Here is a 115,343-nt window from a genome sequence, read left to right on the forward strand (position 1 = left end):
ACTATGGCCTTCCTTAAAAACCTGAATGGTATTATCCTGCGTATAATAAGCTCCATCACTTACCACGTTCATGAAAATCATGTCGCGGTGTTTCTCCATTTCCGGGTCGTTCACTTGTAGATCACCCTGGGCAAGCAACTGCTTTTGTCTATCAACCGCAGCTCGAAAATGGGAAAACTCCCCTTCCTTGAGCCGATACAGCTTTTTCTTGCTTAGCTTATGTCCAAAAATCAGGTAAATGATAAACCCGACGCCCGGCAAAAACAGCAAAACCATCAACCAGGCCCAGGTTGCCGCAATGTTTCGCCTCTCCATGAAAATAAGAACGGCACCCAAAATCAGGTTACCTATTGTTACTATCGCAATTATCTTTTCGGACAACGCCATTACACCACATCCAGCTCTAGGATTCCTCCCATATTACAACATTTGCTATCGGGATTCATCCTTCCTATCCATCTAGTTTATCCTATGTTGCCAATAGTTTTCCGTTCTTCATGATACATTTGTCGTCCAAATACACATCCGGCTCTTTGACAACCAGATCGATATGTACCCCCGCGATAATCGTCCCACCAAACGTATTGTTGCTACCAAAGGCTACGTGAATCGTTCCGTACACCTTCTCGTCCTCCAGCACAACTCCCGTAATACGTGCCTTATCATTCGTTCCGATTCCGAATTCACCCAGCATCCGCCCGTCTTGGTCTCCAAGCATTTGCAGGAGGCGTTCAGCCGATGTTCCTTCTGCCTCTGTGATCCGACCATTTTGAACCGTCAGCAGCAGGGGCGAATCGATTTTTCCGATACCCGCGATGGAGCCATCGACGAGGATTTGTCCCTCTGCTGTCCCTTCCAGTGGGGCGATATACGCTTCCCCAGAAGGCAGGTTGCCCGATTCTCCAGGATTGACGTACATGCCTGTACTCGGCACCCCATTGCGATCTGCGATGGAAAACGTCAGTGACTTGCCCGCTTTTTCGATTCGCACGGTACTTGCCCGCGTCAGCATCTCGGTCACGCGCTCGGTGAGTGCCTTTACTTGTGTATAGTCAGCGGAAATCGCTCCCGCAAGGAACATGTCTTCCGTAATAGCTGGCATGGTAGCCAGTCTCGTACCATTTGCTGCTGCTTCTTTGCGTGCTTTGGTATGCGTCAAAGAGTGCTGGGTCACACATACTACCACATCTGCACTCTTCATCGCAGCTGCAACAGCCGCAGGTGGCTCTTGACCGGACTTTTCTCGCTCCTTCATGACCATCAGCATCGCTTCTGCCCCGAGCTGTTTACCGGCTTCCCAGATCGCCTCACCGATGTCTCGCTTCCGCTCGTCGGCCACCACTAAAAAGGTCTCATTCGCTTGTAATGCCAAGCAATTCATCAAAATAGCTTTGCTGGATTCTATCAACGTCATGTCAGAATCATTCCTTTTCATCTATCTTATGGTTAGATTATATCCACTTTTTTCTTGCAAACTCTTCTGTCTTCGCTAGATTGGATCGTTAGTCCTGCCCTTATTATGTTTATCGGAATCTTCTTGCTTTTGCTGTTAAATTTAGTATGATTAGAATACAAATGAAAACGCTTAAGACAATGAGGTCTTCTACCCGCGCTTTATCAATAGGCGTGGGGAAGACCTTTTTCTTTTGAAAAAATGATAACGTTTTCATTTGAGGGATCGAGAAAAAGAAGAAGGGGATGACAACATGTCACACAGAAAAACACAACCCAAAACGTGGTGGCTGACCATGCTGATGATCGTCGCTCTACTCGCGATGCAGATGCCAGCATTGGCCAAGGACACCAACGTGCAGATGCTCGACAAGGGGAAATGGGCACCTGCGACTTATCAAGCCGTCCACGAAATGATTGAGAAAAACGGCATCAAGAGTGCCTCCTACAATGCCAAAAAGAAACCGTATGCCGTTTTTGACTGGGACAATACGAGCATTATGCATGACACAGAGGAAGCTTTACTTGTTTACCAGATCAACCATTTGGCTTACAAGCTCACACCAGAAGAATTCGGGAAGGTTATCCGCACGAATGTACCAGAAGGACCGTTTTCCGATTCGTATAAAAATGTCGATGGCAAACCTGTCACACTCGATGCCATCGCGACTGATCTCGTAGCAGACTACAAGTACTTATATCAAAATTATCAAGGTCTTAAAGGAACGAAGTCGCTGGAGGAAGTGACAGCAACAGAGCAATTCGCAGATTTCAAAGCCAAGCTGTTTTTCTTGTATGAAGCGATCAACGATACGCACAGCACCTCGATTGGCTATCCGTGGATCCTCTACCTCTTCACGAACATGACAGTGGAAGAAGTACAACAGTTGGCGGAAGCATCCAATGATCTGGCCCTAGGCATGGCGATTGAAAAAGTAACCTGGACGAGCCCGAAATCGTTGGCAGGCAAAGCAGGCGTGGTGAAAGCCTCCCATACAACAGGACTGCGCCTCACTTCCGAAGTAGCAAACCTGATGAACACACTGCGTGCCAATGGCATCGACGTATATGTCGTGAGTGCCTCCTTGGAGGATGTTGTTCGTGTTTTCGCTACTCTCCCGAAATATGGCTACAATCTCCCAGCGGAGAACATCATCGGAATGCGTCTGAAAACAGAAAACGGACGGATCACGAATGTGTACCAGCCTAACTACCCGATCACGGTAGGCCACGGCAAGACGGAAGTGATCCAGGATGTATTGGTGAAAAAGTATGGTCATGGCCCTATCTTCATCGCAGGCGATAGCAACGGTGATTTCGAGATGATGACAGAGCTGGACAGCGTGCAGCTCGCGCTAGTCGTAAACCGCGTCAAGGGCGGCAAAATTGGTCAGCAAATTACCAAAGGTGCCGAACAGATGGGTAAGGCCAACCCAACGGTAGTCCTGCAAGGACGTGACGAGAACACAGGCATGTGGATTCCCGGCGAAGCCACGATCCGACTTGGGCAGAAAGAGCCGCAGTTGGTCGCGAAATAAACAGGAAAAACCGCCCTTTGTACGGGGCGGTTTTATCTTTATGGATGGGTAACCGGAATTCGCCACTCGAGTGGATATTTTTTCTGTACGGCATCTAGTCGTAGTGTAAGCTTCTCCGGGAGCTTGGTTATTTCGTATCCTTCCGAGTTTCTGCTGTCCTCCAGCAGAAATTTGTACGTGACTCGCTCGCGTCCTGACTGGTCAACGGGTCCCGTGGATTGAGAACTCCTTCTAGCTTCGTAGGTGGTCCCCTCCCCGTCTTGCGCTACCCACCAAGGCAAATAAATATCGGAAATATCTTTGGATAGTACCTCGACTTCCATTTCTATTTGCTGTTTTTCCGAATATTTATCTTTTGCCAGCTGGACGCCTTTCACCGTGAAGATATCTTCTCCCACTTGTTTGCTTACGGGCTTCTTGTTCAACTCATTTGGCTTGAAGGTGACACTCATATCATACGGTATTGCCTTGTGGAAGCTGTTTATGACAAGCGTCTTTGCTTTGCCTTTTGGCAACGGATCGTCGTCCATGATCCAGCGGAAATGCCCATAGCGATCAATGGAATGAGATCTTTCTTTGCGCCTTTCCTTCCCCTTGCTGCCATCTGCCCCCTCGTAGTAATATCCCAGCATATATTGCTGATACGGAAGAAATGGAGCATAATCGGGGTTCGTCGTCTTTCCGGTTAGCTTTTTTGCTTCTTGTTCCAATTGTTTTTTGGACGCCTCTGTCCATTGTGTTTCCAACTCAATTCGGGTGGTCGTTGGCGTGTTGACGATCTGGTGCAGGGTCATCTTCAATCCATGCTTCGTCACTTGCGTTTGATTGACAGGCAGCACAGTCGTTGCGGCCGTTGTTTTTGCCATCGTGATCGGAACTTGCAGCTTCCAGTTTCCTTTTATGTCGCCTATTTCATCAAAATGCATCGACAACGTTTTCGGAAGGGGCTCTTGTCCTTTTTCCCCAAGGATAAACCGGATGAATCCGACATTTTCTTCAAAGGCTGTTCCCCACTTGTCAGAAATGACCGTCCCTTTGGCATCCAACAATTCAACTCCATTGAATTGAGAGTTACTTGCTGTCTTCCATTCAGGCCCGAGCTGCTTGCCATCCGACTGTTTAATCATTAAAGCTACTATTACCTGCACCGGATCAGCAATGATTTCCTTTACCTCCAAGGTAATCCCCTGATCCGTAACAGAAAGATTCGATGTTTCAGAGAAGCCTTGTCTCGCCGCCTGTTGCAGTCCTTCGTTATTGAACACACCTTGAGCAAAGATCGATTTGACATAGGCCGCAAACGTTGGGGACACTTGCATGGTTCCGAGCAGCCCGAGTACGACAGCGGAAGCGATGCCGATGGAAGCCCATTTTTTGCTTCGGTAAAACGGATGCCTTCTCACCTGCAACGCGTTATTCTGGCTTGGCATTTGAAAACTCGGCGTATCAACAGCTCCCGCTACTTTCCTAAGCGTCTCTTGGATTTGCCTCTCCTCGTTAGTCATGAGTCATTGCCCCTTCCCGCAAAAAATCAGATCGTTTGCAATCCTTGTCCAATTGTTGTGCGATCAGCTTCCTGGCCTTGTGCATCCGTGATTTGACCGTCCCCTCAAAGGAACCCGTAATTTTGGCGATCTCCGACACGCTGAAACCCTCGTAATAGTAAAGAATAATAACCGCGCGATGCTCCGCCTTCATGCTGCGAATCGCCTGCCATATTTGCCACTGCTCCTCTCGCTGGATCACGTTGTCCAACGGCGTCATCGCTTCTTCCGGGATCATCTCTTCGTATTCCACCACAGGCTTCTGCTTGCGTACCAGATTCAGAGCCCGAAACGTAATGATCCGGTACAGCCAATTGCGAAAGACCATTCCCCGTTTTTTATCGAGTCGGTCTATGTGCTGATACGCTTCGATGAGCCCTTCCTGAACGGCGTCCTGCGCCAGATGCTTGTCATGAATGATCAGATACGCTGTCCGGTATGCCATCGCCAGATAGGGCTTGACCAATTGTTCGAAAGCTTCTGGCTCGTTCTCTTGGCATTTGACAATCAACTCCCACTCATCCACAGCGTTCCCTCCCCTCGTTTTTTCTCTACTGTATATTCACGAGAACGCGGAGTTTGGTTCACGTTACTTAGGCGAAAAAATATGAAACATGGAAAAACCCGTCCCCTGAACAGAAAGTATGCTCCGCTATGCCATTACAACGAAAATAGGGAGCACCTAGGCTCCCGGTTTCCTTTGTAATTATCCGTGATCTCCTTTTTCTAGCTACTTCGTAATGATCTTGCGGTTGAGAGAACCTTTGGGGAGCTAATTGGGAGAGGATGCAATGAGTTGTTCAACTTCGTTTCTAAGTTCAGAAATATTCTGCCCTGAATAACTTTCCTGGAGGAAATAAAGATTACCATGCTGATCTATTGTCTCTGGAGAAACTTGTGAAACCAGAGTGTTCTCGCTATTAACTTTTATCTTTCCTTGAACGGACCCTACTATGTTATAGACGTCATCGCCATCTTCTGTTAAGAAAACAAAATATGTATTTCCTTGTTTCATAGGAATACTTCCTGCAATCCCTTGCATGATTACTCCAAGATCATCATTCCTTGATTCAGATCCTGACTTTCTTGACTTTCCTGAGAAATATTTGGCCACCTCTCTTTCATCGAATTCCCCTCCAGTTTCCAGTACAGATACTGTATCATCTATCTCTACATCACCTTTATAGACTTTCGTTAATCTTAATTCAGAGACTGTATACACATCTAGTCTTTCATAATTAGAGTTATTTTTTTGAGAAATAACTTCAGCTTCGGCAATGATATCTGCATTTTCAGCCAGACCCTTCACGCTATGAAAGGTCTCCCTAAACGATACTTCACCCGAAACAATTTTATAATCTGTATCACTGGAATAAAGAAAACGCTGTTTTTTGAAGTCACCTATATAGTAAACAGCCAGTCCTGCAATTGTTATAAAACCAATAGTAGCCAGTGCTATTTTTTTCGTAGATTTAAAATTTTTAATGCTAATTGGTAGTGCTCCCCTTTCAACCAAATAATAAATCAGTAGTAGAGCTACATGGCTAACTAGAAGCAATTTCGATATTATTTTTCCAACTTGTATTCCCATGACCCATTGTCAAACTTGATTTTGAAAGATAAGGCTTCCCCATCTTCTCTAATGAACGCGAAATAACCTTCTTTTAATGTCTCATCCAACAGAATAGTCGGAATGGAATCGCCAGTCTTAGCGTACTCTTGCATAATTTCGTCCTGAACGCTAATAAACGGACCTGGCTACATCCTCTTCATATTTTCTCTCAATGTTTCTATGAGTTTCGTACTTTTTGCAAATTCATTGACGTGTTTTTATTCAGGCCAATCGGCTTCAGAAACTCGTTCAGAGATTGCTGTTCTACTATCTTGTATTTTCAATTACTACTTTCCATTGATCATTTTCTTTAACAACTGGAAGCGTTATATCTTCCGAAACATGTTCGTTCGAATAATGAAACGTAACACTCATTTTTTCATCTTCAATCTTTTCTACCGAAACGGAATCCATATCTATATCCATCTTTTGAGTACCAAAACTTTCGTACACTTTCTGTTTGTCTTTATCATTATCAAAACGCTCATCAATTGTGTATTCAACCATAGTTGGAGTGTCACCGTTCTCAAGAGCTTTCAAATAGATTTGAACCATTTCTTTTACTTCCTTTTCCTCATTAACCGAAGCGTAAGTGTTGGAAGTCCAAATACCGCCAATAACCACAACAGCTCCAAGTAGTAGAATTGCAGCAACTTTAGCAGACTTTTTCATGCTCTTACCTCCCAATCAATTAAACTGTTTATCTGTATATGATTACATATTTTACCAGTGTAATAAATGATACTAAAGAACCACTGACACCGAAAGCCGTTTACACCGCTTATCATTGTAAATCCGCGTTTGGCTGGATGGGCCCTGCTCACGATATAAAAAATAAGATATGAACCGAACCTTTTTCCGCTAAAGAGGCAATATAGTGTGTAAGCTGCTTATTCAGAAAACAAATAGAACAATCCGATTCACATTATTTACAACAAAAAAGGAGCGAATTAATTATGAAAAAACGTTTAATTGGTGGAGTGGTTGCTACTGCGATTTTGATTCCAGTTGCAGCATTTGCGGCTTCTGGCGTGACTGACATGCCCCCAAGAACACCGATGACTGCTGAACAAGTCAAGGTGGATGAGGTTGGCAAATCAACGCTTGAGAAGCTGTATCTCGCATATCCTGAAACAAAATCGTTTGAGATTATCAATGCAAGCAACGTTCAAGGTGATGTATCCAAAGGGAAACATGTAATCAACGTGAAGCAAACAAGCATCGTACTACAGGAAAAAGGAGGAACCGGCAAAAAGATTACCCTCCATACAAACGGTAGTACAGGTGAGATTGAACACGTGATTCAAGAGAATTGGGAGCCTAAGGAGAAGTCACTCATTACTTTAAGCGATCAGGAAATCAAGGCGAAGGTATCTGATCTTATTAATAAAATGTATGGCAACGTCGAACAATACAAGGTTGCTATCGAGCAAATGGAGAATCCAAACCAAAAAACATGGATGTTGAATTACACCAATGAGATGTTCGAAGAACCGGTCTTCCAGGTTTTTGTTCAGGACAATACCATTAGTCTTACTAAGATTGTAGGTATTCCTACAGCTGATACACCTTCTGATACACCTTCAAACATGAAAGTAGAAGGCCTATTCTCTAGAAATGGTAAACCTGATTATTTTGCTGATAACTTTTTAAACGATGAAAAACTGTTTGCTTTACTAAAAATCAGCCCAACAGAATTAAAACAAGAATTAGCAAAAGGTAAAACTGTTGTGGAGATTGCAGCATCTAAAAATGTCTCGAAACAACAAGTGCTTGATGTGATTGCAGAAACACAGGCTAGAGGACAACTTCAAGGTGATGGAGTACCGATCACCGAGAAAGCACTGAAAGAAATGATGAAAGCAGCTGAACCAAAAGTATTGCAAATGATTGAACACAGAACAGAAACGGAATGGTAGAAAAACCGAGTTAACTGGGGCACACAAGTAAAAGAGAAGAGGCGGGAGAACCGCCTCTTTTTTTATGCAGTAATTTTTCAGAATTCAGGCCACAATAAGCCAGGTAGTCTACCTTATTGGACTCGAAGGGTAACATACTTTACTGGACTTTCCTTTGAATCAAACGTAAATCTTAGTAGGTTTCCATTGTTTTCATATTCCAATATAAACGTATGATCACCTGAGTCATCCATAAACTCTCTAGAGGGTTCTCCTAAGTTTTTTTTGATTTCCTCAAGTTTTCCAGTCATTCCAACAGTCTTTGGTTCGGCATTCATTAGGACGACTTTACTCGTATCCTTTACTTCATCAATTGAATTAGCATAGTCTTCGAATTGTAAATTAAAACCCTCATAGTATATTGTGAATCCATACTCAGAATTTCCGCTTTTGACGGGAGTCCCGATTTTATCCAAAACCTCTTTCTTTGTTGCTCCGATGCCAATTAAGACACCTTCTAATTGCCCATTTTTTACTTTCTCCAAAGTATCCGATTGAGCAGAATTAACAGGAATATCTTCAGTTTTTTCAGATATATTGGAGCAGCCAAGTAAAGTCATTGAGCTAAGAACTACAACAAGCAAAGCATTACGACATATTTTAGGCAGATCAACCACGCTCCTCATAAAACTTACTTCAATTTACATACTAAATAAATTTGTCAGTGGCAGGATCAACGATTGATTACGATTAGAAATGCAATAGGAACTACTAGTAAGATTAAGATGGTCGAAATTAAATCATTTTTTATTGGCTTTTTCTGTTTAGCACTTTCATACGTTTTCACTCCATAAAACAACGCTGGAGAAATGCCAAGTAAAATAGCGAAATTCGTATGTACAGTCATTATTAAAACTACTGAAACTAGAATACCAGTGAAAAGAGCTACGTATTTATACACCTAATCAACCCATTTCAACGCTATTTTAAATTACGGGAAGCTATCAACAGGTTCCTAGTCATTGTTGCTTTTATTATTGAGCCACATACTTTAAGTAAATAGTTTCGGTGTAATCTATACCTTCCTCATCAGTCCAATCAATTTTGAAAACAGGATAGTCACCAAAAAACGATTTTACTTCTTCGTCCGTTACTCCATTCTTAAAATCATTTTTCGTGCTATCCGTATTAGGTACATCTTGGAAGATGATGATATGACCCTCTTTAAAATTGGGCGTTTGAACACTACCTGTTTGTTGACTTGTTTGGGTTAATTCAGAAATAAATTGAAGCTTCTTAACATCACCATTTCCTAAATACTTAATTTTACCTACAAAGCGTGCACCATTTTCTTTATCGTAAAAAATTTCAGTAACTCCATTCCAATTGTCAGTAGCTCCTTCGTACTTGTAGGACCATTCCTTTTCGGAACAAGCACCGAGTAAAAGCAGTGGGAGAATCAGAAATACTAGTATCGCTTTTTTCAAATGTAAACCTCCTATCTCAAAGTATGATTTGAACGTGACAGTATCAAAGTTTTTAGCAAGCCCGGGAAGTAACGTTCCCTCAATGCTCCTCTACAAGCTTACTAGATTTTGTATTAAATACATCAATCTGTGATGTGTATATGAGTAACCATCCTATCGAGGTTCGGATTCTGCGGAAAACATTAAGACGTTCTTCATAAAAACAGACGCGCTTTCTCGCGTCTGTGGCTATTCTTCGTAAGGTGGAATCCAGAATTCCTTCCCCTCATGCTCGATGAGCTTATCCAACCATTCTGTAAATGTCAGGTCAATGTCGATGGGATTATCAGGGTCCATCGATTCGATCCATGTGAGGTAGCCGTTTCCACTATCTAGTCGGTCTTGATCCACGCATATACAGCCTAGAGAGTGACTGCTCCATGCGATAGGATAGTATGGGTGATCTATGCTGTATCCTTTCCAGTATTCAATAACATTGTGAGGGTCTAATATTGTGAACAAACTGCTGCCAAATTCAAAATCTCGAAATAATACGGCTCTGCTGTACTGACATAAGTAGGTCACATAATCCTCTGGTAGCTCAAACGACTTTAGCTTCTTTATCTCAGCGTCAGAGTCAGTGGACATTTGAAAAACAAACTCAAACTCTCCACCGATAATATGCAAATCCCCGTTCAATTGTTCTCTTCTTCCCTTGATCTTGTTTAAAATGCGGTCAAAAGAATTACTCACGCAACTCACATCCTCCAATGAAAGTAATGGACTGCCACCTGAATGACAGTCCATTTTTATGTTTATTTCCGGTGATTTCTCCATTAGTCCGTTATACTAGGCCCGCGAATGCAGCGACTTTACAGTTCGTCAGGTACCGACCCTGTTAAATTCTAGAGTAGTAGTTCCGCACCTATCGATACATTGAAGGAGTTAAAAAATATCCTGACTAACGAGTTAGGCGAAATAAATCCCGATTTCGTCGAATCCGCAGTCACACATAGAATTGATCAAGCCGCCCGCTGACCTGATGCCCAAGACGAAGGAGTTAATCAGGCAGAAAAATACTATCTAGAAGATACTTTCGAGTGTGGGGAATTTGTTCACACTTTCGTTTGATCAAAGTATGGTACATAAAAAACTAAAATAAAAAATACAAAATCAATGCGACTACATACAATTGCCATACTTTAATTTTGAATTTGATACATACCTTTTCCAATACGACCGATAAGTATTCACAACATTTAAGTAATAGCCAAAAAACTCCCATACCAACGACTATGGCGAAATCGAGCGGGCTGAGTCTGCTCTCGATGAAGTTATACACTTTCGTGATATGAAGAAAAATCACAAAGACGAGGAATGAATAGTATTGCATCAAAAAACCTCCCCCATGTAACGAAAACAGGGAGCACTTAAGCCCCCGTTTACCATTGTAATATCAGTTATCTTCTCTTTCTGTCTACTTCGTAATATTGGACATCTAAAGTTCTTCTATAACTATCATCTTTATAGTGTACGATAGTGTCGTAATAGATATCCCATTTTCCATCTGGAACTCTCCATTGCCACGCTCCAACGTAAGTATCTTTTATTGTCGAATCTGCCCAACCGCTCAATCTAGAAAAAAACCATGCAAAAGACGCCGTTTTTGGACTTTTATAAGCTAAAAAACCAATAATCGCATGAGCAGCTTCTCGTACAGTCTGGTTATTGTAACTATGATACATAGGCCCATACACTATTTCTGATCCAGGACCTCCTGGGTCGACTTTATCAGCATCAACTTTCTGAGCACTACTTTTGGTATTTACCTGAAGAGCTTTAACCATTGATGCTAATTGTTCATCACTTAAAGGAGCGTTTCCTCTAAATGTTACTCCTTGATAATCATATACGTATTCATTTTCAAATTCACTTGATGTACTTGCTGTAGGAGAATTTAAAGCAAAAGCACTTACTGGTAAAGCTGAAGCAGATAATAGTACGGTCGATAGGAGTGAAACTGTAATTTTCTGAGTTAACAATTAGATCACTCACCTTCACCTGGAATATTATACTAAAAATAACGATAAGTCTAAATTTTCCATCCCTTTATTTTGTAAATTTCTTCTCTTTTCATTTTAAGATAGCATCATTTTTGATTGAACAACCAGAATGTACTGATCCAACTGCTGGCTTAATTCCACGACTTCATCATCCAAGAAATCATTCTTCTCTAAATACAACTGCACCAGTTGTCCGCGCAATTGTTCCACAATGTTTTTCAAATGATCAATATCGTGATAGGTTACTCCTTCTCGATCTAGAGGTAGCGTGATACATTTACTTATAGGAGCTGTAACTGCTCCTCCTGCGGGCGTTCCTTTAACCTGGCGAAGGGGTGGAACGCCCTTTTTAAATGCAATTGCTGCTATAAGACTCACCCTACTTCCTTTACCACCGGGTTATTCACTTCGTTTTAGTGACTCCTGTGGCTCCTCTTTTTAGAGATGTTCTTAGATTTCTATTACTTCATGGAATATCTTCATCTCTCGCCTCCTTCATTTTGAGATTAATTACATAATTAACCATAAATTGATATGCAGGTTTTTACCAACTGCAAAAAATAGAATAAAAAAACATCCTGGCAGAGGATGTTTCATCAATCTACAGCATATTCACAATGACCTAACAGGATGCTAGCCACCTAACTCGTTTTGGTTACCTATTCGCTTATTCAAGTTCCCTAACCATCCAAACAGTGCTATGTAAGTAAGGGTCTCGTCGTGTCGATTCGCCAAATCCGCTAGAGAAAGGCAATATATCGTTTCTTCAATTCCTCTCTCTATTCTCCCTTTACCGAACTCATATAAAGCCATCTGATATCGAAACCGAAGATGGCGATCCAATCCAATTGCTTCTGTAAATTGATCGAAACTAGCAATTTGGGAGGCAAAACGCTCTAAAATCTCATCCACGCAAAAATGGTAGGTGTTAGCGGATTTCATAATGGCATTTAAACCAGCAAGAACTTCATTGGTGGGAAGATTATCCAGATAGTCTGCATACTCTTCAATGATGCTAGTATTGCCAGACAACACCTCCAATGTGTAGGAGTTCGCTTTTGCCCATACTTTGAATCTTTCTACCTCTTTACGTCCGTCTTCATCAAGTAATTCAAACCATCCTAAATCAGCGTAAACTTGCACATACTTCTTCGCCTCTTCATACAGTCCTTGCATTTCCAGTGAAACGCTCTTATATAAATGGCCCAATCCGTAATAATAGACGAGATGGCGCTCCGTTTTCAGAGATTCGTCTTTTTTGTTTCTTTTCATTCTGTCCAATTCATGCCTGTAAACAGTGTCTGCCAGAAGCCTTAATTCGTCTCCGTACTGCTCTGATCTTTCCCACTTTTGCAAAGCGAAACAGATCTTCGCCAATTGGTATAAGGCGTCGAGTTGATAGTTTTCAGGAAGCCGGTTTCGGTAAGGAGAAAACCGAATGACATTCTCCCAATTTTCTTCTGCATTTGTCCCGAGCACAACTCGAAATAACCGATACTGACTCATCACAAAGTGGTCAGAATAGCTATCTTTTTCATTCTCAATGACATATTCATAGAAGGGCACTGACTCTTTCAGTTGTCCTTTCTCATATAGCTGTTCTGCAAGGGCAAAAAGAATCATGACGTTTTTCAGATTCTCCATCATTTGGGGGACAGTAGCTTCTATGCAATCCTTTCGCCCAACCTCCACGCATCGAATCAAGTATGGTATTAATCGGGGGCGCGATATTCTCCCCTCTGATATGCATTCTTCCGTGTATAATTCATACAACCAACCCGAATCGTAACCAAACACCTTGGCTAGCGCGTCTAACTGACCAATGGTAATGGCACGCGGAGGATTTCCATTTAGAATCTCACTCAAGCTTCCGGGGTTAATGCCTGTTAATTCACCCAGCTTGCTTAATGTATAACCGTGCTTTCTCCGGCATTTTTCAATTTCTGACCGTAGCGACCGATGCATTGTCCCTTGCAGCCCCCTATAAAGGATCTTCCTTTCTATTATTTACTGCATTTATAATTTTTGTTATTTTTCAAAATGCACTACATGACCTTCCTACAATTCGTCATTCAGCTCGGAACTTTGACTCAGATATATCTAGAGTCCGTAAATACAGAGATAGTAGGTTAATGGAAGGGTTTTGGGGGCCTTGAGGTATGCGAAGGACTTACTTTTCCGTTTTCAATCTGTTTTGTGCAATGACAATATATTTATCCAATTGTTGGCTTACAGCCAAAACCTTATCATGTGAGAGACCGTACTTTCCCGCCAACTCCATCATTTCCCATCGTAGCTGTTCAATTCTATTATCCAACTCTAAGTGACAACCGATTTCCTTTACCATGCCCCGGATCGTACACTTACTTTTAGGGGCTGATGCTGCTCCTCTTTTGGGGGAGTTTCCACTGTGAAAAGAAACATCCCTATCTAAAATATTTGCGATAGCAGTAATGTCCAACGCCCCCTCTCTTTTACAATTTATTACATATATTTACTATACAGGGATGTGCAGAAATTAACCGACTAAGAAAAATTGAATAGAAAAAACATCCCTCCGATTGAGACCACTGCTTTTATTAGAACAGCAAAATTGCCAAAGAAAAACGAGCCTCTAGAATCGCTTCTAAGACTCGTTTCGCGTCTAGGGAGACATATTTGTCCCCCCTAAAATCTTTGGTTTTTCCAAAAACTCGACTTTTGCAGCAGTCTCCATAAGGGAGGCTGTATTTTACCTTAGATATACAGTATTAATCGCACTTTCATTTGTCTCTGCGAAAAATGATAAATATCGTTCTCCTGCTAAATAATCCATCTGCCACCCTGTTCCATGTGCATCATCATATGCTTCAGTAGAAGGTGAACCATAGTTTACTTTTAGTTGAGCAGGGGTTGCGTTTATCCCTAATATTTTAGCGTCCGCAATGATCCCGAGTACCTTATCCTCATCCTTGAGTTGATCAAGGGAGTCCAAGTATTCCTGAAATTCAAAGCTAAATCCTTCATAAAACAGATTTAAGCCCCTTTCAGAGTTTCCTATACTTATAGGGTTGCCATACATCTTGATGATCTCTTTTTTGGTAGCCCCAATTCCCGCCTCTATCCCCTTTAATTTCCCTTGTGCTGCAAGTTCCATAAACTCTTCTGCTGTCTTTTTTTCAGGAGACTGTGTTTCCTTGACTCCATTCGGCGGAGAAACAGTTGTTGATGACTGACATCCAATTACAAAAAGGAAAACAGGCAGAACGATAGCTGATATCATCAATCTTTTTAGCTGAACCATCATATACCTCCCGGATCCATTTACTTGTTCTCACATTAAACCGATTGATTTACATTTATAGCAAGATTATAATGCAATAGTGCGAAAAATTCCAATTATTAGGAGATGTTTTAATGAAGAATATCTATAGTGGACTTCTTGGTGTCGCTCTGGTACTTAGTGGCACAGGGATTGCGAGTGCAATGAACTCAGTTCAACCCAGTCCAGCTGAGTTGGTGAAACCAATGGGGGATCCTGACAATCCCTATGCAGAAATGCGCTGGGTGTGGCCGACTGACGGAACAAGGATCTCGGGTGAATTTGGAGAATACCGAAGTCCAAAGGAGAAAAACCATAAAGGAATTGACATTGCGGTTTACAAAAAACCAGTATATGCCGTTAGTAAGGGAGTAGTTCTTAGCTCAGGCATATACTCAACTAAGCCTAAAGACTCGCCAGACTATATAAAATACGTCACTATCAAACAAAGAGACAGATCCATAAATGGAAACAAGTTAATCACACGCTATCTTCATTTAAAGAGTTATTCAGTTAAGAGAGGTGATGACGTCTATAAGGGGGATCAAATTGGTATATCAGGAAACTCGGGAGCAGGAAGTTATAAAGAACCAGAGTCAAATTATCACCTCCATTTTGACGTAAATGAAGCAGATACTGAGACACCAACAGATTATGATCAAATGATAAACCCCCTCGTGTTTTTTCCAGATGTAGATACAAGGTCATCAGCGCGGTTAATTGAAGAAGACGGACATCAAAATCTCGATCATCCCGAAGAGAACTTAGATAATCCAGAGTACTTCATTGATCAAAAGTTAATCGATTATGTGGACGAAAAAACTTTTTACGAATGGCTAAATTCAGTTGAAGAAGGCGAGGGTAGTTTAACTAACTATAAGAAGAAATTTAATCTTACAGATAAAGACTTAGTACGAATACTCGATGAGGGACTCAAAAAAAATTTTGATGAAGAAAACAAAGACATAGATTAAACACACTTGTTTGGAACGGACAAGCCCCCAGCAGATTTCTCCGCTAGGGGGCTATTCTATTAGCGTGGAATTCCCGCCGCGTCACGCAACGAATATGCCGCAAAATGTGCAGCTGCCCTCACCTTCTCGTCCGTACTGGACGTCCACAGCGAGCCAAGCGCGGCAGAGACCTTTTCAGCGGCAGGCTTGTCCACAGTTTATTGTCGGCAATTACTCGAATCATTTTCCTTTCAACGTCAGCCAACATTGGTCTAAATCCAACAAAAACAGATCGTACGTTTGTGTTATGTGGAACAAAAGGAAATCATGCAAATAAAAAAGCTCCACATCAGGAGACCACTGTAAAAGTCCTCTTTTATATTGCCAAAGAAAAACAAGCCTTTAGAATCGCTTCTAAGGCTCGTTTCGCGTCTAGGGAGACATATTTGTACCCCTAAAATCTTTGTTTTTTCCAAAAACTCGATTTTTGCAACAGTCTCCATTTAGGAATGCTTTTTCGGTTACGATCTATTTAACTGACTATCCATGGATGTCAATTTTTTAGCCCTCTGTTCCATGGTCGTACATAATTATACTGATATTATGAGGCTTTTCTGTGTATGGAAAACCAGTAAATAAAGCTAGAACCATAATCAGTGATAGAAAGAAACTTTTCATAGTTGTAACCTCCTTAGTTTTGTATAAATCTGCCAAAAAACAGCATATAACAAGGTTACAGGTATTACTATCTAATTCTTTTTAGAAAGTAGGTTCTCCTTTTTTCTACCCGTTACAATGTTTTGATATCGTTCCACTTGTATTGGCGATGCATGTTGCCGGTACTCTTCAAATAGCGCTATGCATTTAAGTGCATCTTCAAAGCGATTTATCAAACTGGCTAAAGAAAGACAGCATATCGTTTCTTCAATCCCTTTCTCTAGTCGCCCTTTACCGAATTCATAAATGGCTGCCTGATACCGAAATCGAAGATGCCTGTCCAAACGAATTGCGTCGGTATATTGACTAAAATTGGCGATGTGCATTGAGAAGCGCTCTAATATCTCATCCACACAAAAATTGTAAATATTGGCTGATTTTATAATAGAAACTAAACCAGGAAGTATTTCATTTGGGGGAAGACTCTCAAGATAATCGGCGTACTCCTCAATGGTGTCGGTATTACCAGCCAATACCTCTAATGTGTATAAGTTAGCCTTTGCCCAAATCCGGAACCGCTCTACCTCTTGATGTCCAACTTCATCCAGCAGCTCAAACCATCCTAAATCAGCATAAATTTGTACATACGACTTGGCTTGTTCATACATTCCTTGCATTTCCAATGTCGCGCCTTTATATAAATGTCCCATGGCGTAATAATACACAAGAGGACGTTCTGTCTCAGGCAGTTCACTTTTTTTATCTCTTTTCAATCTGTCCAACTCATGTATATAAATCGTTTCCGCAAGATACCGTAATTCATCAGCGTACTGTTCCGACTTCTTCAATTTCTGCAAAGCATAAGAAACCCGCGCTAATTGAAATAAAGCATCCAACTGATAGTTCTCAGGAAGCCTATTCCGATAGGGGGCAAACCGAATAACTGCCTCCCCATTTTCTTCAGAATTGGTCCCGAGTGCAGCCCGAAACAATCGATACTGACTCATTACGAATTGGTCAGAATGTCCATCCTTCTCGCTATCAACGACAGCCTGATAAAAAGGTACGGACTCTTTTTGTTTCCCACTTTCATATAGCTGCTCCGCCACTAAAAAGAGAGTCGAAATATTTTTAGGGTTGTCCAACAATTTAGGAACAACCTCTTCTATGCAATCTTTCCGCCCAACCTCCGCGCATCGAACTAAATATGGTATCAACCGAGGGCGCGATATTCTCCCCTCTGATATGCATTCTTCCGTATACAATTCGTACAACCAACCTGGCTCGCGACCAAAGACCGCCGCTAGCGCATCTAATTGACCAATGGTCATCGCCCGCGGTGGATTTCCGTTCAAGATTTCGCTTAAACTCCCATGGTTGATTCCCGTTAATTCACCTAATTTACTCAAGGTATAGCCGCACTCTCTACGGTGTCTTTCAATTTCTGACCGCAACGACCAGTGCATTGTCCCTTGCAGCCCCCCCATAAAGAATCAACCCCTACTTTTTCCTTAATTTTACAATAGAATATATTTTTTTGATAGATTTTTCTTTACAATCCTTAACATTTCTGTAATCTAGTTCGTCACTCTTCGCACAATTCCTCCAATGTCTTACAGATGTTTGCACTTCGTGACAATTACACTCAATTGAATCAGTTGAATCAGCTTTCATGCGAATACATCCTCGAAACTCTACTTTTGAAGCGCTCCCGCTATTTATTTCGGAGCGAACAGTACCCGCCCTCAGCAGGGCGTAGGCCGAAGCGTAGACTGGAAATCCGCTTCTTCCCTACCACTACAGTTACTTATAGCCACATTGTAAAAAAAGCTCCGCCAAGATATCTGGCGAAGCTTTCATTTTCATACTGTGCTTATGGCATAGCTACTTTCATAACCGCACGAACGGAATCTGCGGATTTATCCAAGGCTGCTTTCTCAGCAGCAGTCAGATCCAGCTCGATGACTTGCTCGATACCGTTTCCACCCAAGAGAGTTGGTACGCCCAGGTAGATATCGTTGTAGCCATACTCGCCTTGGAGTAAAGCGATGGATGGCAGGATGCGCTTCTGGTCTTTCAAGATCGCTTCTGCCATTTCTACCAGAGCTGCCGCAGGTGCATAGTAAGCGGAACCGTTGCCCAAGAGAGCTACGATTTCGCCGCCACCTTTGCGTGTACGCTCTACGATGGCATCCAGACGATCTTGTGGGATCAATTTTTCGAGTGGGATGCCGCCAGCGTAGGAGTAACGCAAGAGTGGCACCATGTCATCCCCGTGACCGCCCAATACGAAGCCTGTTACGTCATTTACAGATACATTCAGTTCCATCGCTACGAACGTACGGAAGCGAGCTGTATCCAGTACGCCGGATTGACCGATTACGCGGTGTTTCGGGAAGCCGGACGTTTTGTAGAATGTATAGGTCATCGCATCTACCGGGTTGGACAGGATGAGTACGATGGAGTTTGGTGCATATGTTTTCACTTGCTCAGCAACCGAGCGCATGATGGATGCATTGGTTGCTACCAAGTCGTCGCGGGACATACCTGGCTTGCGAGCAATCCCTGCTGTGATGATTACGATATCGGAACCTTCGATGTCTTTGTAGTCAGAAGTACCTGTAATGCTAGCATCGAAGCCGAGAACGGGAGACGCCTCCATCATGTCGAGTGCTTTCCCCTTCGTTGGGTTTTCCAATTGAGGGATATCGACCAAAACGATGTCAGCCAGCTCTTTTTGCGCCATGATGAACGCAGTTGTCGCTCCCGTAAAACCACTACCGATTACGGCTACTTTTTTTCTGCGGAATGTCATGTAGAATCCTCCTCGTCGTCATTGGTTCTATTACAAGACTAGTTTTACACCACTTGCTTTTTGCTCCAACATTTTGGAGAGGATTGTCCCGATGTGGGCCCCCGCCTCAACAGGAGATGTACCTTGACGATGAATATTCGAGATCACTGTACGCTCTGATTCTACCATACCTTTGCGTGGACGGTAGCACATGTACGCACTCATGGAATGTGCCGTAACCAGTCCTGGTCGTTCTCCGATCAAGAGCACCAATACTTCTGGCTCCAAAATCTCGCCGACGTGATCCATGCTGGCTACGCGTCCGCCCTTGATAAAAAACGGAGTGCCGCAGGTCAGTCCGTAGCTTTTCAGAGAGTCCATCAGAGATGGAAGCACGTCTTTCAGGTTCGCATCCACCGCAGCGGCACTCAAGCCGTCTGAAACGACGATTTGTACCTGTGGCTTCTTTTGACCGCGCTCTTGCAGCAAGCGCACGCCTTCCTCGGTGAGGACACGCCCCATATCCGGACGCTTCAAATAGTTTTCGGTGTTGTCATACTGTGTTTCCACTGTGAACAGAGAGAACTGGTCGAGAACCGCTTGACTGACTTCACCGTATACAGCATCCACAGCCGCAGCATGGTCACGACGCAATTCGAGCATGGTTTTGGTCAAAGGTCTCACACCTGTACGCCAAACCCCGATGCGCGCTGGCGTGCTGGACAGCAGTTCATCCAAGCCTTCCTTGTACTTCGGATTCGGTACATGTGTGGTTCTCTCTGGTTCTGCTGATGGAGCAGGCTGCTCATTCACTACAGGAGCCGTTGTCGGTGCGGCTGTCGCATTTGCTACTGGCTCTGCCTTTGGCTCGGATCTCAGTTGGATCAAGCCTGTCTCTGCTTTTGGTGACGGAGCTTGTTCTGTTGCTTCACCCAGCTTCTTTTGCAGCTCGGCTACTACTTTATCTACCAAGAAATCTAATTGTTGTTCCATCGTCTTTCACCTCCTGATCTTACATGAAGATTGTCGGATCGCCTGCTTTTGCAGTCAGCCTACCGTTTTCCATGATGCCCATTTTCTCCAGCCATTTTTCAAAATCAGGAGCAGGTCGCAGTCCCATCACTTCACGGAATGCCGCAATATCATGGAAGCTCGTCGATTGATAGTTGAGCATGACATCGTCTGCCATCGCTACGCCGATCACGAAGTTAACGCCTGCCGACGAGAGCAAAATGCCGAGATTGTCCATGTCGTTTTGATCGACCTTCATGTGGTTCGTGTAGCATACGTCACAGCCCATCGGCAAACCGTGCATTTTGCCCATGTAATGGTCTTCCAGTCCTGCGCGGATTACTTGACGGCTGTCGTACAAATACTCAGGTCCAATGAAACCAACTACTGTGTTTACGATGAACGGATTGTACTTGCGAGCAAGTCCGTAGCAGCGCGCTTCCATTGTTACCTGGTCCATGCCGTGATGCGCCTCGGCAGACAGCTCTGAGCCTTGGCCTGTCTCGAAATACCAGAAGTTCGGCCCGTAGGAAGTGCCTTGTTTGCGCATCAGCTCATCTGCTTCATCCAGTAGTGCTACATCAATACCAAATGCATTGTTTCCTTTTTCACTACCCGCCAAACTTTGGAAGATCAAGTCTGCTGGCGCCCCATTACGGATGGCACGCATTTGCGTGGAAACGTGAGCCAATACGCAGTTTTGCGTCGGGATATCAAACTTGGTCATCACGTCTTTGGTCATGTTCAAAATATCCTTCACGCTATCCGCTGTATCGATAACCGGGTTGATCCCGATTACCGCATCGCCGATTCCGTAGCTCAATCCTTCGTACAGAGACGCTTTGATGCCTTGTACGTTATCGGATGGATGGTTCGGCTGTACACGAGAAGCCAGTACGCCCTTATGACCGATTGCCGTGTTGGCATGCGTCACAACTTTGATCTTGGACGCAGCCGTGATCAAGTCCAGGTTGCTCATGAGCTTGGCAGTCGCTGCGATCATCTCGCTGGACAATCCACGGCTGATTCGCTTGAGTTCATTATCGCCTGCTTGATGGCTCAAGATGTACTCGCGCAGCTCAGCTACGCTCCAGTTTTTGATTTCGTTGTAAATCTTTTCGTTGATGCCTTCTTCGATCACTCGCGATACTTCGTCTTCTTCTGCCGGAACCATCGGATTGTTGCGGATATCCGCCAATGTCAGGTCAGCCAAAACTTGCTTGGCAGCTACACGTTCCCGGGAATCAGCAGCGGCGATACCAGCCAGCTGGTCGCCTGATTTATCTTCATTAGCCTTCGCGAAAACTTCTTTCAAATCGCGAAATTGATAGGTCTGTCCAAGCACAGTCGTTTTCGTGTTCATCAACGTCCACCCCTTCTTACGTTACGGCCTTTCATCAAACGCGAGTGTTTTGACGACGACGGGAATGATCGTTCCCGAGATCGGCTCACCGAGATCGATGTAATCGCCGTATTCCACACGCACCTGATCGATGCAGATGATTTCCGGTGCCCCTTTGCAACGCAGCGCCAAGGCCTGCCCGAGTGCTTTCGCCATATCTGTTTCACAGATCACGACCATGGTTTGACTCTCGGGGAAAGTTGCCCGGTATTGCTCCGACAGCTCCTGGGACAGCGTCTGCAGCAGAGCGTACGAGCAGTACCCGATGCCGGAGATCGCAAGTGCGAAAGGAATCCCTGTCGTTTTTTCAAACAGGCGCTCACCCAGTTGGTAGATCGAAACCACTTCCTGTCGCAGTCGTGTGGCATCTGCCAATTGTTCCTCGGTAAGCTCTAGCTTGAGAATCGGAATATTTTTGATCGGCAACAGCTCTGGCTTGATATGCACGGTTGAACCACTAATCTCCGTGCTCTGCATCCCCGCGCCAATTACCGTTGCCCGTACCGTTTGATCCGGGTCTAGCCACTGTACCGGATACGTTCCTTTATCGCGCTCCTGCTGGAGGACATATCCGAGCAGTGGGCCAAAATCGCCATATCGGCTCGCATCCGAAATATTTTGGACGGGAGCTCCGCTCATGAGTAGACCCACACCACCTGAGACAGTCAGTTCGTCAACAGGGATGGCATCGCGCAAATGTGGTCCCACTACGAGCAAGCCTGATACTTGGCGCTCTTTCCCCGTCAAATAATCCAGCATACTGCGTCCCAGCTGTTCGGCAACCTCTGTGAGCTGCGCGAACCCAATTTCCTGTCCGACTTGAATACGCAGTCCTTTTGCCGTCAGCCATTGTTGAATGTTCGGCGACACGTATTGAACGACCCCCTGCGGACTGAGACGGATCAGCCTTCCTCCGACGTGGAATGTAACCGTTGCAATCGCTCGGCCACGTTGGAAGTAGGCTGCATTCGCTGTTCCTCCGCCAATATCGACGTTGACGACCACACCTTTTATGGCTTGCGAGCGTTTTTCTGCGCCAGCACCCTTGCCCGCCAGCACGCCTTCGAGGTCAGCACCTGCTGTCGCTACCACGAAATCCCCGGAGCGTTCAGCCAGCAGATGAACGATATGCTGTGCGTTCTTTTTGCTGGCTGTTTCTCCGGTAATGATGACCGCGCCGGACTTGATTTGAGACAAGCTGATTTGTGCCTTGTCGTACTCGGCTGCTAGAATCGCTCCGATTCCGTCAGCGTCGATTTCATCAAATCCGATGAGCGGTGTGGAATGCACTTCACTCGCATACAGCAATTGTCGCTCCACGATCTGATAACGCGGCAGCGAAAACGTGCTGGACATGCGACCCAATCGCAATCGGCTTACGATCATTTTGGTCGTGCTCGTTCCCACATCGATCCCGACGCTTTGGATCCATTGTTCGTCCATATGAACCTCCTTGAACCATTGGCGTGTCAGACGGGCCTTACGAAAAAACGCTTGAACAGCCGGTTCCTTGCTCCCGGTCTGATTCAAGCGCCTTTGCTCTCTTCGTATCTACTTGTCACTGCTATTTATAATAACGTCAGTACTAGTCTTGTTTGAAAATGGCCTGCTCGCCCGACAAAATTTCCTCCGCCAGCTTCACAAGCGGCATGCGCCGTTGCATGCTTACTTGCTGCATCCATTTGTAAGCCGCATCCTCTTCCAAGGATAGGGCACTCATCAGCTTTCCTTTTGCCTTTTCCACTGCCTTGCGATCCTCGATCTTTTGCTTCAGATCATTTATATCCTTCTTCAGGGAAACGACTTTTTCCTTTTGGCTGAGTGCGATTTCTACTGCGGGAATCAAGTCATCCTCCGACACCGGCTTCACCAAGTAAGCCGTCACACCCGCTTTTCTGGCATCCTGGACGAGTTCCTTTTGGCTGTAGGCCGTCAAAAGAAGAATGGAACTGTCTGAAAAGGAACGAATGATACTGCTTGCCTTGATTCCATTCAAGACAGGCATTTTCACATCCATGATAATCAGATCGGGTTTGTGACGATGGGCCTGTTCGACTGCCTCTTCTCCGTTTTTCGCCTCGGCAACCACTAAATACCCTTCATTTTCGAGCATCTCGCGCAAATCCATGCGAATAATCGGCTCGTCATCAACCACCATAATCTTCGGCTGTGTCATCTTCATCCTCCTTTTGGATCGGATAGAGTATGGTAACCTCTGTTCCGTTCCCAGTGTTGCGGAAATGCATCGTGCCTTCGAGGTCTTCCCTGACCAGTGTATCGACAATTTTCAGGCCGAGATGGCCCTTTTTGTGGATTTGCTCCATGTCCTCGATGCCTACCCCGTCATCTGTCACAGACAGACTCACGAAGTCTTCCTTGGCAACCAGTGCAATAGAGATTTTCCCTTCTTGCTGCTCATGAAAACCATGAATCATGCAATTTTGAATCAGCTCGGTGACGATCAAGGCAAACGATGTTGCTTTGTTGGACGGCAGATACACCGATTCGCCCGTCACCACGACGTGTATAGCTTGCTCAGAACGTCTCATCGAAGAGACGATTATTTTCGATATTTTGGTTAAAATCTCTTTGAAGTCAATCTGCTCCAGACCATCCTGTGCCAAGTATTCGTGAATAATGGCGATGCTGTTGATGCGATTGATGCTTTCCCGGTATACCTTTTCAATCTCATTGGACTGCGAACGCCGCATTTGCAGGCGCAACAGGCTAGAGATGGTTTGTAAATTGTTTTTGACCCGGTGGTGAATCTCTTTGATCACCGCGGATTTGATCATCAATTGCTTTTCTTTTTCCCGAATGTCCGATATGTCTCGCAGGAGAATGAATCCCCCAATGATGTCTTGTTTGCGAACGGACGAAACCGCTTTCATCATAATAAAATGTTTGCCTTTTGACAGCTCCTCCTGAATATAACCCCCGTTGCGTACAAAATTCTCCGGGGTAACTCTCCAGGAAAAAATACGTTCAATGCTCTCTCCCTTTTCCGGCCGTTCAAAGCCAATCAAAGAGAGCAGCTTGTGGGCACGGCCATTGGCGTACGTGATAACCCCACTCTGATCAAACAAAATCATGCCCTCGTGCAACAGCGACGAAATGGGCAGATCAGGCACAGCGAACTGGATCAGCGTCTCGCTTAAATGCTCTGTTGTTTCCTTGAGCATTTCGACGTTCTTTTCCTGTTCCACCTGTTTGGATATATCTTGTTCAGTTATCAAGGTCCCGATTGTTTTTCCAGCCGCATTCGTGATGGGTACGACACTTTGTCGCATCACGACCTGCTCCTGTGAAACCCCTCGTGAACCGATGACGGGCTTGCCTGTAGTCAGACAATACATAACGGCCGGCTCATTAATCGCCGTCGCCAGATGCCCTACGACCGATCCACTGTACATAGAGCGTGCCGTACTCGGTGCAGCTTGTGCGACTACCATCGCAGCGCTCCGATCTACCGTTGGACAATCAATAAACATGTCCGCTTGAGACAGATCAGCAAAAATCTGAAGCTTGGAAGCCAGATCCTCCACAATCCGAATGTCGTCATCACTCAACGTCGTGGACGCTTTGCACACTTCTCGTATTGATTGCATGTGAACCTCTTTTCACCTGCTAGGAGTTGATATGACTTCATTTTCTCACAGACACGCTACGGCGGAAAGGGGTGTAATACTGGTTAATCACGCTTACTCGTTTACAATTTGTTGCAAATACGCTCGCAATTCTGGCACTCCCTCACTCGTGAGCGAGGAGGTCCGGAAAATTTTCGCATTGCCGAGCGATTGACGCAGGAATTGTTCTGCCCTCTCCACATTTGCATCAGGATGATCCATTTTGGTAATAACCCCGATGCACGATTGCGGAAACCCTTGTGAAAAGCCAGGAGGGAAATAATTGCGCTCCCGCGTAGCATCCTGCACCATCACAATGACTTTCGCTTCAAGAGAGGTAGCCATAAGCGTGCGGTAAAACATCGGGTTTTCGCTGTATTCACCCGGAGTGTCAATCGCCCAGTCCCGATATTCGAGTGCTTGTGTCTTCCGGGCAGGCTGTTCGTCATTGAACAGCGCCCGCACCAGAGAAGACTTTCCTGCCTCGATTGCACCGATAATCATTACACGGCCGGTCATGATTTCGTCACCAATGCCGGTGTAAACCGCAGTTTTTCGCTCAGCACCTGATTGACCGCTTCGACTGCCATCTCAACAGCGGATACATCTCCTACGACAATCAGTGAACCTGTAAAACGATCGAGAAACCCAAGCTCGACGCCAGCAGCCTTTGTCGCAATATCCGCGGCAATAATGGCTGTTTCGGTAGGCGTCAAAGTCAAGATACCGATAGCACCGGCCTCATTGATACCTAGCTTGGTATAGAGCATTGGGTCAGGGTTTGCGATTACATGAGCCAACGTGACCTGTTTCCCTGGTACGAATTCCTGGATGACTCGCGAACGTTCCTGTTCCATTCCTATTCCTCTCTTCCTGCGGCACCCGGCACCTCAAACGAATCCACGATGCCTACGATGATCGCATCGATCGGCACACTGGTGCCGGAGAAAAGGATTCGGGCAGGCGTCCCACGAGAGACGATAACCTGCTCCCCGATTCCCGCACCGATCCTGTCCGCTGCGATAACGGTTTGTCCGCCTTCTTCGCCACGCCAATCAATCGGCTGAACCACCATGAGCTTGAGATTTTCCATACCTGCTTCTTTTTGCGTGGCCCAGACGCTGCCGATCACTTTTCCCAAAAACATGCGATCACCCTTTTCCTAGATAGCTGACCGTAATGCCACGTTCTCTCATGCTGTCATAAGCAAGCGGAGAAACAATTGCACCTTTTTTCACGATCAAAGTCGTATCGCGAAGCTCAGGCTGCGATCTGATCCAATCCGCTGTCAACAGCTTCCCGGAAAAGACGGCTTCTTGCTCATCCAAAGGAGTCAATGTCGGTTGTTCTGTCTTGCTGGTAGTCTCCACTTTTTGTAGCTGAGACTTCAGCTTGGAAACCACGCGATCAGCCAGACGGCGTTGCTCCGCAAACTCCACACCCAGCTCTTTCATGCCTTCAACGTGACGGTTGAACAGCTTTTCATAAGCAGGTGTCAGTGTCAATGTTTGCAGGGTACGACGGTCTGCACGCTTGATCCCTGGCACATCGGAACCAGCAATGACGAATTTACCTGTTACCAACGCGGAAAAGACGATTTCCGCTTTGATGGTTCCTTTTAGACCGGAAGCAATTCTCGCTGCATTATCCAAATCGATTTCTGGAATCACGATACCGACATAATCTTTCGGCACTTCCAACGGGGCAGGAGCGTACTCGTCTGCTGTAAGAATTTTGCCTGCTCCCCCACATTCGATCTTGTGCATTCCCAACCAGGAAGAGGTTTCTCCGTCCAGGAAGAGAATGTCATGGCAGATCCCGTGGTTTTTCAGTTGGATAAAATGATCCTGAAACGCCTCATGAGCCTGGCTGTCGCAAAAAACGTACAGGACACGAGGCGCTGTGCTGCTTTGCTTTTCTGTATTCATCGATTGCAAAATTTCTTTCGTAATCGACGCCACCATTTCTCTGATGTCCATCAAGCTCAACCTCCGTTAGCCGGAGTAAAATTGCCCGTTCTTGCCGATCACTTTTACCCGGTCGCCCGTTTTCAAATTAGCGGCATTTCCTTCATCCGTATCCACGTGGAAATCAAGTGCAAACTGCGGATGTACACGAACGACTACATCTGGATAGATGATAGGACGATCGCTTTGCGTCGCCAGAATCAGCGTATCGCCATCCTTCACTTGATATTGCTCGGCATCTGCTGGAGACATATGAACGTGGCTCTTCGCAACGATTACGCCTTTGTCCATTACTACAGTCCCTTTTGCCGTTACAAGTACCATACCTGGTGTACCTTCAATATCTCCAGACATACGCACAGGGGCTTGAACACCTACTGCGAAGCCGTCTGTTCTGGAAATTTCCACTTGTGTCGCGCCACGAGCTGGTCCCAAAACGCGAACCCCGTGGATGCTGCCTTTTGGTCCCACGATAGTGACTGTTTCCTGGCAAGCAAACTGGCCCGGCTGCGACAAATCACGCATTGGCGTCAATTGATGTCCGGCTCCGAAAAGCTTCTCGACATCTGCTTGCGACAAATGAATGTGACGGTTAGATACGCCCAAAGGAATTTCTCGCACTGCCTCGGCAGCTTGATTGGTGGAAGGCTGCTGGTTCTGATCAACTTGTTTCACTTGAATCCCTCTTCCTTTCAAGAAATCTGCCGCTGCTGGTGTTATTTTATCCCCTTTCTCAAGGAGAAAGGGGTTTGGAATGCCTGACTTATGCATGGCTCTCAAGGATGCTTCTGTAATCACTGCCATAAGGATTTATTACCCTTCGAGTTTAGGCAGAATCAGTTCAATGTCTCCATGAGGGCGTGGGATAACGTGAATAGATACGAGCTCTCCTACTTTTTCAGCAGCAGCGGCACCTGCGTCTGTGGAAGCTTTTACTGCACCTACGTCACCACGTACCATAACCGTCACGAGACCGCCACCTACGTGTACTTTACCGATCAGTTTTACGTTCGCTGCTTTTACCATTGCGTCAGCAGCTTCAACTGCTCCTACCAAACCTTTTGTTTCTACCATTCCCAATGCGGACATTTCTCCAGCCATTTTCATTTCCTCCTTAATTATATCTCCAAAATTTTAGTGTTTTACGATATTAAGACGTCATTTCTGTTAACACGGATTTGATGATGTTCTTGATCTCATCACGGCTCAAGCCGACGTTCATGGAAGAGACAGCCTGTAGAACAGCTTCTTCCGCTTGTGTCGCAGGAGCTTGTGGTGCTGGTGTTGATTGTGGCATTTCTTTGATACCAAATGCAACACGCTTGATGTTGAACATATGCTTCGCACCGATGTTATCGGAAGTGATGTTGCCCCCTAAAGAACCGCATCCAAGTGTGAACGCTGGTTGTACACCAGTCGTTGCACCAATTCCTCCGAAGGTCGTACCCGTATTGACCGGAATTCTAGATGCTGGCATTGCTTGACCATACGCTGCGATGACATTTTCATCCTGGGCGTGAATACCCGCTGTATGTCCAAGACCACCATGCTCCAGCAATTCGCGGCAACGGGCAAACGCTTCGCTGTCGCCGTGAACAGTGTAGAGGGCAAGGACCGGAGCCAGCTTTTCAACGGACATCGGGTAAGCTTTACCTACATTGTTCTCCTCCGCAATCAGGACACGCGTATCAGCAGGGATGGTAATACCCGCCATTTGCGCGATCACATGCGGAGAGCGGCCAACGATTTTCGCGTTCAGCGAGCCGTTAATCGTGACGATGGCAGCTACCTTTTCCTTTTCTTGCTCGTTCAGGAAGTAGGCGCCTTCACGCTTCAGGGCAGCAATCAATTGGTGTTTGGTGGATTCCTCTACTACCAATGCTTGCTCAGAAGCGCAGATTGTACCATAGTCAAACGTTTTGCTCTGCACGATGCGCTTGGCAGCAGCAGCAAAGTCTGCACTGTGGTGGATGTAGACCGGAACGTTACCAGGTCCCACACCGTAAGCAGGCTTCCCGGAGCTGTATGCCGCGCGTACCATCGGCGTTCCGCCAGTCGCGAGAATCAAATTGGTCAGCTTGTGCTTCATCAGCTCGTTTGTCGCTGGAAGCGTAGGCTTGGTAACGCAATGGATCAAGCCTTCTGGTGCTCCAGCCGCTACTGCCGCCTGTGCCATCAGTCGCGCTGCTTCCAGCGTGCACTTGGCTGCCGACGGATGCGGGCTGAAGACAATCGCATTTCTCGCCTTGAGGGAGACCATCGATTTATAGATAACCGTGGACGTCGGATTGGTAGAAGGCACGATACCAGCTACGATACCGAATGGCTGCGCCACTTCCCATACCTTGTTTTCTTCGTCCTTACGGATGATGCCAACCGTTTTTACATCTTTCACAGATGCGTACACATCTTGAGCAGCAAACAGGTTTTTCATCCGTTTGTCCGCGATGTTACCAAAGCCTGTTTCTTCTACAGCCATAGCTGCGAGTCGATCTGCATGCTCCACGCCTGCTTTGGACAGGGCTTCGATGATTCTATCGACTTGTTCTTGGCTGTAAGTAGCGAACTTGGCCTGTGCTTCCTTCGCTTGTGCGAGGTAGGTACGCACTTCCTGTATGGAATACAGATCAGCGTCGAGTGTCATTAGGCTTTGTCACCTCCGCCTTGTTTCTCTTCCAACAGACGAATGAGATCTTCTTTCTTCGCCATGTTGATTTCGTTCGTTGTCAGCGGGAAGTCCGCATACGAACGCGCCATTTTGCGCAGATCATTGATAGACTGATCTTGCAATTTGGTCGCTGGCACTTGGGCCGGCTCTGCCTTAGCCTCTTCTTTTGCTTCCGGTTTCAGCAGGTTTTTAAGCATTTTTGGTACATTTTCGTCAGGACGTGGAATCACGTGTGAGTGCAGCAATCTTCCAACACGTCTCGCAGCGTCAGCGCCAGCATCTACTGCTGCCTGTACGGACGAGACATCTCCGATTACATACACGGTAACGATTCCTGCGTCCGCGCCTTCATAAGAGACAACTTTGACGTCAGCTGCTTTAGCAGCAGCGTCTGCGGCAGCGATGAGAGCAGGCAAGCCCAATGTCTCAATCATGCCGAGTGAATATGACGTAGCGCGCATTTACATTACCTCCCCTTCAAGAGGGAAATTCCCTATTATCGTTTGACAGGCTGTTGGGCGACACTTCTTACGGCATCGGCAAAAGCATCGGCGGCTGCCGTGCATGCCGACTGGCTGCCAGTGAGTAGCGCTCCCCCAAAGTTCGTTTCTGTTGGTGGACCAAAAAATTGAACCATTTCTACATCTGCAGCCTTGAGGGCGGCATCAATACCATACATGGCTTCCAGCGGTGGTGCGATCAAGTAGGCAAGCGGTTCACCTTCTCTGATACCCGCCAGTTGGGACAAATAGCTGCCCGTCCGCGACACAACATGGGCGTAATACGCATGCGTCCCTTCATCATTCAAAGAGTAAAAGCATGCTCCGCTCTCCATAAATGCAACGGCTGCATCCAGTCCGCTCTGCACCTCCGATGGCGTCGCGCCTCCGATCATCCCGATGAACTCGCCGGACAACGGTCCAGACGCATGGCCTGAGCCTGCATAAAACGACTTGGCATACACAACTTCTACCGCTGCCTTTTTGGTCGCTTCATCAATGGCCGTATACCCCACATCGTCAATCGTAGAGGTCAAAAGCCCCAGACTTCGGATATGAGAAGGCAGGTTCAGCTTCTCCGCAAATTGAGGATCGACATTGGGAATCAGTCGGATCGCAAGCGGCGTCGCTCGAATTGGTTTTTCCATGCGTGTCACTCCTTTCAAGACAACATCCCTGATCAAAAGCAAAAAAAGGTGCCTAAACACGAAAAATAAGCCGTGTTCAAGGGCACCTTTGCCTTTTGATTATTCACTTGTGGGTAGAAGATTACACGCGATTTACGTGCTCTTTTACCTGTCTCTAATGTAGAACAAGGCAGGGAAAAATGCAAGCGTTTTCGGCATTCCGTCACTTTTCCATATTCCGGTCATATTACGGACACAAGCCCCCATTATCTTTGAGTTGTAGCCGAGACGGGCAAGCCCATCAAACAAGGCTCACCACTCATTTACAGAACCCCAAGGAGGAATTTTACAATGAAAAAGAAAATGGCAATGACAGTTATGGCTTTGGCAGTATCCGCAATGGCAGGTTCCGCGTTTGCGGCAAATGAACCAGCGAAAACGACTAGTTCTTCTACTCCACTGAAAATGGTGAACACAGATGGTACAGATGCTCTTCTAAAACCGATTTTTAACCTGGAGCAAATGGCAAAGGAAAAGGGCATCTCTGTGGAAGAGTTGATTAAGCAGCTTGAAAAAGAAGGCAAACTGACGAAAGCAACAGCTACCAGCAACCCAGACGGCACCATTCCGGGCTTCGCAGTCATTTCTCTCGATCCTGAAAACAAGGACGGCGGAGCATTCATCGCTCTGGACCCTGCTATGAATCTGGAAGAAATGGCGAAAGAAAAGGGCATCTCCGTAGAAGAGTTGATCGAGCAGCTTAAAGAAGAAGGCAAACTGGCAACGGATGTTTCCATCACAACAACTATCAATCTGGAAGAAGTAGCAAAAGAAAAAGGCATCACTGTGGAAGAGTTGATCAAACAGCTCGAAAAAGAAGGCAAGATCATAAAAGGTACAACAGTCTCAGTAGCTGCCATCAAAAAATAAGCGTTGCCTTTCAAGCACACACAAAAACCTCTGACAGGAAACTGCCAGAGGTTTAGTTATGCTCTTCGCCATTTAACGGACACATAACTCCATTAAGCTAAACAACAAGAACATTTTTTACAAATGATGTCAGTCAAAATGATGTCTATCATTGCTATGATTAGTACAAATTGACTTGAGATAGATAGGAGGTGTTTCTTCGTGAAACGAATTCTACTCATCGAGGATGAAATGCCGATTGCCCGACTTGTCCAGGTCTATCTGGAACGGGCGGGCTATGAGGTAAAATGGAATGAGGGTAATCACGAGGCAATCCCGACTTTTTTCTCCTGGAAACCGGATCTTGTCCTGCTTGACCTGATGCTGCCCGATCACGACGGCTTAGATATACTCGATCAGATTCGCCAATACGGCAGTTGCCCGGTCATTATTATCACGGCGCGCGGTACCGTGCCGGACAAGCTCCAAGGACTGGCACAAGGGGCAGATGACTACATCGCCAAGCCATTTGATCCTGAAGAAGTGTTGGCCCGTGTACAAGCTGTGCTCCGCCGTTCCTCTTATATCACCGAAGCAGATACGATCAGACTCGGGACACTTTCCATAGATGTTACTGCACAAAATGCCTTGATCGGGAAAACACCCCTTGTCATGATGCCACGGGATTGGCAACTACTCGTTTTCCTGGCGCGACATCCCAACCAATGCTTCAGTCGCGATCAATTGCTGGATCAAGTCTGGGGAATGGATTTTGAAGGAGGGGATCGTTCTGTGGATACTGCTGTGAAACGCTTGCGCAAAAGCTTACTGCCGTGGCCGACTTCTGAAGGGGAGATCAGCACGATCAGAGGAATGGGGTATAGCCTGCGTGTTTACTAAACGATCTACTTCTACTAGAACGGCTGTGCCGCTCTTGCGTTACTGGACGTGGCGCTATGCCTTGATATTATCGGTCATTCTTTTTGGCATTGGCTTTTTTGGCATCTATTGGATTAACAAAGCAGCTACAGAACAGCAGTTTCAAGTATTGGAAGCAAGAACAGAGTTGCTCGCTGATTCGTATACCAAGGTGTTGCTTGCCAAGGACACCTCGACTTCTTCTGTAAAGATAGAGGATTTAGCACAAACAACTGTTGGTATCTCCAGTCAGGCTGTCACTGCTGTGACTGGCCCTGCGTCTCCGGCTATTGCTGATACCGCAACACCCGCAGCCACTACCGCCATGATCGCATTTCGAGTCATGCCGACTGTCCCAATCGATCACGTGGTACAGATTTACGATGATGCGGGCAAGACGTTCAAGAAGGATATGCTGAATCAGACGACGACCACTACCGTTGCGCAGTTGCCTACTCCTGCCCAACCGGTGGACAGAACAAAGGAAATACGGGAGGTCGTCGCCACAAAGGGAGCTACCTGGCTTCGTGTAGGTGTCCCTTACTATGAACACAATGCAGTCGCAGGCACTTATTACGTGAGCACGCCGCTTAACAATGATTTGGTCCACACCTATATCACGATCATGGTTTCCATTGGCATCATCACCTTGTGCGGTTGGGCCATCGTCTATGTTTTGTCTCGTTCCCTGACGCAGCCTCTCCGGCAGTTGGCAATGGCAGCCGAGCAAATATCCACCGGGAATTATGCGCCCTCACTGCCCAATACCACCAAAATCAAAGAGGCGGAAATCAGCCAGCTGGTACATTCCTTTGACGAAATGGCCAACCGACTCGGACAGTTGGAGCGGATGCGCACCGACCTTTTGGCTGGTGTTTCCCATGAGCTGCGTACCCCTGTCACCTCGATCCGCGGGATGATTCAGGCGGTCAAAGACGGCGTTGTGAAGGGCGCAGACGCGGATGAATTCATGCAAATCAGCATGGACGAAGCCAAAAGACTCCAGACAATGGTCAATGACCTGCTCGATTTTTCGTCAATGGAAGCAGGAGAAGTATTCGTCGAGAAGCAATCTATCCAAATCGACAGCACATTGGATCAGATAGTCGCTCAGGTGCAAACCTTGCCCTCATTTGCAGATGTATCTGTGACAATTAACTCGACTGGACCAGAAATCGTATGGATCGGTGACGAATCACATGTCAAACAAATATTACTCAATTTATTAGGAAACAGCGTTGCCGCAAATGCAACGCAAATCGAGATCGGCGTCCATAATCAAAGCGACTTTCTCACCATCGACGTGACCGACAATGGAAAAGGGATTCCCGAGTCAGAGGTTCCATTCATTTTCGAACGATACTATCGCGGCGACAGTAAACGCAAAAAGAAGCATGGATTGGGGCTTGGCCTGACGATCTCGCGACTATTGGCAAAAGCACACGGGGGAAATGTCGAATTGATTCGGACTTCTCCAGAAGGAACAACCTTTCGTCTTACACTCGCCCATCCAGATACATCCGCATGAAAATGAGCAGAGGAAGCGGCACCGATGAATCGTGCCGCTTCCTCTTTTACGTATGGGCACCCTCCGGCACATGTGTGCGGATGAGATCCATGAAGATGTCCAATGCTTTGGTATGAAACTCTTCGGACTTCGTGACGAGCGAAAAATCACGGGTAACCGGTGTCCCCGTCACCTTCAATGTACAGAGCGTGCCGAGCTTGCGTTCTTTGCGGATGGCCCAGTAAGACAACAGGCTGATTCCCAGGCCAGCCTCCACTGATTCCTTGATCACCTGTGTACTGCCGAACTCCATTCGCTTGTGTGGTGTGAATTGCAGTTGGCGAAACATTTTTTCAGCCGCTTCCCTCGTGCCTGACCCTTCTTCCCGTACAATCCACGTTTCCTTCATCAGCTCGTCAATACTGACCTCAGACTTCCCGGCCAATCGATGCTCTGGGGAAGCAATCAAATACATCCGATCATCAGCAAACGGCTCCACGCACATTTTTTCGTCCACATACTCGCCCTCAACAATCCCGACGTCGAGTTGTCGATTCGCCACCAGCTCAGCAATGACGGTGGAATTGTGGATCGTAATCGTGGGGGTAATCATTGGGTAATACTGACGAAGACGGGCAATGACGTGAGGGAGTACATACTCTCCATAGGTGTAGCTGGCGCCAATCGTCAAAGGCCCGCTTGGTGTATTCATCAAATCATCCACGAGGCTCTGCATCCGCGTATACAAGCCCAAGATCTCCCGAGCGTGATGATAGACAATCTCCCCGGCTTTATTCAAGCGAACATATTTGTTGCTTCGCTCCAGGAGCTTTGTCCCTATCGTGCGCTCGAGCGCATGAATATATTGACTAACGGCAGGCTGCGTCATGTGGAGCTCTTCTGCAGCTCGGGAAAAGTTCTGTCTGTCTGCAACGGTCACGAACACAAGCAAATGCTGATCCAACTGCCTTCACTCTCCTTTCCACCACTAATCATTCATTTCACTTATGATGATCATCGCAATGATTTATTTTTCTTATTATAGCAGTTGCCGTATGCTGAGTTTGTAAAACTTTTCGAGGAGTGATGGCAATGGCAACTCAGATCAAAAGCAGCGTGCCATTGAATGAAAGCAATGCCAGCGTACAGCCCGCAACAAACAACGAAAGCAAACCTGCATCCTTCTCGCTGTGGATAGCTGGAATCGCTTTTACTTTTTTCATCGCCCTGACAGGCTACGGCTTAGCAAAAATACCTGGCTTTCAACAGGTTGGCCCTCTCGCCTGTTCGATCCTGATCGCGGTCGCCTACCGGCATTTTCGTGGATATCCGGAAGCATTGCGATCAGGAATTCAATTTTCCGCCAAACGTTTACTTCGTCTGGCTATTATTTTGTACGGGCTCAAGCTCAATATCGACGTCGTCTTGAATCAAGGTCTCGGGCTTCTCGTCTATGACGCTGGTGTCATTATTTTTGCCATTGCAGTTACCATGCTGATAGCCAAGTGGCTGAAAGCAGACTCTTCCCTCTCCCTCATGCTCGGAGTCGGTACAGGCGTCTGTGGAGCAGCGGCTATTGCAGCCGTCTCCCCTATCGTTGCTGCCAAGGATGAAGATACCGCTATTGGTGTAGGTATGATCGCACTCGTCGGAACTCTGTTTGCCGTTGCCTACACGATCCTCCGCCCATCCCTTCCCCTGTCCGCGGTCGAATACGGCATGTGGTCAGGAATTAGTCTGCATGAGATTGCGCATGTCGCATTGGCTGCTGCACCAGCAGGTCAAGATGGGCTAGCGATTGCCCTGCTGGCAAAATTGGGGCGTGTGCTCCTGTTGGTTCCGCTCTGTTTTATCCTGATGGTTTGGATGAAACGCTCCGGGAAATTACAAAGTGGCACCAAGATCGAATTCCCTTGGTTCCTGATCGGCTTCCTCGCCATGAGTGTTTTTGGAAGCTACGTTCTTGGCACATCCATTCCTGTTACAGAAGCGTTCCATACTGGTGTCGCCAATGTCACAACCTTCGTGCTCACCATGGCAATGGTCGGGCTCGGGCTAAATGTCAATCTGCGTGCACTGCGGACAAAAGCGGCGCGCCCGCTGATTGCCATGAGTATTACCTCGATTCTTTTATCGGTGCTCTCCTTTGCATTGGTATAAAAACTGTGGATAACCAAACACCCGAATTCGAATTCGCCGATTTCTTGATGATCGGCGAGTTTTTTTGTGGATAAAGACAAAGATTATCCCCATATGTTGATAAAGATGTGTACATCTTTGCCGAGGGGGATCTATATGTCGAGAAAATGGTTGAGGAGACGACCGAATATCTTATTCATCATTGTGGATCAGGAACGATTTCCCCCTGTTTATGAAGAGCCTGCGATACGTGAATGGCGAGAGGATACACTGCACGCCCATGCTTTTTTGCGAGAGCATGGGTTGGAATTCAAGCGTCATTATGTTGGCTCCACAGCCTGCTGCCCTAGCAGAGCTACCTTATTCACTGGTCAGTATCCCTCTTTGCACGGCGTCACCCAAACTAGCGGCGCCGCTAAACGCTCTGCCGACAGCGACATGTTCTGGCTCGATCGCAATACTGTCCCAACGATGGGAAATTATTTTCGCCAAGCGGGCTATCGTTGTTTCTATAAAGGCAAGTGGCATATTTCTGATGCCGACATTTGGGTACCGGGTACCCATGTTCCTACTCCCAGCTATACCCTTGGAACAGGGGTCCCTGATCCTAATAAGGAACGCTTATACTTGCTTGCTGATCGGCTGGACGGCTATGGCTTCTTCAGTTGGATTGGTCCCGAACCGCACGGAATAGCGCCGCATAACTCCGGTTCGTCCGCAGCCATCGGAGTAAATGGTCGTGATGTGGTGTACAGCAGCGAAGTCATCGAGCTGCTCCATGCCCTAGATCAGGAGAAAGGCCTCGCGGAAAGCTACCATCCTTGGCTGATCGTGGCCTCTTTCGTCAATCCACATGATATCGCCATCTATGGGGATTTCTCTGCGAGCTCACCGTTTTTTCGCTTCCATGTGGATAAGTCCGTTCCCACAGTTGCCCCGCCCCCTACCCAGTACGAGTCACTTGCGACAAAGCCACGCTGCCAAGCGAGTTATCAGGAGGTATATCCACAGGCGTTCCAACCTATTTCGGATCAAGCCCATTATCGAAGACTGTACTATCAACTCCAAAAAAACGCTGATCGGGAAATGATGCGTGTTCTTGAGGCACTCGTCGCCAGCTCGTTTTATCCCGAGACACTGGTCGTGTTCACATCCGATCACGGAGAATTGTTGGGTGCTCACGGCAAGCTGTATCAAAAATGGTACTGTGCCTATGAAGAGGCGATTCACATTCCCCTCATTATCCACAACCCGCTCCTTTTTCCACACGCGACCTCCACAGAGCTGTTAACCAGTCATGTGGATATTCTTCCGACACTACTCGGGATGGCCGGGGCAGACACAGACAGGCTTCGTGACGAGCTAACCTTTACTCATAGCGAGGTACGCCCTCTAGTCGGTCGTGATCTTACTCCCATCATCTTGACCCACGAAATGGACACTACCCCCAGCGAGCCAATCTACTTCATGACAGACGACGATGTAACAAAAGGACAGCATCAGGTGAACGTACAACACCAACCCTATGACTCTGTCATTCCTCCGAATCGGATAGAAACGGTAATCGCCTGCATGAATTCTGCCGGGCACAGCACTTTATGGAAATACTCCCGCTATTTTGCCGGGGATGTATACGCCCCTACGATGACTGATTACGAATTGTACAATCTCTCAACCGATCCTTTGGAAACACGGAATATGGTGATCCCCCTCTACAAAACCACCCACTCGGAGCGCGTCCGCCTGAAAATGGAGCTGCTTTTAGAAGAACAGCGAGCCCAAAAACGACTGACCCCCTTTTCGCCCCCTTTCGCACAACTACTATCTACGTAAAATTTCCCGGAACAACAGAAAAACCCCTCAAATCGAGGGGCTTTTCGTCTTTCTTTTTCTCTTTCCTATTCTTGTTCGGTCAATGCTTTTTCCAATGCTGCCATCGCTGCTTGTTCATCGGCACCATCGGTGATCAGAGTAATTTCTTCCCCTTTTCCAATCGCTGCTGCCATAATGCCCATGATGCTCTTTCCATTTACATTTTTCTCATTTTTGATGATTTTAATTTCGCTGGAAAAAGACGTGGCCACCTTCACAAAGTTCGCAGCAGGACGTGCATGTAGGCCGTGCGCCAATTGAACCACTATTTTTTTCTCTACCATTCTGATTTACCTCCTTCCCTACACTCTCTCAAGCCATTCCTTCACGAACACCTCTACTTGCGCAGAAGTGCTCATCTGTAAAATCGTATCAATCTGTTTCGCTGCGTCCTCTGCACTCAAACGACTCAGCTGTTGGCGCGCAGGCAAAATGCTCCCTGCACTCATACTAAATTCATCCAGACCCATTCCCAACAGAATCGGGATCGCGATTGGATCGCCCGCCATCTCCCCGCACATACCGACCCACTTGTTCTGCGCGTGCCCTGCTTTAATGACGTTCTGGAGCAAACGCAAAACGGCAGGGTGGTAAGGCTGGTAGAGATAAGCGACCTTCTCGTTCATACGGTCGGCTGCCATTGTGTATTGAATTAAATCATTGGTTCCAATGCTGAAAAAGTCAACCTCGCGTGCAAATTGATCGGCCATCAGTGCCGCAGCAGGGATCTCAATCATGATACCCACTTCGTACTGATCGGATACTACAATTCCGCGATTGACCAACGATTTTTTCTCTTCCTCCAAAATCGCTTTCGCTTGGCGGAACTCCTCAAGTGTCGCAATCATCGGAAACATGATTTTCAGATTGCCGTGTACACTTGCGCGCAATAGAGCACGGAGCTGCGTACGAAACAGTTCTTGGTTGTCGAGACACAGCCGGATGGCGCGATGTCCAAGAAACGGGTTCATTTCTTCTGGCAAAGCCAAGTAAGAGAGATGCTTGTCCCCGCCAATGTCCAGTGTGCGAATAACCACCGGGCGGTCGCCCATATGCTCCAGTACGTGCTTGTACGCAAGGTATTGCTCCTCTTCCGTCGGGAAATCATTGCGTCCCATGTACAGAAACTCCGTGCGGAACAGCCCGACACCTTCGGCACCATTGGAGACTGCCCCAGCTACATCTTCAGGGCTTCCGATATTGGCAGCAAGCTCTACATGATGATTGTCCAACGTGACCGTTTTATCGTTCACAAGCTTCGCCAGTTCGGCTTTTTGTGCTTCGTAATCAGCCTGCTTGCGTTTGTAGGCAGCGATCTCTTCTTCACTCGGGTCGATAATCGCGATTCCTTCATGCCCGTCGAGAATGATGAGCGTTGCTGGCTGAACTGCACGAGTAATCCCTTGCGTTCCGACAACAGCAGGAATCTCGAGAGAACGCGCCATAATCGCCGAATGCGAGGTTCGACCGCCAATGTCTGTGACGAAGCCTTTGACATAGCGACGGTCTAATTGAGCCGTATCGGAAGGCGTCAAATCATCTGCTACAATGATCACTTCTTCTGTCAGCTCACCAAGTCCTGCAAACGGTACACCGAGCAAGTAAGATAGTACACGTTTGGTCACGTCACGAATATCTGCTGCTCTCTCCCGCATGTATTCGTTGTCCATTTGCTCGAAAAGTCCGATGAATGCTTGTGCGACATCATTCAAGGCACTTTCGGCGTTTGTCTTTTCACTCGTAATTTTATCTTTGACAGTATCGACCAGTTCCGGGTCTTCCAAGACGAGCAGATGAGCTTTGAAAATGTCTGCATGATCCGTCCCCATCTCCTGCTCCACGCGCAGAACGATGCCCTCCAAATCATTTTTCGCTCGAGCCAACGCCTCTTGAAAGCGCTGGATTTCATTCGCCGGATCTTCAATCGCTACGGTATTGATCTGTAAATCGGGCGTTGTCAGTAAAAACGCCTTGCCAATGGCTATACCTGCTGAAGCTTTTACACCTGTGATCTTTTGGGACATCGTAACACCAGCCTCTCTCAATGGCTACCTGACCATTCCTTCAATCTGCGTGCCTGTTCGCGCACGATCTCCTCAAGCGGATGACCTGCCGGAATGCCGGTACAATTGTGTAATGTATTTTCCCATCCAAACTCTTTCAGGCTTGCTTGTATCCGTGCGGACTCCGCATCCTCGGGATAGTCGAATGCCAGTGCCGCTGCAATCGCTAGTCCCAAATGCTCTGGATTCATTCCTTTTTCCATGCATTGCAGCGCTGGGCCGACCAAACGATCATGCTGCGACAGCTTGCGAATCGGCGAACGCGCCACCCTGACAATATCGTCAGACAAGAGCGGGTTGGTGTATCTGCCGAGGATTTTTTCTACATACTGCCCATGAACTAGCGGGTCAAATCCGTACTTGGCAGCAAGCAATGCACCTGTCTCCTGAAGAGCCCCGCGTGTTGCCTGAACAATCCGGTCGTCTCGCATCGCTTCATCAATCGTTTTCATCCCCAACTGATACCCCAGGTACGCGATGACCGCATGACCTGTGTTGACGGTGAACAGCTTTCTTTCGATGTACGGCGCCAGATCCTCTACATACGTAACGCCCTCAATAGCCGGAACTTCTCCAACCATCTGCGACGAATCTACCACCCATTCGAAAAACGGTTCCACCATAACCAGGAGCTTGTCAGCATGCTGCTGCAAAGGAACAATCCGGTCTACCGCTGCATTGGGGAATCCAATCCATTGTGCTGCCTCGGCTTGAACTGATTCCGTCAGATGCTCATACACATGCTCCTTCAGCTTCTCGCTGCCGCCGATCATATTTTCGCATGCAATCACATTCAGTGGCTTTGCATGAACAGTAAGTCTTTGGGTAATACCGGCTGCGATGGCCCCAGCAATGTGCGGAAGAATGTTAGGACCAACTGCCGTTGTTACCAAATCGGCAGCTGCGATCGCCTCAGCTACCGCCGCTACATCCTGACCATTTATCGCTCGAACTCCTTCCACGACCGACTCCGGTTTTCCTGTTGTTGCTAGTTGCACGCGATACATTTTTCGCTCATTCAGCTCATCGACCAAAGCCGCATTGACATCCACAAACGCTATTTCATAACCAGCCTTTTGCAACAGTTGTCCGATAAAGCCTCGCCCAATGTTCCCTGCTCCAAAATGTACAGCTAGCATAGGGGATTACACCTCCTCGGAGAACATCGCGATGATTTCTTCCGCCGAAGCTGCGTTCACAATCCGCTTGACGTTTTCCTCCTCGGAGCAAAGAATGGCGATGTTCGAGAGCACCTCCAAATGCTCATCTCCAACAGCAGCAATGCCCACCAGCAAATAGGCTGTATTGCCCTCCCCAAAATCAACACCCTCCGGAACCTGAATGATGGAGATCCCAGTGGATTGAATCTCTGCCTTGGATTCGTTTGTTCCATGCGGGATGGCTACGCCGCTTCCGATGTATGTGGTCGCCAACTGCTCGCGCTCCTGCATTTTCTCTAGATACGCCTCCGTTACGTGGCCTGCGCGCACAAGCAATTGTCCCGCCAGTCTGATCGCTTCTTCCTTATTGGCTACCTTTGCGTTCAACATGATTTTTTCTGCTGTCAGTATGTTTTTCATTTCGTTCTCTCCAATCCTATCTTTTTGAGGCAAAACGCATACATTTTGCCCGCTATATAATCAGCAATTTGCTGTGTTTCTCCTGTTTTCAAAACTGCTTGCATTTCTTCTTCAATCAAAAGGGAGCTGATCTCGCTGAGTACCTCCAGCCCTTCCTTCGGCACTTCTTTCGGCCCTAGAAGGATCAGAAGCATATCAATGGATATCACTTCTTCATCCATCGAGCGAAGAAGCACTGGCTCTCGTAATTGGTGAAACGTAAAAGACGCCTTGTTCACTGCTTCATTTCTTCCGTGAAAAAGGGCCAAGGATGTTCCCGGAATCCCTAAACCGCCGAGCTTTTCCCGCTCGATCAGCTGCTTGACTACCGGTTCGACCTCCTCAATCGTTCCGCGCTCTTTTTGCCTCTTGATGATTTGGCTCAAAAGCTGGGCAATGTCCTGATCACGGTTATCCCATCTCATTCCCCACAGCCCATCGTAAAGCTCATTGGCATACGCAGCGTAGTATTGCATGGCCCTTAGTTGTTCGATGGACTGCTGTCCTGCGGGAACCGGCTGACTTTTCTCCTGATGGGATTGTTTTTGGCTCGTCGTGTGCAATTGATATTTAATTTTTTGGATATCGTCTGGCGGAAGCAGCGGGCTAACCACGACATATTCCGCTGGATCGAGCGGCAATGGAAGGGTGGAAATGATCAAGTCATAATCCGTTGCCGGAACCTCTTCCAAGTCAAACATGGACAAATTTTTCAAGCTGACGATTTCCGGTATTTCTTTTTTAATGCGCGTTGCCAAAATCTTGGAGGAGCCGATCCCACTGGAGCAGACTACCAATGCCCGGTACCAATGCTGCTCATGGCGCGTTCTCTCCAATGCTGCACCAAGATGCATCACCAGGTATCCGATCTCTTCATCTGGAACCCGTAGCTCTGGCAAAATCGTATGGACCGCTTCACTTGTTACGGCAAACAGCTCTGGATAGTTTTGCTTGATCTGTTCGAGAATCGGATTGCGAATCTCCATCTTCCGCTGTAATCGGTACAACGCTGGCTCCAGATGCGTCAGCAGCCCATGGAACAGCGAGGTGTCATTACTAAGCGGAATGTCCAAGCGTTCTTCGCAGGCTTGAATGAAGCGTTTCGTAATGACCATGAGCTCCGTATTTTCCGGCCATACCTGGTCATCCGAAGAATGCCGCAGCTTGGCTCCCCGCAAATGCATCGTAATATAGCCGATCTCATCCGCCGGGATTTCCATTTGGAAAATTTGCCTCAGCCGCTCCATGATGTTGCTAGCTATTTCGTATTCAGGAGTTCCAATCAATTCACTAAGGGTATGCTCGTCAAAATGAATGCCTTCCCCTTTTTCAATCCGTTCCATGGCCAACGCTAAATGTGTGACCAAACCGAGATAGGCGCTGTCTGCCAAAGGATAGGGAAGCTCCTCGTCCAAATGGCTCAATGCATTCTCGACCTTGATCAGCTTTTCCCGGTCAATCAAGCCAAGTAGCCGTTCCGCTATGGAGTCGACGTCTCGCAGTGCCTTGTTTTGAATATTTTCTTTGATAATCCCTATCAGCTCGTGATCATCCAGATGCTCGGCAATCAGTCGACTAATCGCTCGCCGTTTGGACGACTCTGTACCTTGCAGCTCTACGCCGTACCCTCTTTTTCGCAAGAGTGACAGATCGTAACGGGCGAGCATGGTCTCCAAATCATCCAGATCATGGCTGATGGTCGCGGTCGTCACTTTCAAATCGATCGCCAGCGAAATCAGCTTGACTGGCTCCGATGCCTCCAGGAGCGCGCACAGGATGATGGCCTTACGTTCCTGCGCGGTGTATTCCTTCGTCATGTGATGCAGGACAGAGATTCTAAGTGCGCTCTTTTGGTCGTCGGTCCCCACCACTTCAAGTCCTGAGCCTGTTTTTCTGACTAACTCCAGTTCAAATTCTTCAAACAAGGAATCCAGTGCATCCAATTCCCTGTGAACGGTACGGCCGCTTACCCCAATCTGCTCGGCGATCGAACCAACGGTAACCCCTTTTTGTTCCTTCAATAAAATCTCGATAATGGATCGCTGTCGAGAGGATACATGCATGTCTTCGTTCCCTCCTAAACGCCAAAGAGGGAAGACGCTAGCTCTCACTAGCGTTGATTCCCATTACCCCAGGCGTTTGACCAACTTGTCATACTCGGGACTATTCAAGAAATTTTCAATGGAGATATGCTCCGCAGAAGGCGCTTTGACCTGCGCTCTCTCTGTTAAAGTCTTGTGTGTAATGACGATATCAGCGTCACTTGGAATGTCGTTGATCGCCGTATTGATGACCGTAATCTCGGTCAGGCCCGCATCCTTGAACTTTTTGCGCAAGGACGCCGCTCCCATCGCACTGGAGCCCATACCCGCATCGCAAGAGAAGACGACTTTCTTCACGTCAGCAGTAGCAACCTCATGCTTCACGGGAGCTTCTACTACGTCTTGTTCCTGCGCTTTTTTGCCTTTCATCTCTTGCATTTTTTCTGTCGCTTTCTCCAGTTCATCTTCGTCTGTCTTCGCGCTCATTTTCAAGAGAGCAGATGCGATAAGGAAAGACACGACTGTCGCAGCCAGCACACCAGCAAGTACCGGTAGCAATCCACCACGCGGTGCCATTGCAATCAAGGCGAAAATACTACCTGGAGACGGTGGCGCCACCAATCCTGCGCCAAGCAAGGTGAAGGTAAACACACCAGCCATCCCGCCACCAATGGCCGCCAGAATCAAGCGCGGATTCATCAGCACATACGGGAAGTAAATTTCGTGGATACCTCCGAAGAAGTGAATGATCACAGCACCCGGAGCCGATTGCTTGGCACTACCTCTGCCAGCAAGCCAGTATGCCAACAAAATTCCCAAACCTGGCCCCGGATTGGATTCAAGCAGGAAGAAAACCGATTTGCCTATCTTCGCCGCTTCATCCAGACCGATTGGGCTCAAAATACCGTGGTTAATCGCGTTGTTCAGGAACAAAATCTTCGCTGGCTCGATGAAAATGCTGGCAAGCGGCAAGAGTCCTGCACCTACAATGACTTCTACACCCGCTGCAAGCGCCTTGCTCAAGCCTACAACAACAGGCCCAATTGCCTTGAATGCCAAAATTGTCAGTAACCCACCAACAATACCCGCGGAAAAGTTATTCACCAGCATTTCAAAGCCGGAACGAATTTTCCCTTCAAACAACTGGTCTACTTTTTTGATGACCCAGCCGCCCAAAGGACCCATGATCATGGCTCCCAAGAACATCGGGATGTCTGAACCTACGACAACCCCCATCGTAGCAACGGCACCTACGACCCCGCCTCGAACATCATGGACCATTTTCCCGCCGGTATAACCGATCAGCAGTGGCAGTAAATACGTAATCATCGGTCCGACCAATTTGGCCAATTCTTCGTTAGGCCGCCAACCTGTCGGAATAAATAAAGCGGTAATCAATCCCCAAGCGATGAAAGCACCGATATTCGGCATGACCATTGCACTCAAGAATCGTCCAAACTTTTGTACCGAGACCCGTATTCCACCCGAAGCGTTTTTTGTTTCCACGCTCTCCATACTGCACCCTCCTTTACCCCTATTTATGAGATGTTGACATGATTGAAAAGGTAATGTGTACACCTCAAATATAAAGCGTTTTCATAAGGGCTAACAACAAAATCAAAGCGCGAATTTGTCTGACTCATTGTTGCCAAAACTTAATTGCCCATAGGAAAAAGACCTCTGCTCAGCTGCAAAAGCCTTCTCCTTACAAATTTTCCGATTCAACTTTGATCACTTTTCCACCTAGTTTGTCACGGATTTCCCTAAATATTCGCAGGCAGTCCACACAAAAAAGACCGATGCGCACATGTGCACATCAGTCTTCGCTTGCTTTACCGCTCGATTCCTAGCTGCGTGGTGGACGAGATTCGCCACTGCGTGGACGGGAGTCACCGCTGCGTGGACGAGAGTCACCACTGCGTGGACGAGATTCGCCACTGCGTGGGCGAGATTCGCCGCTACGTGGACGATATTCGCCATTGCGTGGACGAGATGGACGCTTTCCACCAAAACCGGAACCGGAACCGAAGCCACCTTTTCCTTTTGGAGGCAGCTTTTTCTTCCCTACACGAAGAGGAGCCTCTTCCGTCAGGCGAACAGGAGTCGTATCCGGCTCTTTGGTCAACAGCTTGAGTGCTGCGGATACCAACGTTACGGAATCAACATCCTCAAGCAATTGTTCTGCCAATGTTTTGTAAGCAGACAAATCATCTCTGCCAGACGCTTCCAGGATTTTGTCTACTGTCATTTTTTGTTGACCTTCCAGCGCTTCTGCCATCGAAGGAACAGCATGACGCTCCATGCGACGCTTGGTCGTACGCTCAATCAGACGCAGATGGTCGATTTCACGGGAAGTAACAAATGTGATCGCGAGACCCGTTTTACCAGCACGTCCCGTTCTACCGATACGGTGAACGTAGCTTTCGGAGTCTTGTGGAATGTCAAAGTTGAATACGTGCGTAACCCCGCTGATATCCAGACCGCGAGCTGCAACGTCAGTCGCCACCAATACTTCGATTGTACCTTCTTTGAACTTGCGCAGTACGCTGTCGCGTTTTGCCTGGTTCAGGTCTCCGTGGATACCTTCTGCTCCATAACCGCGCTTGGTCAGCGCTTCGGACAGCTCATCCACTCTGCGCTTGGTTCTACCGAATACGATAGCCAGCTCAGGCGAATGAATATCCAGCAAACGGCACAGAACATCGAATTTTTGTCTTTCTGCTACTTCCATATATTGCTGTTCGATGTTTGGTACCGTTACTTCTTTTGCCTTCACTTGAATGATGGTTGGTTCGCTCATGAACTGCTGAGCGATTTCCTGGATCGCTCTTGGCATCGTCGCTGAGAAGAGCAATGTTTGACGATTAGTAGGAACCTCTTTCAAGATTTCTTTAATATCGTCGATGAAGCCCATGTTCAGCATTTCATCTGCTTCATCCAAGATCACCATTTCAATTGAATCGAGACGAATCGTTTTTCTTCTCATGTGATCCATGAAACGACCAGGTGTTGCTACGATGATTTGCGGGCGTTTTTTCAACGCCTTGATTTGACGCGTGATGTCTTGACCACCGTAGATTGGCAGGGCAGAGATGTTTTTAAATTGGGCAATTTTATTAATCTCTTCTGCCACCTGAACAGCCAGCTCACGTGTCGGGGTCAGTACAACCCCTTGAATGTTACCGTTAGTTTCGTCCAAGCGCTCAACCAGTGGAATACCGAATGCAGCCGTTTTACCAGTACCTGTTTGCGCCTGACCGATCAGGTCACGCCCTTGCAGTGCTACAGGAACCGTTTGATCCTGAATCGCTGTAGCCTCTTCGAAACCCATGTTACTCAATGCTCTAACAATGGAGTGGTGTAAGCCAAAATCATTAAAAGTCGCCAATGAATGTCAGTCTCCTTTATCAATACCTTCATCTATAAAATTCTCAAAAAAAAGGGCACTATTCCTTACGATCCGGAACATGCCCTTTTATCCCGATTGTACGTAGCGCCCTAAAGAACATAGCTGTAATCGTACCATGCAATGACCGAAAAAGCAAACAGCTTATATACCCAAATTGTTTCATTTTTTGGTGATGAATCTTGTAAAAATAACAAAGCAGCCCAGAATCAGGCTGCTTGTCTGTTATTCGATTATTTTACCCATTTGTTGTAAAGCTCATCAAACTTTCCTTGCAGTTTCATTTCATCCATCCACAGATCCAAGTAGTTAGCGAAAATCGTATCTCCGCGGTGAATCATGTACGCTTTTTCACTTTTGGTGAACGGGTTGTCGGTCAGAGCAGCATACAGGCGGGAATCTGCTTTAGAATATACAAGCGCTTCCAGCGTATCCGTGATCATCACATCGTACTTACCACTTGCTACCAGACCAGGAATGTCGAGGTTGTTTTGTTCAACCGTCACAGTTGCTTTTGTCAGGTGCTCACGAACAAACTTTTCGTTGGTTCCACCTGGATTCACACCAATGCGCACCTCTGGCTTGTTGATGTCTGCTACACTCTTGTACTTATCCTTGTCTTCTGCACGGATGAGTGGAGCTTTACCGAACATAATATAAGGATCGCTCATATGCGCTTTTTTCTGACGGTCTGTGTTGCGCGTAACGCCTCCGACAGCAATATCGAATTTATTTGCCAACAGATCATCCATCAGTGTCGGCCAAGAGGTTTGGACAAAACGCGCCTCTACTCCCAGGCTTTTTGCGAATTCCTTCATCGCATCGATATCGTAACCTTCGAATTGGTTTGTTTTCGGATTCAAATATGTAAACGGTTTGTAGTCGCCTGGAGTACCTACGAGGATGTAGCCTCTCGCAATGATTTCGTCCAAACGAGACTCAAACTTTTTCACTTGTGGTTTTTTAGCAGCTTCAGCCGCTACAGTTGGGACAGGCTTAACCGCTGTTGCGGCAAAAGCACCTGTTCCTGATGTCATGAGCATAGTTGCAGCGAGTGTGCTCGCCAAAATTGTCTGTGTGATTTTTTTCATCTGGGTTCTCCTCCTGTTAAACGGTAATGAATTTAGTTATAGAAACAAACTCCATCATCCCCTAATGGCATCCCCCCTTTCAAAAAGAGGACTTACAACCTGATGAGCTGCTTCTTATACCGTAAACCTGCCGATTCCTTGCTGTAATTCTTCTGCCACTGCGTTCAAATGCTCGACAGACTTGCCAATTTCTTGGATGGCTTGAAGTTGCTCTTCGGTTGCCCTTGCCACTGTTTGCGCGTCGAGTGAAGCATGCTTTGCAATGTTATGCATTTCGTCTACAGAAGCACTCACCTGTTGGGAGCCTGCTGACATTTGCTCAGATGCGGCGGATACTTCCAAAATGTGCGCGGCAACGTTCCGGGAAGATTCCAAAATATGCTCAAAGATTTCGCGAACCTCTTCGACCAGTTGGATACCTTGCTGTGCGTTTTGGTTGCCCTCGGTCATAACTTCTACCGCGTGATGAGTATCCTGCTGGATTTCCCCGATCAGCATTGCAATTTTCGATGCGGATTCCTCGGATTGGTTCGCCAGTTTTTTCACTTCACCAGCAACTACAGCAAAACCACGTCCATGCTCGCCAGCACGTGCTGCCTCAATCGAAGCGTTCAAGGCAAGCAAATTAATTTGCGAGGTCAACTGACTGATCGTATCGAGAATGCCTTCGATTTCTTTGGAGCGATTGTTGAGCTGCTCGATGGCTACAGTCGCCTTCGAAGTTCCCTCACCAATGCTTCCCATCTGGCGAACTGCCTGCTCTACCACAGCAGTCCCTTGCTCAGCCTGCTCTGTTGCGATCTGGGCAGCCTCAGAAACATGTGCAGACGTCTCCGCGATTTTCACGATGCCCGCTGCCATGTCAGTCATCGACAATGCGACTTCCTGCGAGCTAGATGCCTGCGCCTCTGCTCCCTCAGAAATCTGTGCGATAGACAAGCCGATTTGGTTGATGTTTTCCGTCGCTTGTTTAATGCCTGCGGATACTTCCTGACTAAAGCGCTGAACTTGATCAGACGACAGTGATACGTCTTCGATCAAATTTTTCAAGTGTGATACCGTCTGGTTAAAGTCACGGGACAGAACCGCAATCTCGTCTTTTCCGTCAACCGTTACGGTCTCTTTCAAATTCCCCTGCGCCACTACATTTACTGCGTGATTTAGACGCTCAATTGGTTTTACCATGCGTACAGCCAAGAAATAGATGAGGACGACCCCAAGCGCCAATACGATGAGGGAAATAACCGTCAATCGGACTAACAGTTGATCGACAGGTGCATGCAGCTCCGCTACGGGCGCAGTGATGTATATCCCCCAGTTCAAATTGGTTGGCGCATAGGAAGCAAATCGCTCTGTATTCTCGTATTCGTATTGGGCGATTCCATGATTCCCTTGCTTGATATCTTCAAAAGCAGTCTGAAGTGGAAGAATACCCATATTAAGAATGGATTCCTTCAGAATGTACTCGCTATTCGGATGATAAATAAATGTTCCTGTTTTGCTTACTAAAAAGGCGTAACCTAATTCGCCGAATTTCTCCTCAGACACCTTTTTTTGGATCTCATTGATTGGAATCGTAGAACCGATGTAACCGTATTGACGATTGTCCTTCATCAATGGAACGACCAGTGTCACGATGTTATTCCCTGTCCGCTTCGAAATGACTGGCTCAGAGACAACGACCTTCCCTTCCCCTTTGCTAGCTTCCTTAATATGCGGACGATCCGAGATGTCGGTCACTTCACCCTTGAAATTGATCACTTTCTTACCGCTTAAGTCATGCGAAAAGAAGAACGTCTCAAACTCGGGGTTTTTCTTTTGGGCTTCTTGAATGAGTTTCAGGTCTTGTTCGACATTTTGATCTGCCGACATCAACCCTCCTATCGCTCTTACAATCTCAATTTTCTCTTGAAAGAAACCATCGATACGAATCGAGAGATTGCTAGCTGACAGCTCAGCTTCTTTGTCCAGGCTGTTTGCCAAAAGGTTGGAAGCACTCCAATAGCTTGCACCGCAAACCGTACCCAAACTTATTACCAATAGCAGGCACAAAACGATAATTAGCTTATTCTTCAAACTATTTTTCATACCGAATCCCTTCTCCCTTCTCTTTTTTCAACAAAAAAAAGACTGCCCACCGACAGCCCATCATGACTACGGTATGGCAACCCGGCTGTCCTAGCTGCGAAAGTCATTTGACCTTCGTCCTTAGACCCGTGGCTTTGCGTCCCTGCCTTTCAGCAAGTTTGCCTTTGTCATTCCTTGTTGGTTTTCAATTAAGTTCACTTTTTTCAATCTCACCTTTCATTTCCCATAACTTTCTGCGAATAAACCTCAAAATGGAAAAAAAGCTGACAACCTTTTACAGCTGTCAGCTTTTTGTCACACTTTTTGATTAGCTTAATCCAATCACTTGACCATCCTCGTCTACATACAACGATTCCGCAGCCGGCTTTTTCGGAAGGCCCGGCATGGTAACCAAGCTTCCGGTCAGTGCCACGATAAAACCAGCTCCTGCTGATATGCGCACTTCGCTCACATGTATCGTGAAGTCTACAGGTGCCCCCAACAGATCAGCACGATCCGTAAAAGAGTAAGGTGTTTTCGCCATGCATACAGGCAGATGGGACATGCCCATTTCTTCTACCTTTTGCATCGTTTTTAATGCTAACGGCGAAAAGACAACTCCTGATCCACGGTATACTTCTTTCACGACAGTCTCGATCTTGTCTTTCATGCTGAGGTCTTCCTCATACAAGAATCGGAAGGACGAAGGCAGCTCTGCTGCTCGAATTACTTTTTCAGCCAGCTCGACACCGCCTGCTCCTCCTTCTGCCCACACTTTAGAGAGCGCTGCTTCGGCTCCAGCCGCTTGACACAGCGCAATGACAGCATCAATCTCTGCTTGGGTATCTGTCGCAAAATGATTGATGGCCACCACTGCTGGCACACCAAACTTCTGTAGGTTTTCCAGATGTCGCTTGACGTTTTCGAAGCCTTTTTCCAGAGCAGACAAGTTCTCCACCGCCAAGTCCGGTACTTTTACCCCGCCGTTGTATTTCAACGACCGAACCGTAATGACCACGACAGCAGCCGATGGAGTCAGACCTGCTTTTCTGCACTTGATGTCAAAAAACTTCTCGGCCCCCAAGTCGGCACCAAATCCAGCCTCTGTTACGACGTAATCTGCCAGCTTCAAGGCCATTTTGGTTCCGATCACACTGCTGCACCCATGCGCGATATTGGCAAAAGGTCCGCCGTGAATGATGACCGGGGTTCCTTCGATTGTCTGTACGAGATTGGGCTTGATGGCTTCCTTCAAGAGAACGCACATCGCATCGACCGCGTTGATTTCTTCCGCCCGTACAGGCTGATCATTGAAATCGTAGCCAATAATGATATGGTTCAACCGCTCGCGCAAGTCTGCTAGATTCTCACTCAAGCATAAGATCGCCATGATTTCCGACGCGGTCGTAATCATGAAGCCATCCTCACGCGTCATTCCATTGCCTTCACCCATACCAACCACGATGTTTCGCAGTGCGCGGTCGTTCATGTCCATAGCTCGTTTCCAAACGATTTTCTTTGGATTGAGTCCGCGCGGATTGCCATGGAAAATATGATTGTCGATCATCGCTGCCAACAAGTTATGTGCAGCTGTAATCGCATGAATGTCCCCTGTAAAATGCAGGTTAATTTCATCGGCCGGGAGAATTTGTGCCTGGCCGCTTCCCGTTGCGCCTCCTTTGATCCCCATGCAAGGACCCAAGGACGGCTCGCGAAGTGCTGCCATTGTTTTCTTCCCGAGATGATTTAATGCTTGTGACAGACCAATCGTCGTGAGCGTCTTGCCTGCTCCCGCCGGGTTGGGGTTCATCGCTGTAACAAGAACTAGTTTGCCATCAGGGCGATCCTTCACTTGCTCCCATAGTTCATCTGATAGTTTGGCTTTATATTTTCCGTATAGCTCCAAATGCTGTTCTTCGATACCTGCACTCTTGGCAATTTCAACAATAGACTTCATACTTGCCTCCCTGCCACACCAGAATGTAATGCACCAGTTACCAATCTTCTACATTCTGCATAATCATCCTTTCTCCTCTCCTCTTCGACACATTACGCAAAAGAAAAAGCCCACATTCCGACAAACGTTCAGAATGCATAGCGTATCAGATTGTCAGATCGAATGAAAAATCCAGGAACCATTTTATGGAATATAACGTCATACAGTTAATGACAGGATAGCCACTAGGATGTCCTGAAAAATGGGGGATGAATTTGAAAAAACTTATAACTCTTTTGATTATTTTAGGTGTACTAACTGGATGCGAAGCTAACGAAACGAATTTGAATGAATTGCCGAAAGAACAATCACAAGTTGAGAGTGTTTCCCCGTTATTATTAGAATCTTTATCTAAATCACTGAATAAGCAAAAGCAAGACATCAAAATGGAGGATTTATTCAATATCGAAGAACTCACATTAGAAATAGATAATGTTCCTCTGGAACAAAGAGAAGCACCGATTGATTTATCTGTCCTATCTAAAATGAAAAACCTTAAAACGCTATCTTTGAACAGAATCAATGTTAAGGATTATCTGTTTCTAAAGGATTTGAGTGAACTTGAATATCTTTCAATCACTGGTTTTCAGGAAGCTCAGTTACCTGTTTTAACTAACAGTAAACTAATAAGCCTCTCACTGAATGAGGGAGATTTATCAGTTTTGAAAATGCTTGAGAATAGTAAATCTCTCCAGCACTTAACCATTCGAAATAATAAAATAACAGCTTTATCACCAATTAAACTACGCCATCTTACTTTCTTAGATGTATCAAATAATCCTATTAACTCGATGGATTTTGTAAAAGAACTCCCGAATTTGGAACGTTTACAAATGATGAATGCTCCCATCACAGACATTACATCTATACAGTCTCTACCTAAATTAAATTATTTAGATATAAGAGGCACAAAGGTAACTTCTATAAAACCGTTACTCAGTCTTGATAAATTATCAATTCTGCTAGTTGATCGAAAAAGCATTAGCGACTTAGCTTTGCTGAAAAAAGAAATCAAAGTCACTGAAAATGGCAATGAAATTAATGATGGAAATTAATTTTAAAAAAGAGACTGCCGAGGAAGTCGGCAGCCTCAACCTCTCTTAGACAAGAGAGGTTTCTTTATTTCGTGTAATAGTTGTAGTATTCAAATTCGCCACGTTGATCGATTACATCTTGAAGGTTCGTATAAGAACAAGCATCAGCATCTTTTAATTTTTGTTCCGCAAAAAAATTCTCAAGGTGCTTTTCCATTCTTCGGGACGTACCACAGGAAGCAGAGGCTCACCAAACGGTATCGGAAACCTTTTCAGTGAGGGAAACCTTTTTATGGAAATACACGTCTTATATTTGTCTTCATACTCACGCGATTACTAAAAGAGGAGTTGATCGTTGTGCACACGATAAAATTTAGGGCGTATCTTTCTTTACTCACATTGCTTTGTTTATCTCTCTTTGGATGCAATGAGAGAGTCATAGATCATCCAAATGGTTATGTTACATTTGTAGAAGAGAATCCTACGAATCTATTTGAAGATCAGTCCAATTTAGCTGAAATTCGTAGTCCAAAAAACTTTTCAGTCATTGAAGACAAAGTAATGACTATCCATTTTTATGGAGTGCCTGATTACTCCTACAACGTAACAATACAAGATGATCTTAAAAATATATTGTTTCAGGAAGAAATAAAACCACAAAGCAAAGTCTTCCAATACATGAGAGAAATCACACTAGAAAAAATTCCCTCAACCTTGCATGGGAAAGTCATTGTATCTGCTAGGGTATCTTCTGAGGAAGTTAAAAATGCCTGGCATACAGAACATGAAATAGCTTTTAAAACTAATAGTGTCGACTGGCTAACCATACATAACCCTGTTCCCTATACGAACATGCTGGTTGGTGAGGAGTTAGAAATTACAGGAAAAGTGGGACATCCTGAAAAATTATCTTATTCTGTGAGCGATGGTGTCCAAGATCTGATGACGGGTAAGATCGAAGTCAATCAAGATGGAACTTTTCAAACTCGCATTCCAATAAATCAGTTACCTGCTAATCACCTAAGTAAAGCTACATTGGCAATAGAAGATGCACAGAAAAATTTTGTCCTTCTTGATTTCTTTATTCGAGAAAAGCCATGAGATTTGAACAGAACTGTATATGAAAAAGAGAAGCCCCTGGGGAGATCCAGGGGCTTGTTTGATGAAATATTTTATTCAAAATAATCTCGGATACCACGGTAGATACCACTGGCCATGTCAATTTTGTTGTCGTAGTCGGCAATAAATGCATCGTCATCTGGATTGGACATGAAACCCAATTCAAGCAATGTTGCCGGCATATCAGTATCCCGCAGTACTTGGAAGTTGTCCTTTCTAATTCCTGTGCTTCCCCATGTATCGAGGCCCGTATAATCTACGATTCTTGGAAGAATAGCTTCCGCTAGTGCTTTATCCTCGGATTTATAGTAGTGTGCCGAGAGACCATTAGCGCTTGTATTGGTGCTACTGTTATGGTGGAGGGAAACAAAGATATCCGCGCCCCATTTATTTGCCATTTTAGCACGTTCATCCAAGCAAACTGGATCATCCGTTGTACGGCTCATCTTAACATTTGCACCAGCCTCTTCCAGGTACTCTACCAGGACTTCAGCGATTGAAAGGGCAGAACTTTTTTCATTTCCAGATTTTTTGCCAGAAGTACCTACAGCGTAAGTGCCACAACGATTTTTACCTTGAGAAGCTGTACCACCATGACCTGGATCAACGAAAATCTTTTTTCCACGCAAGCTCATATTTATTTTCCCCTATCTAAATGTAATAAGCGACTTGATTTGACCGGTCAATTTGTCGCTTTCATACATAAAGGAAAAAAACGAGGTCCTTTTACAACCAATGCCCAAAAAATTCCTAATGTACTACGAAAACGCGATGAAATGGCGTTTTGTTACGTTTATTGAGTATCCCATTCAGAAAAGTAGATGGAATATTTTATGGAAAACGGTTGTTTTTTACCTTCTCTTTTTACCTATAAGGTAGGACCCACCGTTAGTGAGGCGGGCTTTTAACACTACCTACTCAAAGGGGATATTACCAATTCCGACAAACGTTCAGAATGCAGGCTCTCTGTTATTTCCCGAAAATTTTTCCCGGATTCAAAATGCCGTTCGGGTCCAGCACATGCTTCATGGCTTGCATGACGTCCAGTGCTTCTCCATGTTCCTTGCGCTGGTATTTGATTTTCCCCACACCCACACCATGTTCTCCGGTGCAGGTTCCTCCCCGACTCAATGCGTACTCCACCAGATGCGCATTTACTTCCTCGGCACGCGCAACTTCTTCGGGGTCATTCAGGTCGATCATTAGGATAGCGTGATAGTTCCCATCCCCGACATGCCCTGCAATCGCTCCATCCAGCCCAGCGCGATCAATGGCTTGTCGGGCGTCCACAACGGCCCCTGCCAGCTCGGAAATCGGCAAGCAAACATCTGTCACCATCAGCTTTTTCCCGGGGGATTTGTGCAGGAAGGCATACGCCAGGTTATGACGAGCGTCCCAGAGCTGCGCCCTCGCTTTTGAATCGGTTTCAAAGAGAAACTGTGTGCAGCCATGTCCATCGGCGATGTTCTGCGCAAAATCGATATCATACGCGAGCCCTTGTTCACTGCCGTGGAACTCGATAAACAGCGTCGGTGCTTCCGGGTAGCTCGTTTCTTTGTACAGATTCACTTGTTGGATGGAACGTTCATCAACCAGCTCGATTCGCGCTACTTGAATACCCGCTCCGAGAATATCTACGACGGTATCGACAGCATCCTGAACAGAAGGGAAGCTGGCACGCGCCGCCGTTGTCGCCTCAGGGATGCCGTAAACACGCAAGGTCAGCTCTGTAAATACACCAAGCGTTCCCTCCGACCCGACAAATAGCCCAGTAAGATGGTAGCCTGAGGAGGACTTGGCTGTCATGCTCCCTGTACGGATGATACGTCCGTCTGCCGTCACCACTTCCAGATCGCGAACCTGATCACGCATCACGCCATAGCGAACAGAAGTCGTTCCACTGGCGTTTGTAGCAGCCATCCCACCCAAAGTCGCGTCCGCGCCAGGATCGACGGAGAAAAACAATCCGTGCTTTTTCAACTCTTTATTGAGCTGGGTGCGCGTCACACCTGGCTGGACTCTCACGAGGAAATCCTTCGGTCGCACCTCCCGCACTTGGTTCATCAAGGAAAAATCCATGCTGATTCCGCCCGCATAAGGAATCGCATGGCCTTCCAGACTGCTCCCCATGCCAAACGGCGTTACCGCAATGCGCTTTTCGTTTGCCAGCTTCATGATTTGGCTGACTTCCTCTGCCGTCTGCGGAAACACGACCACATCCGGAAGATGCGGGGTATGGTACGATTCATCATGGCTATGATGCTCCAGTATTGTGGGGTTGGTCGATACTCGTTCTTCCCCCAGCAATCCCACTAACGCTTGCTTGTAATCCACGTTGGTTTTCCCCCTCCGTTACTTGCTCAAGTTGACAAGGAATAAGCTGATTTCAGGTATGTAGGTGATAAGCATCAAATCGACGATCATAATGACCAAAAACGGGATCACCGCTCGCTCAATCTCCGTATTCTGGAGCTTCGCAATATTTCCTGCTACCAACAAATTGATCCCAACCGGTGGCGTCAGCATACCGATGGCGGAGTTGACGACCATGATCACTCCGAATAGCACCGGATCAATGCCTAAAGAATTCGTGATCGGCAACAGGATCGGTGTCAGGAGAATGATCGTAACCGCTGTTTCCATGAACGTCCCCAAAATGAGCAGCAAGATGTTAATGATGAGCAACGTGATGATCGTGCTATCGGTAATCCCTAGCATGAATTGTGCAATTTCCTGCGGGATGTTTTCCCTCGTCATCAGATAGCCAAATGCGTTGGCAGTCGCGATAATAAGCATGATGACCGCTGTCATGCTGGCAGAGCCCGCGAAGATTTCCCCCAAGTCCCTCCACTTGATCTCCCGGTAGACGAAAAGCCCAACAATCAGACCGTAAATCACGGCTACCACTGCTGCTTCTGTCGGAGTAAAGACGGCTCCGTATATACCGCCAAGGATAATGATCGGCATGAGAATCGCCAAAATGGCGTCCTTGAATGCCTCCCATATCTCTTTGGGTGTATGCTTCTCTCCGCCACCCCAGCCGTTTTTCTTACTGATCCAATACGAGTACAGGATCAGCGAGATTGCTACGAGAATACCCGGTCCAATCCCGGCAATAAACAAGTCGCTAATCGAGGCACTCGCTGCTACCCCGTACAAAACCATTGGCACACTCGGAGGAATCATGACACCGATCGTTCCCCCTGTTGCATGCAATGCCGCAGAAAATCGGACATTATACCCTTTTTTGACCATGTGCGGGATCAAAATCCCCCCTACGGCTGCCGTTGTTGCGGCAGAAGAACCCGATATCGCTGCAAAAAAGGTACAACCCATGACCGCCACGATAGCCAATCCTCCCGGGAGGTTCCCGACAATCGTATTCGCAAAACGAATTAGCCTTGCAGAGATTCCACCTGTTTCCATCAGCTTTCCTGCCAAGAGGAAGAACGGGATCGCCATCAAAGGGAAGGAATCTGTCCCGTTAAACATTTTCTGAATCACAACCAGAAGAGGAATGTTCCCCTCCAGCATAAACACGACAACGACAGACAACCCCAATGCCACCCCGATCGGTACGTTCACGATCAGGAGCACCAACAGTGTTAAAAACAAAATCGTACCCACAATCTGGTCACTCCTTCCCGGTAATGTCTTTCCATGTCACATGGATCACGTTCATGATGAGTAAGGCACCACTGATCGGAATCACCATGTATACATAGCCCATTGGAACGAGCAGAGTGGGTGAGGTTTGTGTCATGCTTCTCGCTGATAACAAGTAGCCTTGCTGAACCATGACGTAAAAAAAGACCAGACTACACAAAGCGGCAATAACCAGCACCAGCTTGTTCATGCGAGGCGACAAGTACTTTTGAATGTATTCCGTACCGATGTGTGCTTTGATCGACATTGCGTACGCTGATCCCAGAAACGTGATCCAGATCAGCAAATACCGAGCCACTTCCTCCGTCCAGGCCAAGGGCTGGTCGAGCAAAAAACGGAAAAGCACCTGCAAGAAGACAGCGATCACCATAATAGCCAGAAGGGCAATGATAAAAAAACGAAGGATGCTGTTTATTTTGGAAACAAGGTTGCCCACACACAATCTCCTTTCGCAGGAAAAAGGGGAGAAAAGCCAGAGTGGCTCGTCTCCCTTCTGCCGTTTATTTTGTATTTACAATTTGATCCACCAGCTCTTTGCCGAACTGCCCGGAAAACTTGTCATAGACAGGCTTCATCGCATCGCGGAAAGCTTGCTTATCCACGTCTTCGGTAATGACTACATCTTTTGCTTTAATAGTGGAAATGGCCTCTTCTTCCATCTTGATCATCAACTCGCGCTCGTACTGACCCGCTTTTTTGGCTTCCTCGGCAAGAAGTTGCTGGACATCTGCCGGGAGCTTATCCCATACAGGCTTGCTAAACAAGATCATAGCCGCTGAGTAGACATGCCCAGTGAGGGCCATTTGCGTTTGCTTGGATTCATACAACTTGTAGGTCTGCGCGACAATCGCCGGATTTTCTTGGGCATCGACGACTCCTTGTTGCAGCGCCGTCAGCGCCTCTGTCCAAGCCATCGGGGTCGGCTTCGCTCCCAATGCTTCGAATGCAGCCAAATGAATCGGATTTTCCTGCGTGCGTATCTTCAGCCCTGCCACATCCTCCGGCTTCTTGATCACCTTTGAACCGTTCGTTATATGGCGAAATCCGTTTTCAGCCCAAGCCAGCCCGACCAGATTAGCGTTTTCCAAATCCTTGAGGAGGTCTTGCCCGACTTGTCCGTCAAGTACCTTGTACGCCTGCTCACGGCTCTCAAACAAGAACGGAAGATCCAGCACGCCTAGCTTCGGATGGAAGTTCATCACAGGCGCAGTCGAGGTAATCGACATATCCGCCGTTCCAAAGGTCAGCGCCTCTGTCAATTCACGCTCCGCTCCTAGCTGGCTCAGCGGGTACACCTCGATTTTCACTTTTCCGTTCGAGCGCTTGTCGACATCCTCGGCCATTTTTTTCAACGCCAAATGGTATGGATGATCCTCCGTCAGTGAATGCCCTGCTTTGAATACATAGCTTTGTCCGTCACTTTTCGACGCTTCAGTCCCCCCGGCTTGTCCTGCAGGCGGAGCAGTCTGTTGACCGCCTCCTCCTCCGCACGCCGCTAGAAATAAAGACACCGACATGATGATGCTCGCTAGTACGAAGCTCCCCTTCTTCCGAAACATTTGATAGTACCCCCAGTTGGTTCGTTTGTTTTTTAAATAATATGAAAATTTAATTCATTTTACTAGATGCCTCTTCCACCGTCTACATTCATGACCTCGCCCGTGACAATTTTAGATAGATCAGAAGCCAAATAGAGAGCCGCCTGTGCGATATCCTCCGGCTGAATCAACATGCCCAATGGAACACTGCTGATGAAAATATCTTTTTTCCCGGCCTCTACCTCCGCTTCATCTCCATTGATAAACTTGCCCAGCATCGGCGTCTCCGCTGGTCCTGGATTGATGACATTGACCCGGATTTGAAAAGGAGCGAGCTCAATCGCCAACGCCTTGCTCAACATGATAGCTGCCCCCTTGGACGCGCAGTACGCATTCAGCCCCGGACGGGCTCTGATCCCGGCAATCGACGCGATATTGATGATGCTGCCTTTCCCCTTCTCCTTCATGTGGGGGACCGCATGCCTTGTCGTCAAAAAGATCGACTTCGTGTTCACAGACATGATGCGATCCCACTGCTCCAAGGTCAACTCCTCAATGGGGGTAAACGCTTGGGGAACACCCGCGCAGTTGACCAGGACATCAATCGAGCCGTACGCTTCGAGTGTCTCCTTCACGAGTGCAGCGACACTTGTATCGTCTGCCACATCTGTTTGCACCGCATGACCTTTCCCTTGTGGCAGCTCTTGGGCAACCGCTACTGCCGCCTCTTTGTTCAAATCACCCAGAATGACGCTTGCTCCCTCGTCTGCAAAAAGCTTCGCAATGGCCTTGCCCATTCCCGACCCGGCCCCTGTTACAATCGCCGTTTTCCCTTGCAAAAGCTGCCCGCTCATAGGTTGATCACCACCATTCGCTCTTCGGTCATCTCTTCGACTGCATAACGCGGGCCTTCCTTGCCCAGTCCGCTGTTTTTGATTCCACCGTATGGCATGATGTCATTGCGGTAGGTCGAAACGTCGTTGATCACCACGCCACCGTACTCCAGAACGCGTGCTGCTTTCATCGCGACGTTTAAATCACGGGTAAAAATCCCCGCCTGCAAGCCGTACTCCGAATCGTTGGCTTGTGTAAAAGCATCTTCAAGGTCACTGTACGGAATGATCGTGACGACGGGCGCGAACACTTCCCGGCAAACCACCTTCATCTCTGGCCTTGTATCCACCAACACAGCCGGATAGAAAAGAGCCCCCTCCCGTTTGACAGGCAAAAGCGATCTAGCCCCTTGGCTAATCGCTTCCTGTACCCATTCCTCAGTGCGACTCGCTTCTTTTTCACTAATCATCGGTCCAACATCCGTCTCGGGGTCCTCCGGGTTCCCTACCTTCAACTGATGGACATGGGAGATATACAAGTCACTGAACGCCTGCAAAACTGATTCATGCACGTAGATGCGCTGAACAGCAATGCACGCCTGACCCGCATTGTGAAAGCTGCGGGAGGCTGTTTGGCGGGCCGCTAACTCCAAATCTGCATCGAGATGCACGATATTGGGAGAGTTGTTGCCTAGCTCCAGCGCAACGGGACGCATGCCACTTCGCTCCTTGATGCGGCGACCGACTTCTCCTGACCCGGTAAAGGTGTACATGGCGATGCGCTCTTCATCCAGCAGCCATTCCCCTACCTGACTGCCTGCCCCTGTCACGATATTGACGTAGCCCTTTGGCAAGCCCGCTTCCTCCAGGATTTCCACCAACAGAAAGGTTGCGATAGGCGTGACTGTAGCTGGCTTAACGACCAGCGTATTTCCCGCGGCGAGCGCTGGCGCGATCTTATGTGTACTGAGCAGCAAGGGATAGTTAAACGGCGTAATAGCACCGATTACTCCTTTGGGTACCCGAATGGTAAAGCCCAGACGATTTTCCGAGCCTTCCGTTGCTTGCAGCGGAATCATTTCCCCGTGAATTTTCTTGGCTTCTTCTGCCGACAAGCGCAGTGTATTGATCGTCCGATCCAGCTCATTCCTCGCGTCCTTGCGTGTTTTGCCCACTTCGCGAATCAAGGATTGCTCCATCTCGTCCCGGCGGTCCTCCATGAGCTCAGAGGCTTTCAGCAAGATTTTGTATCGTTGAAAAGGGGTTAATTTGTCCGCCTTAAACGTCTCCCACGCAGCTTCCACCGCTTCTGTTACATGCTGCTGACAAGCCTTGGCAATACGCGCGATGCACTCGCCCGTGTATTTATGAAGGACGGGGATGTAGCTCTCGGTCTTCACCCATTCTCCACCGATGTACAAATCATACGATCTCGCTTCCATGTCCTCTTCCTCCCTTAATATTTATCTCGTTGTTTGATAGATGTGGCGAACGATTTCGTCTCCCAATTTTTTGGTGGTCGCCGTCCCCCCAAGATCAGGAGTGAGCACCTCGCCATCTTGCAGCACGTTTTCGATAGCGTTCATGATGACAATACTGAGCTCTGGTAGATCGAGATGATCCATCATCATGGCGATGCTCCATACCTGTGCGATCGGATTGGCGATTCCTCTCCCCGCGATATCTGGCGCAGAGCCGTGAATGGGCTCAAACATGGAGGGGTACTTGCGCTCCGGATTGATGTTCGCGGAAGGGGCCAAGCCCAAACCTCCGACGATTGCCGCCCCGAGATCAGTCAAAATGTCTCCAAACAAGTTGCTCGCGACAACGACGTCAAACGTTTCTGGTCGCGTGATGAAATAGGCAGCGAGTGCGTCGATATGATACAGATTGGTCTGGATACCCGGGTATTCCTGACTGACTTCCTTGACGATCTCATCCCAGAACGGCATGGAATGGTTGATGCCATTGGACTTCGTTGCTGCGGTCACGCTCTTTTTCGAACGTTTTTCCGCGAGTGCGTAAGCGTACTTAAGGATGCGCTCTGTGCCATACCGGGTAAATACGTTGTTTTGCACCGCCATTTCGTACGGTGTACCCTGGTGCATCCGCCCGCCCATATTGGAGTACTCACCCTCTGTATTCTCCCGCACCACGACGAAATCCAGATCGGCATGGCCCTTATAGCGAAGAGGGCTTTCCAGACCTTTGAGCAGCTTGACCGGACGAAGGTTCACATACTGCTGGAATGCCCGGCGTATAGGCAAAATCAACTCCCACACAGAGACATGGTCAGGAACCTCGGGCGCACCGATTGCACCAAGCAAAATCAAATCATAGTCTTTTAAAATGTGGAGTCCATTCTCCGGCATCATTTTGCCGTGTTGGAGATAGTAGCTACAGTTCCAATCCATGACATCACGGGCAAACCGAATGCCGCCGTGACTCTCTTCTATGGCTCCCAACACCTTCAGACCTTCCTCCATGACCTCGGGACCGATTCCGTCTCCTGGAATTACTGCAATGGAATAGTGTAGCAACGGTCTCCCTCCTAAAAATCTAAATTTTTCGACTTTATACCACACTTTCCACTTGCATGATTAATGCCAAGCTCCGTATCCTGCACCCTAACCGGATAAAAGTCTTCCACCCGTTCCCCTCCATGCATCACTCGCATGGTGACATTGCAAGACAACGCAACAAAATGTTGCAACACACATTGCAACATTTGTTCAGGCCAAGCTATATCGTTTCATCCATCTATGACTTTTCTTGATTAATCGGTGCTCCAATCTGGTATTCTTCTATTTTGCGGTACAAGGTATTCCGTCCGATTTGCAGCATTTTGGCCGCTTTACTGACATTCCCGTCACTTTTCTCGAGTGCCTTTTTGATTGCGATTCTCTCTGTTTCACGCAACGAAGGAATGGCATGCTCCGAAGACTCAGGCGTATCGGCTTCCATCAATCCCTCCAGTTGGATGTGATCGCAATCAATGGTGTCCCCCTCTGCCAAAAACACCGCTTGAATCAGAACGCCTTGCAGTTCCCGGATATTGCCCGGCCAGGAATAAGCACGTAGCTTATCCTTTGCCTCCGTGGTCAGTATGTACGGTTGTTCTGTGTCGATCTGCTGCAATAGATGCTCCGCCACCTGGATGATATCACTGCGCTTTTTCAACGACGGCAAATGAATGGAGACTCCTTTGAGCCGATAGTACAGGTCAGCCCGAAAACGTCCCTCCTTGATCTCCTCTAACAGGTTTCGATGCGTAGCGGCTATGATCCGCGCATAAATTGGGCGGGATTGATTGCTCCCCACCGGGGTGACGACCTTTTCCTGCAAAACGCGCAAAAGTGCCGCTTGCGCACGCAAAGACATATCCCCGATCTCATCCAAAAAGATCGTGCCTTTTTTCGCCGCTTCAAACTTTCCGATTCTTCCTTCCCGATGTGCCCCTGTGAATGACCCGCTTTCGTATCCGAATAATTCACTCTCAATTAAATTTTCTGGAATCGAACTGCAGTTCACTGCGATAAAAGGCTCATGCGCACGCGGCCCTGTCTCATGGACCATTTGAGCGAACAGCTCTTTTCCCGTACCGCTCTCCCCCAAAATGATCACAGGAAAATCTACCTGCGCCGCCTTTTGTCCGAGCATCTTTGCCTGCAAGAAGAGCGGGCATGAACCAGCTAGACGCGGAAACGGCTTCAGCTGTACGTTGGGTGCCGCAGACCAAAAACGCGGGCGATGATCTTTCACATGACGGCCAGCACGTTCTTGCTCCACACTTACTCTTGTTCCCAAGGCTTCCTTTCCGAGCTGCTGTTGCGAAGCCTCATTTAGGCCCACGATACGCTCGTCCCGATCCAAGCCGACGAGCGCCAGCTTCCCTCGACCATCTCCTAGGCGTGATAGAGTTGGTAGGGCGATCACCCGCTCCGCATCTGCTAACAAAAAGCGGTTTTGCAAAGCCTCTGCGATCATGCAAGCAATGGTTAGGGCAAACGGATGGGAATATTCTTTACGCGTACTAATGTCAATGATGCCTAATAGCTCACCCGCTGGTGAAAAAATGGGAGCCGCTGAACATGTAAGAAAGCGATTTTCCAAGAAGTAGTGTTGCTCTCCCTGTACCTGAATCGGCTGTTGTGCAATCAGCGCTGTCCCAATCGCATTGGTTCCTTTGTAGTCTTCTGTCCAGTTCGCTCCGATTTGCAGCTGTACTTTTTGTGCCTGGTTGGCGAAGACCGGGTCCCCGATCGTTTGAATAATATTGCCTTCCCGGTCAGACAAGAGTGCGATATGCTCTGTCGATAACAAAAAGGGAGCAAGCTTGTTAAAAAGCGGGAGACTCTCACGAATCAGAGGGTGATTATCCTGAATGATTTCTTTGATTCGTCGGGCAGAAATGATTTGATCATTGGCCTTCTCCGTAGCCTTGAGGTTCGATTCCTGACAGCGCTTCCAAGATTGCTGAACAATCGTCGACAACACGATTCCCTCCCCCAAAAATCATTCCCCCTCAGTATAACATGAGAGTCTTTGCTATAGAAAAAACCAGTCGAACCACGAGCACATTTGTCCGACTGGCTGCTAGCCGTCATCGGTCATTTTCCGACAGATATCCACTCCTTTGTCCCAATACGGAACACGACATGATCCATTATGGAACAATTTCTATCCTCATCCACGCAGGAAAACGCTGTCATTTCGAGCTTTTTCACGTTGGTACGAGACTTGCTTTTAGAGAGGACTGTAAAGAAATATGTGATAAATGAGGAGGCGCTCGCAATGATCTATGCTCAGCCCGGTCAAGCCGGTTCTAAGGTGACTTTCAAAAATCGCTATGAAAACTACATCGGGGGTAATTGGGTTCCGCCAGTAAAAGGTGAGTATTTCGAAAACGTTTCACCTGTAACAGGCAAGGTCTTTTGCGAGGTAGCCCGTTCAACAGCCGAAGATATTGAGCTGGCACTGGACGCTGCCCATGAGGCAAAAGACGCGTGGGGTCGTACCTCTGTTGCACAGCGCGCAAATATGTTGTTAAAAATCGCGGATCGGATGGAAGCAAATCTGGAGATGCTGGCAAACGCAGAGACGTGGGAAAACGGCAAGCCCGTTCGTGAAACACTCGCGGCCGACATCCCGCTGGCAATTGACCATTTCCGCTACTTCGCCGGAGCGATCCGCGCGCAAGAAAGTACACTCGCTGAAATCGATAACGATACGGTCGCTTACCATTTCCATGAGCCACTCGGTGTCGTTGGTCAAATTATTCCCTGGAACTTCCCGCTCCTCATGGCTACATGGAAGCTGGCTCCAGCCTTGGCTGCAGGCAACTGCGTCGTCCTCAAGCCAGCGGAGCAAACACCTGTCTCCATCATGGTGCTGATGGAGCTGATCGGCGACCTGCTCCCTCCTGGCGTCGTCAACGTCGTGAACGGCTTTGGTCTGGAAGCGGGTAAACCGCTCGCTTCAAGCAACCGCATCGCGAAAATTGCTTTTACAGGTGAAACGACGACAGGGCGCTTGATCATGCAATACGCTTCCCAAAATATCATTCCGGTGACGCTGGAGCTTGGCGGAAAATCGCCAAACATCTTCTTCTCGGATGTGGCTGCAAAAGACGATGCCTTCTTTAACAAAGCCATTGAAGGATTCGTACTGTTTGCGCTCAACCAAGGTGAGGTTTGCACATGCCCATCCCGCGCGCTCATTCACGAAAGCATTTACGACCAATTCATGGAGCGTGCCCTGCAACGCGTAGCCAATATCAAGCAAGGAAATCCGCTCGATACAGATACAATGATCGGCGCACAGGCTTCCTTGGAGCAGGTAGAAAAAATCCTCTCCTACCTGGATATCGGCAAACAAGAAGGTGCCGAATGCCTGATTGGCGGCGCTCGTGCACAGCTTGCAGGTGAACTCGAGGGCGGCTACTACATCCAGCCAACTGTCTTTAAAGGCCACAACAAGATGCGTATCTTCCAAGAGGAAATCTTCGGTCCGGTCGTCTCCGTAACGACCTTCAAGGATACAGAAGAAGCGCTCGCCATGGCAAATGATACGCTGTATGGCTTGGGTGCTGGTGTATGGACACGCGACACGAACACAGCCTACCGCATGGGCCGCGAAATCCAGGCTGGTCGCGTCTGGACCAACTGCTACCATGCTTACCCGGCTCACGCAGCGTTTGGCGGCTACAAAATGTCCGGTATCGGCCGCGAGACACACAAAATGATGCTGTCCCACTATCAACAAACGAAAAACCTGCTGGTCAGCTACAGCGATCAAGCTCTGGGCTTCTTTTGATCAATGAGCCAGCCAGAAAAAGTGCTCGCGACAGATGCTGCACTGGCACTAATTGAACGGCTTCGCGGCAAACACGGTGACCTGATGTTTCACCAGTCAGGGGGCTGCTGCGATGGGAGCTCCCCCATGTGTTACCCGCTCGGAGAATTTCTCGTGGGTGAGCAGGACGTTCTGTTAGGCGAGATCGGTGGCTGCCCGTTCTACATGGGCAAAGCGCAGTATGAGTATTGGAAGCATACGCAGCTCATCATTGACGTCGTGAATGGGCGTGGCGGAATGTTCTCGCTGGAAGGACCTGAGGGAGTACGCTTCCTCACACGTTCACGGGTATTTCCTGACACGGAACAAGAATAAAAGGAAGACCGCTCCTGCCTTTTTACGGCGGGAACGGTCTTTTTTGCTTGGATTGCTATCTGGATTTTTTGCGAGAGGTACGTTTTGCAGGAGCAGTGCTTGCTCGATTGCCTTGCTTTGCATTCGGACGTGCTGAGCCGCGTTGAGCAGCTACTGGCTTGCCCTTGGAATTGCTCGACTTGCGTTCGAAACCACCTGTTGCTCGGCTACCATCCTTTGGCTTGCGATCAAAGCTGCCTGCTGCTCGGTTACTGTCCTTCGGCTTGCGATCAAAGCCGCCTGCTGCTCGGTTACCATCCTTTGGCTTGCGATCAAAGCCACCTGTTGTTGCTCGGTTACCGTTCTTTGGTTTGTACTCAAAGCCACCTGTTGTTGCTCGGCTTCCGTCCTTTGGCTTGCGCTCGAACCCGCCTGCTGTATGGTCTCTGCCCTTTGCCTTGCCCTCAAAGCGACCTTCTACACGTTCACGTTTCCCTGAATTACGCTCAGAACCGCCACCTTTTGCTTGGCGTCGGCCATCTCCATCACGACGCCCCCTAGAGCCTTGCTCCCTTCCCTCAGCGGACTTTCCTTTCCCTCTTCCCTGCTTATCCCCTTGCCGATCTGCTTTCTCGGCTCGCTCCCTCTCAGGCTTTTGCTTTTTCTGACCATCCGATTCCCCGCGATCCATTTCACGCCGCTCCAGAGACAGATTGATCCCTTCTTCAATCTCCCTGAGTTGCCCCCAATCCTTCCCTGCCACCAACGTGAAAGCCGTTCCTTTTTCCTTGGCTCGCCCCGTTCTGCCTATCCGGTGTATATAGCTGTCCACATCTTCCGGGATATCATAATTGAAAACGTGCGTGACTCCCTCGACATCAAGCCCACGCGCTGCCACATCAGTTGCGACCAAGTACTGAATCCTAGCCTCGCGGAATCTTTTCATGACATCCTCGCGCTTCGCCTGTGACAAATCGCCGTGCAGCTCGTCAGACATATAATCAAGACCTTGCAGCTCTGCATTTAACTTACTAGCTCTGCGCTTTGTTCGGCAAAAGATCACCGCCAGAAACGGCCGTTGTTCATCCAGCAGACGGCACAGTGTAGCTTGCTTCGCACGATCCGTGGTCTCCACTGCAATTTGGCGAATATCATCTAACGTAATTCGCTTGCCCTGCACTTTGATATTTTCCGGCTTTTGCATAAAGCGCTTCGCAAGTGCTTGCACCTGCTCTGACATGGTGGCCGAAAACAGCAAGGTCTGTTTTTCAAAAGGCGTATTTGCCATAATATCTTCTACCTCAGGCAAAAAACCCATATGAAGCATTTGGTCCGCCTCATCCAGGACAAACATCGAAACCTGCGATAAATCGATCGTCCCTCTTCGCAGATGATCCAGCAAACGGCCCGGTGTCGCGATGACCACATGTATTTTCCCTTTCAGCTTTCTTAGTTGCTGATTGACATCTTGTCCCCCATAAACCGCGAGTACTTGGATGTCTTCCAGCTTTTCCGTCAGCTTCTTTACCTCTGCCGTAATTTGCAAGGCAAGCTCCCGCGTAGGAGTAAGAATCAACGCCTGAACATGCGTCGCTTGTGGATCCGCTTTTTCCAAGATCGGCAGGACAAATGCGAGTGTCTTCCCGGTTCCCGTCTGTGCTTGCGCGATTACATCTTTGCCTTCCAGCACAACAGGAATTGCTTTTTCCTGAATCGGTGTAGGCTCGGTAATCCCATTTGCTTGCAGAGCATCTATCAGTTCCTTATGTATTCCCAATCCCAAAAAATCAGCCAGTTTCGCCATCTCCATTCATAAATAGATCCGTTATTATTTCGTACATACTGCCATGCCGATAAAGTACCGTACGCCATCGCGAGGTGTTTTTTCAAAGGTAACGCCTCTCTGATAGTACATATCCACGTCAGAATAGCGTACAAACAGCTCCGCGAACTCTTCTTTCGTCAGCTGATGAACATGGAAGGGCTCACTCGTCTGCATGCCCCGCCCTCTGCCAAATGGACTGGACAGCACGAGCGTACCACCTGGTTTCAGCATCCGATACAAGTTATCCATAAACAGCAAATCGTCTGCGACATGCTCAATGGTCTCAAAGCTCAAAATCGTATCAAACAACCCCAATTGCTCGGGTAGTGCCGGATCAAGCGCGTCACCCTGCTGATACGTAATCTTTTGATGGTTGTATTCCCGATTGGCATAAAAGATCGTCGCCTCATCGTTGTCGACACCGATCAGTTCTGTCAGCTCTCGTTTTCGATCCTTTGCGATCATATGACATCCGTAGCCGGTACCGCAAGCAATATCCAGCACTCGACCTTTTACATAAGGTGCGGCAAAATAATATCTGGCTATATGCTCCAACAGCATGCCATTCGTAGGTTTTAACAGCTTGGGGATGATTCTCTCCCCTGTCCATTCCAGCAAAGCCATCACCAATTTTCTCGTATTCTTCCTCACATCTTACCTTATTTATCGGCTCGATCCTATCAGCTAGCATTTCCTGAACGGGCTTTATTAAGAAATTTGTAAGACATTTCATTACTGTTTTGTTAGAGCTGGGCGTTAAGATAGTACCATGAATGCATTCATAAGGTGGGACGAATCATGACCAAATATCAAGTCCTCGTAGTCGACGACGAGGAAGAAATCCGCGACGCAATCGAAATCTATCTCAAAAATGAATCCATGACCGTATTCAAGGCTAGCAATGGACAGGAAGCGCTGGACGTACTGGAACGCGAAGAGATCCAGCTCATCCTGATGGACATCATGATGCCAAAAATGGACGGAATGACCGCCACCTTTCAAATTCGCCAGAAAAAAAACATCCCGATCATCATGCTGTCTGCCAAGTCAGAGGATACCGATAAAATTCTCGGGCTCAACATCGGTGCCGATGACTATGTGACGAAGCCTTTTAATCCCTTGGAGCTCATCGCCAGGGTCAAATCTCAGTTAAGACGTTTTACCAATCTGGGAAGCGCTCAAATAACAGAGGATGAGATTCAGGTACGCGGCTTGACCTTGAACAAGAGTACAAAAAATGTAGCAATTGACGGCAACGAGGTCAGGCTGACGGCTACCGAATACAAGATCCTGGAGCTGTTGATGGAAAACAAGGGCCGCGTTTTTTCGATTGAGGAGATTTATGAACGGGTCTGGAGAGAGCCTTATATGAACGCGGAAAACACGGTAGCTGTCCACGTGAGACGCATTCGGGAAAAAATAGAGATCAACCCGAAGGAACCTAAATATTTGAAGGTGGTATGGGGAATTGGATACAAAATCGAAAAATAAACGCTTTGCGGTGCCCGTGCTCATTGTTATGATCGTGAGTATTTCGCTTACTCTCCTAACGATGGCTGATCTGTACCATAAGCGCGAGAATCTCCAAGAGAATAATTACTTTCAAAGCTCAGGCTTCAATCGTGAATTAGAGACATTTGCTGAGCTTGTGAAAAAGGTTCATGTAGATTATGCAGGCTACACTCCAGGAAAGCTCGACGAGAAGACAGCGAATCAGCTGAAAAAAGAGCATGAGGAAACCCTTCGAACGATTAAGGAAGATAACCATCTCTTAGATAGGATAAAACAGGCAAAAAGTGAGGGTGACAACGAGAGAGTCGCCCAATTAACCGAGGAATATTCACAAAGCTTGCAAGAAGACATCTCGAAAGCAACGTTCCATTATCAGGAGCAGGTGAACAACAGAATCGCCGAAAAAGATGCCGAGTACGAGGAACAAAAAAATAGCCTCACCTTGCGAAGCGGCTCCTTCAAATACTACGTCACCGATAAAAAGAACAACAAAGTTTACACCAATCTCGCGCAAGAACCTACAGAATGGGAACTGGCCCGATATGCGCGCTATACAATCAACCTCCCTAATACGAACGGGGATTTGGAAAGCATCAATCGCACTTATCAACTGAATCAACTAAGTGGTATCTTTTATATCCCAAAAGAACCAGATGGATATAGTCAGGTCCACACAGATGCACTTTACTATGATTCCATTCGGGATCGGCTGATTGGCGAGTTAGTCCTGCTCGGGGGCACTCTGCTCATCCTTGCACTCTGCTACTGGTATTTGCCAGTTAGCAAAACGTTAGAAGTACCGATTGTAGTGAAAAGCCTGGCACTGGTCCGCTTTATCCCGTTGGATATTCGGATGGTACTGTCGTTCATACTTGGCATCACGTATCTCATTATGATCGCGAACGTGCGCTTTTTCTTCTTGCCAATTGATGGGGAGCATTTCTTCACCCTTGCGTTCGTTTCGTTGTTTACTTCTTACCTGCTTCTACAATTTATGGAGGCATGGCTTATGTACAACCAACCTGAGAGATTTACGCAGCAGTGGCAAAAGAGTATTTTCGCCAGACAACGTGTCCTTCTTCAAGAAAGCTATGCCAATCGCGGCATGTTCTTTAAAGTATCCACGTTGTTCATCCTGACGGTCATGTTTGGAATGAGTATCGTTTTCGGATTCGTCGCCATATTCGCAGGGTCTGGTGGCTTGCTGTTTTTCAGCTTTTTGTATGGCATGTTTTATATGATCGTGGTTTTCCCATACTCACTTAGACGCTTGGGTCTGATGAACCGCATCATGCAAGGAGCCTCCGAAATGGCTGGAGGCAATCTGAACACCACGATCCAGAAGGTAAAAAAAGGGAAGTTATCTGATCTCGCTCACTCTCTCAACAACATCACAAAGGGACTCAAGCACGCGATGGAAGAGCAGATGAAGAGCGAGCGCATGAAATCCGAATTGATCACCAATGTTTCTCATGATTTAAAAACACCGCTAACCTCGATTATCAACTACGTTACCCTGCTCAAGCAGGAAGATTTGACACCTGAGGAACGCAAGAGCTACGTCGATGTCTTGGATCGCAAAGCAGATCGACTGCGCGTCCTCATCGATGACCTGTTTGACGCAGCCAAAATGTCCAGCGGCGCGGTTGAGCTGAATATCGAGCAAGTGAATGTCGCCTCCCTGCTCAACCAATCCATCGCTGAATTCAGTGACAAAATCGAGCAATCGACGCTCACTTTCCGCGTAACAACGGAACAGCCGAAAATCGTTGCTCCTCTGGATGGCAAGAAAACATGGCGTGTATTCGAGAATCTGATTGGCAACGCCCTGAAGTATTCCATGCCGAACACGCGCGTCCTGATCCATTTGGCAGAGACACAGGAAGAGGTTATCCTGACGTTCAAAAATGTCTCCGCCTACGAAATCGACTTTGATGCACAGGAACTGTTTGAACGGTTCAAGCGCGCTGATCAATCCCGTCATACCGAAGGCTCTGGCCTCGGCTTGGCTATCGCAAAAAGCATCGTAGAGCTGCAAGGCGGCAGGCTGTCTATCGATATTGATGGCGATTACTTCAAAGTCACGGTCGTATTCCGCAAGCACGCGTAAGGAGCAAATAGGAAAGCCAGTGCCCGATCGTCAGGCACTGGCTTTATTACGTGGTTTTCTCCCTGTTAGATGGCAAAGTTCCTTTCAAATAGGGCCTCAATTCTGGCAGCCACTTCTTGCTCATCGGCCCCCTCCACCTCAAACATAATTTCATCTCCGGTCTTCGCCCCCAGAGCCATTACGCTAAGAATGCTTTTGCCATTAGCCTGCTTGTCATTGTAGATCATCTTGACCGACGAGCTGTATTGATTGAGCAGGTTCACCAAGACAGAAGCAGGGCGAGCATGGAGACCTCCACTCACGGCTACTTCCAGATTCATTCGGATCAAATTCACGCCTCCCTTCCTGTCTTTGTACATGCAATCCTCTTACAAGAAAAACTTCTCGATGACTTCTGCCACCCCATGCCGATCATTCGTTTCCGTGACATGCCGAGCCAGCTGTTTCAGATCATCGGGAGCATTGCCCATCGCCACACCCATTCCGGCGAATTGGAGCATCTCTGCATCATTGTAATTGTCTCCTACAGCAACGATCTCGTCAGGCTGAATCGCAAGCCTCTCACTCACTACCGCAAGACCACTTGCTTTGGAGATACCTACAGGCAATATTTCCAAATTATTCGCGCCTGATGCCGTCACGCGAATCCCCGTAAGCTCGGCTTTCTCAAGCTCTTGTCTTGCTTCCAACAGACGCTTCTCGTCTCCCGTGACGAATATTTTCGGAGCACACACCTCATGTTTTCGAACGTATCCGGCGATCAACCGCGAAGCCTGGATTTTGAGCGGGTATTGATTTTTCCAGAGCTGGCGCAGTGTCCAGGCATTTAACAGAGGAAACAAATCCGTCAACTTCCAGGTGCGATTCGTGACAGCATAAGCCTCATGCAGCAACATGACATCCAAGCCATGCGATACGAGTATATCTGTAATCCTCGCCGCTATCTCATACGGAATACGCTGTACATACAGCACCTGATCCGTCTTGGGGTCTGCAACGTATGCGCCATCATGGGAAACAAGCGGTGCGCTGATCCGAAACTGCTGCGCCAACGATTTGGCCGATGGGTATGCCCTGCCGGTTGCCAGTGTGACGTGGACTCCTTGCTGCACTAACTGGGTAATGGCCCGCTCTGTTACTTTGGATAAGGTGTGGTTCGACATCAAAATCGTTCCGTCCACATCCAAGGCGAGGAGTTTGTATTTCACACGAGTTCCATCCTTATGTGACAGGCTTGAAAAACTGTGGCAGATGCTCCTTGTGCGCCTCCAGCATTTCATCGAGTATTTTTTTGGCGATCACATCAGACGGCACCAGCGGGTTAATATTCATCGCCAATAGCGCGGTATGGTAATCACCCGTTACAGCTGCCTCAGCTGCCACTCGCTCAAACGATTTGATTTGCTGTACGAGTCCACGCACGGGAACAGGCAAGTCACCAACAGCCAAAGGAATCGGCCCTTCTCTTGTAATCACGCAGTTCACTTCAACTGCCGAATCATCCGGAATGCTGGCAATCGCCCCATTGTTACGAACATTTACCGTCTGGATATCGCGCTTGTCGTTGTAAATGGAGTAAATCAGATTGCAAGCAGCCTCACTGTAATAGGCCCCGCCACGTTTCTCCAGCTGCGGAGGCTTGATATCTAAGTCTGGATCTTCGTAGAGCGCAAATAGCTCCGCTTCCACCTGCTTGACCACTTCAGCCCGCGTACCCTTCTGCTCCGCTTCTTCCAGCTCATGCTCAAGCATCGTGCGCGTCTGGTAGTAATAACGATGATACGGGCACGGGAGAATCCCCAATGCTTTGATGAAATCCTTATCCCAACCAAGGTCCAAAATGTTTTGCATCGTAATGCCCGATTGGTCGCCCGTTATTTTATCCATTACTTGGGAAATGACATTTTCCCCATCCAGGTACACACCCAGTCCGAAGATCATATGATTCAAACCGGCAAAGTCAATATGAACCCGTGATTGCTCGACGCCTAAAACAGAGGCAACACCCATTTTCATCCCGATGGGAACATTGCATAGTCCAATGACCTTTTTGCGGTTGGTATACCGCAGCACTGCCTCTGTGACCATTCCTGCCGGATTCGTGAAGTTAATCAGCCAAGCATCTGGACATAGCTCTTCCATGTCACGACAAATGTCCATAATGACCGGAATGGTACGCAGGCCTTTGAACAAGCCTCCAGGTCCATTCGTTTCCTGACCGATCACCCCGTATTTCAAAGGAATCCGCTCATCCTTGATTCGCGCATCCAAGAGACCCACGCGCATTTGTGTCGTAACAAAATCTGCGCCCGCAAGTGCTTTTCGCCGATCCTGCGTCAAATGGATCTCGATAGGCACCCCTGCCTTCTCTACCATCCTTTTTGCCAGGGCACCTACTGTTTGCAGCTTTTTCTCTCCCTCTGGAATATCAACCAGCCACAGCTCTCGCACGGGCAATTCATCGTAGCGCTTGATGAAGCCCTCCACCAGCTCAGGTGTATAGCTAGACCCTCCACCGATCGTTACAATTTTGATTCCGCTCATACTCCTGCCTCCTTGCCTGCATGGATTTGGCTGTACAGCTCTACAAACTCCGTAGCCAAATCCTTGACTGTAATTGCGTTCATCAAATGATCCTGGGCGTGAATCAAGAGCATGCTGATCTCAGTCTTTTCGCCCGCTATCTCCTTCTGGATAAGTGCCGTTTGATTTTGGTGTGCACGACCGAGCTCTTCTCCCGCACGCTTCAACGCATCCTCTGCCCCTGGCAAGTCTCTATTTTTAGCCAGAGTGATCGCTTCCATTGCCAGACTCCGTGCGTTTCCTCCGTGAAGTATTAGTTGAAAAATAACGTCTGTATGGTCCAAATCTATCTCCACCTATCCAAGTTCGCTAAAAGTCACGAGCTGTATTTTTTGATCACGAATGTACTGCTTTAACTCTGCTGATGTTAAAATTTTCAATTCTGTGGTTCGTTGCCTTGCGTATGAACTGCCTGTCAGTACCGCTTCGTCCAAATAGGCAGGGTGTGTCATGATCTCAACCACAGGATACTCCGCCATTTCCTCTACGATCCTGACGAAGGATTGTACGGTTAGGTCGTCTCCATAAAAATGATGAGAAAAGCCTTCTGTCGTCAAAACACTCAATTGGTCCCGCTTCTCCTGTGTCCCGAACAGCCAGGGATAGCGAACTGGCACCCTATATTCCTCTGCCAGCTTCAGAACAATCGGCAAAACCGCTGGATGTGCATGGACATGGTGGTGGCTGTCGATATGCGTCAGCTTGAGCCCCGACGCCACGAACCTCCCTAATTGAGCCCGCAGCTCCCGCTCAATCTCCTCCGGTGCAGCAGAAATCAGATGATCTTGCCCGCGTCGGAAACGCCCCTCTCCATCTGTTAGCGATGGTACATCCTGACTAACTGGCGATCCGCATGTGAGTACTAGATGAATGCCTACTCCGAGCGTCGGATGTTCATTGGCCAGCCCTACAGCGTGCTCGAACCCCTCCATATTGACCATCATGGTCGCAGAAGTAACGACTCCTTCCCGATGTGCTTCGACGATGCCCAGATTGACGCCTTTGGAATACCCAAAATCGTCTGCATTCACAATCAATTTCATAGATAGCCTCTCCTCTAGCGTTTACATAGTCACAGCTGTATCGGAAGCAGTACCAGCTTTTTCTTCACTTACCTTTTGTTTATCCCACAAGCGGAAGAACGGATAGTAGATCGCGAGCGAGATGATGAAGTTCACCGCTTGAAGAACCATCCCCGACACTTTTCCGCCCGTAGCCAAATAGCCGCTTACAAATAATGGTGTCGTCCACGGAACAGATACCCCGCTTGGCTTTGCCACCCATCCGAGCGACATCGCAAAATAGCTGATAATGACCAAGATGACAGGGGTAAACACAAACGGAATAATCAAGAGCGGGTTCATGACAATCGGCATTCCGAAGATGACTGGTTCATTAATGTTAAACAAGCCGGGTCCGATTGAGAGTCTGCCGATGTTTTTCATCTGTTTGCTTCGCGCCATGAATACCATCAGGACAACGAGGGCCAAAGTAGCACCCGATCCCCCTGCATAGATCCACATGTCAAAAAATTGCGTAGTAACGACGTTTGGCAATTCACCGTTCGGATTTGCCTGAAACGCCGCTCTGTTCTGGTCCATCAGTGTCAGCCAAATTGGGCTCATAATGCCACCGACTATCGCCGCACCATGCAAACCAACAGCCCAGAGTATATGAATAAGTAACACGCAGATGATAGCGCCTATCAAGCTGCTGCCGACTACACTCAATGGTCCGACAAGAAGATCTTTTACAATATTATGAATACTCTCGAAAGAGGTGTTTTCTAGCAGAATCCGAATCAGCCATACAACAATAAGCACAGCACCCGCAGGGATCAACGCCACAAAAGAGCGGGAAACAGCAGGGGGAACTCCGGGTGGCATGGAGATGACGATTTTCATTTGGATGATTTTGCGATAAATCTCGGTTCCCAAAATCGCCAATATCATGGCTACGAACAATCCCTGACTACCCATCAGCGTAACAGGAATGACTCCGCCTACCTCTTGGGCTACACTCGCTCCCTCAGGGGTGAACAATACTTTATACGGAGTAGCGAGCAAGAAGGAAGCAACAGAAATCGCTCCAGCCGACAGCGGATCCACCTTGTATTTCTCTGCTAGTCGGTAGGCGACGCCGAAACTTACGATTAATCCCATGATGTCAAAAGTAGCACCTACCGGATACAGCAGCTTCGTCCGCCATTTTTCACCGAAAACTCCGCCCATGAATTCGTCATAACCAGGTATCGGTATGAAGCCAATGATGAGGAACAGTGAACCAATGATCAACAAAGGCAAAGTAAGGATAATTCCGTCACGAATGGCCTGCAGATGCTTTTGTTCCGCCATTTTTCCTGCTATCGGCATCATGCGGTTTTCCATAAATGAAACAAATCCGCCCACACGCATCCCCCTCCTACTGTTTTAGACGAAGTGCAAACTCAAGCACGTTTTTCCCGTTCAATGTACCGTAATCGACCGTGCTGATTACGTCTACAGGAATCCCTCTGGATGCCCCTTCTTTTTTCATCTCTGTCAGCTTGTAACGAACTTGTGGTCCCAGCAAGAGCACTGCTGCTTGATCAATATGATTTTTTACCTCATCTGCGGAAACTGCCCATATTTTAGCGTCCAACCCTTTTTCTCTGGCAGCCTCCTCCATTTTTTGAACCAACAAGCTTGTCGACATACCCGCTGCACAACACAATAAAATATTCATTGTACCCCCTCCTCTCAACGAGTGATGCCTTACTGAAAGAGCAAGTTTCGTGCCAAAACACCAAAAAATGTATGCGCTTACCAAAAAAACCGCATGGTCAGGCATATTTCGCTACCTCATCGCCTGTCACGCTCATTAGTGTTTTTATGTAAGCGCTGTAGTGTTTGATTTTGAATAGGGAAAAGTCAAAAAATAAAACACTGGTTACGCCAGTGTTTTATTGTGTATGAAGAAATTCATGATAAAACAAACATCGTCTTCGCTGATTACTACCTCATACTTATCTTCCAGGGGCAATAATTCATGTCGGATTAAGCTGTACAGCTTGCGGTTCTCCAGCAAAAAACTGTCTTTTTGAATATACGCTACGGATTGCGTCCCTATTTTCAAGCGATCCACCAGGCAGCAGATGTGCAAGTAGGCCCCAATTCGCGTGTCAAAAACCAAATAATTGTTCAGTCGTTCCTCCATACGGCCGACACACATCCTCACGTCTGCGAGAATATCTTGTCCATCTACCATTTGCAGGTGCTCTCCTAGAGACTCTTGCATCTTCAAGTAAGCCTCTTCCAGATCGATTACTTGCTGGATATCAGACATCGCCTCTCCGTTCAAAACATCGTCCATGCTATGGTGGCGCAACTCGCGGTCGAGAATGTAATTACTCACCACGAAGAGAATTTTTCTCTCCTCCTTGATTTTTCGAAGCTGACTGCGGGCTTGAGCCTTATCGATCAGTTGCAGCGGCACAAATTCCAGCAGGCTCTCATCGTACCTGAGCCTCGATTCCAGCAGCTTTTTCAAAAACAAGGCACTGCCTTCCCCAGACAAGCAGGCAGCGACGATTGTCAGCGCCGGAATATGCTTTTGCACCTGCTCCTTCGGCTGCTCCTCCCGCTGATAGAGAGAAATGCCCAAGACATCTCGGTAAACATCCTCGAGTGAATGACCGAGCATGGCCTTTCGAGTGGCTTCAATCACATGCGGCGTGCTGACCATCGGAATGACCTTGACCGGAATGCCGATCTCCCGCTCAATAATCTCACCAAAGCCGAGCAGCGACCCCATATCTACGAGCAACAACAGTCCAGCCTTGCTTCCGATCTCTCTGGCTACTTTCAGTGCTTTTTCCAAAACACTCATGGAATCTTCTTCAAGCGGTAGGTCGATGGCTCTCGCATACTGTGTGACCAGCAATCGGTTCGTCACATCAACCATCGCTGTCGCACCGCCGCTGCCGTGCGTAATAACGAGCACGCCGATTGTTTCCCGTTCTTCCTCCATGCTGACATCGTCGAGCACGAAAAACATGGTCAAATATCCAGCCTCACCAATCGGCAGATCCATGAGTATCGCTTCTTCTATCATGCGCACGCACTCTAGCGCCACGGCAAATTCTTTCTTGTATTTGATTCGCACGTGGTTGATTTGCGGATTCACGATCTGCTTACCTTGTGCAAGGCGCTCCTTCGATGTTTGAATATGCAACGCGAGACCAAAGATCACCTTCTGGCTCAAAATCTTCTCCAGCTTAGCCTCTGCGAAGCGAACGATCTCTTCCACGAGATGAATGATGAACGGGTCAATAATCCGGGCCATGTCGCCCTTATTCACACGTTGATGGACGCCTTTGATAAAGGTCGTAAAATAATTCTCGATGTCAAACTCCAATTCTTCTTCACTCACACCGAGGTTTTGCAGCTCATATATTTTTTGCTCGATTTTTTCATAGACACTGTCCGTCGTATCCTCTGTTTCTCGCCCAATCCAGATGCCCTCCTTGGATGGCTGCACGACAAAGCAGTTGTGCTCGGTCCCAATGATTTCATCTAGCTCCTGCTTGTAATCCTTCACCAAAAGCAGCCCTTGCTTGACATGATGCGGCAGATCCTGAACCGATACGTGCAGCTGATTCTTTTTTAACGAAATGAATTCGGCATAGGCGCTGGCGCAGGTGAGCTGAATATCCGTTTTTAACTGTCCAATGTTATTCGGGCAATGATAGCACAAGAATGCTTGCACAGCATTGGCCGATATCTGAATCTCTCTCCCCAACCGAAAAGCCTCTTCTTGAAAAATCTCCATCGTAATACGAAAACGCTCTTCCAAGCCACGCTCCACTAAAGATGGCAGCTTGATGACCATGGGAATGCGCCTCATGAACGTTTTTAAGAGACTCGACTCCGGATTTTCTGTCGTGGCCATGACAATCTGCACCTGAGCCGTCCGCTCCATCTCTGTTTCCCCTACGCGGCGGAATATGCCTTTATCCATAAAGGTAAAAAAGATTTCCTGTCCTTCCGCTGGCAGCCGATGCACCTCATCGAGAAAGAGAATGCCACCGTCTGCCTTTTCCACGAGTCCTTTGCGATCCATCTCCGCTCCGGTGTACGCCCCTTTTTTGACTCCGAACAATTGACTGATTAAGAGCTGCGGGTTGTTGGCATAATCAGCACAGTTAAAAATCACGAAAGGAGCATGCTTTTCCAGGCGTCCAATATCAACGGCAAACTCGTGAATCATCCCGGCGAACCACGACTTCCCTACACCTGTTTCTCCCAAAATCAAGCAATGCATCCCTCTCGGCGGATACAAAACGGCCGCCTTTGCTTGCTCAATACGCGTGATCAGGCTCTTGTTGGTTTTTGCCAGCCTGTCCAGCGACGTCTCCGCCAAATAGAGCGAATCGTTTCCTTGCTTGGCAAAAAACAGCGTCGGACGCCCTTCTTCCTTCTCGATTCGGCCTTCCTTCCACAAACGGTTCAAATCGCTGCTCACATTCGCTCGACTCAAACCAAGCCTCTCAGCCAATTCTGAAGCGCTTACTTTTTTATCGGGACCAGCGTCTACTAACGTCTGGAATATTACATCTAATCGTTTCACTCTATCACCCGCCGTTGAATAGATAGAAAGTCACGAAATGCACAACCAATCCTTTTCATTTCCACGAATATTTGGAAAAACCTGCTTGCTGCTTTTTTCCCCCTTCCCCTTGTTTTTGTCCCGATGATTTATTTTTCCGTCTCCTTTCTCTGGTGTACGATATAATAGAGAAATAATGATTGACAGGAGATAGCAAATCCATGATGGTTTTCATCGTGTTTACCATATGGGCATTAGGTCTGTTCGTACTGTTCACAGACCCGAAACGAACGTCGATCCGCTGGGCTTGCGCGACTGCCTTTGTTGGGGCTGGGGGCTTTATCTCAGGCGCGATTGACGAGACGATCATGCCCCATTTTGCAGATTACCTGGCCGCAAAGCCGGGGACCACGAACACCCTGATAGTAGTAAGCCGTATCTCTTCTTTTGTTTGCCAAGCGGGCTTGCCCTATACGTTTCTCATGTTTTCCGTGCACTCAGCTGAATTCTTGTCTCGCAGAGTAAAGCTGACGATACAATATGCCGCTCTCAGCCTGCCGCTTGGGATGCTTTGGATTACACCCGTTTATCCCGAGCTGCTTTTTAACTACTGGATTATGGTGGCATGGGTGATTCCGTTTTTTCTGTTTTCCTGTACGCTGCTTGTCGTACAGTACATGCGAGAAAAAGATCCACTCGTGAAAAAGAACAGCTTTTTCACGAACGTACTCATCATCGTTCCGTTGTTTTTCGTCTTTATTTTCATCTATATCATGCGCACTCAGAACGATTACGAAGCTTGGCGCTACAACATTGGCGTGGTCACGATCCAGTTTATCCTGATCGTTGCCATCAGTTTGAAATACGGCTTTCTGGGCGTCCGTCTCCGCGTAGAGAAAAGACGTCTGGACAGTACCTTGCGTGCCTTGACTTCCGGTGCACAAATCATTAACCATACGATCAAAAATGAAGCAGGCAAAATCTCGCTGTATGCCAACCGTATCGAGACATATGCGGACGAAACGAACCAACCGTCGCTAAAAGAAGACGCGCTTGTGCTGATGCAATCCTCGCAGCATATGCTGGACATGATGAATCGGATTCAAAACCAGCTGCGGGACGTCGAGCTGCGCGAAGAACCATGTGACCCCGGCCAAATCATCGGGCAGGTCACACAAAATCTGACGCCCTATATCCTGAAACAACAGGTAGAAGTGGTTAGTGAATTGGACGAAACACTTCGCTTGCATGGCGATGGTGTACAACTGCGCGAAGTCATCACCAACTTGTGCATGAATGCGTTAGAAGCCATGAAGTCGGGTGGCAAGCTCCAACTTCAGCTATTTATGTCCCACAAGCATCTGATCATCACTGTCGCAGATACTGGCACAGGCATCACAAAAGAGAACCTACCTCACGTGCTCGACCCTTTTTTCTCGACAAAAAGGACAGGGCAAAACTTTGGTCTCGGGCTCTCCTACTGCTACAATGTCATGCAAAAGCATCAGGGCCAACTGGAAATCTACAGTGAGCAAGGCAAAGGAACCACCGTTTTCCTGTTCTTCCCGAAAAAGCGCGTCATTATAAACGACTCTGAATAGCGAAAGGACGCTCACAATCATGAATCCAATCAGGGTATTTTTAGTAGAGGATGATCCCGTCTGGCGCAAAGGTCTCATTGACTTCCTGAACAAAGAGCCGGATCTTTCTGTAGTAGGGGAAGCCGGGTTCAAGGCAGAAGCAATCGAGCGCTTTTTGCCTGCCAAAGCGGATGTCGTCCTGATGGACATTAACTTGACCGAGAACAATCTGGACGGGATCGAGACGGCAATCGAATTCATGGCCCTCCAGGCTAACAGCAAAATCATCATGCTCACCTCTCTGACAGACGAGGCAGTGATCGTGGAATCATTCTCAGCAGGTGCCGTCAACTACATCAGCAAATCGAGCTTCAAGGAAATTCCCGACGCTATCCGTGCTGCTCACAACAGCCAATCTGCCATTCACCCTACGGCCGCTGCGGCACTGCGCAACGAATTTTTGCGTTTGAAAAACGATGAAAATCAAAAGCTCTTATCTCCCGCAGAACGGGACATCCTACAGCTAATCCACCAAGGTCATACGCAGACGCAGATTGAACAATCTCTCCACATCACGAAGCGTACGATCAAAAACCACATCAACCGAATCCTCAAAAAAATGGGCGTCAAAACAAGCAAGGAAGCGGCCGCAAAAGCCAGCCAAAAAAAGCTATTCTAGGTCTTATTACCAGGTACCAATGAATGTTGGTACTTTTTTTACATGCTCCACTCCTTACAATTAAAAGTGCGAGATCAAAAAGTCGACTTTTCAGCATCGAGAAAATGGCGAGAAGCTGAAGAAGGAGGAGCGGAATGTAGGGGACCTACATGAGCACCGGACTTCGAAGGTGAACGCCAGTTTCGATGCCGAATAAGCTTTCTAAACTACTTCATGATCAAAAGTCGGCTTTTTGATCAACCTCTAAAAGCTATAGAGCAACTCACTTATCCTTTGTAAAGGTGTGGTCCACATGGCCCTTATTTATTCTTTCTTAAAAACGATACTGATGCTGTGGTTTCGCCCTCGTATGCTTGGACTCTCCAAAATCGACTTGTCGAAGCCATCCCTTATCACTCCCAATCACGTTTCCTTGTTAGATGCGGTACTCCTATCCTTTTGCTTGCCAAAAGAAGCGACCTTTGTCGTCAACACGGAGATCGCCAAGCGGTTTGCGTTTTTCCTCCGCTTCCGCAAGCATATCGCGATCGATCCGCTCAACCCGTACTCCATCCGCCACATGCTCCGCGTTATTCGCAACGGACAGACGCTGGTGATTTTTCCAGAAGGCCGGATCACGACGACGGGCGGCATCATGAAAATCTACAGTGGTGTTGGATATCTCGCTCTGCGAACTGGTGTAACGGTTTACCCAATCATTATTAATGGCCTGGAACGTTCGATCTTCTCGTATTTGAAAGGAAAGCTGAAACTCTCCTTGTTCCCAGATGTGACCATGACAGTAGGCACTCCGTTCACGATCGAGCGCGATCCAAACCTGTCGATGCGCGAACAAAAAGCCACGGCCAATGATCGTATTCTGCGTACTCTTCAAGAAGGCTTGTTCGAGAGCCGAATGAAGCAAAACGTGAATCTGTTTGATGAAGTTCTCGAAGCAGCTCGCCTGAATGGTGCAAAAATGGAAATCGCCAAGGACCTGACGTCCGCGATCGACTACAAGACCTTGTTAATCGGCAGCTACTTACTCGGCAACAAATTGCAGCCGATGCTCTTGGGAAAACCGGTTGTCGGTGTATTCCTTCCCAATTCAGTGGGTCATCTCGTAACGTTGCTATCATTGTTCCGCATCGGAGCCACTCCAGCCATCCTAAACTTTTCGCTTGGTATTCGCTCCTTGCTGGATTGCTGTGAGACTGCCCATATCGATACGATCCTGACATCGCGTGTATTCATTGAAAAAGGAAAGCTGGAGCACATCATCACAGGTCTTTCACCGAGCGTGAAAATTATTTATCTCGAGGATTTGAAAGCATCCGCGACTGCTTTTGACAAAGTGTCCGCACTCTTCTCTTATTTGCGGAAGAAAAAAGCTTCAGCGACAAGTAACGAGCTGATCCTCTTCACTTCCGGCAGTGAGAGTAAGCCAAAGGGTGTCATCCTGACGCATACGAATTTGTACGCGAATATTCAACAAGTAACCAGTGTGATTGACATTACGAGTCGCGACAAGTTTTTCAATGCCCTGCCTATGTTCCACAGCTTTGGACTTACTGCGGGAACACTTTTACCAGTCGTGAAGGGTATCCCGGTTTATCTGTATCCAAGCCCGTTGCATTACAAGGCGATTTCGGAATTGGTCTACGATCAAAACGCCACGATCCTCTTCGGAACCTCGACCTTTATGGCTGGTTACGGACGTATGGCCCATCCTTACAACTTCTACACCTTACGCTACGTATTTGCAGGTGCAGAAAAGCTAAAGGACGATGTGCGCAAGCTGTGGATGGAAAAGTTCGGTGTGCGGATTTTTGAAGGCTATGGGGCAACAGAAACAGCTCCGATCCTGTCGCTCAACACCCCGCTGGCTAACAAACCAGGAACCGTCGGGCGTCTGATGCCAGGGATGTCCGCCAAGCTGGAACCAGTAGAAGGAATCGATGCTGGCGGAGAGCTTTTGGTGAAGGGTCCGAACGTCATGAAGGGTTATATGATTCACGGAAAGGGCTTTGTTCCCGCTGAGGAATGGTACCACACAGGTGATTTGGTTACCGCTGACAAGGACGGCTTTCTCAGCATTCAATCCCGCTTGAAGCGCTTCGCCAAGATCGGCGGCGAGATGGTTTCGCTCAATCTGGTTGAAGAACTGGCTATGCAATGCTTCGGACACTCCGGTTTTGCTGCAATCACAGTGAATGATTCACGAAAAGGTGAGCGTGTCCTGCTATTTACCACAGATGAATCGGTTCAGCTGAGCCAATTGCGCGCGTATTTGACGGAAAAACAATACTCGCCACTTCTCATCCCAGGTACGATGCAAGTCATCAAGGCTCTACCACTTCTCGGTAGCGGAAAAACGGATTACGTCAGTCTGAAACAGCTGGTCGAAACGGGAGGAAAATGATGTGAATATACGATTAAAACCACTACAAGCCCTGTACTTCACTCAATTTCTATCGGCCTTTGCCGACAACATGATTTTGTTTGTCATCGCAAATCTACTGCGGGAGAACGGTTTTTCTCCCGCGATGCTTGCACTCGTATCGATTTCATTCTTTCTCCCTTACATTTTTCTCGCTCCATTAGTTGGGCCTTTTGCCGACAAGCATGCCAAGTCTGTCGTGCTGGTGATTGGCAACCTGATTAAAGCGCTTGGTGTTGTCCTGCTGTTTTTCATTGACCAGTCGAGCATCATGATGCTGATGTTGTGTTACTTCACAGTCGGAGTCGGAGCGGTCGTGTATTCTCCGGCTAAGTACGGAATTTTGCCGGAACTGACTCGAAATGAAGAGGAACTGTTTCATGCGAATGCACGCATCGAAGCCTATACGATCTTTGCGATTTTGACAGGAATCGGTGGTGGTGGAGCCATCGCGAACATGACGGCACCGCTTATCTCGTCTGGAATTTGTCTGCTGATCTATTTGCTGTCGCTCGGTATGACTTTCTTCGTTCCACGCATGAGAGGGAATGCATCCATTCGCTATGGAGCAGAAGCACGACGCTTTTTTATCGACTTCCAGCACCTGATGAATCGTCCGGAAACGAGCTTTGCCCTGATTGGAACTGGAGCATTCTGGATGTCCTCAGCTGTCCTGCGCGTGGCCGTTCTGGCCTGGATTCCTCTCGCGCTAGGAATTAACCCGGAGAGCTTCTCCGTATCGCTGATTCTCGCAACGACATCCATTGGAATTATCGCGGGAGCTTTTCTCGCTCCGAAGCTCATTCCTTTGACTCATTTCACTCGATCACTGACATATGGATTCGGAATGTTTCTCATCATCGTGCTATTTCCTTGGACGAATATCACCTTTGTTGCCATCAGTTTATTGCTTCTCGTCGGGTTCATGGGCGGCGTGTTCATTATCCCGATGAATACAGTCTTGCAGGACGAAGGCAAACGGATGGTCGGTTCAGGAAAAACGATTGCGATTCAAAACTTCATTGAGAATCTGCTGATGGCAGTAGGCTCCGGCATTTACTACCTGATCACCTATATCGGCATTTCCATCTCCGGTGCGATTGTTGGTCAAGGGCTGCTGCTGCTCGGGTTCCTGTTGTACTTGGTGAAGTATCGCAGACGTATCGTGCGTTGACAGATTGGCGTGATAGAAAAAGAAAAAGCCGTGACCACTAGCGTCACGGCTTTCTGGCGTCTAACTATGTTATTTCTTTTGCTGGGTGTTAGTTGTCGGTGTACCTGATTTCTCCGCAGCCTTTCTCGCTTCGTTCAGCTGATGATAAAATTCACCTTTTGTTTTAAAGGTCGAAAACTTCGCTGCATTGATTTTTACTTTTGCAGACAGCTCGGTGATTTCTTCTTTGGTTACCGCGTCCTTGATGTTGATGGAAGCGATATTGGTGTATTTGCCATCTGCCGTTTTCGGAACGCTCAGAATACCTGCATTGATCAGCTCTACTATGTCCTTGCGTACAGGTGCTGTGGTGTCCACACCTGTAATCTTCCAATTGTTTTGTACTTTTGGCTCGTAAACGCCCTTTTTCACTTCTTTCAGGTACGCGATCGCACGGTTGCGGATCGTTCCACCTGTTTCACCAAACGCAGTATTGTCTTTGGAAGACCACAGCTGTTCGAACTTGCGTCCTTCCAACGCGCCACCTTTTGCCTGCAAAGCTTCCATTCGGTATGCGTTCATTCCGAGCTTCAAGGTATCTGTAGCCTTGATCGGTGTCTCATCGAGCTTGCGCAGGTTCGTGATGCGGCTGCCGTATGGCTTGGTCAGGTCGATTTCGTATTTCACGCCACCGAAGAAATCATTGGTGCTGTATTTGGAGGCGCGGCGTTTTGGATCAAAGCTTACGGTCACGTCACCAGGGCGCGTGGAATTGAAGTAGCCCACAGCCCATTCCATATAGTCCTTCAAGTCTTTTCCGGTTACTTTGTAAACGGTAATCTCGCCACCCGCGTATTGGTAGTTGTAGGCGATATCCTTTTTCTTGATCGGACCGACATCCAGCTTGGCTTTGTCGTTATCGATCTGGTGAGCAACCACGTCTGCTTTACTGTAGTAGAGCATCACTTCATGGAAAAAGTCAGACAGTGGCGTCTCCTGAATTTGGACCGTCGGGATACCCTCGATCTCGTTTTTCTCTACCAGGTTCATGCCTTTGAGCTCTGCTACGACGATGTTGGCATCTGCACGCGCGAACTCATGAAAAGGCTGGAGCTTGGTCTCGAGCGCTGCATCAGATACCGCTGGTGTGCCATCTGCGCCTTTTACAGGGACCGCAGTCGCTTCCTTGTTAGTCAGCACGAGCTTGCCGTCTTTCTTTTCGAAGGTCAAGTCAATGCGAGAGAGATGTGTACCGTATTTGTCCGGCTCTGTAATTAGAACGCCGTTGATCTCTTCTTTTTTCACGAGCTTGTGCATGTGACCTGCAAAAATCGCAGTCAGTTCTGGAACGGCGTTCGCAATATCTGCTACGCCCGTACCCGGAATACCGTTTTCATTCTCGATGCCCATGTGCATGAGGCCGATCATGACGTCTACTTTGCCTTCTAGCTCTTTTACGGCTTTCTTGGTTTCTTCTACCGGGTTTTTGATCACGAGGCCATCCAGATGGTCGGTTCCTTTTTCGAAATCAGTAATCATCGGTGTGTTCATCCCAATGACGCCAATTTTTATACCGCCACGCTCAATGATCGTGTACGCAGGCAAGAAACGCTCGCCATTTTCCTTGTAAATGTTCCCTGCCAAAACAGAGCCTTTGTATTGGCTACTAACCTTATCCAATACATCGAGTCCAAAATTAAATTCATGATTCCCAAAGGCCCACGCGTCATAGTTCATTTCGTTCATCGCGACCATGATAGGAGACTGCGGTTGGTCGTTGAAAAGCTCTGCCGAGTTGTCTTGGATCGAATCGCCTGCATCCAGCAACACGGTGTTCGGATTTTCTTTGCGAATCTCTTTAATCATCGTGAACAACTGCGTCATGCTGCCATTTGGATTCGGACCATCCAAAGCATAATCCCACGGCATGAAACGTCCGTGAATGTCAGATGTACCCAGCAGCGTAATTTTGGTAGGTGTTTCTGCGGCCTTTACTGGTGCGGCGATCCCCATCATCGCACTGCCTAGCACCATGGATGTAAGTGCTACACTTAATAAACCCTTCGCTAGTTTTTTCATGTTTTCCCCTCTGTCTCTCTTAATCTGTCAATGCCCCTCGATGGTGTTGCTCTAATTGTCCTCCTGTTCTATTTTGTATGAAAATTCTGGGTGCTATCTAACTATAGCAGGCATGTAAAAGGAAAAATAGCAAAAAAAGCCGTGACGTACATGTCACGACTTGATCGCTGCATAGTTCTGCAAACACTCCAGAAAGAGTTCTCCGTACTTCTCAAATTTCGCCTCGCCTACTCCTTTGATCTGGAGCATGGCCTGTTTGTCAGTCGGGCAAACACTGCTCATTTCCTTCAAGGTACTGTCTGGGAAAATCACATACGGCGGTACTTTTTGTCGCGTCGAGATTTCCTTGCGCAACGCACGCAGGTGCTCGAACAGCTCGTCATCCTCTGTCAGCTGCACAGGACGTATCGAGATTTTTTGCACAACGCGCTCTTCACCCCGCAGAACAGGCAATGCCCGCTCCCCTAGCTTTACGATTGGATATTGGCTCTCCGTCACTTGCAAATACCCTTCGGCAATAAGGAGCTGGATCAAGTCTGCGATCTCTTTTTCCTTGTATTCCTTCATCAAACCATACGTCGGCAACTGATCGAAGGAAAACTGGGTGACCTTCTTGTTTTTGGAGCCTTTCAGTACCTGCGCGACGAGTGCGGCACCAAAGCGCTCTCTCATACGTTTGACGCAGGAGAAAATCTTTTGCGCTTCGAGCGTAATATCGGACAGCTCGGTCTCATCGGTGCAGTTCGCGCAGCGTCCACACGCGACAGCATCTACTTCGCCAAAATATTGCACGATGTTTTGCTGCAAGCAACGGGGCGTCCGGCAATAGTCGATCATCGCATACAGCTTTTTGTACTCCAGCTCCTTGCGCTCGTCCAGCAGTTGATTTTGCTCGATGAAAAACGTTTGCGTCTGGATATCCTGGGGCTGAAACAGTAGAATACACTCACTTGGCTCCCCATCGCGTCCCGCACGGCCTGCTTCCTGGTAATACGCCTCCAGGTTTTTCGGCATGTTGTAATGAATGACGTAACGCACATTGGACTTGTCAATGCCCATGCCAAATGCGTTGGTCGCGATCATTGTCCGGACATCATCGTACAGGAATGCTTCCTGGTTGGCCGCACGCTCCTCTTCCGTCAGTCCTGCATGGTATTTGGTCACAGCAAAGCCACGCTTGTCCAAATCTGCATGCAAGGCGTCCACGTCTTTTCTCGTTGCCGCATAAATAATCCCCGCCTGCTGCTTATTCGCCCGCAAGTACGCCTGAATGAATTCCCGACGGTTCTCCCCCTTGCGTACAGACAAGATGAGATTGTCTCTGCCAAACCCTGTGATAAAAAGGCGTTCGTCCTGTAATTCTAGCTGTCGCTTGATGTCCTCGGTTACCTCCGGTGTCGCTGTGGCGGTCAAGGCTGCGACGAGCGGACGCTGTGGCAAGGATTGAAGAAAACGAGCAATTGCCAAATAGCTCGGACGGAAATCGTGCCCCCACTGCGAGACGCAATGCGCTTCGTCCACTGCCACAAACGAGATCGGAACATCTTGAATCAGGTTTTGGAACGCTTCGGATTCCAAACGCTCTGGAGCGATATACAGCAGCTTGTACTCTCCTCGGGCCGCCATACGGAGTCGATCGCGAACCTCGCTATAATCCAGTGAGCTGTTAATTTGGGTGGCGGGAATGCCCATGCTGACCAGTACGTCGACCTGATCCTTCATCAGCGAGATGAGTGGGGAGATCACGATGGTTACTCCTTCATGGAGCATCGCTGGGACTTGATAACAGATGGATTTCCCGCCGCCGGTTGGCATGATGCCTACTGTGTCATGTCCGGCTAACAGGCTCGTGATGATTTTCTTCTGGCCTTCTCGGAATGATTCGTAGCCAAAGTACTTTCGTAAAATCTCTTGCGCTTTATTTAACAAAGAGAATCACCTTCTCTTTCGACGGATTTTCAATGGGTTTCTTACTAGTGTAAACATAGGTATTGGGACAAAACAAGGGGTACTGCATTGTTAGAGTCAACATGGTGGAGGAGAAGAAAAAGCACAGTTCTCTTCGACTCTGACACACCCGCAAGGGTGATTCACTGGCCGTCTACATTTCAAAAAGGGGACCGTCGACCAAAGCCACCCTACGGGCGGACGTTTCTCAAGGGAGAAGTGTTCGACAAGCGTGGTCCCCTTTTTGAAGTTCCGACTGGGTAGGCGTTGTCAAGGTCTGCGAGCCCTGTGCTTTTTCTTCTCGCCAGCTTTTTTTGGCTCACCCACACCTTTTTTAATAATAAAGAAAAAGGCACCACAGGGGTGCCTAATAAGTAGCCTAGGAAGAGACAGACAAGATGAACCGTTTTTTCTGTAGAAGCCAAATGAACAAGTATACGATATACCCGATCATCCCTCCCACTGTATTCAGGAGTAAGTCATCGACATCGAATGTCCCGACGTTCATTACGAGTTGTGTCAGTTCAACACCGAGGCTTAGCATTAGGGATAGCAGGGTGACTCTGAACAGGGAACCGGCTTTTTTCGGGAACAAGAGTGGTAGCAGGAAGCCTAGCGGCATGAAGGCGATTACGTTGCCTACGAAGTTCACTGCACTGTGCCAGCTTTGGTAATTTCGTATCGATTTGATATAGTTCTCGATTTCATGAAAGGGCACCAAATTGCTCCGGTAGCGCAAGCGCTCTACAATCACAGACGGGTCGCTCCAAATGATTTTACATTGATCCAATAGCAAGCTGCTATCCAAACTGCCGAATTTAAGAAGCAGTACCTTCACGACGAGAAACAAGTAAAGGGCAAACACTGCATAACCTGCAATAACAAGCAGTTCAGTCGGTGTCTCCACTTTTTGCACGTTATCCATTGTCAAATCCCCCTCCATCAGTTTGTTGAGCCGCTTCTCGTAACCTTCATGTAGTGAGGATAGACTTTTCGATTAAAATTTACAGAAACGAAAGGTAAAGAAAAAGTAAAGCTTTCTCAAATGCTTGAGATTGTACGTGGTAACCAAACGGTAAAGGTCGTCCATTCGCTTGTGCTTTCGGCGGAAATGCTGCCTTGGTGCAGATCGATGATGCTTTTGGCGATAGCGAGACCAAGACCCGAGCCTCCTGTCTCTTTCGAACGTGAGCCCTCCACCCGAAAAAAGCGTTCAAACAAGCTCGGCACATATTCAGCCGGGATCGGCGCTCCGTTATTGGCAACAGAAATCGCGACACCTTCTTCTTGACAGAAGACACGTATGATAATTTCCGTACCATCGTGCCCGTATTTCACGGCGTTAGAAATGAGGTTTTCCAGAACGCGAACGAGCTTGTCAGTATCTCCTACCATTTCGATTTTTTGATCGGGCGTATCTACGATTAAACGCAGCCCCGCCTCATTCGCCACGAGTCGAAAGCCGACCGATACTTGCTCAACCAGCTCTACCAAGTCAAACTGCGTTCGCTTCAAATACGCCCCGCGATTGCGGACCTTCGTGTACTCAAATAGATCATTGACGAGCACGTTCATCTGTTTGGCCTTCTCATAGGCGATATGGGCGTAGTGCTTGAACTTCTCCTCGTCCTTGTGTTTGTTCTGCTCAATCAGCCCAAGGTAGCCAATGATGGAGGTCAACGGCGTTCGCAGATCGTGGGAAACGTTGGTGATCAGCTCGTCCTTCGATTGTTCCAGCCGCCGCTCCTCTTCCATCGCATCCAAGGCGCTTTTGACCAGAGCATGGATGCTATCGACCACTTGTCCCAAGCTGCCGTTCGGACGAATGGAAATCTGGTGATGATAGTTGCCTTTTGCAATGAAATGCAGCTCGTTTATGATTTGCTCCATCTGCTTCTGTTCCAGGTACTTGCGGATACGAACGACCGACCACGCCGCAAACATACCGGTTGCCAACAAAACAATTGGGATTTTAAAGGAGTTGATATCGAAATTGATCCGCAATTTCCAAATGAACTCTCTGATTTCCGGGATGGTGTACAAATAGTTGTTGGCAAAAAAATCAGCCATTTGAAAAACCGCGTAGATGATCATTAGGCCAAGCAGCAAATCAAAAAGGATGCGAATAAAATCCTTGGCTCTAAGCTTCAATTTTATAGCCGACCCCCCAGACCGTTTGTATCACCTTCTCGCCATTGGTCGCCTTCTCCAGCTTTTCTCTCAGATTGCTGATGTGAACCATCACCGTCTTGTAGGAAACGAAATTCTCCATTTTCCAGCAGCGGTCAAAAATTTCTTCCGAGCTGAACACCCGATTCGGATGGCTTGCCAGAAGATGCAGGACAGAAAATTCCAATGCCGTCAGCTTGATCGGGGTGCCTTCTTTGGTCTGAACGAAGTGGCTTTGCTTGTCGATAATCAGTGGCCCCGCCTCAATCACATGATCCTGTTTGCTCGCCTGTGTGTAGTTCGACCGTCGCAGGAGAGACTTGACCCGCGCAATCACTTCCAGCGGATTAAAAGGCTTCGCCACATAATCGTCTGCACCCGTCATCAAGCCCAGGATTTTGTCCATATCATTCGTTTTGGCACTCGCCATCAGGATGGGGATAGTCGAGTTTTTTCGTATGCGCTTGGTAACTTCCAGCCCATCCAGATTGGGCATCATGACATCCAGAATGACGAGATCGATGGGCTTCTGCTCCAGCTTCTCCATCGCTTCCAAACCGTCAAAAGCCTTTTCAATCTCATACCCTTCGTTGCTCAAATATATCGCCATCAGCTCTACAATCTCTTTGTCGTCATCTACAATCAAAATCCTCACAGACAAACACCTCCGAACGCGTTCGTAGTAGATATAGATAGCATTACTATAACAAGAATTGTTAAAGAAAAGGTAAAGCAAGTAAGACCAACCGCGCGAATGAGAGAGCAATATTTCAAACATCCCCTTGTGTTATAACTAACTTGAATTTCAATCAAGGGAGATGAAACCATGAGTAATTTGAAGGAGAAAATTGCAGTGGTAACCGGAGCGAGCCGCGGGATTGGTCGTGGCATCGCATTACGTCTGGCGCGGGATGGTGCATTGGTCGTCGTACACTATGGAAGAAGACGGGAAGAAGCAGAAGCAGTCGTACGTGAGATTGAACGGGCTGGAGGTCAAGCATTCGCGATCGGTACAGACTTGCGTACACTTGACGGCATCCGTGATTTCTATGCGGCATTGGACGAAGCATTGCAGAAACGCACAGAAGATCATCGTTTTGACATTCTCGTCAATAATGCTGGGATCGGACAAATCTTAACGTTGGAAGAGGCTACCGAAGAATCGTTTGACGAGGTCATGAACATCAATGTCAAAGCACCGTTTTTTATGATCCAACAAGCGTTGCCCCGCTTAAGGGAAGAAGGCCGTATCATCAATCTCTCATCCTTTGTGACTCGTGCAGCTTCCCCAAGCGTGTTCACTTACAGTATATCGAAGGGGGCTGTTAACACACTGACGCTAGCGCTGGCAAAACAACTGGGGAGCCGTCATATTACGGTAAACGCGATCCTGCCGGGCATTATTAACACCGAGATGAATGCTGGCACGTTGCAAAATAACCCGGATGGGCAGAAATACGCCGCTGGACTTTCCACCTTCAACAGATGGGGAGAGCCTGATGATGTAGCGGATATTGCCTCCTTTCTCGCTTCCTCTGACAGCCGTTGGGTAACAGGACAGCTGATTGATGCCAGTGGCGGATCGCATCTGTAATGGTTCTCAAAATAATAACCGATGGCCACAAGCACGGGACCATCGGTTTTGTTTATGAAGATCCTATTCTTTTGGATGAATCATTTGTTCAGGGCGCACGACTTGATCGAATTGCTCTTCGGTCAGCAAATTGCTCTTGATCGCCGCTTCCTTGAGTGTGATGCCTTCTTTGTGAGCCAGCTTTGCAACTGCTGCCGCATTTTCATAGCCGATATGCGGGTTCAGCGCCGTCACCAGCATCAGCGAATTGTTCAGGTTTTCTTTGATCACTGTCAGATCAGGCTCGATGCCTACTGCGCAATTGTCGTTGAAGGACTTCATCACGTCTGCCAATAGTCTTGCGGATTGCAGGAAATTGTAGATGATCACTGGCTTAAACACGTTTAGCTCGAAGTTCCCCTGGCTTGCAGCAAAGCCAATCGCAGCATCGTTGCCCATCACTTGGCATACGACCATCGTCATCGCTTCGCTTTGGGTCGGATTCACCTTGCCTGGCATGATGGAGCTGCCTGGCTCGTTCGCCGGAATGATGAGTTCGCCGATTCCGCAACGTGGGCCGCTTGCCAGCCATCTCACGTCATTGGCGATTTTCATCAGATCCGCAGCCAGTGCTTTGAGGGCACCATGTACATGAACGAGCTCGTCGTGGCTGGTCAGCGCGTGGAACTTGTTTTCAGCAGTTACGAATTGATGCTTGGTTTCCGTGCTGATTTCTGCCGCGACCATTTCACCGAAACGCGGATGCGCATTGATTCCTGTTCCTACTGCCGTGCCGCCAATCGCTAGCTCACGGAGGTACTCATTGCTCTCCTTAATCATCTTTTCGGATTTTTCCAGCATGCGTACCCAACCACTGAATTCTTGGCCCAGCGTCAGCGGAGTCGCGTCCTGCAAATGCGTACGACCGATTTTGATGATATCCATATAGGCTTCGCTTTTTGCTTTCAACGTTGCCTTTAACAGTTGGAGTGCAGGCAGTACTTGCTCCTCAATAGCGACCAGTCCAGCCATGTGCATCGCTGTCGGGAATGTGTCATTGGAGCTCTGCGATTTATTCACATCATCGTTGGCGTGGATGCGAGCCGAACTGCCTTTCGCTTCGAGCAATTGGTTCGCGCGATGAGCAATGACTTCGTTGACGTTCATGTTGGATTGCGTGCCGCTGCCCGTTTGCCAGACAACCAGTGGGAAATGCTCATTCCATTTTCCTTGGATCACTTCATCTGCTGCCGCCACAATCGCTTCGGCCTTTTCATTATCGAGTTTGCCCAGCTTTTGATTGGCCAGAGCAGCGCTTTTTTTCAGGATGGCAAACATGCGAATCAGTGGAAGTGGCATTTTTTCTTCGCCGATTTCAAAGTTTTGGAAGCTGCGTTGTGTTTGAGCGCCCCACAGCTTATCCGCCGGGACCTTGATTTCTCCAATCGTGTCCTTTTCAATTCTGAATTCCATCTCGCATCCTCCTTGGTTTCAAGCGTTTTCTTATGTAAAAAAAGGATAAAGCAGTTCTTCTTCACTAAAATGATAATGATTTTCATTCTTGTTATCAAGCAATGAAGTGTTTTTTCGAAAAAAGTGAAAAAGAATGCTGTCTTCAAACGGTTGGGGTCGGGGGAAGCCCTGCCACATGTCTTCCAGTCGCCTGTATCCTCTCTTCGTTCGGGCGGTCTCCTTCCAGACATGTGACAGTGCTTTCGTACAGCTTATGTGTAATAGGAGCTTTTACAACGTTTTGTAAGTGATTCAAGAAGACTTCATGGGCTCCCTTTCAAGAAGTTAACAAAAGCTACGTAGAAGAAGCGCATTTCCAGTCCAAGCGCCTCTGGAGCCCGACCCAGCGTAGGAAAAAATGGCGGGGAATTTCAGCTTCACTTATGGAATCCTTCTTCAAAATATCTACGTTTGAAGCGCTCCCGCCATTTTTTCCGAAGCGGACAGTCTTCACCCCTTGCGGGGCGGAGGCCGAAGCGTAGACTGGAAATGCGCTTCTTCCTTCACGACAGCCACTTGTAAACTCACAGCAAACGAAAAAGACGAAAGCCAAATCTTGATGGCCTCCGTCTTCTAGTATTCCATATTATCTGCTTTCTACTTCTACCGAAATGACATGGTCGACAGCCTTCAATAGGCTGTAAATATCCGTTGTATACGTATTTTCTGACGCTGTAATCATCATTTCCAGCTTTTGTAGATTATTGTCCAAGTCTTTGACCTTCACCCGCTTCACTTGCAGTTCAAGGTGCTTAATCTGCTTGAACACCAAATCCAAATTGCCCCCGCCTTCGACCACAATCTTGATTGACAAGTCTCTTTGTCTGAGTGATTCTGGACCAACCAAACGAAGGATGACCGGGAACAAATTAATCGCCAAAATAATGAGGATCGTCGCGGTTACTGCCTCAAAATAAAATCCTGCACCTACTGCAATCCCAAGTCCAGAAGCCGCCCAGACCATCGATGCTGTGGTCAAACCTGAAATGACATCATTACTCCGGCGTAGAATAACACCAGCCCCAAGGAAACCTACACCGCTCACAATTTGAGCAGCCAAGCGCAGCGGGTCCATATTCGTGTGTCCGGGCAAGGAGAACCGATGAACGGATTCAATCGAGACAATCGTAATGAGACAGCTCGCAACCGAAATAACCATGCTGGTTTTTACACCTAGCGGCTTGTGCTTGAGCTGCCGATCCATACCAATCATCAAGCCTAGAAATAATGCAACTCCTAGTTTTAGCAAAAAATCATACGTCGTGAATACCGAGAGTGACATGAGTCTCTCCCCCCATCTGCATTGATGTCAGGTTATCTTCCATCGCCTATGATAAGAAGTATATCTGGTCTTTTACTTAGTGTAAACGGGGCTTTTATTCTTCATGCAAAAAGCGGAAAACCCCCACTCCAGGGATTTTCCGCTTATCTGTTTCCTTATGAATGACTGCGAATCATGCGTTTCTGTAACGAAAGCAGACGTCCAAAAAGGAAGATGGCACCGGCAGCCAATCCCGTAATCAGACCAATCCAGTATCCGAATGCGGCAAGCGAAGTGAATTTCGCCAGAATGTATCCCAAAGGCAAGCCAATCACCCAATAAGATATCAGCGCAACGATAAAGGTAATAGTCACATCCTTGTACCCGCGCAGTACCCCTTGAATAGGGGCCGCGATGGCATCAGAGATTAGGAAGAGGATCGAATACATCAAGAAATGCTGGGCAAGCTCCAACACCTCGATGTCGGTCGTGTAAAAACCAGCCACCTGCTCGCTAAACATCAGCAAGCTGATTCCGAACAAAAGGGCGATAACAACAGCGATGCCTATACCCAAATAACTGTACTGCTTCGCGTCCCGGAACCTCTTGGCTCCTACCTCAAAGCCGACGACAATCGTCAGCGCCATGGATATGCTCAATGGCACCATGTACAGGAAGGATGCGAAGTTCATCGCTGCCTGATGCGCAGCAATCGTGATCGTGCTGTATTCACTCATGAACAAAGTGACGGCCGCAAAAATGCTAACTTCGCAGAAGATCGAAAATCCGATAGGAAGCCCTAGCTTCAGCAGCTCTTTCCATGCTTTCATCGAGATCTGATGAAATTTGGAGAACAAACCGAACTCAACGAATGGGTGCACGCGATTCACGACAAATAGAGTAATCAGCAAAATACACCAGTATGTGATGCCAGATGCAAGTCCAGCACCGATTCCACCCAGTCGAGGCAAGCCAAAGTTACCAAAGATTAGAGCGTAGTTCAGCAAAACATTAATCGGCAACGAAAGCAGGGTTATGAACATCGTTACCCGTGTCTGTCCTAATGCGTCGATAAAGCAACGGAGCACCGTATAAAGAAACATCGGAATAATTCCAAGAGCGATGGAATGCAGGAAGCCGCGAGCAATCGTACGCACCTGTGACTCCAATTGCATCCAGTTCAGGATCGGATCAAGCACCAAACCACCGACGATGATGACACCGACCGCAATCCCCACACTCAAATACAAGGCTTGCATAACCGTGTAAGACACCTGATCTTGCTTCCTTGCACCAACCATCTGTGCAACCATCGGCATAACAGCCATCAGAATCCCCGTCAAGCCTGCTTGGACAGGTGTCCATAGACTAGCCCCAATCGCTACCCCAGCCAAATCTGTCGGACTGGCGTGTCCAGACATGATGGTATCGGCAAACGTCATCGAAAACAGCGCAAGTTGTGAGATCAAGATCGGAAGCAAAACAGCCAAAAACTGTCGCCATTTTTCTTTTAGCGAATAGGTTTCATTCATTTTTCATTTCCTTCTAACCTTATAAGATGGGTTATCGTTCAAATGATAAGTATAACAAAACAAGTAAGAATGGGCAAAATAGTGACTGCACTTAGACAAACAAAAGCCCAGGCAGATCACCCGGGCTTTGCTACATTATTCAGCCAGCTTCCATACATCGGCTTTCCCTGGCTCTTCGCCCTTGGTCCACCACTTTGCCTTATAAATCTTGTCTTCGTAGTTCACTTGCGCTCCACCATCATACGCTTTGCTGGAATCCCACGACAGTACGACATCGCTTACCAGCTTCCACGCATCGGAACGGTCTGGCTTTTCACCAGTTACCCACCATTTTGCTACGTATTCCAGTCCATCATACAAGACGCGGTTGCCCTGTACATACACAGCAGAGGAATCCCACTCAGTGATTTCACCTGGTACTTCAGGCTTTTTCTCCTTTGTGCTTGCAGCAAAAGGTGCGCTCTCTTCGGAAATATTTCCTGCTGCATCAACTGCCTTGATCGTATACGTATAAGACGTTCCTGCCGTTAATCCTTTATCAACAAAGGAAGGCTTCTCAGCTGTTCCTACGTGGGCTCCATCACGGTAAATCTCGTATTTCACCACACCCACATTGTCACGGGAAGGACTCCACATGAGGTCGATTTCTGTCTCTGTTGGATGGTGAGTCATGATTCCTACTGGTGCCGTCGGTGCTTCTGTATCCACGATATCTTCTGCTTTTGTGCGAACGGTAAGTGCTTTGCTCGCGTTAGACTCTTTCCCTTTGCTATCGACTGCCACAATGGTATAGCTGTAAGCCGTAGCAGGCGTCAAATCTTTGTCCGTGTAAGCTGTTTCTTTCGTTGATGCGATGAATTTGCCATCGCGATACACATCGTATTGTTTAATTCCCTCTGATGCTACTGATTTTGTCCAGCTAAGGTCAATACTTGTAGCTGTTTGCGATACAGATGTCACGTTTTCTGGAACGGTAGGCTTTTCTACGATACCTGTTCCAGGATTAATCAGATTCACATCGATGGCCTGGTAAAAAGCCATGCCTGTATCAGCAATTTCCCAAACCGCCAAAATAATGTGGTAACCGCTACGATCTGTCGGTACATTGCACGTTTGCGTTAACGTGAATGGCGGTCTTTTCCCTCCGTCCTGGAACGAGCAGAACAGTTCCAAATCCGCTCGGGCAAGCGGCTTGTTAGGATTCCAGCCTTTTTTCGTGATGTAATATTTCCACTCCGCTGTACTATGCGGGGCTGTCAGATTCCAAGTAAACGCATTTTGTCCACCCTGCAAGGTAACCTTGGTCCAGCGATCTGCTGTTTGTGCGTAAAGCTCAGGATAGCGGCCTCCACCGGTAAATTCACCATCGGCAGGACCAGATTGCGGGAACCCGCCAATGCCCTCCACGCTTTGCGGTTCCCACTGGATTTGACCGCAGCCTTTGTTTTGCCCCGTCTTACACAAGTAAGAGCGACTTGCTGGCGATTCGATGTACCCGTGAGCCGAGGCTTTCTCAGCGAACACGAGAGTAGCTGCGCCTGCCACCAGCATCATTGCCAGCATGAACAAAAGCGACAGCCCTTTACTGAACAGATTGTTTCTCAACCCTACGTTATCCATTTATTTATCTCCTCTTTTCTGGAATAGGATCGAATACCATGTTACAGAAAAATTTTCCATGATTACAGATTCTGAATACCTAAACCAAAACCTTCCAAATACCCTAATTCCAGTAAGGAAATAGGAGATTATTCAGGAGTGTATACCTATGCATGAAAATTTATATGCTTCTTTCGGGACTTTTTGATCAAAAAAAATTGCCTGCCGAAAATAATTTTCAGCAAGCAACTTTTCTTACATCAGGAGCAACGGAACTATTTTCCCGTCATTTACATCAATCAACCCCAGATCCGTCAGCTTCAAGGCTGGACTGACCGGTAAGGAATGCGTGCTGATCGACATGATCGGGTTGTAATGATTGTAACCGAGCGACTCCATGGCACGGCGAAGTTGCTCGACTTCCTTTGCGGTCTTTTCCAATGGTTCCTCTGTCAAAATGCCTCCGACTGGCAAATGAAGGCTCGCGATCACCTTGCCATCCTCTACCACGTAAAAGCCGCCCTGGTTGCGGATGACTTCATTGGCTGCGACCATCATATCGTGCGGATTGTGTCCGACAACCAAGAGATTGTGGTTGTCATGCGAGTAGCTGGTGGCTACCGCACCTCGCTTAATCGTATCGCCGCTGATCAAGCCGTAGCCTCGATTGCCGTTTATGCCATAGCGTTCAAAGACGGCAATCAAGCCGTACGGGCTCTCCTCCCACAAGAGTTGTCCTTCCCGTACCTCAGCGATTCCACGGTGATCCTCAGTAAATGTAGAACCGTTTTGAACGAGCATGACCCGACATGGATAGCGATTGTCCGGCACATCTACTGTGACACGGAAGTCTTGCTCTGTAAGTGGCGATAGCTTGATGCTCTCATAAAAATGCGCAGGAAACTGCTTATCTTTGACTGCTTGTCGGTACTCTTCCTTGGCGTCGTAAGCTTTCTTCCCCTTTTTGTAGACGCGTTCGATCTTGAGTTCATGCAGGTCGGACAGCAGCAGGAAGTCCGCTATTTTGCCAGGAGCAATCGCCCCTCGATCCGTCATGTTCATACGTCTGGCTGGAGTAAATGTACTTGCGTAGATTGCGCGTTCTGGCTGCATGCCCATTTGAATGGCTTTTTTCACGATATGGTTCAAATGTCCGCGATTGACCAGAGAATCTGTCATCACATCATCCGTCACAAAGCAGAAATGCTCAGAAACATCTTCCTTGATCAAATAATCCATGACTTCATCCGTCATCGATTTTTCCTGAATTTCCAGGAACATGCCCGCTGCAATTCTCGCTTCCATGCCCTCACGTGTCTGATGCGTATGATCAGAGTCCACTCCCGCATAAATAACACGATGCAGGTCCAAATCAAGCAATTTAGGGACATGCCCCTCGATGACGAGCTTTGGATACGTCTTGCGGATATGCTCCAGGGTGCGATTCGTCTTGCAGTCAGGATCCTTGATGATATCTACGTAATTCATGATTTCGCCGAGGCAAATGATCTCTTCGGAACGCAAGAGCTCGTCCATGTCTGCAATCTCGACAGACCCACCTGTCGTTTCCATCGAGGTAGCTGGTACAGAGCTCGGGATCGCGTACAGCATATCAACGACACAATCACGGCTCGCACGAATCATTTCTTTGATCCCTTCGATTCCGAACACATTGGCCATCTCATGCGGCTCTGGTACGATCGTCGTCACTCCGTTTTGAATCAAACCAAAGGAAAACGTCTCCGGCGTCACCATCGTGCTCTCAATATGCAAGTGAATATCGACCAGACCAGGAATCATGTAGCGGCCTTGTCCGTCCACGATCTCGGCAGCTTCAAATGTTTCTGTACTGCGCTCACCAATATAGAAGAATCGTTCATCCAAAACAGCGACGTTTCCTTTGATGAACTTTTTAAAATAGCTGTTAAACACTTGGACGTCTTGAATCAACAAATCGACCTTCACGAAAATAACCTCCTGTCTTTAGTCCACGAGTACCACTTTGTCTTTTGGAAACAGCAGATTGACGTTTAGGCCAGTCTTGTACGGCGTCTCCATCTCTTGATTGACCGTGAAGTCGCCCAGCTCTGTTTCCACGACATATTGATAGCTGCGTCCCAAAAACGTGCTCACCTTTACCGTCCCACGCAAACGGTTCATTCCCGGCTCGGTGCTCTCTTCTGTCGTCACGAAAAGGTCATCTGGTCGCATTGCGCATTTTTTGCCGGACGGATTTGCCGTACCCGGATTTTTCGACGCGGTAAAATGATGGTCACCGACACGCAAGCCAATTTCTCCGTCCTGCTCGGTACGCTCTGCGAAGTCAATGAAGTTGGTAAAACCAATAAAGCGAGCGATAAACTCGGTCTTCGGATATTTAAAAATCGTGGCTGGATCGTCGAGCTGCTCGATCACACCCTTGTTCATGATCGCCACCTGATCAGAAATGGAGAAGCACTCCTCCTGGTCATGCGATACATACACAGTCGTAATTCCCAGCTCCTGCTGAATGCGACGGATTTCTACGCGCATGTTGATCCGCAGGTTGGCATCGAGGTTACTGAGCGGCTCATCGAACAGCAACAGGTCAGGCTGAATCACCAATGCACGCGCAATTGCCACGCGCTGTCTTTGACCGCCGGACAGCTCTTTCGGGAAACGCTTTTCGTAGCCGCCGAGGCTCACGACTTCGAGAATTTGCTGTACCCGGGTCTTTACCTCTGTTTCATTGACCTTGCGCAGGCGCAGACCGAACGCCACGTTATCGAAAACAGAAAGGTGCGGAAACAGTGCATAGCTCTGAAACACAAACCCGAAGTTGCGCTTGTTGACCGGAACGCGCGTATAATCTTTTCCTTCAAACATGAATCGTCCATCTTTTGCTTCCAGAAAACCCGCAATCAAACGCAGCGTCGTCGTCTTTCCGCAACCGCTTGGACCGAGCAAAGAGATAAGCTGTCCTTTTTCGATATTGAGATTGAAGTTTTGCAAAATATATTGATTGTCATAGGCAACCGATACGTTTTCCAGCGTGAGCAATGCCATGAGTTGATGCCTCCGTTATCGTTTTGTAAAGTAGGAAAGCCCCATCAGACGTTCAATGATGAACATGAGAATAGCCGTAAAAATCATGAGCAGCACAGAAATCGCGGCGATCGTCGGATCGAAGTTGTTTTCTACGTACGTCAGCATCTGGATCGGCAGCGTGCTTACCCCTGGTCCCGTCATGAAAACAGAGATATCTACGTTGTTGAACGACTCCAGAAAAGCGATCAGAATTGCAGCTATAATCCCGGAGCGAATATTCGGCAAGACGACTTTGAAAAAGGTTTCGAGGCGACCTGCCCCAAGGCTTAACGCCGCTTCTTCAATGGCGAAGTCAAAGTTGGACAAGGAAGAAGCAATGACGCGAATGATAAACGGAAGCATCAGCACCGTATGACCGACGAGAAGTCCCGCATAAATCGGCAAATTATATACGACAATGACGTATTTCAGCATGGCAAAGCCCATCACGATACCCGGAATCAGGACAGGTGAGATGAAAACGCCATTCAAGATGCCTTTGCCGCGAAAATCAAAGCGACTGAGCGCATAGGCTGCCGGAATCCCCAACAAGAGCGCCAAGAGGTTGCCCAGCAGGGAAACGAACATCGACGTCTTGAACGTCGTCATGAACATTTCTACATGGAAAATGTTTTCGTACCACCGCCAGGAAAAACCCTCCGGCGGAAACTTCAAGACGCTCCCCGGCTCAAACGACGTAAAAGAAATGATAATGAGCGGCCCTAGCAAAAACAGAAAGACGAGAGAGGTAAACAGGGCCAACCCGCGATTTTTCTCCTGCATAGCTTCTACCCCTTCGGATTTAATTTCGTCGCCAGCTTGTTCATGAAGTAGATGACGACAAATGTAATGACAATCATGATCGTGGCAATGACGGATGCCAAATGCCAGTCATTGAGTGTAATCGCATTTTGATAGAGGAACGTGGAGATGACCCGCTGTTTTCCACCTAGCAGGGCAGGCGTGGTGTAGGCGGTCAAGCTTCCGACAAACACGAGAATGCTACCGATGATGAGTCCCGGTACACTAAGTGGCACAATGACCTTCCAGAAGGCAGTCAACTTGGAAGCACCCAAGCTTTCCGCCGCCTTCAGCAAGTCTGGGTCGATGTTTTCCATCACCCCTACCAGCGTAATAATGATCAGCGGCAGGAACAGATGAATCAAACCAATCATCATCGCAGTCGGCGTATACAATATTTCCAACGGCTTATCGATGAGCCCGATTGCAAGCAGCGAGCTGTTCAATAAGCCCTTTTTTCCGAGAATAATCATCCAAGAGAACGACCGCACGACAGAGCTGGTCAGCAAAGGAAAAATCGCCAATGCCAGCAGGATGCCTTTTTTGCGTGGGCCGAGCTTGGAAATGTAGTACGCGGCAGGAAAACCGATCAGAACACACGCAATCGTCGTGACCAGACTGACCTGCAACGTTGTCAGCATAATTTTCAGGAAGTACGCGTCGGTAAGAAATTGGAGATAGCCTTGGATCGTAAAGCTACCCTCTTGATAAAAGGTGGACGCAATCGTCATCACGATTGGAATGACCATGAACAGCGTCAAAAACAGCACACCCGGCAACAGCAATAAATAAAGACCCGTTTTTCTCATCTGATTAACTCCTGTTCACGGTATCGTCAGGCTTTCAATGCGCCGAGAAAACGCGCAAAGAACGCATCTGCATCTACGTCCAGACAGACGTTTATGTTCGGTTCTTTTTTCAGGCGGTTTTGAAAGTCGCAAACCGTTTGCCCATCGCACAGCTCACTTCTCGTTTCGATATCTACATATAACTTCTGCGTCTTCACCAGCTTCGGATCGAGTGCGACCGCGACAGCCAACGGATCATGCATAGCGCACGCATAGATGCCATTTCGCTGAAAATAGCGATGAAGGTAATCAGACGTACTCTGTCTCACGTACTCGCCCATCGGGGTATCTCCTAGTCCGCGAATATGCTCCTCATTCAGCAGCACTCTTCGCGTTACATCCAGGCCAACCATCGTCAATTGCGGGAATCCGGCATGAAATACGACCTTCACTGCCTCTGGATCGACGTACATGTTGTACTCCGCAACTGGCGTCACATTGCCATGCTCGCGGACCACTCCACCCATGAAAATGACTTCCTTGACGTGTTGAACAAGCTCCGGACATTTTTTCACCGCCAAAGCCAAATTGGTCAGCGGCCCCGTCATGACGAGCGTAATTTCTCCAGAATGAGCAAGTACGTTTTCTACGATGAAATCAGGGGCAAAGCCAGTAGTCGGTTCCTTGTAAATCGGAACTCCAGCAAGGGCACCGCCCAAACCATCCTCACCATGTACGGCATGCTCGAAAAACAGAGGCCGCAACAACGGTTCAGACGCTCCACAGATGACAGGGATTTGCTCACCGACTTGCAAGAAATCAAGAATTTTGCACGTGTTTTCCGTGGCTTTTCGCAGCGATACGTTGCCATTCACCGTAGTAATACCAACTAGATCGAATTGCCCGCTTTTCACAGCGAGAATAATGCCAAGCGCATCGTCAATGCCCGTATCGACGTCAAGAATGATCTTTTTCACAAGTGGTCCTCCTCACGTTCATATAAATTCCTATACGTTGGAAAACGAGGGTATATCCGAATTGTCTATACCCTCGCCCCTTGTTTTTCTATCGTACGTTATTGCGTGATTTCACGATTCCAACGGTCAATCCATGCTTTGGAGTGCTCGTTTACGAATTTCATGTCCAGCTTTTTCAGCTTGCTTACGGTTTCTTCCCCGTACGTTACACCTTTTGCTTCTTCTTCTGTCAGTTGAACGGTCTTGTTTACAGGGGAATCGATTTTCGCTTTTGCTGTTTTCTCCTGAACTTCCTTGCTCAGCTGATAGTTGATGAAGTCTTCTGCGAGTGCTTTGTTTTTCGAGCCTTTTACGATGTTAACCGTATTCATAACCGCATATCCGCCGCTTGCAGGTTGTACGAAAACAGCTTCTGGAACAGCGGCTTTGATGTCTTTGAAGTACATTTCCATGATCGGTCCTACGCCGATTTCTTCTTGTCCAAACATGTTCACGTATTCAGAGGTCTTATCGTAGAACTTCACGACACTTTTGTTGACTTCTTTCATTTTCGCGAAGGCTTGATCCTCGTTAAATTCCTTGCTGCCCGCGACCGCAGAAGCACTGTCGAGAACCATCGGACCAGTTGTGGACGTAATGCTTGGCAGTGTCAGCTTGCCTGTCAGCTCTGGGTTCCACAGATCTTTCCAATCCTTGATCTCAGTTTTTACGAGCTTTGGATTGTAGGCAATCCCGAATTGGCCAATCGTGTAAGCTGGACCGTACTCCTCGCCCAGTGGTGCTTTGGCGATGTCGTAGATTTGATCCAGGTTCGGGATGCGGCTGCGGTCGATTTTTTCAAATGCGCCACTCTCAATCCCTTGCTGTGCATAGTAGTCAGAGAGGTAGATCAAGTCTACATCGGAGCTTCCTTGGCGAACTTTGTTCAGACGCTCTGCGTTGTTCCCGATTTCCAGCACGATTTTCACGTTATGTTCTTTTTCAAACGGCTCGTATACTTCTTTGCGGAAAAAGTCTTCGGAGAAGCCCCATGTAGAGATGACCAGCTTTTGTGGCTCGCCCTTGGCTTCGCCGCCAGCTCCCCCCGCTTGTGGTTGACCATTGCTGCCACAGCCAGCGAGAGCCAGTGACATCATAGAAAAAGACAGGATTCCAGCAAGTAATTTCTTCATCGTAATTCTCCTCCAGTTGGGTTCATTTGATGACAAAATATGGTGATACAATAAAAAGAAAAGTACCCTTGATTAGAACGTATCATTCTAAACAAGAGCACTTTTCTTCGTAAACAAAGAGAAGTGACACCCGTTTTACGCAAAGTCTACGGTCTCCCCTTAAGATAGATCAAAAGAGAAAATCCGAACGATTGCGTCAGGTATTCAGTTCTGATTCAGCTAAAATAACATTCGTGATCGCCCACTGCGTAGGCGCATCATAGTCCCTGAGCACGGCTTCCAACGGCAACCCCATCTCTTCTTCCAGTCGTTCTCTCAGTCTCTTCTTATAAAGAAGGGACATGCGAAAATCGACTTCGAGCTTAAGGGCCGGTGCTTCTCCTTCCAACGCTTGTGAGCGCGGAGAGCGGCGATGCTTAGCTTGGAACGTAATCATTTGATTTTCAATCGTGACTCGGAGCAAAGTCGTTCCAAATCCGAACAACTCTTTTGCTATCTCATTATAGATGGCAGACAGCTTTTTTCTAGTTTCATTGGAGTCCACGAGAGTCATGTCATCACCTGCGATAGCTGGCATCGGGTTCATTCGCTCTCATTATACATATGATTTTTTCATTCTTCAATAGAATATTCGTATTTAGATCAATTTCACATTTTTCCACCAAGTCATTCGTTTGCAAAAACTGTTGACACCGAAAAAATCAGTCGTTATAATCCAACTATCCAAATAAGAATTAACAACAATGTTTGGAATGATAATTTCATAGCACATTCTCTTATGAAGAGAGGTTGAGGGACTGGCCCTATGACACCTCGGCAACCTATCGCAAACGATACGGTGCCAAATCCAGCGGAATTTATTCCGACAGATAAGAGAGGTATTGTTGCAGTGTGGTTACATACTTGCAGTTTTCGCCTCTTCTGTCGGAAGAGGCTTTTTTCTTTTCCATCTTACATCCAGAGAAAAGGGGTATTTTCATGAAAAAGACTGGTCTACTACTCACTACACTACTGCTCGCTGCATCGCTCGTAACGGCTTGCGGGGGTAAACAAGAAGCTGCGCCTGCTAACGGTGGCACTGCTGCTGAGCAAACCTCACTCAAAGTGGGTGTCACTGGCGGCCCACACGAAGAAATTCTCAACAAAGTAAAAGAAGTCGCCAAAGGCAAAGGACTCGATGTCGAAGTCGTCGTTTTCAACGATTACGTACAGCCGAACCAAGCTCTCGATAAAGGAAATCTCGATGTAAACAGCTTCCAAACCATCCCGTTCTTGGCGAAGTTTAATCAAGATCACAAAACAAAGATCGTCGAGGTCGGAAAAACCGTGACGTACCCGATGGGTCTGTACTCCACCAAGCATAAAAAAGTCGAGGACATCCCGGCTGGCGGCGTTGTCGGCATTCAAAACGACCCGACCAACCGAGCACGTGCCTTGCTGCTCTATCAGGCAGCGGGCTTGATTAAGCTCAAGGATGGCGTGGGTGACAACGCAACACCACTGGACATCGTGGAAAACCCGAAAAATTTGCAATTCAAAGAGCTGGAGGCTGCTTTCCTGGCACGCTCGCTGAGCAACGTAGAGGTTGCTTCGATTAATACGAACTTCGCAATGGAAGCTGGCTACTCCCCGAAAAAAGACGCGATCTTCGCTGAGACGGCTGACTCTCCATACGTAAATATCTTGGCAGTCAACGAAACCAACAAAGACAACCCCGCCGTCAAAAAGCTGGTGGACATCTACCGTTCGGAAGAAGTGAAAAAATTCATCGACGAACGCTTTGAAGGAGCTGTACTGCCGTCCTGGTAAGCTCGACGCCAGGAACATCAAGAACAACAAGGAGAACTCGTTATGATACAGCTAACCGATATTCATAAGTCGTATCAAGTAGGAAACAAGCAGGTAAAAGCATTGAAGGGCGTATCCCTGCAGGTGGAAAAAGGGCAAATCTACGGGGTGATCGGCTTTAGCGGAGCGGGGAAAAGTACCCTGCTCCGTACCATCAACCTGTTGGAGAAGCCGACCAGCGGTTCTGTGATCGTCAATGGCCAGAACATGCTGACCCTCAAGGAAAAAGAGCTGCGGCAAGCTCGCAAAAAGATCGGGATTATTTTTCAACACTTCAACCTGCTCTCTTCCTATAATGTCTTTGACAATGTGGCGGAAATCTTGCGGATGAATCGCGTCCCCAAAGATGTCATTAAGCGCAAGGTAGAAGACCTTCTCGGCTTGGTTGGCTTGTCTGATAAAGCAAACGCTTATCCTTCTCAGCTATCCGGTGGACAAAAGCAACGGGTGGGCATCGCTCGTGCACTTGCAACCGATCCGGAAATTCTGCTCTGTGACGAAGCGACTTCCGCTCTCGATCCGCAAACAACCGAATCCATTCTGGAGCTGTTGCTCGACATCAATCGAAAGTTTAACCTGACCATCGTGCTGATTACCCATGAAATGCAGGTCATTAAGAAAATCTGCGACCAAGTAGCCATCATGGAAAACGGCGTCGTCATCGAGCAAGGCTCTGTTCTGGATGTGTTCAGCAATCCGCAAGAGCAAACGACCCGTAATTTTATCAAAACGGTTTTTGACGATCAGGTACCACAGGAAATTTTGTCCAAGATAAAAGAGTCCGGACCCGTTTCCAAAATTGTTCGCGTTGCTTTTCTCGGAGATGCTGCTCTCGATCCTGTTCTTGGCACCTTGTCCGCACGCTTTCCGATTAGCACCAATCTGTTATACGGCTCAATTACGACCATTAAGGGAACGGCGCTCGGCATTTTGCTTTTGCACATTTCTGGTGAAGACCAGCCCATTCAAGATGGCATTCGCTTCTTGCGCGAATCCGTCTACCGCGTAGATATTGTGTCACCAGAGGAGGTGCGGAGCTAATGGAGCGTTTGATTGAAATGATTCCGGTATTCGGGCAATCCCTGCAAGAAACCGTCATCATGGTTGGGTTTTCCTTGTTCATTGCGACACTGATCGGGATTCCGCTCGGGATTTTGTTGGTCATCACACAGGCGAACCACCTTTTTCCGAACAAAATCATTTATCACACCTTGAATACGATCATCAACATTGTTCGTTCGTTGCCTTTTATTATCCTGATGGTTGCAATCATTCCTTTTACCGAGTTGATCGTGGGCACCTCGATTGGGATTGAAGGAGCCATTGTGCCGCTCATCGTCTATACGGCGCCTTACATCTCACGCCTGATGGAAACGGCCCTGCATGACGTAGATCGCGGCGTGATCGAAGCGTATCAAGCGATGGGCGCATCCCGGACACAGATTATTTTTCGGATCATGCTGCGTGAAGCACGGCCTGGCATTGTCCTCTGCCTGACTATCGCGACCATCGGTTTGATCGGTGCTACTGCTATGGCGGGCGCAGTTGGTGCCGGCGGACTGGGCGATCTCGCCTTGCGCTACGGCTACCAGCAATGGGACATCGAAGTCATGATCATTACCGTCATTATCCTCGTTGTCTTGGTCCAGCTCATTCAATCGTTGGGTAACTGGGCGGCCCGAAAACTGAAAAAGAGCGCGTAAATCGAAGAACCCCTGACGAAATCGCTTGTCAGGGGCTTTTTTGTAGGTATTTAGACTGACCGTGACTGAAAGCTCATTGGAATTCCGTTCGATATTCGTGTAGACTTATATATACAAGTCATTTTAATGAGAGGGGCTACTCAAATAACATGAAAAAACTCATCATGATGGTGGTTGCCGTAATGCTCGTACTCGCGCCGGCCGGAGGATTCATTGATCATGCCGATGCGAAAGGCTATAAGTCCGGGAAAAAATCTTTTAACTCTAATACGACACCTACCAATACACAAACACCCAACAAAGCCGATTCAAATGTAAACGCATCAACCAATAAAGGTACGACAACAACTCCTGCTGCTACCGCAAGCAAAAGCGGCGGATTTATGAAAGGTCTCATGATTGGTGGTCTGGCTGGTTTGCTGTTCGGATCCCTATTCGGTGACATGGGTATGCTGGGCTCCATCCTTGGCTTCATGATCAACCTGATGGCGATCCTCGCAGTGATTATCCTGATCCGCAAAGCGTTCGTCTACTTCAAAAACAAGCGTGAGAAAGAACAGGAACTGAACGCATGGAAAAGATAACTTTTTCTGAACAAGATATCATTAACGCGATTTGCATTCATGCAGCTTTCAAAAAGCAGTTGAAGCCACAAGACATCTCCGTCGAGCTGATGTGGGACGAGGAGTATGGCTTCTCTGCTGAAGTACACTGGATGGATCGCCAACAAATCTTCGTCGAGATTAACATGATTGAAGCGATTCGCTACTACCTGGAGATCCAGATGCAGCGCAACCCTTATTCCGCCGGTATCGAGCTGGTATTGGACGACGAAGAAGGGATCATCGCTCATATCACCTACTAACAACGGATAATCATTTGTTAACCCAAGGCCAATTTGTTCACACATGTGAGCAGGTTGGCTTTTTCATATTGAATTTGACCTCATTCCGTTATATACTTTACCTTAGTGAAAATGATTATCATTGTCTTTGTTTACTCATACATGTACATACTTTCCTAAAAAGGAGTTGGCCCATTGTGGAGCGCTTATACACGCAAAAGCTGGACATCGGATACGGTGAGCTTTCCATTGTCAAAGACTTGAACATCAGCATTCCTTCTGGAAAAATCACTGCCTTGGTCGGTGCAAATGGTTCCGGTAAATCGACGATCCTCAAAACTCTCGCGCGGATTATGAAACCAACCGGCGGACAAGTATTTTTGGACGGAAAGTCGATCCATCAGCAATCGACCAAGGAAGTCGCCAAGCAACTCGCGATTTTGCCGCAAAACCCAACCGCACCCGATGGCTTGACCGTGTCTGAGCTCGTTACCTATGGCCGCTTCCCTCATCAAAAAGGCTTCGGCTCTTTGACCAAGGAAGACAAGGAGATCATAAACTGGGCTATCTCCATGACCGGCATGGCGGATTTCCATGATCGTCCGGTTGACCAGCTATCCGGCGGTCAGCGCCAGCGCGCCTGGATTGCGATGGCACTGGCGCAAGGAACAGACATCCTGTTCCTTGATGAGCCTACGACCTTCCTGGATATGGCTCACCAGCTGGAGGTTCTCAAGCTCCTGCAAAAGCTGAATGACGAAGAAAATCGTACGATCGTCATGGTCGTCCACGATTTGAACCATGCAACCCGTTATGCACAACACATGGTTGCCATCTCTCGCGGTACCGTTGTTGCTGAAGGAAGCCCTGCTGAAGTCATGACGCCTGAGATGCTGCGCAAGGTATTCAACATCGAAGCAGACATCCTGATTGATCCTCGCACGGGTGTACCGCTCTGCCTCCCATATGAGCTGTGTCATGCTGTGGATCAAAAACAAGCGAACGAAAACACAACCCAACCCGTTTACACGGAAGAGCGCAAGCTGGTTGGAGCCAGATAACCATTAGATGCCGCTAGCAAAAAGCCGGTTTTCACCACGTTTTACGGTGTAACCGGCTTTTTGCTATACCGACTATTTATCTTTCCTCGTTACAGCAGCCGGCGTTTCCTCTGGTATCGACATGGCACTCCAACTAGTTGCATGGGAATTGGGAGAGTATATGGGCAAAGGAGAATACGATCCCCAGCCACCGTTTGACTCGGGGTCACCAAAGAAGGCACCTGCTTTATTGGTTGAACAAATCAGAGGGATGTTACAGGAGTTTGCCAATCGGGAGCCCCTTGTATAAATGAATCAGCACGTTCTAAAAAATGAAAAAGCGACAGCCCCGGGATTATCTTACTCCCTTGAGCTGTCGCCTTGCCTTTCTAACCTCTTACCACTTCACTTCTTTCAGAACTTCTTCTGCCATGCCAGCGGTGGATTCCAATCCGCCACCAGACAAGTACCAGTTGCTAGAATCCAGGTAAATGATGTTGCCAGTTTTAAATGCTTTCGTGTTCTTAATCAGGTCGTTTTCTACCGTTTGCTGTGTAGAAGTAGACACTTCTTTATTCTTGGAAATCGCGTTACCACGATCAATTACGAACAGGTAGTCTGGATCTTTTTCTGCGATATATTCAAAGGAAACGCTTTGACCATGATTTTCTACGGAAATGTTTTTGTCTACAGGCGTAAATCCAAATTCACCGTGCAGGATACCAAAACGGGAACCAGCGCCATAAGCGTTCAGCTTGCCTTCGTTAACCATCACGATCAGAGCAGTTTTGCCGCTTGCCGTTGCTTTTGCATTCAATTCTTTGATAGATGCATCGATTTTGCCCAGCTCTTCTTCTACTTGCGCTTCTTTACCGAAGATGGTACCCAATGTTTTCATGTTCTCTTTGAAAGATTCCATGTACTTCGCATTGTCTACACCCATGAAGATGGTTGGAGCAATTTTGTTCAGCTCTTCGTAAGCATCTTGTTGACGACCAGAAATGAAGATGACATCCGGTTTCAATGCATTGATTTTTTCAAAGTCTGGCTCTTTCAAACCACCAACGTTTGTGTATTTCGCATCTTTGAACTTTTCCAGGTACGCAGGAATGTTGGTAGACTGTGCAACACCTGCTACTTCAATACCCAATTTGTCCAAGGAATCCAGAACACCGAAGTCAAATGCTACAACCGTTTTTGGATTCTTTTTCAGTTTTGCTTCACCCAATTTATGCTTGATCGTAACTTCTTCGGATGTTTGTGCCGCTTCAGGTGCTTTTGTTGCATCCGTCGCAGATGTTGCAGGAGCAGCGTTATTGGAGCCGCATGCAGCCGTGAATACAGCCAACAGTACTGCCATAAATAGCATGAGTAATTTTTTGTTCACTTCTCTCACCTCTATATAGAATGTAAAAGTATATAAAATTATTGACAGCTTGCTGATGAAACCCCCGGCAGGCCATCAAAATTTTAACGATAGGAAGATGGAGCTTACGCGAAATAGACACAGATTTTATTTTCTTCAATGTCTTCAATTCGGATATCCATGTCATAGACATCTTTCAAGATCGGTTGAGTGATGATCTCGTCTGTAGTGCCTTCCTTCACGACCTTTCCATCCTTGAGAGCGACGATATAATCCGAATAGACGGAAGCAAAGTTGATATCGTGAATGACAATGACAACCGTTTTGCCCTTTTCGTCTACCAGACGTCGCAGCACTTTCATGATCTGGACGGAATGCTTCATATCCAAATTGTTGAGCGGCTCATCCAAGAGGACGTATTCCGTATTTTGAGCGACAACCATCGCGATGTAAGCGCGTTGACGCTGACCGCCACTCAACTGGTCGAGGTACTTGTGTTGAATGTCTGTGAGCTCTAAATATTGGATAGCCTCGTCTACATACTTCCAATCCTCTTTTGTCAAATTGCCTTGTGAATACGGGAAGCGACCAAAGCTGACCAGCTCACGAATCGTCAACCGCACCGTTATGTGGTTCGATTGCTTAAGAATCGAGATTTTCTTTGCCAGCTCACTGCTCTTTGTCTGCCCAATCTCCTGACCCTCAATAAAAACCTCGCCTTGATCCTTGGTTAATAGGCGACTAATCATCGACAGCAGCGTGCTCTTTCCAGCCCCATTGGGTCCGATAAAGGACGTGATTTTCCCCTTGGCAATCTTCACAGACACGTTTTCCACGACATTCTTGCTACCATACTGTTTTGTGACATTCCGGACTTCTATCACGCTTTATTCTCCTTTAACAGAAGATAGATGAAGTAAACCCCACCAATAAAGTTGACGATGACACTGAGCGTCGTGGAAAACGCAAGTACACGCTCCACGATTAACAAACCGCCAACCAGTGCAATCACACTGATTAAAGCCGAGCCCACCAGCAAGTATTTATGCTGATAGGTTTTCATAAACTGATGGG

General features: G+C 47.6%; 104 protein-coding genes, 1 pseudogene and 2 riboswitches (2 of these 107 cut by a window edge). Of the genes and pseudogenes, 26 read left to right on the forward strand and 79 right to left on the reverse strand.

Annotated features, from left to right (window positions below):
• Positions 1-387, reverse strand: partial view of a cardiolipin synthase gene (gene cls / locus HPY31_RS06005; protein WP_172139332.1) — the 5' end (the start) only. It extends 1,062 nt beyond the left edge of the window; only the first 387 of its 1,449 coding nucleotides appear in the window; its start codon is at positions 385-387; its stop codon lies beyond the left edge, outside the window.
• A gap of 82 nt (positions 388-469) precedes the next feature.
• A complete protein-coding gene (locus HPY31_RS06010) occupies positions 470-1,414 on the reverse strand; it encodes an aminopeptidase (protein ID WP_172139333.1) in 945 nt (314 codons plus the stop codon).
• 292 nt (positions 1,415-1,706) lie between these two features.
• Here HPY31_RS06010 and HPY31_RS06015 point away from each other — a divergent pair, with 292 nt between their 5' ends.
• Entirely contained in the window at positions 1,707-2,990 is a 1,284-nt protein-coding gene (locus HPY31_RS06015) for a haloacid dehalogenase-like hydrolase (protein WP_172139334.1), read from the forward strand.
• Between the two features lie 38 nt (positions 2,991-3,028).
• Here the strand turns inward: HPY31_RS06015 and HPY31_RS06020 are convergent, their stop codons facing one another.
• The 4 genes from HPY31_RS06020 to HPY31_RS06035 form a co-directional block, all read right to left on the reverse strand.
• Complete coding sequence (locus HPY31_RS06020; protein ID WP_172139335.1) at positions 3,029-4,495, reverse strand: DUF4179 domain-containing protein; 1,467 nt, start codon at positions 4,493-4,495, stop codon at positions 3,029-3,031.
• Complete coding sequence (locus HPY31_RS06025) at positions 4,488-5,060, reverse strand: RNA polymerase sigma factor (RefSeq protein WP_172139337.1); 573 nt, start codon at positions 5,058-5,060, stop codon at positions 4,488-4,490. Before HPY31_RS06025 ends, HPY31_RS06020 begins: the two co-directional genes overlap by 8 nt.
• A gap of 246 nt (positions 5,061-5,306) precedes the next feature.
• Positions 5,307-6,125 (reverse strand): hypothetical protein, encoded by an 819-nt coding sequence (locus HPY31_RS06030; protein WP_172139339.1) that lies wholly within the window; start codon positions 6,123-6,125, stop codon positions 5,307-5,309.
• 288 nt (positions 6,126-6,413) lie between these two features.
• Positions 6,414-6,818, reverse strand: a complete 405-nt coding sequence (locus HPY31_RS06035; RefSeq protein WP_172139341.1) for an Rv0361 family membrane protein — start codon at positions 6,816-6,818, stop codon at positions 6,414-6,416.
• Positions 6,819-7,102: 284 nt separating this feature from the next.
• On the opposite strand from HPY31_RS06035, the gene HPY31_RS06040 reads away from it, so the two are divergent.
• Positions 7,103-8,065: a hypothetical protein gene (locus HPY31_RS06040; RefSeq protein WP_172139343.1), complete on the forward strand. Its 963-nt coding sequence runs from the start codon at positions 7,103-7,105 to the stop codon at positions 8,063-8,065.
• Between the two features lie 113 nt (positions 8,066-8,178).
• On the opposite strand, the gene HPY31_RS06045 is transcribed toward HPY31_RS06040, so the two are convergent.
• From HPY31_RS06045 to HPY31_RS06080, 8 genes are all read right to left on the reverse strand, one after another.
• Positions 8,179-8,730, reverse strand: coding sequence for a YjgB family protein (locus HPY31_RS06045; RefSeq protein WP_216675494.1), 552 nt, complete (start codon positions 8,728-8,730; stop codon positions 8,179-8,181).
• Positions 8,731-9,078: 348 nt separating this feature from the next.
• Positions 9,079-9,531: a hypothetical protein gene (locus tag HPY31_RS06050; RefSeq protein WP_172139347.1), complete on the reverse strand. Its 453-nt coding sequence runs from the start codon at positions 9,529-9,531 to the stop codon at positions 9,079-9,081.
• Positions 9,532-9,759: 228 nt separating this feature from the next.
• Positions 9,760-10,263 carry an SMI1/KNR4 family protein gene (locus HPY31_RS06055; RefSeq protein WP_172139349.1) on the reverse strand — a complete coding sequence of 168 codons (504 nt, stop codon included), beginning with the start codon at positions 10,261-10,263 and terminating at the stop codon, positions 9,760-9,762.
• Between the two features lie 707 nt (positions 10,264-10,970).
• Positions 10,971-11,552 (reverse strand): hypothetical protein, encoded by a 582-nt coding sequence (locus HPY31_RS06060; protein WP_172139351.1) that lies wholly within the window; start codon positions 11,550-11,552, stop codon positions 10,971-10,973.
• 96 nt (positions 11,553-11,648) lie between these two features.
• Complete coding sequence (locus HPY31_RS28605; RefSeq protein WP_216675496.1) at positions 11,649-11,795, reverse strand: aspartyl-phosphate phosphatase Spo0E family protein; 147 nt, start codon at positions 11,793-11,795, stop codon at positions 11,649-11,651.
• A gap of 411 nt (positions 11,796-12,206) precedes the next feature.
• Complete coding sequence (locus HPY31_RS06070; RefSeq protein WP_172139355.1) at positions 12,207-13,538, reverse strand: helix-turn-helix domain-containing protein; 1,332 nt, start codon at positions 13,536-13,538, stop codon at positions 12,207-12,209.
• 205 nt (positions 13,539-13,743) lie between these two features.
• Positions 13,744-14,034, reverse strand: coding sequence for an aspartyl-phosphate phosphatase Spo0E family protein (locus tag HPY31_RS06075; protein WP_172139357.1), 291 nt, complete (start codon positions 14,032-14,034; stop codon positions 13,744-13,746).
• Between the two features lie 270 nt (positions 14,035-14,304).
• Entirely contained in the window at positions 14,305-14,859 is a 555-nt protein-coding gene (locus HPY31_RS06080; RefSeq protein ID WP_081603409.1) for a DUF4309 domain-containing protein, read from the reverse strand.
• 110 nt (positions 14,860-14,969) lie between these two features.
• Between HPY31_RS06080 and HPY31_RS06085 the strand changes: the two genes are divergently transcribed.
• Entirely contained in the window at positions 14,970-15,848 is an 879-nt protein-coding gene (locus HPY31_RS06085) for a M23 family metallopeptidase (protein ID WP_016738704.1), read from the forward strand.
• A gap of 728 nt (positions 15,849-16,576) precedes the next feature.
• Here the strand turns inward: HPY31_RS06085 and HPY31_RS06090 are convergent.
• From HPY31_RS06090 to eutL, 16 genes are all read right to left on the reverse strand, one after another.
• The gene (locus HPY31_RS06090; RefSeq protein WP_172139359.1) at positions 16,577-17,971 is read right to left on the reverse strand and encodes a helix-turn-helix domain-containing protein; all 1,395 of its coding nucleotides are present in this window, start codon (positions 17,969-17,971) and stop codon (positions 16,577-16,579) included.
• A gap of 386 nt (positions 17,972-18,357) precedes the next feature.
• Positions 18,358-19,299 (reverse strand): malate dehydrogenase, encoded by a 942-nt coding sequence (mdh, locus tag HPY31_RS06095; RefSeq protein WP_172139361.1) that lies wholly within the window; start codon positions 19,297-19,299, stop codon positions 18,358-18,360.
• A gap of 30 nt (positions 19,300-19,329) precedes the next feature.
• Positions 19,330-20,271, reverse strand: a complete 942-nt coding sequence (gene eutC, locus HPY31_RS06100; protein ID WP_015893780.1) for an ethanolamine ammonia-lyase subunit EutC — start codon at positions 20,269-20,271, stop codon at positions 19,330-19,332.
• 19 nt (positions 20,272-20,290) lie between these two features.
• Positions 20,291-21,652, reverse strand: coding sequence for an ethanolamine ammonia-lyase subunit EutB (locus HPY31_RS06105; RefSeq protein WP_064200062.1), 1,362 nt, complete (start codon positions 21,650-21,652; stop codon positions 20,291-20,293).
• 21 nt (positions 21,653-21,673) lie between these two features.
• On the reverse strand, positions 21,674-23,134 hold the full coding sequence (locus HPY31_RS06110) for an ethanolamine ammonia-lyase reactivating factor EutA (protein WP_172139363.1): 1,461 nt from the start codon (positions 23,132-23,134) through the stop codon (positions 21,674-21,676).
• A 142-nt stretch (positions 23,135-23,276) separates the two neighbouring features.
• A complete protein-coding gene (locus tag HPY31_RS06115; protein ID WP_483297060.1) occupies positions 23,277-23,873 on the reverse strand; it encodes an ANTAR domain-containing response regulator in 597 nt (198 codons plus the stop codon).
• Positions 23,839-25,299, reverse strand: coding sequence for a sensor histidine kinase (locus HPY31_RS06120; RefSeq protein WP_016739633.1), 1,461 nt, complete (start codon positions 25,297-25,299; stop codon positions 23,839-23,841). Before HPY31_RS06120 ends, HPY31_RS06115 begins: the two co-directional genes overlap by 35 nt.
• A gap of 93 nt (positions 25,300-25,392) precedes the next feature.
• Positions 25,393-25,836, reverse strand: coding sequence for a EutP/PduV family microcompartment system protein (locus HPY31_RS06125; RefSeq protein ID WP_016739632.1), 444 nt, complete (start codon positions 25,834-25,836; stop codon positions 25,393-25,395).
• On the reverse strand, positions 25,833-26,174 hold the full coding sequence (gene eutS / locus HPY31_RS06130) for an ethanolamine utilization microcompartment protein EutS (RefSeq protein WP_007720097.1): 342 nt from the start codon (positions 26,172-26,174) through the stop codon (positions 25,833-25,835). The genes HPY31_RS06125 and eutS overlap by 4 nt, the downstream gene beginning before the upstream one ends.
• A 2-nt stretch (positions 26,175-26,176) precedes the next feature.
• Positions 26,177-26,464, reverse strand: a complete 288-nt coding sequence (locus HPY31_RS06135; protein WP_007720099.1) for a EutN/CcmL family microcompartment protein — start codon at positions 26,462-26,464, stop codon at positions 26,177-26,179.
• Between the two features lie 4 nt (positions 26,465-26,468).
• Positions 26,469-27,296: a hypothetical protein gene (locus tag HPY31_RS06140; protein ID WP_015893786.1), complete on the reverse strand. Its 828-nt coding sequence runs from the start codon at positions 27,294-27,296 to the stop codon at positions 26,469-26,471.
• A gap of 15 nt (positions 27,297-27,311) precedes the next feature.
• Positions 27,312-28,088 (reverse strand): phosphate propanoyltransferase, encoded by a 777-nt coding sequence (gene pduL / locus HPY31_RS06145; protein ID WP_172139367.1) that lies wholly within the window; start codon positions 28,086-28,088, stop codon positions 27,312-27,314.
• Positions 28,089-28,097: 9 nt separating this feature from the next.
• The gene (eutM, locus tag HPY31_RS06150; protein WP_007720104.1) at positions 28,098-28,385 is read right to left on the reverse strand and encodes an ethanolamine utilization microcompartment protein EutM; all 288 of its coding nucleotides are present in this window, start codon (positions 28,383-28,385) and stop codon (positions 28,098-28,100) included.
• Positions 28,386-28,434: 49 nt separating this feature from the next.
• Positions 28,435-29,928, reverse strand: coding sequence for an acetaldehyde dehydrogenase (acetylating) (locus HPY31_RS06155; protein ID WP_064200066.1), 1,494 nt, complete (start codon positions 29,926-29,928; stop codon positions 28,435-28,437).
• Positions 29,928-30,413, reverse strand: coding sequence for a BMC domain-containing protein (locus HPY31_RS29090; protein ID WP_064200067.1), 486 nt, complete (start codon positions 30,411-30,413; stop codon positions 29,928-29,930). The genes HPY31_RS06155 and HPY31_RS29090 overlap by 1 nt, the downstream gene beginning before the upstream one ends.
• Positions 30,414-30,448: 35 nt before the next feature.
• Positions 30,449-31,099: an ethanolamine utilization microcompartment protein EutL gene (gene eutL, locus HPY31_RS06165; protein ID WP_016739628.1), complete on the reverse strand. Its 651-nt coding sequence runs from the start codon at positions 31,097-31,099 to the stop codon at positions 30,449-30,451.
• Between the two features lie 330 nt (positions 31,100-31,429).
• Here eutL and HPY31_RS06170 point away from each other — a divergent pair, with 330 nt between their 5' ends.
• The 3 genes from HPY31_RS06170 to HPY31_RS06180 all read left to right on the forward strand — a co-directional run bounded on the left by HPY31_RS06170 (position 31,430) and on the right by HPY31_RS06180 (position 34,433).
• Positions 31,430-32,008, forward strand: coding sequence for a hypothetical protein (locus HPY31_RS06170; RefSeq protein ID WP_172139369.1), 579 nt, complete (start codon positions 31,430-31,432; stop codon positions 32,006-32,008).
• Positions 32,009-32,209: 201 nt separating this feature from the next.
• Positions 32,210-32,887 carry a response regulator transcription factor gene (locus HPY31_RS06175; protein WP_172139371.1) on the forward strand — a complete coding sequence of 226 codons (678 nt, stop codon included), beginning with the start codon at positions 32,210-32,212 and terminating at the stop codon, positions 32,885-32,887.
• Positions 32,877-34,433: a HAMP domain-containing sensor histidine kinase gene (locus HPY31_RS06180; protein ID WP_172139373.1), complete on the forward strand. Its 1,557-nt coding sequence runs from the start codon at positions 32,877-32,879 to the stop codon at positions 34,431-34,433. The genes HPY31_RS06175 and HPY31_RS06180 overlap by 11 nt, the downstream gene beginning before the upstream one ends.
• A gap of 46 nt (positions 34,434-34,479) precedes the next feature.
• On the opposite strand, the gene HPY31_RS06185 is transcribed toward HPY31_RS06180, so the two are convergent.
• Positions 34,480-35,376 (reverse strand): LysR family transcriptional regulator, encoded by an 897-nt coding sequence (locus HPY31_RS06185; RefSeq protein ID WP_172139375.1) that lies wholly within the window; start codon positions 35,374-35,376, stop codon positions 34,480-34,482.
• Positions 35,377-35,504: 128 nt separating this feature from the next.
• On the opposite strand from HPY31_RS06185, the gene HPY31_RS06190 reads away from it, so the two are divergent.
• Together HPY31_RS06190 and HPY31_RS06195 are read left to right on the forward strand one after the other, a co-directional pair.
• Positions 35,505-36,572, forward strand: coding sequence for a YeiH family protein (locus HPY31_RS06190; RefSeq protein WP_172139377.1), 1,068 nt, complete (start codon positions 35,505-35,507; stop codon positions 36,570-36,572).
• 135 nt (positions 36,573-36,707) lie between these two features.
• A complete protein-coding gene (locus HPY31_RS06195) occupies positions 36,708-38,384 on the forward strand; it encodes a sulfatase family protein (RefSeq protein ID WP_172139379.1) in 1,677 nt (558 codons plus the stop codon).
• 65 nt (positions 38,385-38,449) lie between these two features.
• Here the strand turns inward: HPY31_RS06195 and HPY31_RS06200 are convergent, their stop codons facing one another.
• From HPY31_RS06200 to HPY31_RS06245, 10 genes are all read right to left on the reverse strand, one after another.
• Positions 38,450-38,707, reverse strand: a complete 258-nt coding sequence (locus HPY31_RS06200; protein WP_172139381.1) for an HPr family phosphocarrier protein — start codon at positions 38,705-38,707, stop codon at positions 38,450-38,452.
• Between the two features lie 18 nt (positions 38,708-38,725).
• A complete protein-coding gene (gene ptsP, locus HPY31_RS06205) occupies positions 38,726-40,447 on the reverse strand; it encodes a phosphoenolpyruvate--protein phosphotransferase (protein WP_172139383.1) in 1,722 nt (573 codons plus the stop codon).
• 17 nt (positions 40,448-40,464) lie between these two features.
• Positions 40,465-41,625, reverse strand: a complete 1,161-nt coding sequence (locus HPY31_RS06210) for a mannitol-1-phosphate 5-dehydrogenase (RefSeq protein WP_172139385.1) — start codon at positions 41,623-41,625, stop codon at positions 40,465-40,467.
• A 6-nt stretch (positions 41,626-41,631) separates the two neighbouring features.
• Positions 41,632-42,066 carry a PTS mannitol transporter subunit IIA gene (locus HPY31_RS06215; RefSeq protein ID WP_016739619.1) on the reverse strand — a complete coding sequence of 145 codons (435 nt, stop codon included), beginning with the start codon at positions 42,064-42,066 and terminating at the stop codon, positions 41,632-41,634.
• A complete protein-coding gene (locus HPY31_RS06220) occupies positions 42,063-44,168 on the reverse strand; it encodes a BglG family transcription antiterminator (protein WP_172139387.1) in 2,106 nt (701 codons plus the stop codon). The genes HPY31_RS06215 and HPY31_RS06220 overlap by 4 nt, the downstream gene beginning before the upstream one ends.
• 63 nt (positions 44,169-44,231) lie before the next feature.
• On the reverse strand, positions 44,232-45,662 hold the full coding sequence (locus tag HPY31_RS06225; protein ID WP_172139389.1) for a PTS mannitol transporter subunit IIBC: 1,431 nt from the start codon (positions 45,660-45,662) through the stop codon (positions 44,232-44,234).
• Positions 45,663-45,993: 331 nt separating this feature from the next.
• On the reverse strand, positions 45,994-47,535 hold the full coding sequence (gene cshA / locus HPY31_RS06230) for a degradosome RNA helicase CshA (protein WP_172139391.1): 1,542 nt from the start codon (positions 47,533-47,535) through the stop codon (positions 45,994-45,996).
• A gap of 251 nt (positions 47,536-47,786) precedes the next feature.
• Complete coding sequence (locus HPY31_RS06235) at positions 47,787-48,644, reverse strand: transporter substrate-binding domain-containing protein (protein WP_172139393.1); 858 nt, start codon at positions 48,642-48,644, stop codon at positions 47,787-47,789.
• Between the two features lie 114 nt (positions 48,645-48,758).
• A complete protein-coding gene (locus HPY31_RS06240) occupies positions 48,759-50,732 on the reverse strand; it encodes a methyl-accepting chemotaxis protein (protein ID WP_016739614.1) in 1,974 nt (657 codons plus the stop codon).
• A gap of 72 nt (positions 50,733-50,804) precedes the next feature.
• Positions 50,805-50,905, reverse strand: a riboswitch (cyclic di-GMP riboswitch).
• Positions 50,906-51,039: 134 nt separating this feature from the next.
• Positions 51,040-52,668: a formate--tetrahydrofolate ligase gene (locus HPY31_RS06245; RefSeq protein ID WP_172139395.1), complete on the reverse strand. Its 1,629-nt coding sequence runs from the start codon at positions 52,666-52,668 to the stop codon at positions 51,040-51,042.
• Between the two features lie 254 nt (positions 52,669-52,922).
• On the opposite strand from HPY31_RS06245, the gene HPY31_RS06250 reads away from it, so the two are divergent.
• Together HPY31_RS06250 and HPY31_RS06255 are read left to right on the forward strand one after the other, a co-directional pair.
• Positions 52,923-53,762, forward strand: a complete 840-nt coding sequence (locus HPY31_RS06250; protein ID WP_172139397.1) for a leucine-rich repeat domain-containing protein — start codon at positions 52,923-52,925, stop codon at positions 53,760-53,762.
• A gap of 336 nt (positions 53,763-54,098) precedes the next feature.
• Positions 54,099-54,842 carry a hypothetical protein gene (locus HPY31_RS06255; protein ID WP_172139399.1) on the forward strand — a complete coding sequence of 248 codons (744 nt, stop codon included), beginning with the start codon at positions 54,099-54,101 and terminating at the stop codon, positions 54,840-54,842.
• Positions 54,843-54,913: 71 nt separating this feature from the next.
• Here HPY31_RS06255 and HPY31_RS06260 read toward each other — a convergent pair whose 3' ends face one another.
• The 9 genes from HPY31_RS06260 to HPY31_RS06300 all read right to left on the reverse strand — a co-directional run bounded on the left by HPY31_RS06260 (position 54,914) and on the right by HPY31_RS06300 (position 65,391).
• The gene (locus HPY31_RS06260) at positions 54,914-55,495 is read right to left on the reverse strand and encodes an N-acetylmuramoyl-L-alanine amidase family protein (RefSeq protein ID WP_064200091.1); all 582 of its coding nucleotides are present in this window, start codon (positions 55,493-55,495) and stop codon (positions 54,914-54,916) included.
• Between the two features lie 334 nt (positions 55,496-55,829).
• A complete protein-coding gene (locus HPY31_RS06265; protein ID WP_064200094.1) occupies positions 55,830-57,194 on the reverse strand; it encodes an FAD-binding oxidoreductase in 1,365 nt (454 codons plus the stop codon).
• A gap of 18 nt (positions 57,195-57,212) precedes the next feature.
• On the reverse strand, positions 57,213-58,487 hold the full coding sequence (locus HPY31_RS06270; RefSeq protein WP_172139401.1) for a TRAP transporter large permease: 1,275 nt from the start codon (positions 58,485-58,487) through the stop codon (positions 57,213-57,215).
• Positions 58,488-58,494: 7 nt separating this feature from the next.
• Entirely contained in the window at positions 58,495-58,962 is a 468-nt protein-coding gene (locus HPY31_RS06275) for a TRAP transporter small permease (RefSeq protein WP_172139403.1), read from the reverse strand.
• 64 nt (positions 58,963-59,026) lie between these two features.
• Positions 59,027-60,085 (reverse strand): TRAP transporter substrate-binding protein, encoded by a 1,059-nt coding sequence (locus HPY31_RS06280; protein ID WP_172139405.1) that lies wholly within the window; start codon positions 60,083-60,085, stop codon positions 59,027-59,029.
• A 62-nt stretch (positions 60,086-60,147) separates the two neighbouring features.
• A complete protein-coding gene (locus tag HPY31_RS06285; protein WP_172139407.1) occupies positions 60,148-60,918 on the reverse strand; it encodes an SDR family oxidoreductase in 771 nt (256 codons plus the stop codon).
• Entirely contained in the window at positions 60,915-62,339 is a 1,425-nt protein-coding gene (locus HPY31_RS06290) for an aldehyde dehydrogenase family protein (protein WP_172139409.1), read from the reverse strand. The genes HPY31_RS06285 and HPY31_RS06290 overlap by 4 nt, the downstream gene beginning before the upstream one ends.
• 21 nt (positions 62,340-62,360) lie before the next feature.
• Entirely contained in the window at positions 62,361-63,437 is a 1,077-nt protein-coding gene (locus HPY31_RS06295) for a tartrate dehydrogenase (RefSeq protein ID WP_172139411.1), read from the reverse strand.
• A gap of 220 nt (positions 63,438-63,657) precedes the next feature.
• On the reverse strand, positions 63,658-65,391 hold the full coding sequence (locus tag HPY31_RS06300; RefSeq protein ID WP_172139872.1) for a sigma-54-dependent Fis family transcriptional regulator: 1,734 nt from the start codon (positions 65,389-65,391) through the stop codon (positions 63,658-63,660).
• A 300-nt stretch (positions 65,392-65,691) separates the two neighbouring features.
• Here HPY31_RS06300 and adh point away from each other — a divergent pair, with 300 nt between their 5' ends.
• Together adh and HPY31_RS06310 are read left to right on the forward strand one after the other, a co-directional pair.
• The gene (gene adh / locus HPY31_RS06305; RefSeq protein WP_016739607.1) at positions 65,692-67,212 is read left to right on the forward strand and encodes an aldehyde dehydrogenase; all 1,521 of its coding nucleotides are present in this window, start codon (positions 65,692-65,694) and stop codon (positions 67,210-67,212) included.
• Positions 67,213-67,215: 3 nt separating this feature from the next.
• Positions 67,216-67,566, forward strand: a complete 351-nt coding sequence (locus HPY31_RS06310; protein WP_172139413.1) for a DUF779 domain-containing protein — start codon at positions 67,216-67,218, stop codon at positions 67,564-67,566.
• 55 nt (positions 67,567-67,621) lie between these two features.
• Here HPY31_RS06310 and HPY31_RS06315 read toward each other — a convergent pair whose 3' ends face one another.
• Positions 67,622-69,355 carry a DEAD/DEAH box helicase gene (locus tag HPY31_RS06315; RefSeq protein ID WP_172139415.1) on the reverse strand — a complete coding sequence of 578 codons (1,734 nt, stop codon included), beginning with the start codon at positions 69,353-69,355 and terminating at the stop codon, positions 67,622-67,624.
• Positions 69,356-69,373: 18 nt separating this feature from the next.
• Positions 69,374-69,994 (reverse strand): class I SAM-dependent methyltransferase, encoded by a 621-nt coding sequence (locus HPY31_RS06320; protein WP_172139416.1) that lies wholly within the window; start codon positions 69,992-69,994, stop codon positions 69,374-69,376.
• A gap of 174 nt (positions 69,995-70,168) precedes the next feature.
• Between HPY31_RS06320 and HPY31_RS06325 the strand changes: the two genes are divergently transcribed.
• The gene (locus tag HPY31_RS06325) at positions 70,169-70,861 is read left to right on the forward strand and encodes a response regulator transcription factor (RefSeq protein WP_172139418.1); all 693 of its coding nucleotides are present in this window, start codon (positions 70,169-70,171) and stop codon (positions 70,859-70,861) included.
• Positions 70,839-72,992 carry a sensor histidine kinase gene (locus HPY31_RS06330; RefSeq protein WP_172139420.1) on the forward strand — a complete coding sequence of 718 codons (2,154 nt, stop codon included), beginning with the start codon at positions 70,839-70,841 and terminating at the stop codon, positions 72,990-72,992. Before HPY31_RS06325 ends, HPY31_RS06330 begins: the two co-directional genes overlap by 23 nt.
• A gap of 65 nt (positions 72,993-73,057) precedes the next feature.
• Here the strand turns inward: HPY31_RS06330 and HPY31_RS06335 are convergent, their stop codons facing one another.
• From HPY31_RS06335 to HPY31_RS29150, 8 genes are all read right to left on the reverse strand, one after another.
• Positions 73,058-73,321, reverse strand: coding sequence for an HPr family phosphocarrier protein (locus HPY31_RS06335; protein ID WP_026133931.1), 264 nt, complete (start codon positions 73,319-73,321; stop codon positions 73,058-73,060).
• Between the two features lie 39 nt (positions 73,322-73,360).
• Positions 73,361-74,200, reverse strand: a complete 840-nt coding sequence (locus tag HPY31_RS06340) for a Cof-type HAD-IIB family hydrolase (protein WP_172139422.1) — start codon at positions 74,198-74,200, stop codon at positions 73,361-73,363.
• 13 nt (positions 74,201-74,213) lie between these two features.
• Positions 74,214-75,536, reverse strand: coding sequence for a 6-phospho-beta-glucosidase (locus tag HPY31_RS06345; RefSeq protein ID WP_016739599.1), 1,323 nt, complete (start codon positions 75,534-75,536; stop codon positions 74,214-74,216).
• Positions 75,533-75,859, reverse strand: coding sequence for a PTS sugar transporter subunit IIA (locus HPY31_RS06350; RefSeq protein WP_172139424.1), 327 nt, complete (start codon positions 75,857-75,859; stop codon positions 75,533-75,535). The genes HPY31_RS06345 and HPY31_RS06350 overlap by 4 nt, the downstream gene beginning before the upstream one ends.
• A gap of 12 nt (positions 75,860-75,871) precedes the next feature.
• Entirely contained in the window at positions 75,872-76,618 is a 747-nt protein-coding gene (gene chbG, locus HPY31_RS06355) for a chitin disaccharide deacetylase (RefSeq protein WP_172139426.1), read from the reverse strand.
• 21 nt (positions 76,619-76,639) lie between these two features.
• Positions 76,640-77,989, reverse strand: a complete 1,350-nt coding sequence (celB, locus tag HPY31_RS06360; RefSeq protein WP_172139428.1) for a PTS cellobiose transporter subunit IIC — start codon at positions 77,987-77,989, stop codon at positions 76,640-76,642.
• Positions 77,990-77,996: 7 nt separating this feature from the next.
• Positions 77,997-78,299, reverse strand: a complete 303-nt coding sequence (locus HPY31_RS06365; RefSeq protein ID WP_015893830.1) for a PTS sugar transporter subunit IIB — start codon at positions 78,297-78,299, stop codon at positions 77,997-77,999.
• Between the two features lie 204 nt (positions 78,300-78,503).
• Entirely contained in the window at positions 78,504-81,182 is a 2,679-nt protein-coding gene (locus tag HPY31_RS29150; protein ID WP_172139430.1) for a sigma 54-interacting transcriptional regulator, read from the reverse strand.
• A 200-nt stretch (positions 81,183-81,382) separates the two neighbouring features.
• Here HPY31_RS29150 and HPY31_RS06375 point away from each other — a divergent pair, with 200 nt between their 5' ends.
• The 4 genes from HPY31_RS06375 (at position 81,383) to lplT (ending at position 87,013) form a co-directional block, all read left to right on the forward strand.
• Complete coding sequence (locus tag HPY31_RS06375) at positions 81,383-82,762, forward strand: HAMP domain-containing sensor histidine kinase (protein ID WP_172139432.1); 1,380 nt, start codon at positions 81,383-81,385, stop codon at positions 82,760-82,762.
• 19 nt (positions 82,763-82,781) lie between these two features.
• On the forward strand, positions 82,782-83,420 hold the full coding sequence (locus tag HPY31_RS06380) for a response regulator (RefSeq protein WP_172139434.1): 639 nt from the start codon (positions 82,782-82,784) through the stop codon (positions 83,418-83,420).
• Positions 83,421-83,712: 292 nt separating this feature from the next.
• Positions 83,713-85,821, forward strand: a complete 2,109-nt coding sequence (locus HPY31_RS06385; protein WP_172139436.1) for an AMP-binding protein — start codon at positions 83,713-83,715, stop codon at positions 85,819-85,821.
• 1 nt (position 85,822) lies between these two features.
• Positions 85,823-87,013 (forward strand): lysophospholipid transporter LplT, encoded by a 1,191-nt coding sequence (gene lplT / locus HPY31_RS06390; RefSeq protein WP_172139438.1) that lies wholly within the window; start codon positions 85,823-85,825, stop codon positions 87,011-87,013.
• Between the two features lie 69 nt (positions 87,014-87,082).
• Here the strand turns inward: lplT and HPY31_RS06395 are convergent, their stop codons facing one another.
• The 5 genes from HPY31_RS06395 to HPY31_RS06415 all read right to left on the reverse strand — a co-directional run bounded on the left by HPY31_RS06395 (position 87,083) and on the right by HPY31_RS06415 (position 93,848).
• The gene (locus HPY31_RS06395) at positions 87,083-89,026 is read right to left on the reverse strand and encodes a bifunctional metallophosphatase/5'-nucleotidase (protein WP_371811694.1); all 1,944 of its coding nucleotides are present in this window, start codon (positions 89,024-89,026) and stop codon (positions 87,083-87,085) included.
• A 198-nt stretch (positions 89,027-89,224) separates the two neighbouring features.
• Positions 89,225-91,000: a DNA helicase RecQ gene (recQ, locus tag HPY31_RS06400; RefSeq protein WP_172139442.1), complete on the reverse strand. Its 1,776-nt coding sequence runs from the start codon at positions 90,998-91,000 to the stop codon at positions 89,225-89,227.
• Between the two features lie 397 nt (positions 91,001-91,397).
• Complete coding sequence (locus tag HPY31_RS06405; RefSeq protein WP_172139444.1) at positions 91,398-91,943, reverse strand: VanZ family protein; 546 nt, start codon at positions 91,941-91,943, stop codon at positions 91,398-91,400.
• 116 nt (positions 91,944-92,059) lie between these two features.
• On the reverse strand, positions 92,060-93,169 hold the full coding sequence (locus HPY31_RS06410; protein WP_172139446.1) for a sensor histidine kinase: 1,110 nt from the start codon (positions 93,167-93,169) through the stop codon (positions 92,060-92,062).
• A complete protein-coding gene (locus tag HPY31_RS06415) occupies positions 93,159-93,848 on the reverse strand; it encodes a response regulator transcription factor (protein WP_016739586.1) in 690 nt (229 codons plus the stop codon). Before HPY31_RS06415 ends, HPY31_RS06410 begins: the two co-directional genes overlap by 11 nt.
• A gap of 165 nt (positions 93,849-94,013) precedes the next feature.
• Between HPY31_RS06415 and HPY31_RS06420 the strand changes: the two genes are divergently transcribed.
• The gene (locus HPY31_RS06420; RefSeq protein WP_172139448.1) at positions 94,014-94,781 is read left to right on the forward strand and encodes an SDR family oxidoreductase; all 768 of its coding nucleotides are present in this window, start codon (positions 94,014-94,016) and stop codon (positions 94,779-94,781) included.
• 63 nt (positions 94,782-94,844) lie between these two features.
• Here the strand turns inward: HPY31_RS06420 and fumC are convergent, their stop codons facing one another.
• From fumC to HPY31_RS06475, 11 genes are all read right to left on the reverse strand, one after another.
• On the reverse strand, positions 94,845-96,233 hold the full coding sequence (fumC, locus tag HPY31_RS06425) for a class II fumarate hydratase (protein WP_064200118.1): 1,389 nt from the start codon (positions 96,231-96,233) through the stop codon (positions 94,845-94,847).
• A 625-nt stretch (positions 96,234-96,858) separates the two neighbouring features.
• The gene (locus HPY31_RS06430; RefSeq protein ID WP_172139450.1) at positions 96,859-97,554 is read right to left on the reverse strand and encodes an MgtC/SapB family protein; all 696 of its coding nucleotides are present in this window, start codon (positions 97,552-97,554) and stop codon (positions 96,859-96,861) included.
• Between the two features lie 155 nt (positions 97,555-97,709).
• Positions 97,710-99,065: an MATE family efflux transporter gene (locus HPY31_RS06435; protein ID WP_172139452.1), complete on the reverse strand. Its 1,356-nt coding sequence runs from the start codon at positions 99,063-99,065 to the stop codon at positions 97,710-97,712.
• Between the two features lie 135 nt (positions 99,066-99,200).
• On the reverse strand, positions 99,201-100,685 hold the full coding sequence (locus HPY31_RS06440; RefSeq protein WP_172139454.1) for a lytic polysaccharide monooxygenase: 1,485 nt from the start codon (positions 100,683-100,685) through the stop codon (positions 99,201-99,203).
• Positions 100,686-100,919: 234 nt separating this feature from the next.
• Positions 100,920-102,629: an adenine deaminase gene (locus HPY31_RS06445; RefSeq protein ID WP_172139457.1), complete on the reverse strand. Its 1,710-nt coding sequence runs from the start codon at positions 102,627-102,629 to the stop codon at positions 100,920-100,922.
• Positions 102,630-102,647: 18 nt separating this feature from the next.
• Positions 102,648-103,709, reverse strand: a complete 1,062-nt coding sequence (locus HPY31_RS06450; protein ID WP_172139459.1) for an ABC transporter ATP-binding protein — start codon at positions 103,707-103,709, stop codon at positions 102,648-102,650.
• A 15-nt stretch (positions 103,710-103,724) separates the two neighbouring features.
• Positions 103,725-104,513, reverse strand: coding sequence for an ABC transporter permease (locus HPY31_RS06455; RefSeq protein ID WP_172139461.1), 789 nt, complete (start codon positions 104,511-104,513; stop codon positions 103,725-103,727).
• A 5-nt stretch (positions 104,514-104,518) separates the two neighbouring features.
• On the reverse strand, positions 104,519-105,340 hold the full coding sequence (locus HPY31_RS06460) for an ABC transporter permease (RefSeq protein WP_015893850.1): 822 nt from the start codon (positions 105,338-105,340) through the stop codon (positions 104,519-104,521).
• Positions 105,341-105,366: 26 nt separating this feature from the next.
• Entirely contained in the window at positions 105,367-106,296 is a 930-nt protein-coding gene (locus HPY31_RS06465; RefSeq protein ID WP_172139463.1) for a nucleoside hydrolase, read from the reverse strand.
• A gap of 98 nt (positions 106,297-106,394) precedes the next feature.
• Positions 106,395-107,468 (reverse strand): ABC transporter substrate-binding protein, encoded by a 1,074-nt coding sequence (locus tag HPY31_RS06470; RefSeq protein WP_016739576.1) that lies wholly within the window; start codon positions 107,466-107,468, stop codon positions 106,395-106,397.
• 196 nt (positions 107,469-107,664) lie between these two features.
• Positions 107,665-108,021, reverse strand: a complete 357-nt coding sequence (locus HPY31_RS06475) for a hypothetical protein (protein ID WP_015893853.1) — start codon at positions 108,019-108,021, stop codon at positions 107,665-107,667.
• 220 nt (positions 108,022-108,241) lie between these two features.
• A riboswitch (SAM riboswitch) is annotated at positions 108,242-108,344 on the forward strand.
• 102 nt (positions 108,345-108,446) lie between these two features.
• Here HPY31_RS06475 and HPY31_RS06480 point away from each other — a divergent pair.
• From HPY31_RS06480 to HPY31_RS06510, 7 genes and pseudogenes are all read left to right on the forward strand, one after another.
• Entirely contained in the window at positions 108,447-109,277 is an 831-nt protein-coding gene (locus HPY31_RS06480; RefSeq protein WP_172139465.1) for a MetQ/NlpA family ABC transporter substrate-binding protein, read from the forward strand.
• A gap of 42 nt (positions 109,278-109,319) precedes the next feature.
• Positions 109,320-110,357: a methionine ABC transporter ATP-binding protein gene (locus HPY31_RS06485; protein ID WP_172139467.1), complete on the forward strand. Its 1,038-nt coding sequence runs from the start codon at positions 109,320-109,322 to the stop codon at positions 110,355-110,357.
• Positions 110,357-111,019, forward strand: a complete 663-nt coding sequence (locus HPY31_RS06490) for a methionine ABC transporter permease (protein WP_015893856.1) — start codon at positions 110,357-110,359, stop codon at positions 111,017-111,019. The genes HPY31_RS06485 and HPY31_RS06490 overlap by 1 nt, the downstream gene beginning before the upstream one ends.
• Before the next feature lie 149 nt (positions 111,020-111,168).
• The gene (locus tag HPY31_RS06495) at positions 111,169-111,603 is read left to right on the forward strand and encodes a hypothetical protein (RefSeq protein WP_172139469.1); all 435 of its coding nucleotides are present in this window, start codon (positions 111,169-111,171) and stop codon (positions 111,601-111,603) included.
• Positions 111,591-111,884 (forward strand): YxcD family protein, encoded by a 294-nt coding sequence (locus HPY31_RS06500; RefSeq protein WP_172139471.1) that lies wholly within the window; start codon positions 111,591-111,593, stop codon positions 111,882-111,884. Before HPY31_RS06495 ends, HPY31_RS06500 begins: the two co-directional genes overlap by 13 nt.
• 176 nt (positions 111,885-112,060) lie before the next feature.
• The gene (locus tag HPY31_RS06505; protein ID WP_172139473.1) at positions 112,061-112,924 is read left to right on the forward strand and encodes an ABC transporter ATP-binding protein; all 864 of its coding nucleotides are present in this window, start codon (positions 112,061-112,063) and stop codon (positions 112,922-112,924) included.
• A gap of 85 nt (positions 112,925-113,009) precedes the next feature.
• Positions 113,010-113,213, forward strand: a pseudogene (locus HPY31_RS06510) (DJ-1/PfpI family protein); the annotation flags it as partial.
• Positions 113,214-113,300: 87 nt separating this feature from the next.
• On the opposite strand, the gene HPY31_RS06515 reads toward HPY31_RS06510, so the two are convergent.
• The 3 genes from HPY31_RS06515 to HPY31_RS06525 form a co-directional block, all read right to left on the reverse strand.
• Positions 113,301-114,290 carry a siderophore ABC transporter substrate-binding protein gene (locus HPY31_RS06515; RefSeq protein WP_371811682.1) on the reverse strand — a complete coding sequence of 330 codons (990 nt, stop codon included), beginning with the start codon at positions 114,288-114,290 and terminating at the stop codon, positions 113,301-113,303.
• A 104-nt stretch (positions 114,291-114,394) separates the two neighbouring features.
• The gene (locus HPY31_RS06520; protein ID WP_015893862.1) at positions 114,395-115,153 is read right to left on the reverse strand and encodes an iron ABC transporter ATP-binding protein; all 759 of its coding nucleotides are present in this window, start codon (positions 115,151-115,153) and stop codon (positions 114,395-114,397) included.
• Positions 115,150-115,343, reverse strand: partial view of an iron chelate uptake ABC transporter family permease subunit gene (locus HPY31_RS06525; protein ID WP_172139477.1) — the 3' end only. 748 nt of this gene lie beyond the right edge of the window; only the last 194 of its 942 coding nucleotides appear in the window; its start codon lies beyond the right edge, outside the window — the gene reads right to left on this strand; the stop codon is at positions 115,150-115,152. The genes HPY31_RS06520 and HPY31_RS06525 overlap by 4 nt, the downstream gene beginning before the upstream one ends.

Source organism: Brevibacillus sp. HB1.3 (genome assembly GCF_013186635.1).
GTDB classification, from domain to species: Bacteria; Bacillota; Bacilli; order Brevibacillales; family Brevibacillaceae; genus Brevibacillus; species Brevibacillus brevis_D.

Bases quoted from the DNA above. Each gene is read 5' to 3' on its own strand.
- HPY31_RS06475 (WP_015893853.1), bottom strand. From the start codon at position 108,021: ATGACTCTCGTGGACTCCAATGAAACTAGAAAAAAGCTGTCTGCCATC.
- HPY31_RS06015 (WP_172139334.1), top strand. From the start codon at position 1,707: ATGTCACACAGAAAAACACAACCCAAAACGTGGTGGCTGACCATGCTG.
- HPY31_RS06105 (WP_064200062.1), bottom strand. From the start codon at position 21,652: ATGAACACGAAAACGACTGTGCTTGGACAGACCTATCAATTTCGCGAT.
- HPY31_RS06120 (WP_016739633.1), bottom strand. From the start codon at position 25,299: ATGCAATCAATACGAGAAGTGTGCAAAGCGTCCACGACGTTGAGTGAT.
- HPY31_RS06045 (WP_216675494.1), bottom strand. From the start codon at position 8,730: ATGAGGAGCGTGGTTGATCTGCCTAAAATATGTCGTAATGCTTTGCTT.
- chbG (WP_172139426.1), bottom strand. From the start codon at position 76,618: ATGAAATTGATTGTGAATGCAGACGATTTTGGGTATTCCAAAGGCGTC.
- HPY31_RS06070 (WP_172139355.1), bottom strand. From the start codon at position 13,538: ATGCATCGGTCGCTACGGTCAGAAATTGAAAAATGCCGGAGAAAGCAC.
- HPY31_RS06405 (WP_172139444.1), bottom strand. From the start codon at position 91,943: ATGGATAACGTGCAAAAAGTGGAGACACCGACTGAACTGCTTGTTATT.
- HPY31_RS06190 (WP_172139377.1), top strand. From the start codon at position 35,505: ATGGCAACTCAGATCAAAAGCAGCGTGCCATTGAATGAAAGCAATGCC.
- HPY31_RS06310 (WP_172139413.1), top strand. From the start codon at position 67,216: ATGAGCCAGCCAGAAAAAGTGCTCGCGACAGATGCTGCACTGGCACTA.
- HPY31_RS06115 (WP_483297060.1), bottom strand. From the start codon at position 23,873: ATGAAGATGACACAGCCGAAGATTATGGTGGTTGATGACGAGCCGATT.
- HPY31_RS06470 (WP_016739576.1), bottom strand. From the start codon at position 107,468: ATGAAGAAATTACTTGCTGGAATCCTGTCTTTTTCTATGATGTCACTG.
- adh (WP_016739607.1), top strand. From the start codon at position 65,692: ATGATCTATGCTCAGCCCGGTCAAGCCGGTTCTAAGGTGACTTTCAAA.
- HPY31_RS06490 (WP_015893856.1), top strand. From the start codon at position 110,357: ATGGAGCGTTTGATTGAAATGATTCCGGTATTCGGGCAATCCCTGCAA.
- HPY31_RS06395 (WP_371811694.1), bottom strand. From the start codon at position 89,026: ATGGTGCTAGGCAGTGCGATGATGGGGATCGCCGCACCAGTAAAGGCC.
- pduL (WP_172139367.1), bottom strand. From the start codon at position 28,088: ATGGCAGTGATTACAGAAGCATCCTTGAGAGCCATGCATAAGTCAGGC.
- HPY31_RS06225 (WP_172139389.1), bottom strand. From the start codon at position 45,662: ATGGAGAGCGTGGAAACAAAAAACGCTTCGGGTGGAATACGGGTCTCG.
- HPY31_RS06280 (WP_172139405.1), bottom strand. From the start codon at position 60,085: ATGTTTCGGAAGAAGGGGAGCTTCGTACTAGCGAGCATCATCATGTCG.
- HPY31_RS06210 (WP_172139385.1), bottom strand. From the start codon at position 41,625: ATGCTAGCTGTACATTTTGGAGCAGGGAACATTGGGCGAGGCTTTATC.
- HPY31_RS06460 (WP_015893850.1), bottom strand. From the start codon at position 105,340: ATGAGAAAAACGGGTCTTTATTTATTGCTGTTGCCGGGTGTGCTGTTT.
- HPY31_RS06020 (WP_172139335.1), bottom strand. From the start codon at position 4,495: ATGACTAACGAGGAGAGGCAAATCCAAGAGACGCTTAGGAAAGTAGCG.
- eutM (WP_007720104.1), bottom strand. From the start codon at position 28,385: ATGGCTGGAGAAATGTCCGCATTGGGAATGGTAGAAACAAAAGGTTTG.
- HPY31_RS06365 (WP_015893830.1), bottom strand. From the start codon at position 78,299: ATGAATATTTTATTGTGTTGTGCAGCGGGTATGTCGACAAGCTTGTTG.
- HPY31_RS06420 (WP_172139448.1), top strand. From the start codon at position 94,014: ATGAGTAATTTGAAGGAGAAAATTGCAGTGGTAACCGGAGCGAGCCGC.
- celB (WP_172139428.1), bottom strand. From the start codon at position 77,989: ATGCGTGTGGGCGGATTTGTTTCATTTATGGAAAACCGCATGATGCCG.
- HPY31_RS06260 (WP_064200091.1), bottom strand. From the start codon at position 55,495: ATGAGCTTGCGTGGAAAAAAGATTTTCGTTGATCCAGGTCATGGTGGT.
- HPY31_RS06385 (WP_172139436.1), top strand. From the start codon at position 83,713: ATGGCCCTTATTTATTCTTTCTTAAAAACGATACTGATGCTGTGGTTT.
- HPY31_RS06290 (WP_172139409.1), bottom strand. From the start codon at position 62,339: ATGGAAGCGAGATCGTATGATTTGTACATCGGTGGAGAATGGGTGAAG.
- HPY31_RS06455 (WP_172139461.1), bottom strand. From the start codon at position 104,513: ATGCAGGAGAAAAATCGCGGGTTGGCCCTGTTTACCTCTCTCGTCTTT.
- HPY31_RS06170 (WP_172139369.1), top strand. From the start codon at position 31,430: ATGAAAAAGAAAATGGCAATGACAGTTATGGCTTTGGCAGTATCCGCA.
- HPY31_RS06495 (WP_172139469.1), top strand. From the start codon at position 111,169: ATGAAAAAACTCATCATGATGGTGGTTGCCGTAATGCTCGTACTCGCG.
- HPY31_RS06110 (WP_172139363.1), bottom strand. From the start codon at position 23,134: ATGGACGAACAATGGATCCAAAGCGTCGGGATCGATGTGGGAACGAGC.
- eutC (WP_015893780.1), bottom strand. From the start codon at position 20,271: ATGGAACAACAATTAGATTTCTTGGTAGATAAAGTAGTAGCCGAGCTG.
- HPY31_RS06085 (WP_016738704.1), top strand. From the start codon at position 14,970: ATGAAGAATATCTATAGTGGACTTCTTGGTGTCGCTCTGGTACTTAGT.
- HPY31_RS06435 (WP_172139452.1), bottom strand. From the start codon at position 99,065: ATGAATGAAACCTATTCGCTAAAAGAAAAATGGCGACAGTTTTTGGCT.
- HPY31_RS06030 (WP_172139339.1), bottom strand. From the start codon at position 6,125: ATGGGAATACAAGTTGGAAAAATAATATCGAAATTGCTTCTAGTTAGC.
- HPY31_RS06375 (WP_172139432.1), top strand. From the start codon at position 81,383: ATGATGGTTTTCATCGTGTTTACCATATGGGCATTAGGTCTGTTCGTA.
- HPY31_RS06140 (WP_015893786.1), bottom strand. From the start codon at position 27,296: ATGGACATCAGAGAAATGGTGGCGTCGATTACGAAAGAAATTTTGCAA.
- HPY31_RS06500 (WP_172139471.1), top strand. From the start codon at position 111,591: ATGGAAAAGATAACTTTTTCTGAACAAGATATCATTAACGCGATTTGC.
- HPY31_RS06440 (WP_172139454.1), bottom strand. From the start codon at position 100,685: ATGGATAACGTAGGGTTGAGAAACAATCTGTTCAGTAAAGGGCTGTCG.
- HPY31_RS06285 (WP_172139407.1), bottom strand. From the start codon at position 60,918: ATGAGCGGGCAGCTTTTGCAAGGGAAAACGGCGATTGTAACAGGGGCC.
- HPY31_RS06125 (WP_016739632.1), bottom strand. From the start codon at position 25,836: ATGACCGGCCGTGTAATGATTATCGGTGCAATCGAGGCAGGAAAGTCT.
- HPY31_RS06010 (WP_172139333.1), bottom strand. From the start codon at position 1,414: ATGACGTTGATAGAATCCAGCAAAGCTATTTTGATGAATTGCTTGGCA.
- HPY31_RS06240 (WP_016739614.1), bottom strand. From the start codon at position 50,732: ATGAAAAATAGTTTGAAGAATAAGCTAATTATCGTTTTGTGCCTGCTA.
- HPY31_RS06215 (WP_016739619.1), bottom strand. From the start codon at position 42,066: ATGAAAAACATACTGACAGCAGAAAAAATCATGTTGAACGCAAAGGTA.
- HPY31_RS06430 (WP_172139450.1), bottom strand. From the start codon at position 97,554: ATGTCACTCTCGGTATTCACGACGTATGATTTTTTGCTAAAACTAGGA.
- HPY31_RS06380 (WP_172139434.1), top strand. From the start codon at position 82,782: ATGAATCCAATCAGGGTATTTTTAGTAGAGGATGATCCCGTCTGGCGC.
- HPY31_RS06320 (WP_172139416.1), bottom strand. From the start codon at position 69,994: ATGGCTTTGCTGGAATGGACAGGGGAGAGAATCATCCCCAAGCTGTTA.
- HPY31_RS06135 (WP_007720099.1), bottom strand. From the start codon at position 26,464: ATGTTTTTGGGAAAAGTGATCGGCAGCGTCTGGGCCACGCAAAAAGAA.
- HPY31_RS06080 (WP_081603409.1), bottom strand. From the start codon at position 14,859: ATGATGGTTCAGCTAAAAAGATTGATGATATCAGCTATCGTTCTGCCT.
- HPY31_RS06345 (WP_016739599.1), bottom strand. From the start codon at position 75,536: ATGAGCGGAATCAAAATTGTAACGATCGGTGGAGGGTCTAGCTATACA.
- HPY31_RS06090 (WP_172139359.1), bottom strand. From the start codon at position 17,971: ATGGGGGGGCTGCAAGGGACAATGCACTGGTCGTTGCGGTCAGAAATT.
- HPY31_RS06035 (WP_172139341.1), bottom strand. From the start codon at position 6,818: ATGAAAAAGTCTGCTAAAGTTGCTGCAATTCTACTACTTGGAGCTGTT.
- HPY31_RS06155 (WP_064200066.1), bottom strand. From the start codon at position 29,928: ATGACACTCGACGCTGATCTGTATTCCATACAGGAAGTGCGTACCTAC.
- HPY31_RS29090 (WP_064200067.1), bottom strand. From the start codon at position 30,413: ATGCGCGCTACGTCATATTCACTCGGCATGATTGAGACATTGGGCTTG.
- HPY31_RS06480 (WP_172139465.1), top strand. From the start codon at position 108,447: ATGAAAAAGACTGGTCTACTACTCACTACACTACTGCTCGCTGCATCG.
- fumC (WP_064200118.1), bottom strand. From the start codon at position 96,233: ATGGAATTCAGAATTGAAAAGGACACGATTGGAGAAATCAAGGTCCCG.
- HPY31_RS06195 (WP_172139379.1), top strand. From the start codon at position 36,708: ATGTCGAGAAAATGGTTGAGGAGACGACCGAATATCTTATTCATCATT.
- eutS (WP_007720097.1), bottom strand. From the start codon at position 26,174: ATGGAACAGGAACGTTCGCGAGTCATCCAGGAATTCGTACCAGGGAAA.
- ptsP (WP_172139383.1), bottom strand. From the start codon at position 40,447: ATGTCCCAAAAGATCACAGGTGTAAAAGCTTCAGCAGGTATAGCCATT.
- HPY31_RS06450 (WP_172139459.1), bottom strand. From the start codon at position 103,709: ATGGCATTGCTCACGCTGGAAAACGTATCGGTTGCCTATGACAATCAA.
- HPY31_RS06235 (WP_172139393.1), bottom strand. From the start codon at position 48,644: ATGAAAAAAATCACACAGACAATTTTGGCGAGCACACTCGCTGCAACT.
- HPY31_RS06315 (WP_172139415.1), bottom strand. From the start codon at position 69,355: ATGGAGATGGCGAAACTGGCTGATTTTTTGGGATTGGGAATACATAAG.
- HPY31_RS06220 (WP_172139387.1), bottom strand. From the start codon at position 44,168: ATGCATGTATCCTCTCGACAGCGATCCATTATCGAGATTTTATTGAAG.
- HPY31_RS06245 (WP_172139395.1), bottom strand. From the start codon at position 52,668: ATGAAGTCTATTGTTGAAATTGCCAAGAGTGCAGGTATCGAAGAACAG.
- eutL (WP_016739628.1), bottom strand. From the start codon at position 31,099: ATGGAAAAACCAATTCGAGCGACGCCGCTTGCGATCCGACTGATTCCC.
- HPY31_RS06325 (WP_172139418.1), top strand. From the start codon at position 70,169: ATGACCAAATATCAAGTCCTCGTAGTCGACGACGAGGAAGAAATCCGC.
- mdh (WP_172139361.1), bottom strand. From the start codon at position 19,299: ATGACATTCCGCAGAAAAAAAGTAGCCGTAATCGGTAGTGGTTTTACG.
- HPY31_RS06485 (WP_172139467.1), top strand. From the start codon at position 109,320: ATGATACAGCTAACCGATATTCATAAGTCGTATCAAGTAGGAAACAAG.
- HPY31_RS06200 (WP_172139381.1), bottom strand. From the start codon at position 38,707: ATGGTAGAGAAAAAAATAGTGGTTCAATTGGCGCACGGCCTACATGCA.
- HPY31_RS06040 (WP_172139343.1), top strand. From the start codon at position 7,103: ATGAAAAAACGTTTAATTGGTGGAGTGGTTGCTACTGCGATTTTGATT.